The sequence below is a fragment of the Alistipes finegoldii DSM 17242 genome, from assembly GCF_000265365.1.
GTDB lineage: Bacteria > Bacteroidota > Bacteroidia > Bacteroidales > Rikenellaceae > Alistipes > Alistipes finegoldii.
On the sequence record NC_018011.1, the window covers coordinates 1,439,342 to 1,554,684 of the forward strand.

General features: G+C 57.8%; 105 protein-coding genes and 1 pseudogene (2 of these 106 running past the window's edge). 45 read left to right on the top strand and 61 right to left on the bottom strand.

Annotated features, from left to right (window positions below):
- The 3 genes in view from ALFI_RS06385 to ALFI_RS06395 are tightly spaced (each overlapping or abutting the next) and all read left to right on the top strand, a layout consistent with a single transcriptional unit that may run on beyond the window.
- Window positions 1-468, top strand: the 3' portion of a protein-coding gene (locus ALFI_RS06385) for a glycosyltransferase family 2 protein (protein WP_009596914.1). 426 nt of this gene lie to the left of the window's left edge; the window shows 468 of its 894 coding nt (coding positions 427-894); its start codon lies off the left edge, out of view; its stop codon occupies window positions 466-468.
- On the top strand, window positions 465-1,667 hold the full coding sequence (locus tag ALFI_RS06390) for a glycosyltransferase family 2 protein (RefSeq protein WP_009596888.1): 1,203 nt from the start codon (window positions 465-467) through the stop codon (window positions 1,665-1,667). The genes ALFI_RS06385 and ALFI_RS06390 overlap by 4 nt, the downstream gene beginning before the upstream one ends.
- Complete coding sequence (locus tag ALFI_RS06395; RefSeq protein ID WP_009596817.1) at window positions 1,664-2,782, top strand: glycosyltransferase family 4 protein; 1,119 nt, start codon at window positions 1,664-1,666, stop codon at window positions 2,780-2,782. The genes ALFI_RS06390 and ALFI_RS06395 overlap by 4 nt, the downstream gene beginning before the upstream one ends.
- 116 nt (window positions 2,783-2,898) lie before the next feature.
- Here the strand turns inward: ALFI_RS06395 and ALFI_RS06400 are convergent, their stop codons facing one another.
- The gene (locus tag ALFI_RS06400) at window positions 2,899-4,155 is read right to left on the bottom strand and encodes an LruC domain-containing protein (RefSeq protein WP_014775212.1); all 1,257 of its coding nucleotides are present in this window, start codon (window positions 4,153-4,155) and stop codon (window positions 2,899-2,901) included.
- Between the two features lie 189 nt (window positions 4,156-4,344).
- On the opposite strand from ALFI_RS06400, the gene ALFI_RS06405 reads away from it, so the two are divergent.
- From ALFI_RS06405 to ALFI_RS06430, 6 genes are read left to right on the top strand one after another with little or no spacing between them, the layout of a single operon-like run.
- Window positions 4,345-4,953: an acyltransferase gene (locus ALFI_RS06405; RefSeq protein ID WP_014775213.1), complete on the top strand. Its 609-nt coding sequence runs from the start codon at window positions 4,345-4,347 to the stop codon at window positions 4,951-4,953.
- Window positions 4,954-4,960: 7 nt separating this feature from the next.
- Entirely contained in the window at window positions 4,961-6,052 is a 1,092-nt protein-coding gene (locus ALFI_RS06410) for a glycosyltransferase family protein (protein WP_014775214.1), read from the top strand.
- Entirely contained in the window at window positions 6,033-7,514 is a 1,482-nt protein-coding gene (locus ALFI_RS06415; RefSeq protein WP_014775215.1) for a lipopolysaccharide biosynthesis protein, read from the top strand. Before ALFI_RS06410 ends, ALFI_RS06415 begins: the two co-directional genes overlap by 20 nt.
- 4 nt (window positions 7,515-7,518) lie before the next feature.
- On the top strand, window positions 7,519-8,646 hold the full coding sequence (locus tag ALFI_RS06420; RefSeq protein WP_014775216.1) for a glycosyltransferase family protein: 1,128 nt from the start codon (window positions 7,519-7,521) through the stop codon (window positions 8,644-8,646).
- Window positions 8,643-9,815, top strand: a complete 1,173-nt coding sequence (locus ALFI_RS06425; RefSeq protein ID WP_014775217.1) for a glycosyltransferase family 2 protein — start codon at window positions 8,643-8,645, stop codon at window positions 9,813-9,815. The genes ALFI_RS06420 and ALFI_RS06425 overlap by 4 nt, the downstream gene beginning before the upstream one ends.
- A 58-nt stretch (window positions 9,816-9,873) precedes the next feature.
- Window positions 9,874-11,052: a hybrid sensor histidine kinase/response regulator gene (locus ALFI_RS06430; RefSeq protein ID WP_014775218.1), complete on the top strand. Its 1,179-nt coding sequence runs from the start codon at window positions 9,874-9,876 to the stop codon at window positions 11,050-11,052.
- Window positions 11,053-11,277: 225 nt separating this feature from the next.
- Here the strand turns inward: ALFI_RS06430 and ALFI_RS06435 are convergent, their stop codons facing one another.
- Window positions 11,278-12,324 carry an endonuclease/exonuclease/phosphatase family protein gene (locus tag ALFI_RS06435; RefSeq protein ID WP_014775219.1) on the bottom strand — a complete coding sequence of 349 codons (1,047 nt, stop codon included), beginning with the start codon at window positions 12,322-12,324 and terminating at the stop codon, window positions 11,278-11,280.
- Between the two features lie 96 nt (window positions 12,325-12,420).
- Here ALFI_RS06435 and ALFI_RS06440 point away from each other — a divergent pair, with 96 nt between their 5' ends.
- Window positions 12,421-13,380: a UDP-glucuronic acid decarboxylase family protein gene (locus ALFI_RS06440; protein WP_009596861.1), complete on the top strand. Its 960-nt coding sequence runs from the start codon at window positions 12,421-12,423 to the stop codon at window positions 13,378-13,380.
- A 217-nt stretch (window positions 13,381-13,597) separates the two neighbouring features.
- Here the strand turns inward: ALFI_RS06440 and ALFI_RS06445 are convergent, their stop codons facing one another.
- Both ALFI_RS06445 and ALFI_RS06450 read right to left on the bottom strand, forming a co-directional pair.
- Window positions 13,598-14,506, bottom strand: coding sequence for an alpha/beta hydrolase (locus tag ALFI_RS06445; protein WP_014775220.1), 909 nt, complete (start codon window positions 14,504-14,506; stop codon window positions 13,598-13,600).
- A gap of 36 nt (window positions 14,507-14,542) precedes the next feature.
- Window positions 14,543-15,940: a Gfo/Idh/MocA family protein gene (locus ALFI_RS06450; protein WP_014775221.1), complete on the bottom strand. Its 1,398-nt coding sequence runs from the start codon at window positions 15,938-15,940 to the stop codon at window positions 14,543-14,545.
- Window positions 15,941-16,035: 95 nt separating this feature from the next.
- On the opposite strand from ALFI_RS06450, the gene lnt reads away from it, so the two are divergent.
- The 12 genes and pseudogenes from lnt to ALFI_RS06505 all read left to right on the top strand — a co-directional run bounded on the left by lnt (window position 16,036) and on the right by ALFI_RS06505 (window position 33,831).
- Window positions 16,036-17,622 carry an apolipoprotein N-acyltransferase gene (gene lnt / locus ALFI_RS06455; protein WP_014775222.1) on the top strand — a complete coding sequence of 529 codons (1,587 nt, stop codon included), beginning with the start codon at window positions 16,036-16,038 and terminating at the stop codon, window positions 17,620-17,622.
- A gap of 15 nt (window positions 17,623-17,637) precedes the next feature.
- Complete coding sequence (locus ALFI_RS06460; protein ID WP_009596799.1) at window positions 17,638-18,927, top strand: bifunctional folylpolyglutamate synthase/dihydrofolate synthase; 1,290 nt, start codon at window positions 17,638-17,640, stop codon at window positions 18,925-18,927.
- Window positions 18,928-19,175: 248 nt separating this feature from the next.
- Window positions 19,176-19,781, top strand: a complete 606-nt coding sequence (locus ALFI_RS06465) for a sigma-70 family RNA polymerase sigma factor (protein ID WP_014775223.1) — start codon at window positions 19,176-19,178, stop codon at window positions 19,779-19,781.
- Between the two features lie 92 nt (window positions 19,782-19,873).
- On the top strand, window positions 19,874-20,818 hold the full coding sequence (locus tag ALFI_RS06470; protein ID WP_014775224.1) for a FecR family protein: 945 nt from the start codon (window positions 19,874-19,876) through the stop codon (window positions 20,816-20,818).
- Between the two features lie 168 nt (window positions 20,819-20,986).
- Window positions 20,987-22,162, top strand: coding sequence for a SusC/RagA family TonB-linked outer membrane protein (locus tag ALFI_RS17395; RefSeq protein ID WP_244265019.1), 1,176 nt, complete (start codon window positions 20,987-20,989; stop codon window positions 22,160-22,162).
- 55 nt (window positions 22,163-22,217) lie between these two features.
- The gene (locus ALFI_RS06475) at window positions 22,218-24,284 is read left to right on the top strand and encodes a SusC/RagA family TonB-linked outer membrane protein (protein ID WP_244265020.1); all 2,067 of its coding nucleotides are present in this window, start codon (window positions 22,218-22,220) and stop codon (window positions 24,282-24,284) included.
- A gap of 30 nt (window positions 24,285-24,314) precedes the next feature.
- A complete protein-coding gene (locus ALFI_RS06480; RefSeq protein ID WP_014775225.1) occupies window positions 24,315-25,901 on the top strand; it encodes a SusD/RagB family nutrient-binding outer membrane lipoprotein in 1,587 nt (528 codons plus the stop codon).
- A 53-nt stretch (window positions 25,902-25,954) separates the two neighbouring features.
- Window positions 25,955-27,085, top strand: a complete 1,131-nt coding sequence (locus ALFI_RS06485) for a glycoside hydrolase family 18 (protein WP_014775226.1) — start codon at window positions 25,955-25,957, stop codon at window positions 27,083-27,085.
- A gap of 18 nt (window positions 27,086-27,103) precedes the next feature.
- Complete coding sequence (locus ALFI_RS06490) at window positions 27,104-28,417, top strand: BT_3987 domain-containing protein (RefSeq protein ID WP_014775227.1); 1,314 nt, start codon at window positions 27,104-27,106, stop codon at window positions 28,415-28,417.
- Window positions 28,418-28,501: 84 nt separating this feature from the next.
- Window positions 28,502-30,808: a glycoside hydrolase family 20 protein gene (locus ALFI_RS06495; RefSeq protein ID WP_014775228.1), complete on the top strand. Its 2,307-nt coding sequence runs from the start codon at window positions 28,502-28,504 to the stop codon at window positions 30,806-30,808.
- Between the two features lie 4 nt (window positions 30,809-30,812).
- Window positions 30,813-32,399, top strand: a pseudogene (locus ALFI_RS06500) (sulfatase family protein).
- A 28-nt stretch (window positions 32,400-32,427) separates the two neighbouring features.
- A complete protein-coding gene (locus ALFI_RS06505) occupies window positions 32,428-33,831 on the top strand; it encodes a sulfatase family protein (RefSeq protein ID WP_014775229.1) in 1,404 nt (467 codons plus the stop codon).
- 276 nt (window positions 33,832-34,107) lie between these two features.
- Here the strand turns inward: ALFI_RS06505 and ALFI_RS06510 are convergent, their stop codons facing one another.
- Window positions 34,108-34,413 (bottom strand): DUF3467 domain-containing protein, encoded by a 306-nt coding sequence (locus ALFI_RS06510; RefSeq protein WP_014775230.1) that lies wholly within the window; start codon window positions 34,411-34,413, stop codon window positions 34,108-34,110.
- A gap of 193 nt (window positions 34,414-34,606) precedes the next feature.
- Here ALFI_RS06510 and ALFI_RS06515 point away from each other — a divergent pair, with 193 nt between their 5' ends.
- The 10 genes from ALFI_RS06515 to yidD all read left to right on the top strand — a co-directional run bounded on the left by ALFI_RS06515 (window position 34,607) and on the right by yidD (window position 42,954).
- On the top strand, window positions 34,607-35,284 hold the full coding sequence (locus ALFI_RS06515; RefSeq protein ID WP_014775231.1) for a LysE family translocator: 678 nt from the start codon (window positions 34,607-34,609) through the stop codon (window positions 35,282-35,284).
- Window positions 35,271-35,969: a (d)CMP kinase gene (cmk, locus tag ALFI_RS06520; RefSeq protein ID WP_014775232.1), complete on the top strand. Its 699-nt coding sequence runs from the start codon at window positions 35,271-35,273 to the stop codon at window positions 35,967-35,969. The genes ALFI_RS06515 and cmk overlap by 14 nt, the downstream gene beginning before the upstream one ends.
- Before the next feature lie 21 nt (window positions 35,970-35,990).
- Window positions 35,991-36,869 (top strand): 4-hydroxy-3-methylbut-2-enyl diphosphate reductase, encoded by an 879-nt coding sequence (locus ALFI_RS06525; protein ID WP_014775233.1) that lies wholly within the window; start codon window positions 35,991-35,993, stop codon window positions 36,867-36,869.
- A 131-nt stretch (window positions 36,870-37,000) separates the two neighbouring features.
- Window positions 37,001-37,471, top strand: coding sequence for a hypothetical protein (locus tag ALFI_RS06530; protein ID WP_014775234.1), 471 nt, complete (start codon window positions 37,001-37,003; stop codon window positions 37,469-37,471).
- On the top strand, window positions 37,464-39,128 hold the full coding sequence (locus ALFI_RS06535) for a S41 family peptidase (protein ID WP_014775235.1): 1,665 nt from the start codon (window positions 37,464-37,466) through the stop codon (window positions 39,126-39,128). The genes ALFI_RS06530 and ALFI_RS06535 overlap by 8 nt, the downstream gene beginning before the upstream one ends.
- 9 nt (window positions 39,129-39,137) lie before the next feature.
- Complete coding sequence (locus ALFI_RS06540; RefSeq protein WP_014775236.1) at window positions 39,138-40,316, top strand: sensor histidine kinase; 1,179 nt, start codon at window positions 39,138-39,140, stop codon at window positions 40,314-40,316.
- Window positions 40,313-41,464, top strand: a complete 1,152-nt coding sequence (locus ALFI_RS06545; protein WP_014775237.1) for a DUF4271 domain-containing protein — start codon at window positions 40,313-40,315, stop codon at window positions 41,462-41,464. Before ALFI_RS06540 ends, ALFI_RS06545 begins: the two co-directional genes overlap by 4 nt.
- A gap of 36 nt (window positions 41,465-41,500) precedes the next feature.
- On the top strand, window positions 41,501-42,361 hold the full coding sequence (locus ALFI_RS06550; protein ID WP_014775238.1) for a uroporphyrinogen-III synthase: 861 nt from the start codon (window positions 41,501-41,503) through the stop codon (window positions 42,359-42,361).
- 7 nt (window positions 42,362-42,368) lie between these two features.
- Window positions 42,369-42,737: a ribonuclease P protein component gene (locus tag ALFI_RS06555; RefSeq protein ID WP_009596868.1), complete on the top strand. Its 369-nt coding sequence runs from the start codon at window positions 42,369-42,371 to the stop codon at window positions 42,735-42,737.
- Complete coding sequence (gene yidD, locus ALFI_RS06560; protein ID WP_014775239.1) at window positions 42,694-42,954, top strand: membrane protein insertion efficiency factor YidD; 261 nt, start codon at window positions 42,694-42,696, stop codon at window positions 42,952-42,954. Before ALFI_RS06555 ends, yidD begins: the two co-directional genes overlap by 44 nt.
- Before the next feature lie 221 nt (window positions 42,955-43,175).
- On the opposite strand, the gene ALFI_RS06565 is transcribed toward yidD, so the two are convergent.
- The 7 genes from ALFI_RS06565 to ALFI_RS06595 all read right to left on the bottom strand — a co-directional run bounded on the left by ALFI_RS06565 (window position 43,176) and on the right by ALFI_RS06595 (window position 50,500).
- Window positions 43,176-44,066 carry a cation diffusion facilitator family transporter gene (locus tag ALFI_RS06565; RefSeq protein ID WP_014775240.1) on the bottom strand — a complete coding sequence of 297 codons (891 nt, stop codon included), beginning with the start codon at window positions 44,064-44,066 and terminating at the stop codon, window positions 43,176-43,178.
- Between the two features lie 6 nt (window positions 44,067-44,072).
- Window positions 44,073-44,678: a response regulator transcription factor gene (locus ALFI_RS06570; protein ID WP_014775241.1), complete on the bottom strand. Its 606-nt coding sequence runs from the start codon at window positions 44,676-44,678 to the stop codon at window positions 44,073-44,075.
- The gene (locus ALFI_RS06575) at window positions 44,675-45,424 is read right to left on the bottom strand and encodes a hemerythrin domain-containing protein (RefSeq protein ID WP_014775242.1); all 750 of its coding nucleotides are present in this window, start codon (window positions 45,422-45,424) and stop codon (window positions 44,675-44,677) included. The genes ALFI_RS06570 and ALFI_RS06575 overlap by 4 nt, the downstream gene beginning before the upstream one ends.
- A gap of 132 nt (window positions 45,425-45,556) precedes the next feature.
- Window positions 45,557-47,338, bottom strand: a complete 1,782-nt coding sequence (locus ALFI_RS06580) for an LTA synthase family protein (RefSeq protein ID WP_014775243.1) — start codon at window positions 47,336-47,338, stop codon at window positions 45,557-45,559.
- 415 nt (window positions 47,339-47,753) lie between these two features.
- The gene (gene upp / locus ALFI_RS06585; protein WP_014775244.1) at window positions 47,754-48,410 is read right to left on the bottom strand and encodes a uracil phosphoribosyltransferase; all 657 of its coding nucleotides are present in this window, start codon (window positions 48,408-48,410) and stop codon (window positions 47,754-47,756) included.
- Window positions 48,411-48,430: 20 nt separating this feature from the next.
- Complete coding sequence (hflX, locus tag ALFI_RS06590; RefSeq protein ID WP_014775245.1) at window positions 48,431-49,648, bottom strand: GTPase HflX; 1,218 nt, start codon at window positions 49,646-49,648, stop codon at window positions 48,431-48,433.
- A gap of 168 nt (window positions 49,649-49,816) precedes the next feature.
- Window positions 49,817-50,500 carry an energy transducer TonB gene (locus ALFI_RS06595; protein WP_014775246.1) on the bottom strand — a complete coding sequence of 228 codons (684 nt, stop codon included), beginning with the start codon at window positions 50,498-50,500 and terminating at the stop codon, window positions 49,817-49,819.
- 160 nt (window positions 50,501-50,660) lie between these two features.
- On the opposite strand from ALFI_RS06595, the gene rlmN reads away from it, so the two are divergent.
- Both rlmN and ALFI_RS06605 read left to right on the top strand, forming a co-directional pair.
- Window positions 50,661-51,692 (top strand): dual-specificity RNA methyltransferase RlmN, encoded by a 1,032-nt coding sequence (gene rlmN / locus ALFI_RS06600; RefSeq protein ID WP_042493386.1) that lies wholly within the window; start codon window positions 50,661-50,663, stop codon window positions 51,690-51,692.
- A gap of 38 nt (window positions 51,693-51,730) precedes the next feature.
- The gene (locus ALFI_RS06605; protein ID WP_009596873.1) at window positions 51,731-52,147 is read left to right on the top strand and encodes a thioredoxin fold domain-containing protein; all 417 of its coding nucleotides are present in this window, start codon (window positions 51,731-51,733) and stop codon (window positions 52,145-52,147) included.
- Here the strand turns inward: ALFI_RS06605 and ALFI_RS06610 are convergent.
- Window positions 52,122-52,991: a class I SAM-dependent methyltransferase gene (locus ALFI_RS06610; RefSeq protein ID WP_009596785.1), complete on the bottom strand. Its 870-nt coding sequence runs from the start codon at window positions 52,989-52,991 to the stop codon at window positions 52,122-52,124. The genes ALFI_RS06605 and ALFI_RS06610 overlap by 26 nt on opposite strands.
- 892 nt (window positions 52,992-53,883) lie before the next feature.
- Here ALFI_RS06610 and ALFI_RS17690 point away from each other — a divergent pair.
- The 3 genes from ALFI_RS17690 to ALFI_RS06620 all read left to right on the top strand — a co-directional run bounded on the left by ALFI_RS17690 (window position 53,884) and on the right by ALFI_RS06620 (window position 54,712).
- Entirely contained in the window at window positions 53,884-54,114 is a 231-nt protein-coding gene (locus tag ALFI_RS17690) for a helix-turn-helix domain-containing protein (RefSeq protein ID WP_039939755.1), read from the top strand.
- Window positions 54,115-54,144: 30 nt separating this feature from the next.
- The gene (locus ALFI_RS06615; protein WP_009596902.1) at window positions 54,145-54,390 is read left to right on the top strand and encodes a helix-turn-helix domain-containing protein; all 246 of its coding nucleotides are present in this window, start codon (window positions 54,145-54,147) and stop codon (window positions 54,388-54,390) included.
- 82 nt (window positions 54,391-54,472) lie between these two features.
- On the top strand, window positions 54,473-54,712 hold the full coding sequence (locus tag ALFI_RS06620; protein WP_009596879.1) for a helix-turn-helix domain-containing protein: 240 nt from the start codon (window positions 54,473-54,475) through the stop codon (window positions 54,710-54,712).
- Between the two features lie 25 nt (window positions 54,713-54,737).
- On the opposite strand, the gene rsmG is transcribed toward ALFI_RS06620, so the two are convergent.
- The 3 genes from rsmG to ALFI_RS06635 are packed head-to-tail and all read right to left on the bottom strand — an operon-like array spanning window position 54,738 to window position 57,097.
- Window positions 54,738-55,361, bottom strand: coding sequence for a 16S rRNA (guanine(527)-N(7))-methyltransferase RsmG (rsmG, locus tag ALFI_RS06625; RefSeq protein WP_009596906.1), 624 nt, complete (start codon window positions 55,359-55,361; stop codon window positions 54,738-54,740).
- A 27-nt stretch (window positions 55,362-55,388) separates the two neighbouring features.
- Window positions 55,389-55,952: an RNA polymerase sigma factor gene (locus ALFI_RS06630; protein WP_009596822.1), complete on the bottom strand. Its 564-nt coding sequence runs from the start codon at window positions 55,950-55,952 to the stop codon at window positions 55,389-55,391.
- Window positions 55,943-57,097, bottom strand: a complete 1,155-nt coding sequence (locus tag ALFI_RS06635) for a glycosyltransferase family 2 protein (RefSeq protein ID WP_014775251.1) — start codon at window positions 57,095-57,097, stop codon at window positions 55,943-55,945. Before ALFI_RS06635 ends, ALFI_RS06630 begins: the two co-directional genes overlap by 10 nt.
- 91 nt (window positions 57,098-57,188) lie before the next feature.
- Between ALFI_RS06635 and tgt the strand changes: the two genes are divergently transcribed.
- From tgt to ALFI_RS06665, 6 genes are all read left to right on the top strand, one after another.
- The gene (gene tgt, locus ALFI_RS06640) at window positions 57,189-58,319 is read left to right on the top strand and encodes a tRNA guanosine(34) transglycosylase Tgt (RefSeq protein WP_042493987.1); all 1,131 of its coding nucleotides are present in this window, start codon (window positions 57,189-57,191) and stop codon (window positions 58,317-58,319) included.
- Window positions 58,320-58,325: 6 nt separating this feature from the next.
- Complete coding sequence (locus ALFI_RS06645; RefSeq protein WP_014775253.1) at window positions 58,326-59,429, top strand: LptF/LptG family permease; 1,104 nt, start codon at window positions 58,326-58,328, stop codon at window positions 59,427-59,429.
- Window position 59,430: 1 nt separating this feature from the next.
- Entirely contained in the window at window positions 59,431-60,513 is a 1,083-nt protein-coding gene (gene mqnE, locus ALFI_RS06650; protein ID WP_014775254.1) for an aminofutalosine synthase MqnE, read from the top strand.
- A 57-nt stretch (window positions 60,514-60,570) separates the two neighbouring features.
- Window positions 60,571-61,536, top strand: a complete 966-nt coding sequence (locus tag ALFI_RS06655) for a PASTA domain-containing protein (RefSeq protein ID WP_014775255.1) — start codon at window positions 60,571-60,573, stop codon at window positions 61,534-61,536.
- Window positions 61,536-62,624, top strand: a complete 1,089-nt coding sequence (locus tag ALFI_RS06660; RefSeq protein WP_014775256.1) for an RluA family pseudouridine synthase — start codon at window positions 61,536-61,538, stop codon at window positions 62,622-62,624. Before ALFI_RS06655 ends, ALFI_RS06660 begins: the two co-directional genes overlap by 1 nt.
- Before the next feature lie 265 nt (window positions 62,625-62,889).
- Window positions 62,890-64,746: a YgiQ family radical SAM protein gene (locus ALFI_RS06665; protein WP_014775257.1), complete on the top strand. Its 1,857-nt coding sequence runs from the start codon at window positions 62,890-62,892 to the stop codon at window positions 64,744-64,746.
- Window positions 64,747-64,876: 130 nt separating this feature from the next.
- Here ALFI_RS06665 and ALFI_RS16905 read toward each other — a convergent pair whose 3' ends face one another.
- The 28 genes from ALFI_RS16905 to prmA form a co-directional block, all read right to left on the bottom strand.
- The gene (locus ALFI_RS16905) at window positions 64,877-65,035 is read right to left on the bottom strand and encodes a hypothetical protein (RefSeq protein WP_014775258.1); all 159 of its coding nucleotides are present in this window, start codon (window positions 65,033-65,035) and stop codon (window positions 64,877-64,879) included.
- A gap of 38 nt (window positions 65,036-65,073) precedes the next feature.
- Window positions 65,074-66,150, bottom strand: a complete 1,077-nt coding sequence (locus ALFI_RS06670) for a nucleotidyltransferase domain-containing protein (protein WP_014775259.1) — start codon at window positions 66,148-66,150, stop codon at window positions 65,074-65,076.
- Window positions 66,151-66,183: 33 nt separating this feature from the next.
- Window positions 66,184-67,257: a DUF1972 domain-containing protein gene (locus ALFI_RS06675; RefSeq protein ID WP_014775260.1), complete on the bottom strand. Its 1,074-nt coding sequence runs from the start codon at window positions 67,255-67,257 to the stop codon at window positions 66,184-66,186.
- A gap of 1 nt (window position 67,258) precedes the next feature.
- The gene (locus ALFI_RS06680) at window positions 67,259-68,359 is read right to left on the bottom strand and encodes a glycosyltransferase (protein ID WP_014775261.1); all 1,101 of its coding nucleotides are present in this window, start codon (window positions 68,357-68,359) and stop codon (window positions 67,259-67,261) included.
- Window positions 68,360-68,368: 9 nt separating this feature from the next.
- Window positions 68,369-69,367, bottom strand: coding sequence for an acyltransferase family protein (locus ALFI_RS06685; protein ID WP_306508930.1), 999 nt, complete (start codon window positions 69,365-69,367; stop codon window positions 68,369-68,371).
- A gap of 92 nt (window positions 69,368-69,459) precedes the next feature.
- Complete coding sequence (locus ALFI_RS06690) at window positions 69,460-69,972, bottom strand: acyltransferase (protein WP_009596904.1); 513 nt, start codon at window positions 69,970-69,972, stop codon at window positions 69,460-69,462.
- A gap of 7 nt (window positions 69,973-69,979) precedes the next feature.
- The gene (locus ALFI_RS06695; protein WP_009596832.1) at window positions 69,980-70,873 is read right to left on the bottom strand and encodes a glycosyltransferase family 2 protein; all 894 of its coding nucleotides are present in this window, start codon (window positions 70,871-70,873) and stop codon (window positions 69,980-69,982) included.
- Window positions 70,874-72,091, bottom strand: coding sequence for a hypothetical protein (locus ALFI_RS06700; RefSeq protein ID WP_009596863.1), 1,218 nt, complete (start codon window positions 72,089-72,091; stop codon window positions 70,874-70,876).
- 241 nt (window positions 72,092-72,332) lie between these two features.
- Entirely contained in the window at window positions 72,333-73,208 is an 876-nt protein-coding gene (locus tag ALFI_RS06705) for a nitroreductase family protein (protein ID WP_014775263.1), read from the bottom strand.
- The gene (locus ALFI_RS06710; RefSeq protein ID WP_014775264.1) at window positions 73,205-74,413 is read right to left on the bottom strand and encodes a polysaccharide pyruvyl transferase family protein; all 1,209 of its coding nucleotides are present in this window, start codon (window positions 74,411-74,413) and stop codon (window positions 73,205-73,207) included. Before ALFI_RS06710 ends, ALFI_RS06705 begins: the two co-directional genes overlap by 4 nt.
- On the bottom strand, window positions 74,410-75,369 hold the full coding sequence (locus ALFI_RS06715) for a glycosyltransferase (protein ID WP_014775265.1): 960 nt from the start codon (window positions 75,367-75,369) through the stop codon (window positions 74,410-74,412). The genes ALFI_RS06710 and ALFI_RS06715 overlap by 4 nt, the downstream gene beginning before the upstream one ends.
- Complete coding sequence (locus tag ALFI_RS06720; protein ID WP_014775266.1) at window positions 75,366-76,892, bottom strand: lipopolysaccharide biosynthesis protein; 1,527 nt, start codon at window positions 76,890-76,892, stop codon at window positions 75,366-75,368. Before ALFI_RS06720 ends, ALFI_RS06715 begins: the two co-directional genes overlap by 4 nt.
- A 144-nt stretch (window positions 76,893-77,036) precedes the next feature.
- Window positions 77,037-78,143, bottom strand: a complete 1,107-nt coding sequence (gene rfbB / locus ALFI_RS06725; RefSeq protein WP_014775267.1) for a dTDP-glucose 4,6-dehydratase — start codon at window positions 78,141-78,143, stop codon at window positions 77,037-77,039.
- An 18-nt stretch (window positions 78,144-78,161) separates the two neighbouring features.
- Window positions 78,162-78,893 carry a glycosyltransferase family 32 protein gene (locus ALFI_RS06730; RefSeq protein WP_014775268.1) on the bottom strand — a complete coding sequence of 244 codons (732 nt, stop codon included), beginning with the start codon at window positions 78,891-78,893 and terminating at the stop codon, window positions 78,162-78,164.
- A gap of 32 nt (window positions 78,894-78,925) precedes the next feature.
- Complete coding sequence (gene rfbD, locus ALFI_RS06735; protein ID WP_009596786.1) at window positions 78,926-79,786, bottom strand: dTDP-4-dehydrorhamnose reductase; 861 nt, start codon at window positions 79,784-79,786, stop codon at window positions 78,926-78,928.
- A gap of 4 nt (window positions 79,787-79,790) precedes the next feature.
- On the bottom strand, window positions 79,791-80,510 hold the full coding sequence (locus ALFI_RS06740; protein ID WP_014775269.1) for an acyltransferase: 720 nt from the start codon (window positions 80,508-80,510) through the stop codon (window positions 79,791-79,793).
- A complete protein-coding gene (rfbC, locus tag ALFI_RS06745) occupies window positions 80,507-81,082 on the bottom strand; it encodes a dTDP-4-dehydrorhamnose 3,5-epimerase (RefSeq protein WP_009596823.1) in 576 nt (191 codons plus the stop codon). Before rfbC ends, ALFI_RS06740 begins: the two co-directional genes overlap by 4 nt.
- Window positions 81,079-82,185: an acyltransferase family protein gene (locus tag ALFI_RS06750; RefSeq protein WP_014775270.1), complete on the bottom strand. Its 1,107-nt coding sequence runs from the start codon at window positions 82,183-82,185 to the stop codon at window positions 81,079-81,081. The genes rfbC and ALFI_RS06750 overlap by 4 nt, the downstream gene beginning before the upstream one ends.
- A 3-nt stretch (window positions 82,186-82,188) precedes the next feature.
- Window positions 82,189-83,073: a glucose-1-phosphate thymidylyltransferase RfbA gene (gene rfbA, locus ALFI_RS06755; RefSeq protein ID WP_014775271.1), complete on the bottom strand. Its 885-nt coding sequence runs from the start codon at window positions 83,071-83,073 to the stop codon at window positions 82,189-82,191.
- Between the two features lie 88 nt (window positions 83,074-83,161).
- Window positions 83,162-84,334, bottom strand: coding sequence for a glycosyltransferase family 4 protein (locus ALFI_RS06760; protein ID WP_014775272.1), 1,173 nt, complete (start codon window positions 84,332-84,334; stop codon window positions 83,162-83,164).
- An 84-nt stretch (window positions 84,335-84,418) separates the two neighbouring features.
- A complete protein-coding gene (locus ALFI_RS06765) occupies window positions 84,419-85,339 on the bottom strand; it encodes a hypothetical protein (RefSeq protein WP_014775273.1) in 921 nt (306 codons plus the stop codon).
- A gap of 49 nt (window positions 85,340-85,388) precedes the next feature.
- Window positions 85,389-85,937 (bottom strand): UpxY family transcription antiterminator, encoded by a 549-nt coding sequence (locus ALFI_RS06770; protein ID WP_042493392.1) that lies wholly within the window; start codon window positions 85,935-85,937, stop codon window positions 85,389-85,391.
- A 462-nt stretch (window positions 85,938-86,399) separates the two neighbouring features.
- On the bottom strand, window positions 86,400-87,611 hold the full coding sequence (locus ALFI_RS06775; protein WP_009596859.1) for a tyrosine-type recombinase/integrase: 1,212 nt from the start codon (window positions 87,609-87,611) through the stop codon (window positions 86,400-86,402).
- 233 nt (window positions 87,612-87,844) lie between these two features.
- Complete coding sequence (locus tag ALFI_RS06780) at window positions 87,845-89,131, bottom strand: YeiH family protein (RefSeq protein WP_014775275.1); 1,287 nt, start codon at window positions 89,129-89,131, stop codon at window positions 87,845-87,847.
- A gap of 21 nt (window positions 89,132-89,152) precedes the next feature.
- Window positions 89,153-90,199, bottom strand: a complete 1,047-nt coding sequence (locus ALFI_RS06785) for a porin (RefSeq protein WP_014775276.1) — start codon at window positions 90,197-90,199, stop codon at window positions 89,153-89,155.
- Between the two features lie 734 nt (window positions 90,200-90,933).
- Window positions 90,934-91,344 (bottom strand): hypothetical protein, encoded by a 411-nt coding sequence (locus tag ALFI_RS06790; protein ID WP_237958576.1) that lies wholly within the window; start codon window positions 91,342-91,344, stop codon window positions 90,934-90,936.
- 31 nt (window positions 91,345-91,375) lie between these two features.
- On the bottom strand, window positions 91,376-92,104 hold the full coding sequence (gene recO / locus ALFI_RS06795; RefSeq protein WP_009596800.1) for a DNA repair protein RecO: 729 nt from the start codon (window positions 92,102-92,104) through the stop codon (window positions 91,376-91,378).
- A 1-nt stretch (window position 92,105) separates the two neighbouring features.
- Entirely contained in the window at window positions 92,106-92,933 is an 828-nt protein-coding gene (prmA, locus tag ALFI_RS06800; RefSeq protein WP_009596826.1) for a 50S ribosomal protein L11 methyltransferase, read from the bottom strand.
- Window positions 92,934-93,002: 69 nt separating this feature from the next.
- Between prmA and xerD the strand changes: the two genes are divergently transcribed.
- A complete protein-coding gene (gene xerD, locus ALFI_RS06805) occupies window positions 93,003-93,899 on the top strand; it encodes a site-specific tyrosine recombinase XerD (protein ID WP_009596903.1) in 897 nt (298 codons plus the stop codon).
- Between the two features lie 169 nt (window positions 93,900-94,068).
- Here xerD and ALFI_RS06810 read toward each other — a convergent pair whose 3' ends face one another.
- The 6 genes from ALFI_RS06810 to ALFI_RS06835 all read right to left on the bottom strand — a co-directional run bounded on the left by ALFI_RS06810 (window position 94,069) and on the right by ALFI_RS06835 (window position 103,924).
- On the bottom strand, window positions 94,069-95,415 hold the full coding sequence (locus ALFI_RS06810; RefSeq protein ID WP_014775278.1) for an Ig-like domain-containing protein: 1,347 nt from the start codon (window positions 95,413-95,415) through the stop codon (window positions 94,069-94,071).
- Between the two features lie 17 nt (window positions 95,416-95,432).
- The gene (locus ALFI_RS06815; RefSeq protein ID WP_014775279.1) at window positions 95,433-96,743 is read right to left on the bottom strand and encodes a BACON domain-containing protein; all 1,311 of its coding nucleotides are present in this window, start codon (window positions 96,741-96,743) and stop codon (window positions 95,433-95,435) included.
- A 28-nt stretch (window positions 96,744-96,771) separates the two neighbouring features.
- On the bottom strand, window positions 96,772-98,559 hold the full coding sequence (locus ALFI_RS06820) for a RagB/SusD family nutrient uptake outer membrane protein (protein WP_014775280.1): 1,788 nt from the start codon (window positions 98,557-98,559) through the stop codon (window positions 96,772-96,774).
- A gap of 19 nt (window positions 98,560-98,578) precedes the next feature.
- Entirely contained in the window at window positions 98,579-102,136 is a 3,558-nt protein-coding gene (locus ALFI_RS06825; RefSeq protein WP_014775281.1) for a SusC/RagA family TonB-linked outer membrane protein, read from the bottom strand.
- Window positions 102,137-102,261: 125 nt separating this feature from the next.
- Window positions 102,262-103,260 (bottom strand): FecR family protein, encoded by a 999-nt coding sequence (locus ALFI_RS06830; RefSeq protein ID WP_014775282.1) that lies wholly within the window; start codon window positions 103,258-103,260, stop codon window positions 102,262-102,264.
- 70 nt (window positions 103,261-103,330) lie between these two features.
- A complete protein-coding gene (locus ALFI_RS06835) occupies window positions 103,331-103,924 on the bottom strand; it encodes an RNA polymerase sigma-70 factor (RefSeq protein ID WP_042493394.1) in 594 nt (197 codons plus the stop codon).
- 235 nt (window positions 103,925-104,159) lie between these two features.
- On the opposite strand from ALFI_RS06835, the gene ALFI_RS06840 reads away from it, so the two are divergent.
- Window positions 104,160-105,980 carry a glycoside hydrolase family 2 protein gene (locus ALFI_RS06840; RefSeq protein ID WP_014775284.1) on the top strand — a complete coding sequence of 607 codons (1,821 nt, stop codon included), beginning with the start codon at window positions 104,160-104,162 and terminating at the stop codon, window positions 105,978-105,980.
- Window positions 105,981-106,039: 59 nt separating this feature from the next.
- Here the strand turns inward: ALFI_RS06840 and ALFI_RS06845 are convergent, their stop codons facing one another.
- The 11 genes in view from ALFI_RS06845 to ALFI_RS06895 are tightly spaced (at most 18 nt apart) and all read right to left on the bottom strand, a layout consistent with a single transcriptional unit that may run on beyond the window.
- Window positions 106,040-107,188, bottom strand: a complete 1,149-nt coding sequence (locus tag ALFI_RS06845; RefSeq protein ID WP_014775285.1) for an amidohydrolase family protein — start codon at window positions 107,186-107,188, stop codon at window positions 106,040-106,042.
- Window positions 107,148-107,975, bottom strand: coding sequence for a hypothetical protein (locus ALFI_RS06850; RefSeq protein ID WP_014775286.1), 828 nt, complete (start codon window positions 107,973-107,975; stop codon window positions 107,148-107,150). Before ALFI_RS06850 ends, ALFI_RS06845 begins: the two co-directional genes overlap by 41 nt.
- On the bottom strand, window positions 107,972-109,183 hold the full coding sequence (locus ALFI_RS06855) for an ABC transporter permease (RefSeq protein WP_014775287.1): 1,212 nt from the start codon (window positions 109,181-109,183) through the stop codon (window positions 107,972-107,974). The genes ALFI_RS06850 and ALFI_RS06855 overlap by 4 nt, the downstream gene beginning before the upstream one ends.
- 18 nt (window positions 109,184-109,201) lie before the next feature.
- Window positions 109,202-109,543 (bottom strand): 30S ribosome-binding factor RbfA, encoded by a 342-nt coding sequence (gene rbfA / locus ALFI_RS06860; protein WP_009599109.1) that lies wholly within the window; start codon window positions 109,541-109,543, stop codon window positions 109,202-109,204.
- 12 nt (window positions 109,544-109,555) lie between these two features.
- A complete protein-coding gene (locus ALFI_RS06865) occupies window positions 109,556-110,362 on the bottom strand; it encodes an outer membrane beta-barrel protein (RefSeq protein WP_014775288.1) in 807 nt (268 codons plus the stop codon).
- A 4-nt stretch (window positions 110,363-110,366) separates the two neighbouring features.
- Entirely contained in the window at window positions 110,367-112,442 is a 2,076-nt protein-coding gene (locus tag ALFI_RS06870; RefSeq protein ID WP_014775289.1) for an Ig-like domain-containing domain, read from the bottom strand.
- A gap of 2 nt (window positions 112,443-112,444) precedes the next feature.
- Window positions 112,445-113,410, bottom strand: coding sequence for a hypothetical protein (locus ALFI_RS06875; RefSeq protein WP_014775290.1), 966 nt, complete (start codon window positions 113,408-113,410; stop codon window positions 112,445-112,447).
- 9 nt (window positions 113,411-113,419) lie between these two features.
- Entirely contained in the window at window positions 113,420-113,911 is a 492-nt protein-coding gene (gene folK, locus ALFI_RS06880) for a 2-amino-4-hydroxy-6-hydroxymethyldihydropteridine diphosphokinase (RefSeq protein ID WP_009599135.1), read from the bottom strand.
- 3 nt (window positions 113,912-113,914) lie between these two features.
- Window positions 113,915-115,060, bottom strand: coding sequence for a DNA polymerase III subunit (locus ALFI_RS06885; RefSeq protein WP_014775291.1), 1,146 nt, complete (start codon window positions 115,058-115,060; stop codon window positions 113,915-113,917).
- Window positions 115,061-115,066: 6 nt separating this feature from the next.
- The gene (locus tag ALFI_RS06890) at window positions 115,067-115,252 is read right to left on the bottom strand and encodes a hypothetical protein (protein WP_014775292.1); all 186 of its coding nucleotides are present in this window, start codon (window positions 115,250-115,252) and stop codon (window positions 115,067-115,069) included.
- Between the two features lie 16 nt (window positions 115,253-115,268).
- A protein-coding gene (locus ALFI_RS06895) for a lipopolysaccharide biosynthesis protein (RefSeq protein ID WP_014775293.1) crosses the window boundary here: on the bottom strand, window positions 115,269-115,343 show its 3' portion. 1,395 nt of this gene lie beyond the right edge of the window; only the last 75 of its 1,470 coding nucleotides appear in the window; the start codon falls outside the window, past its right edge; its stop codon occupies window positions 115,269-115,271.

Sequence of the window (115,343 nt, forward strand, 5' to 3'; positions counted from 1 at the left end):
AACGCCCTGATCGGCTTCGGGGAACCCGACGACGGGCGGTACGACACCCCGCACGACACGCCCTATGCGCACGGCGCGGCGATGATGGTCCGGCGCGAAACGCTCGAAAAAGCCGGACCGATGCCGGAGATCTACTTCCTCTATTACGAGGAGCTGGACTGGTCGGTACGCATCCGCGAACAGGGCCGGCGCATCGTCTACGATCCCCGCTGCACGGTATTCCACAAGGAGAGCGCGACCACGGGCCAACAAAGCCCCCTGCGGAGCTACTGCCTGACCCGCAACCGGCTGCTCTTCGCATGGCGCAACCTCCGGGGCGGCGCGCGGCTGCTTTCGGTCGCCTACCAGCTCTGCATAGCGGCGCCCAAAAACGCCGTCTCGGCGCTCGCGCACCGGCGCGGCGACCTCGCGAAAGCCGTATGCCGGGGCGTACGCGACTTCTTCACCCTGAAAAACAAGCAGGCATGACGACTCTTCTGAACATAGCCGACTGGATTTTCATCTTCGTACTGGGACTTCCGGTGCTCTATCTTTTCGTCTTCGCGCTCTTCTCGACGCGCAAAAGCATGGACGACTATCCGCAGGCCAAACGCCGGCGGAAGTTCGTGACGCTGATTCCCGCCTACAAAAGCGATGCGGTGATCGTCCGCACGGCGCAGGCGGCCCTGCGGCAGGAGTATCCCGCACAGCTGCACGAGGTGGTCGTGATCGCCGACCGGCTGAAACCCCAAACGCTGGCCGAACTGCGCACGCTGCCGATCCGCGTGCTGGAGGTCTCCTTCGAAAACAGCTCCAAGGCCAAGGCGCTGAATTTCGCGGTCGAAGAGCTGGGACCCGAAGCCGCCGAAGCCGTCACGATCCTCGACGCCGACAATCTGGCCGGCGAAGATTTCATCGCCCGGCTCAACGACGTCTTCGACAGCGGCGTGCAAGCCGTACAGGCCCACCGCACGGCCAAGAACCGCGACACCGACACCGCCGTGCTGGATGCGGCGAGCGAAGAGATCAACAACGCCATATTCCGCCGCGGACACGTGGCGCTGGGACTCTCCTCGGCGCTCATCGGTTCGGGCATGGCCTTCGAATACAAGTGGTTCCGCGACAACATCGCCCGCTGCACCACGTCGGGCGAAGACAAGGAACTCGAAGCGCTGCTGCTCAGGCAGGGCATCTACATCGACTACATCGACGGCCTGCGCGTGCTGGACGAGAAGGTGCAGGGCGAAGGCGCCTACTACAACCAGCGGCGCAGATGGATCGCCGCGCAGTTCTACGCGCTGGGGTCGGCCGTCCGGCAGCTGCCGGGCGCAATCGCCGCGGGCAACCTCGACTACTGCGACAAACTCCTGCAATGGTGCCTGCCGCCGCGCATCCTGCTGATGGGGCTGGTGCCGCTTTGGACGGCCGCGATGACCGTATTCGATCCCCTCGGCTCGATAAAATGGTGGATCGTACTGCTCCTGCTGCTCTTCGCGCTGGCGCTGGCGCTCCCCGACGAGCAGACCGACCGGCAGCTGGGCCGCGCCTTGCGCCGCATGCCCGTACTGTTCCTGCTGACCGCAGCCAACCTTTTCCGCCTGCGGGGCACCAAAGACAAATTCATCCACACCGAACACACCGGGGCCGGCGGCAACGCTCCCGGTGCCAACACCCCGACCGAACCATGAAAATAGCAATCGAGGCACAGCGCATCTTCCGCCCCAACAAACACGGCATGGACTTCGTGGCGCTCGAAACCATCCGCTGCCTGCAGAAGATCGACACGAAAAACGAATACTTCATCTTCACGGGCGAAGGCGGGGACCGCTGTCTGGAGGAGACGCCCAACATGCATATCGAGACGCTCCGCTGCCCGACCTATCCGCTCTGGGAGCAGTGGGCGCTGCCGCGCGCCGTGGCGCGGGTCAAACCCGACCTGCTGCACTGCACGAGCAACACGGCGCCCGTATGGGGCCGCACTCCGCTGGTGCTGACGCTGCACGACATCATCTTCCTCGAAAAGCAGGCTTCGCGCAACAAGTCGTCCTACCAGTCGCTGGGACGCATCTACCGCCGGCTGGTCGTGCCGCGCATCCTGCCCAAGTGCCGGAAGATCATCACCGTCTCGCAATTCGAATGCGACCGCATCCGCACGGCCCTCGGTCTCGATCCCGAACGGATCACGGCCATCTACAACGGCTACAACGAACGGTTCCGGCCGCTGGACGATGTGGCGCGGACCGTCGGCAAATACCTCTCCGATCCCGGCTACATCTTCTTTCTGGGCAACACCGACCCCAAGAAGAACACGTCCGGCACGTTGCGCGCCTACGCCGAGTACGTGCGCCGCTCGGAGAAACCCCTGCCGCTGCTGGTCGCCGACCTGAGGGAGCAGGCCGCGGAGGAGATTCTGCGCGAGATCGGCGCGCCTGAACTGCGCGGGATGCTCCGTCTGCCGGGGTATATCCCCAACGGCGACCTCCCGGCCGTCTACAACGGCGCATCGGCGTTCCTCTACACCTCGCTGCGCGAGAGTTTCGGAATTCCGCAGCTCGAAGCGATGGCCTGCGGCACGCCCGTGGTGACGTCGAACACCTCGGCGATCCCCGAAGTGGCCGGTCCGGGAGCAATTCTCGTCGATCCGACTTCGCCGACGGCGATCGCCGACGCCCTGCTGCGCCTCGAAACCGATCCGGCGTTCCGCGCCGAACAGGTCGCCTACGGACTCGAACGGGTCAAACTCTTCTCTTGGGAAGAGACGGCCCGGCAGCTGCTGGCGCTTTACGAATCGCTCGGCAGATAGAGCGCAAACCCGCCCGCCGCCCCGAATCGGCGGAGCGGCGGGCGGAACAGGCCGAAGCGGCCGATAAAAAAAGGAAGGGCGTTGCCCTTCCTTTTCCGTTTCCGGTATTTGCGGTCTTATTTTCTCTTCACGAGGTGCTTCTCCACGCCGTGCAGATACCACTCCTGCGCCACCGCGCCGCCCGACTGCGCCCATTCGAGCATTTGGGGATAAGCCTTCAGGAAATCGGTCTTCTCGTAGGCATGCTGAATGTCGAAGGGAATATTGATCGCCCAGACCAGCCCGTCGTTCGAATAGTAGAAGCGGCCGGCTCTGTCGGTATAGGCGCTCTGTCCGGCCAGCGCATTGTAGTCGGCCGTCGCGGCGGGCGTAGGCTCGAAACCGCCCCGGTGGATCTCTATGCGGCGGCCGTCCGATTCCCGGTCGCGGGTCAGGAAGAAATCGAACGTATCGAAAGCCACATTCTCGATGGCGATCGAATTGCGGAAATAGACCATGAACGAAGCCTCGGCAAGCCGGTCTTCGGGCATCTCATAGCCTTCCTCCGTATTCACATAGGCGGCACCCGCAGGGCGGTTGGCGTTTTCACGGATGTTCAGGAACTTCAGCACCGCCGGCTCCTTGACGTAATTCGGAGAGTTGAGCGCGACCAACTCCGCTTCGGGAGCGTTTTTGCTGTTGTAGGGTTCGATCTGGTCGATCTCGCCGCCCTTGACGCCCTTCATCGCAAGACACAAATCGTAGGGAATGGAACCGCCGACCGCCTTCACACGGACGCCGATCAGCATCGCATTGACCTTGTTCTTGTTCTGCATGTAGAGCTGGATCTTGTAGTTGACGACGAAATCGTTGAAATCGAAGTCGCCGTAAGCGGGCCAGAGGTCCTCGAACATCAGCGTGCCCCATCCATTCCTGCGGGCGGGGATGTAGATCAATCCCTCATCGACGCTGGCTTCGTCGTCATTACCGATTCCGGCGCGGGTGCCGCTCGCCGCTTTCGGATCGAGGGAGCAGAAAGCGCCGTCGGAAGTCACTGGCACGGCCACCTGCGGCGAAACGCCGCTTTCGGTCCGGCAGCTCACATAGAGCGTCCGCGTCGCGGCCGGCACGTCGAGCTTCACCGGATCGGCGTCGCCGCCGACCATAAACGAAGCGAAAGGCTCGGCCTCTTGCCCGGCAGCCACATATACGCGGGTGGGTTGCGGAGCGGTGAAATTACAGGCGACCGAAGCCGTCGTTTTCCAACCGAACGAGGAAGGGACGCTCATCTCCGCGAATTTGCCGGCATCGCCTGCCGGTCCGGGAGTCGGCGCATCTTCGGCACACCCTGCAAAGCTCAGTGCAGCGGCGGCGAAAAGGAGAATTTTTTTCATAATTCAAAAAGTCGGATCATCCGATAAAAGTGTCGCAGAAACAAAAGTAGCGCATATATTCAATTCCGCCAAATTTTCAAACAAAAAAGCCCGTAATTTTATTGAAATATGCCAAAAACTGCGCCATAACACTCCTGATTTCGCACAACACGGTTACGTATATCGCAGAAGTTTGCTATCTTTGTGGTTATGATTGACAAAATCAAAAACAATCCCCGGCTGAAAAAGTTCGTCATCGGGTTGATTTCGCCTCACAAACACCCGCGTCCGCGGCTCTGGGTGCGCTGGCTGGTAAACCCTTTTGTTCACAAAAAGGGCCGGGGTGCGCTGATCCGCCGCCATGCGCGGCTCGACGTTTTTCCATGGCGGCGGTTCGAGGTGGGGCGCGACGCCCTGATCGAAGATTATGCGGTCGTCAACAACGGCGCCGGAGACGTCCTGATCGGCGACGCGGCCCGCATCGGCATCGGATCGGTGGTCATCGGTCCCGTGCGCATGGGCGACCGCGCCGGACTGGGACAGCACGTCTTCATATCGGGCTTCAACCACGGCTATGCCGACGGCACGCGCGACTCGAACGAGCAGAAGCTCGTCCGCAAGGAGGTGGTGATCGGCCGCGAATCGCACATCGGAGCCAATTCGGTGGTCGTGGCGGGCGTTGAGATCGGCGAACGCTGCCAGATCGGCGCCGGGAGCGTCGTGACGAAGAATATCCCTCCGTACAGCGTCGCCGTGGGCAATCCGGCGCGCGTCATCAAACGCTACGACCCCGAAAACAAGACATGGGTGAAAATCTAACCGGCGCATGAAGATTCTGATCGCATATACGGCTTCCGGCACTTCGGACAACCCTTTCGTGCGGCTGCTCGCCGACGGCATCCGCGCCTGCGGATACGAGGTCGTATGCTCGGTCGAAGAGTTCCGCAGCAACGCCGCGGACTACGACATCGTACACCTCCAATGGCCCGAAGAGCTGTTCCGCTGGAAGGCACCGGCTCCGGCCGACGTCGATACTCTCGAACAGCAGCTCCAGACGCTGAAAAACAACGGAATACCGCTGATATACACCCGTCACAACACCCTGCCGCACCACGGCAATCCGCTCGTGGCCGAGGCTTACGGACTAGTGGAAAGATATGCCGACGCCATCGTACATCTGGGCGACTGCAGCCTCCGGGAATTCACGGCGGCGCATCCGGATTCGGAGCAGCTGCAGGTCATGATCCCGCACCACATCTACGAAGGGCTGTACGACATGGACATTACGCGCGACGCAGGCCGCCGCGCGCTCGGCATCCCGGCCGACCGGCTGGTGGTGCTGGCCTTCGGGGCGTTCCGCCACGCGGAGGAGCGCAGGCTGGTATGGGGCGCGTTCCGCCGACTGCACTACCCGGCCAAATTCCTGCTCGCGCCGCGCCTGTGGCCCTACACCCGGCGCGGATCGCGGTTCAAAGGGCTGAAACGGCTCGCCGGACGCCTGCTTTACGCCGCGGCGCATAGCGCCGAAGGCTTCTTCGACAGCCGCATCACCTCGCCCGAACCGCTGATTCCCGACGAACAGCTGCCCTGCTACCTCGCCGCCGCCGACGTGGTTTTCATCCAGCGGACGGACATCCTCAATTCGGGCAACGTCCCGCTGGCGCTGAGCTTCGGACGCGTGGTGACGGGTCCCGCCAGCGGCAACATCGGCGGCCTGCTCGCCGAGACGGGCAACCCGGCATTCGATCCCGCCGACCCGCGGTCGGTGGATATCGCGCTGGAACGGGCCGCGCGCCTCTCGGCGACGGACCAAGGCGCCCGCAACCGCGCCTATGCGCAGGAACACTTCGGCATCGGACGCATCGCCGCAATGTACGGCGGGCTTTACGAACGACTTTATGACGGAAAACGACAATAAACAACCCCATACGGTAGGGCGTCAGCTGGCTTCGGGCGTCTTCTACACCTCGATCGCGAAATACGCCGGCATCGTGGTGACGCTCGTGGTGTCGGGCGTGCTGGCGCGCCTGTTCACCCCCGAAGAGTTCGGCGTGGTGAATATCGCCACCGTGGTCATCGCCTTCTTCGCCATCTTCAGCGATCTGGGCATCGGCCCGGCGGTCATCCAGCACAAGAATCTCGACAAACGCGATCTGGGCGGCATCTTCTCGCTCACGTTGTGGTCCGGAGCCGTCATGGCGCTGCTCTTCTTCGCCGCATCGGGGCTGATCGCCTCGTTTTACGACGATTCGGCCGAACTGCGCAACATCCTGCGCATACTCTCCGCAAACCTCTTTTTCGCCGCGGCGAATATCGTCCCCAACGGACTCATACTCAAAGAGAAGCGATTCAGATTCGCTGCCGTGCGATCGCTCTCGGTGCAGGTCGTCGGCGGCGCGGCGGCCATCGCCGCCGCCTATGCCGGGGCGGGGATTTACGCGCTGACGATCAATCCGGTCTTTTCGAGCCTGATGCTCTTCGTGATAAACTACCGCCAGAATCCGCTTTCGGTGCACCTCAAACCCGGAAAGGCGGCCGTCGGCAAGGTGTTCTCGTTCTCGGCCTACCAGTTTTCGTTCCAGCTGCTCAACTACTTCAGCCGCAACCTCGACAAGCTGCTGATGGGCCGTTACATGAGCCTTTCGCAGCTGGGGTACTACGACAAATCGTACCGCCTGATGATGCTGCCGCTGCAAAATATCGCCTACGTCGTATCGCCCGTCATGCACCCGATCTTCTCGGAGATGCAGAACGACCTGCGCAAACTGGCCGACTCGTACCGCAAAGTCGTCCGCCTGCTGGCGCTGATCGGCCTGCCCCTCTCGGTGGTGCTGTGGTTCACGGCGCAGGAGCTGGTCCTCATCATCTTCGGCGACCAGTGGCAGCCTTCGGTCCCGGTATTCCGGATTCTGGCGCTCTCGGTGGGCATCCAGATCGTCATGTCCACCTCAGGCTCGATTTTCCAAGCGGCCAACGCCACACGGATGCTCTTCTTCTGCGGCCTCTTCTCGGCGGCGCTCAACACGGCGGCCATATGCACCGGCATCTTCGCCTTCGGCACGACCCAAGCCGTGGCGTGGTGCATCTGCATCTCGTTCGCAATCAACTTCATCCAATGCTACCACGCGCTGTTCTGCCTGACGCTGCGCACGGGGTGGGGCGCCTTCTGGCGCAGTTTCCTCTCGCCCCTGCTGCTCTCGGCGCTCGTCTGCCTGCCGCTGGCGGCCGTCGAATGGCTGCTGCCGCCGATGCCTATGCTCGTGTCGCTTGCGGCGAAAGGCGCCGCGGCGCTGGCCGTATGGCTGCTCTACATCCAGTTCAGCGGCCAATACGACCTGAAAGGAACCGCCCTCCGTCTCCTCTCCCGCAAAAACCGATAACTCAATGAAAGGATTATTCGTCGTTTTCCACGGCTTCTCGGCCCATAGCGGCATCAGCAAGAAGATCTTCTCCCAATGCGACGCCCTGCGCCGGAACGGCGCCGACGTCGAGCTGTGCCACCTCGAAATCGCGGCCGACGGCACGCAGCGCCGCATGGTCGGCGGACGTGCGATCCGCACGTTCGGGCAGGGACTGCGGGCCAAGATCGCCAAACGGGTGTCGCTGGGCGACATCACGCGCCACATCCGCGACGAGGGCGTGGAGTTCCTCTACATCCGCTACGACCACAACGCCAGCCCGGTGCTGATCCATTGGCTGCGCAAAGTCAAAAAACTCGGCGTGCGCATCGCGCTCGAAATACCGACCTACCCCTACGACGCCGAATTCGCACAGTCGCCCTTCGTGCGCAAACTCAAGCTGCGCATCGACCGCATCTTCCGCCGCCGGATGGCCCGCTGGGTAGACCGCATCGTGACCTTCTCCGACGACCCCGAAATCTTCGGGCGTCCGACAATCCGCATCTCCAACGGCATCGACTTCCGGAGCATCCCGCTCAAGACGCAGCGGCACGGCAGCCCCCACGAAATCAGGCTGCTGGCCGTGGCGAACATCCACTTCTGGCACGGTCTGGACCGCGTGATCGAGGGCCTGAAAGCCTATTACGCCGGTCCCCACCAGTGCATCATCCGCCTGCGCATCGCGGGCGACGGCATCGAGTCGCTCATCGACGGCTACCGCCGCACGATCGAGGAGTACGGGCTGAGCGAATACGCCGAAGTGATCGGACCCCGTTCGGGTGCGGCACTCGACGCCGAATTCGAGTGGTGCGACATGGGCATAGCCAGTCTGGGCCGTCACCGCAACGGCATTACCCGCATCAAGACCCTCAAAAACCGTGAATACGCCGCACGCGGCATCCCGTTCGTTTACTCCGAGAACGACAGCGACTTCGACGGCATGCCCTACGTGATGAAGGCCCCGGCCGACGATACGCCGCTCGACATCACGGCCCTCGTCCGCTTCTGCGACGGCGTGAACCTCACTCCGGCGCAGATCCGCGCGTCGGTCGAAGGCACCCTCTCGTGGGACAGACAGATGAAACAGGTATTAACCGAACTTTTCGAAGCATGACGACCATAGCCATACTCTTCTGGGCGGGGGTTTTCCTCGTCTTCTACACCTACCTCGGCTACGGCATCCTGCTGTGGACGCTGGTGAAAATCCGCGAAGCCCTGCGCCCTGCGCGCCGGTACGAAGTTCCGGCCGAGGCGCCCGAAGTGACGCTGCTGATCGCCGCCTACAACGAACAGGAGATCGTGGCCGAAAAGATGGCCAACTGCCGCGCGCTGGAGTATCCCGCCAGCAAACTCCGCATAACGTGGATCACCGACGGCTCGACCGACCGGACGGTCGAACTGCTGGCGGCCTACCCCGACGCGACCGTTCTGCACGACGCACGGCGCGGCGGCAAGACCGCGGCGCTGAACCGCGCGCTGGAACACATCCGCACGCCGCTCGTGGTCTTCACCGACGCCAACACGATGCTCAATCTCGAAGCCGTGACGGAGATCGTCCGCTGTTTCGAGGACCCGCAGGTCGGGTGCGTGGCGGGCGAGAAGCGCGTGGCCGACGCAGGCGGAGCGGGAGCCGCCGCCACCGAAGGCGTCTACTGGAAATACGAATCGAAACTCAAGGAGCTGGACTACCGGCTCTATTCTGCGGTCGGAGCCGCGGGCGAACTGTTCGCCGTGCGACGCGGACTGTGGCAGACACTGCCCGAAGACACGCTGCTCGACGATTTCGTCTGCTCGATGCTGATCGCGTCGCAGGGTTACAAAATCGCCTACTGCAAGGAGGCGTACGCGCTGGAGACGCCCTCGGCCGACATGGGCGAGGAGGGCAAGCGCAAGAAACGCATCGCGGCCGGCGGCCTGCAGTCGGTCTGGCGGCTGCGCAAACTGCTCAATCCGTTCCGCTACGGCGTGCTCTGGTTCCAGTACGTCTCGCACCGGGTGCTGCGCTGGACGCTGACGCCCGTGGTGCTGGTCGCCCTGCTGCCGCTCAACGTCGCCCTGCTGTGGTCGGGGCATCCGACGCTTTACGCCGTGACGCTGGGCCTGCAGTGCGCCTTCTACCTCGCGGCGCTCGCGGGCCGGGCGCTCGAACGCAGCGGACGCCGCAGCCGCCTGCTGTTCATCCCCTACTACTTTCTCTTCATGAACCTCAACGTGTTCCGCGGCACGACCTACCTCGCAACCCATCGGGGACGGGGCGCTTGGGAAAAAGCCAAAAGGGCCTGAAGTTTTTGATAACGAGCGAAAAATAATACTATATTTGCATTGTAAAAAGTCGTTCCCCATGAAAAACATCGCCATAAAACCGGAGGATTACACGATCCTCGCCGTCGATGACATCGCGACCAACATCATGCTGCTGAAAGCCGTGCTGAGCCGCGCCAAGTACAAGATCGTCACGGCATCGGGCGGTTACGAAGCGATAGAGAAAGCGTCGAAAGAGACTCCGGACCTGATCCTGCTCGACATCATGATGCCCGATCTGGACGGTTACGAAGTGATCAAGCACCTCAAGGCCGACCCCGTCACGCAGGACATTCCGGTGATCTTCCTCACGGCGCTCCACAACCCCGAAGACATCGTCAAAGGCTTCAAGCTGGGCGCCAGCGACTACGTCTCCAAGCCGTTCAACCACGAAGAGCTGATCACCCGCGTAACCCACCATATCTATCTGGCCGCGGCGCAGCGGACCATCATGCAGCAGCGCGACGAACTGCAGGCCACGGTCGATGCGCGCGACAAAATGTATTCGGTCATCGCCCACGACCTGCGCTCGCCCATCGGGACGCTCAAGATGGTCTTCAACATGCTCCTGATGAACCTCACCCCGGAGCAGATCGGCGAGGAAAACCTCGAAATGGTGACCATGGGCAACAACATCACCGAAAGCACCTTCATGCTGCTGGACAACCTGCTGAAATGGACCAAGAGCCAGACGGGACGCATGAATTCGGTCTTTCAGGAGGTGGACATCTCCGAAGTGGTGGTCTTCGCCAGCAAAATGTCGGACCTCGTGGCGCAGGTCAAGAGCATCTCCGTCGAATACGACATTCCCGGTCCGATTTCGGTGAACTGCGACGTGGACATGGTCAAGACGATCATGCGCAACCTGATGTCCAACGCCATCAAATACAGCAACGAGGGCGGACGCATCGTCATCTCGGTGCACGAGACGCCGACACACGCACGCATCAGCGTCCGCGACTTCGGCACGGGCATCAGGGAGGAGGACATCCCCAAGCTGCTCAACCCCGAAATCCACTACACGACCTACGGCACCAAGAACGAAGAGGGATCGGGTCTGGGTCTCCAACTGGTGCAGGACCTCACGCGGCGCAACGGCGGCGAGCTGACCATCGAATCGGCGGAGGGAGAGGGTTCGACCTTCACCTTCACGATCGCCAAGGAGCAGCCCCGGTCCGAAACCGTGGAGGACACCAGCGGCGGCATCGCCCGGCCGTAACGCGCCGAGGCGCACTCCGCGCACGAAACCGATATGCAACAGCAGACGCGAAGCCCGGCCCGAACCGCGCTCCGCGTCTGTTTTTTGCACCCCGGCCGAAAAGCGGCGGCGCAAACGTACCGCCACCCCGGCCATCGCCAGCAATAAGACCAGCCGCACAAACGCCCGCCACTCCGCGCCGATACAGACCGATGCAGAGACGGGGAAAGCCGCGAAAGCCGAAATCTATTTGAACCGGAGTTCTGCGATCACGACCTTATGGTCGCTGACCACTTCGGAGGGCATGTAATAGCGAACGCACTCGAAGGTGTCGTCATAGAAGACATAGTCGATACGCAGCAATCCGCCCAGATAGCGGAAAGTGCCGCCGTACCCGTTTCCGCACCGGCGGAAACCGTCGGTCAGAGCACCCTTCATCTCGCGGTAGGTATACGACGAGGGCGTATCGTTGAAGTCGCCCGCCAGAATTACCGGATAGGGCGACGCATCCGTCTCGGCGCGGATTTCACGCACCTGCGCGGCACGAATCCGGCTGTTGCGGTCCACGGCGCCGAGCATCGAATCGACCGGGGCTTCCCGGTTGTAGTCCTTCTGGAAGCGGCGGCGCAGCTGGGCGATGCCCGAAGTCTGGAGGTGCACCGAAAAAATGCGCAGCGTGTCTCCCTCCACGAGCAGGTCGGCGCGCAGGTAGTCGTTGCTGGTATCGGGAAACCGGACGTATTTGCAGTCGAGGATCGGATAGCGGCTGGCGACGGCTCCGTTGCCCTCGGAAACGAAATAGGGCATCCGGCGCGAAAAGAGTGCGCCGATGCTGTCGGCCGGGAACTCGCCGTCGTCGAGAAACTCCTGCAAACATAACACATCGACCTGCTCGTGGCGCATCATCTCAGCCACGGCGGCCGCGGTGATGGACTTAGGGCCCAGCTGGCGGAATCCGTTGACGTTGAGCGTGGCGATACGGATGTCGTGCGACCCGGCGGGCGCGTTGAAGTCGGGCAGCTGGATCATGGACGAGACGTAGCCCATATTCAGAAGCAAAGCCGCCAGCGGCATCAGCGCGACGATCCACCTGCGGCGGATCAGCCACCAGACCAATGCGGCCAGATTGGCCAGCAGGACGACCGGCAGCAGCAAGGCGATCGTAGCCCAGAACCCGCCCTGTTCCGGCGAAACGAACGACGCGCGCCAGCTCAGCACAGCGGCGGCAAGCAGCAGTCCGGTAAAGACGACAGCCAGAAAATAGAGCAGACAAAAGACGGCTTTTCGACCCATTTTGTGTTATCTTGTAACGATTTGTGCGTGCAAATATAACTTATTCAAAATAAAAATCGTACATTTACACGCCTTAATCAAAACTATTTCGTGCCAATGAAGCGAATACTCATCTCCGGTGGTGCCGGATTCATCGGTTCCCACCTGTGTGAACGCCTGCTTAAAGAGGGCAACGACGTCATCTGCATCGACAACTACTTCACGGGACACAAGAGCAACATCCGCCATTTGCTGAAACACCCCAACTTCGAAGTCATCCGCCACGACATCGTCTACCCCTATATGGCCGAAGTCGAGGAGATTTACAACCTCGCCTGCCCGGCATCGCCGATCTACTACCAGCACGACCCGATCAAGACGACGCAGACCTCGGTCATAGGCGCCATGAACATGCTCGCCATCGCCAACCGCAACCACGCAAAAATCCTGCAGGCTTCGACCTCCGAAGTATACGGCGACCCGCTGATCCATCCCCAGCCGGAGGATTACTGGGGACACGTAAACCCGCTGGGACTGCGCTCGTGCTACGACGAAGGCAAACGCTGCGCCGAGTCGCTCTTCATGAGCTACTACCGCGAACACGGCGTTCCGGTGAAAATCGTCCGCATATTCAACACCTACGGCCCGAAAATGGACATCAACGACGGCCGCGTGGTTTCGAATTTCATCGTGCAGGCGCTGCGCGGCGAGCAGATCACCATCTACGGCAACGGCGAGCAGACCCGCAGTTTCCAATATATCGACGACCTGATCGAGGGAATGCTGCGCATGATGACCGCAACGCCCGACGACTTCACGGGGCCGGTCAATATCGGCAACCCGAACGAATTCACGATCTCCGAGCTGGCGCACATCGTCCTCGAACTCACCGGCTCCAAATCGAAAATCATCCGCATGCCCCTGCCGTCGGACGACCCGCAGCAGCGCAAACCCGACATCACCCTCGCCCACAAGATGCTCGGCGACTGGGAACCGACGATCCAGCTGCGCGACGGACTGCTGAAGACGATCGCCTACTTCGAAGAGGTCTTGTCGCGGGGAGGAGTCCGGCGCTGACGACCGTCCGCCGTTTCCGCCCCACCGCCTCAGCCGTTCCGCCGGCAGCGCCTCTCCCGCCGGCATTCCGATCCAGCCGATCCCTCGATCCAGCCGATCTCACTCCCGCCGATCCAGCCGCGCCAGCTGATTCCAGCTGGTTCCGCCGATCCTCCAGTCCCGCCGACTCTCCGTTCAGGCCGTTTCCGCCGGTCCTTCCTCCTCTCCCGGCGAACCGCTATTCCCTCAGATAATCGCGGAGCACCGCTCCTGCCAGCCGCACCAGCGTCCGCGTCGGATGCAGTCCGGCAAATCCGTTGAGCATGCCCCAATCGTGTATCACGCCGTTGAAGCGCACGGTCGTAACCTCGACGCCCGCCTCGTCCAGCCAACGTCCCATCTTCTCGCCCTCGTCGCGCAGGATATCGTTCTCGGCGACGGCGATCAGCGTAGGCGGCAGCCCCCGCAGGCGTTCGGCCGAAGCCCGCACGGGCGACATCAGGTCGCTGCCGCGCTGCGCCGGGTCCGAGACATACTGTTCGAACATCCACTTCATCAAAGGTGCGGTCAGAAACCGCTGACGCCCGTACTCCACATAGGAATCCCAGTCATATCCGGCGTCGGTCACCGGCCACATCAGCACCAGCGTGCGGATCTGCGGTCCGCCGTGATCCTTGGCCAGAAGAGCCGCCGCCAGCGACATGTTGCCGCCAACGCTGTTGCCGGCCAGAGCCAGCCGGCTGCCGTCCACACCTATCTCACGGCCGTTTTCGGCCACCCATTTCACGGCAATGTAAATCTCCTCGACGGCCTGCGGAAACCGCGCTTCGGGCGAAGGCGTATAGTTGACGAAAACCGCCGCGCAACCCGACTCCGCGACCAGATCGCGCACCAGCCTGCGGTGGGTCGGATAATCGCCCAGCACCCAGCCGCCGCCGTGGACGAAGACGAAAACCGGCAGCCGTTCCCGGCCGGTTCCCGCCGGCCGCACAAGATTCAGGTGCAGGGTGCGCCCCTCGCTCTCGATGGTCCGTTCGGACTCTTCGACGCCCGACAGATCGACCGGAACGGCCGCCTGCAGATCGGCCAGCACGCGGCGCGCGTCGGGCACGGGCAGCGACTCGACGGCGGGTCCGCCGCCGTTCAACACGTCCAGATAGGTCTTGGTTCCCTGCGACAGCCGTTACTGCGCCATGGCGTGGCGGTAGCCGTCGATTTTGGCCCAGTCGCCGCGGGTGAAATCCGGAACGGCGACGGGCGCGTTGTTATGTTCGAGCGAAGCCGCCGTCAGCGCGCCGATGCAGGACCATTCGGCCGCGTCGTAAACGTCCTGATCGAGCGGAAGACCGTGCTGCAGGCAGTAAACCAGCCGGTAATCCATGATGAAGTCCATGCCACCGTGGCCGCCCACCTGACGGGCCTTGTCCTCGATGTCGCGGACGATCGGGTGCTTGTAACGCTCCATAAGCGTCTTCCGGGCCTCGGCGGGAATGAACGAGTGTCCGCTCAGGTTCTCGTGGTCGGGGACCTCGCCCGCCAGCTGTTCGGGACGGAACGCATAGCCCTGAACCGGATATTTGTTGGCGAACCCTTCGGTGCCGGTAAGCTGATACATGCGGCTGTAGGGACGGGGCGTATAGACGTTGTGTTCCAAAAGGATCGTGCGGCCCTTCTCGGTCTTGATGAGCGTCAGCGTCTGATCGCCGTTGGCGAAGGTTTCGGCGCCCATCTTCTCCTTGGCGGTTTTGAGTCCGTTGATCGACTCGGTGTCCATCGACACCAGACGGGTCATCCTGTCGCCGCGGTGGATGTCCAGCAGCTGGCAGGCCGGACCGAGTCCGTGCGTAGCGTAAACGTCGCCGCGGTGCGACTGGTTGAAGTCGAGACGCCAGTTGCCCTGATAATGCTCCCAGAACGGATCGAGGTCGTGGATGTACGAACCTTCGGTGTGGATGATCTCGCCGAACAGCCCGTGCTGGGCCATGTTGAGCGTCGTCAGCTCGAAAAAGTCGTAAACGCAGTTTTCGAGCATCATGCAGTGACGCTGGGTCTTTTCGGCGGTATCGACCAGCTGCCAGCACTCTTCGAGCGACATGGCGGCGGGAACCTCCACGGCCACGTGCTTGCCGTGCTCCATGGCGTAAACCGCCATCGGCACATGCAGCTGCCACGGGGTGCAGATATAGACGAGGTCGATGTCGTCGCGCCGGCAAAGCTCTTTCCAGCCCTCCTCACCGCTGTAGGCCGCGGCTGCGGGGAGATTCCGGCCGGCGAGGATCTCCTGCGACTTTTCGACCCGGTCGGGATAGAGGTCGCAGAGCGCCTTGATCTCGACGCCGTCGAGGTAGGTGAAACGCTCCACGGCGCCCGGACCGCGCATGCCCAGCCCGATGAATCCGACCCGCACGACGGGCATCGGATCGGTCGTCAGCCGCAGCACCGAATGCTGGCCCTCGGCACGGGCCGGGGCATCGAAAACAATCACACCGTCCACGACGCTGTAACCCTTCGGCGAAGACTCGCAGGCCGCAAGGAAGAGCGCAGCGGCGACCGCACAAAACAAAAAGGCAAATTTCTTCATTTATTCCGTAGTTTTTAGATGTTCGTGCAAAAATATGGAATATTTTGAAATATGCGGTCATTTGACTACTTTTGCCCACGTAAAAATCACACACCATGTTTCGTAAACTGACGGCGGCAATCCTATCGGTCATTCTGCTCTCTCCGGGATGGCTCGGCGCAACGGGTCTCACGCTGCCGTTCGCACTCGTTCCGCTGCTATGGATCAGCTCGTCGTACGACGCTTCGCGCCGTTCGTGGCGGCGCATGTTCGGCTGGGCCGCGCTGACCTTCGCGCTGTGGAACGTCGCGACGGTGTGGTGGCTATGGAACGCAACTCCCGTGGGTCCCGTCGCGGCGACGCTGGCTTCGACATTCTTCAACATGATCGCCTTCATGTTGTTTCACACGGTTTCGAAAAAAGGCCCCAAGGCCTTGGGCTACACGCTGCTCGTCGCAGGCTGGATCGCCACGGAATACTGGTACACGGTCGGCGAGTTTTCGTGGCCGTGGCTGATTCTGGGCAACGGATTCTCGCACGAGACATGGCTCGTGCAGTGGTACGAATATACGGGCGTCTTCGGCGGTTCGCTGTGGGTGCTGCTCTGCAATATCCTCTTCTTCGAGGCGATCCGCGCACGGCGCAATGCGGCCCGCTGGGCCGCGGCGGCCGGCATGCTGCTCGTCCCGGCCGCCGTATCGCTGGGCATCTGGTGGAGCTGGCAGCAACCCGCCGAAGGGACGGCCGAGGTGAGCGTCGTCCAGCCCAACGTGGACTGTTACGACAAATTCAACGGCCGCGCGGAGTGGCAGGAGCGCAACATCGTCGACCTGCTGACGGAAGTCCCCGCCGGAGCGCAGTTCATCCTGCTCCCCGAAACGGCCGTGCCGAGACATTACTGGGAACCGGGACTCACCGAGACCCGGTTCGACAACGAGCCGGGACCGTTCTGGCAGGAGCTGGCCGACACGCTCCGCAGCAGCCATCCGCAGGCGCTGCTCGTCACCGGCGCCTTCACCAACCGCTATTACGCGGCGGGACTGCAGCCCCGCACGGCCGTGGGCAACCCTTACGGCGACGGCTACTACGACGACTTCAACACGGCCGTGGGACTCGACTCCGCAGGCCGCACGCAGCTGCACCACAAAGGCAAGCTGGTGATCGGCGTGGAAAACACCCCGACGGTCATCTTCGACCTCATGCAGTTTCTGGTCATCGACTTGGGCGGCGTCGTAGGGCAGATCGGCATGGGCCAGCACGGTACGGCCTTCGCGCACGCCGGCATGCGCATGGGCCCGGCCATCTGCTACGAAGGACTTTACGGCGACTTCTACGGCGACTTCGTGCGCCGGGGAGCGCAGTTCATGGCCATCATCTCGAACGACGGCTGGTGGGGCGACACGCCGGGTTACAAGCACCTGTTCACCATCTCGCGGCTGCGGGCCATCGAACACCGCCGCGCCATCGCCCGCTCGGCCAATACGGGCATGTCGGGCTTCATATCGGCCCGCGGCGACATCGGGGAGACCCTCGGCTGGGAAAAGCGGGGCGTGATCTCCGCCGCCGTGCCCCTCAACTCCGAACTCACCTTCTACACCCGATACGGCGACTATCTGGGCCGCATTGCCGAGTACCTGACACTGCTCTGCGTGCTTTACTACATCGCCTACCGGGTCAAAAGGGAAAATTACCTCGTAAAATAAAACCCGAAACCCGATATGAATTACACCCAGACCCTCGAATTCCTCTTCTCGTCGCTGCCGGTCTTCGAAGCCAAAGGCGCGACGGCCTACAAGCCGGGATTGGAGCGTATCACCGCGTTCTGCCGCCACATAGGCAATCCCCAGCGTAACTTTTTCACGATCCACGTGGCGGGAACCAACGGCAAAGGTTCCGTGTCGCATATCATCGCATCGGTGCTCCAGCAGGCGGGCTACCGCACGGGGCTTTTCACCTCGCCCCACCTGCAGGATTTCCGCGAACGCATCCGGGTGGACGGAGAGATGATTCCCAAACAGAAAGTGGTGAACTTCGTGGACAAGCACCACGGCAAGATGGTCGAGCTGGAGCTGTCGTTCTTCGAGATGACCGCCGCGCTGGCTTTCGACTACTTCGCGCAGAGCGACGTCGAGGTGGCCGTGATCGAAACGGGACTCGGAGGACGTCTCGACGCCACGAACATCATCGTGCCGCTGGTGAGCGTCATCACCAACGTGGGGCTGGACCACACGGCGCTGCTGGGCGACACGCTGCCGAAAATCGCCGCCGAGAAGGCCGGCATCATCAAAAAGAGCATTCCGGTAGTCATCGGCGAGAGCGATCCCCGCTACAACGAGGTCATCGAGCAGACCGCCGCCGCCAACAAGTCGAAGGTCATCTACGCCGAGCAGGAGTTCTCGTGCGAGCCCTGCCCCTGCGGAACCGACCGCCAACACTTCTGCATGCACCGCACCCGCGACAACCGCAACTTCGAGGTCGATCTCGATCTGGGGGGCAACTACCAGCGCCGCAACATGGTCACGGCAGCCGCAACGGTCGATTTCCTGCACGAGGAGACGCCGCTGACCATCTCCCGCCGCGCCTTCCTCGAAGGTGCGCGCGACACGGCAGCCAACACCTCGCTCATGGGCCGCTGGCAGAAGCTGGGCGAACAGCCGCTTACGGTCTGCGACACAGGCCACAACCCCCACGGCATCGCCTACGTCGCCCGGCAGCTCAAAGCCACGCCCCACAAACAACTCTACTGCGTGATCGGCTTCGTCCGCGACAAGGACCTCGCCCATATCCTCCCCCTGCTGCCGCACGACGCCCACTATATCTTCACGCAGGCGAAGACCGAACGGGCCTTCTCTGCCGCCGAGCTTACCGCCAAAGCCGCGATCTACGGGCTGCACGGCGAGACCGTCACCGAAGTTCCCGCCGCAGTCGCCCGCGCCAAGGAGCTGGCCGGCGCCGACGACATGATCTTCATCGGCGGCAGCACCTATGTGGTCGCCGAAGCCTTGTAAAACCGTCTGACAGATCGCGACGCATCCGCAGACAACTTATATTATAATCCGGACCGGGAAAAGATACGCCCTATCTTTCCGGTCCGTTTTTTTCGATTTCCGCGCGGCGGGACAAAAATCTTTCCGGCCGGAAAAACAGATTTCGCGGCCCCGCAACAACGATTTGAGGCAGAGCGTTTTCGATTTGGGGGATTTTGATTTTGCAAATAATACTAAAAGTCTTAATTTTGGCATATTAATTACCCCCGATGCACCAGAAACCGACCAAAACCTGCATTACCTCCGCGGAGTTCGGGAGATTGTATTCCGACTACAATCCCCGGTTTACCGAGGTCGCCTACCGTTACGTGCGCGACCGGGGAATTGCGGAGGATCTGGTGTCGGACAGTTTCATGGCGTTCTGGGAGGAGCGGGACCGGCTGCCGGAAGATGTGAACGCCCCGGCTTACGTGCTGACCATCGTCAAAAATAAGTGCCTGAACCACCTGAAGGTCCGGTTGCTGCACCTGCAGATCGAGAAAAAGCTGCATTCGACCCCAGCAGCGGCTGATCCAGTCCGACATTCAGTCATTGGCGGCCTGCGTTCCCGACACGCTGTTCGTGGAGGAGATGCAGACGATGCTCGACCGCGCCGTCAGCCGGATGCCGGATGCCGGATGCCGGAACTTACGCGGCGCATTTTCGAAGGCAGCCGCTACGAGAACAAAAGCTACAAAGAGCTTGCTCAGGAGCTGAACATCGCCTTCACCCACGTCAATTTCGAGATGCGGCGGGCGCTGAAAATACTTAGGGAAGAATTCAAGGACTATATTTTCGCGCTGATCATACTGCTGGCTGTCAGCAACTTGATTTAATAAAATAAATTATTAAACAAATAAATGCACCGTTTCACTACTAACACGGTGCATTTGTTTGTTATTACTACTAACAGAGAGAAAAAGAGAAGATGGACGATTTATTACTGTACAAGTTTTTGCAGAACGAAGCGTCGGAAGACGAAATCAGGACGGTATTGGACTGGCTCGACGCCGACCCGGCCAACCGGAAATATTTCGACGGGCTGGACAATATGCTCAATGCCGCCCGCGTAAACCGCCCCGCAGGCCGGAAACCCCTGCGTCGTCCGCTCCCGTCGCTGCGCAGTATCGGCGCATGGAGCATGCGCATCGCGGCAGTCCTGTGCTTATGTCTCGGAGTGAGTTATTTCGCAGCTACGAAGATGTTCGACCGCAAGGCTTCCAACAATTCACTGAGCGTGTTCGTACCCAACGGCGAGCGCATCAGCATGACGCTCACCGACGGCACGACCGTATGGCTCAATTCGGGCACGACGCTGGAATATCCGGCGGTTTTTGCACGCGGAGAGCGCCGGGTGAAGGTCACGGGCGAAGCGATGTTCGACGTCAAGAGCGACCCGCAGCATCCGTTCGTCGTCGAGACGTTCGCCTGCGACGTAAGGGTGCTGGGCACCAAATTCAACGTAGAGGCGAACGAAGAGAAGGGGATTTTCAGCGCCGACCTGCTCCGCGGCAAGGTTCAGGTCTGCAACCGGACGGACCGCAGCGACCGGATTACGATGGAGCCGAACCAGACGGTCCATCTGGAAAACGGAAAGTTGCAGCTTCACGCGCAGGAGAACGCCGACAAACTGCTCTGGACGGACGGCATCCTCTGCATAACGGGAATGACGTTCGAGGAGGTCATGGCCAAGTTCGAACGCTGCTACGACATCAACGTGGAAATTCTGCGCGACGACCTGCCCCAGATCGAGTTCCAGCGATGCAAGCTCCGCATCAGCGAAGGGATAGACCACGCCCTCGCGGTGCTGCAGCACGCGGCCGATTTCAGGTACGAACGAGATATTACGACCAATACGCTCTATATCAGATAACGAATGAAGTACGAACCCAACAGCCCGATGCCTATGAGAAAGTAACCGAGAACCCTTTTCTTCCGTATCAAGTCCTGATAAAAAAAGAAAACCTATGAATGTTGGCGCATCCATAGGTACATTCTTCAGGCGTAAAACCTACTTAAACCCTAGAATTTATACAAAAGTATGAACAAAAAATTGATTCTGCAAATCAGGAGTTTATATTCGCTGCTATTTGCTGTATCTCTATCTTTGTCATCCGTCGCGGCTTTTGCCCAGCCGGCACCGCCCCGGATCACGATCACGATGGCGGACGTTCCGATGGAACGGGTGATTGACGCCATCGAAAAACAATCCAGTTATCTCTTCGCCATCGACACGAACGTGAACATTTCCCAGAAGGTCAGCGTCTCCTGCACGGATGCCTCCGTCGAGACCGCACTGACGCAGATGGTCAAAGGAACCGACGTGGCTTACCGCATCGACGCCTCGAACGTCGTGCTCTCGGCGGTCCGCAAAGAGGTGAGCGCACAACCCCGATTCGTTTCCGGCAAGGTTCTCGACGCACAGGGAAACCCCGTTGTCGGAGCGGCCGTCATCGTCAAAGGGACGACCGTCGGCATGAGCACCGGAGCCGACGGAGACTACTCGCTGCAGATATCCCCCTCGGCCGGGAACGCCGTGCTGGTCGTCAATTATCTGGGCTTCCGCCCCGTAGAGGTCACCGTGGGGAATCGCACGCAGATCGATTTCACGCTGCACGAAGAGTCGCAGGCCGTAGACGCCGTGGTCGTAACGGCCCTCGGCATCAAGCGCTCGGAAAAGGCGCTCAGCTACAACGCCCAGCAGGTGAGTTCGGAGGATATCAGCATCGTGAAGGACGTCAATCTGATGAATTCGCTGAACGGTAAAATCGCAGGCGCGGTCATCAATTCGTCGGCGTCGGGCATCGGCGGCGCCACCCGCGTAGTGCTTCGCGGTCTGAAATCCATCAGCAGCAGCAACAACGCCCTCTACGTGGTGGACGGCATTCCCCTCTTCAACAATAACAACGGCGAGATAAAGAGCGAGTTCGAGTCGCAGCCCCGCGGCGAGGGTCTCACGGACCTCAACCCGGACGACATCGAATCCATGACCGTGCTCACCGGCCCCTCGGCGGCGGCGCTTTACGGATCGAGCGCGGCGAACGGCGTGATCGTGATCACCACCAAGAAGGGAAAGACCGGCCGGCCCCAGATTTCGTTCTCCAACCAGACGACCTTCTCCTCGCCGCTCAAAATGCCTGAGTTCCAAACCAAATACGGCAACCAGCCGAGAACCTACTCCAGCTGGGGGGGTACTGGCGACCCCTTCGTCCTATAACCCGCAAGATTTCTTCAACACGGCGGCCAACACGCAGACCAACGCCAGCATCTCCGTGGGTAACGAGAAGAATCAGACCTACGCTTCGCTGATGCACGTCTATGCCAACGGTATCCTGCCCAACAACTCATACGACAAATACTCCGTCACGGTCCGCAACACGACCTCGTTCCTGCAGGATCGGATGACGCTGGACGCAGGCTTCAGCTACGTGGAGACCGAAGACCAGAACATGCTCTCGGCAGGACGCTATTTCAACCCGCTGACCTCGCTCTACACCTACCCGCGCGGCGAAAGCGTCGAGGATCTGATGATGTTCGAGATCTATGATTCGAACAAAAAACGCTACGTGCAGAACTGGGCGTGGGGCCGCGGCGCGCTCGACATGCAGAACCCCTTGTGGATGATGCACCGCAACGTCCAGAACAACAAGCGGCGGCGCTCCATGATGAACGCGAGCCTCACCTACAAGGTGACCGACTGGCTCACCCTCGCCGGCCGCGCCAAAGCCGACCTGAGCGTCGGCGAATCGTCGCGCAAGCTCTACGCATCGACCGACCCGCTGTTCGCCGGCGGCGACAACGGATTCTTCGAATTCACCAAAGAGGAGGACACCCACCGCTACGGTGACTTCATCGCCACCGTAAACAAGCACTGGGAGCAGTTCTCGCTCTTCGCCAATGTCGGCGCCAGCATCTCCGACCAGCTCTCCAGCATCGCCGGAGCGCGCGGTCCGCTCGAACTGCCCAACTTCTTCTCGCTGACCAACACCAACCCCTACGGCGCATCGGGCCAACGGCTTCAGGAACGCAAACGCGAACAGGAGCAGGCCGTATTCGCAAGCGTGGAGGCCGGATGGAGGGGCATGCTCTACCTCACGGCCACGGTCCGCAACGAATGGCATTCCAATCTGGCCTACACGAACAACCTGTCGTACTGCTTCCCCTCGGTCGGCCTTTCGGGCCTGATTCACGAAATGGTGAAGCTCCCCTCGTTCATCGACTATCTCAAGGTGCGGGCTTCGTGGGCCGAAGTGGGCAGCCCCATTCCTTGGGGCATCTCCTACCTGACCTACAAATGGAAGCAGGGTTCGTGGTCCACGAGCGCCACCAGACCAATCCAGAATCTCCGCCCGGAGAACACGACCTCGTGGGAGGTGGGTCTGAACGCCCGGCTGTTCGCCAATTCGCTCTCGCTGGACTTCACCTACTACAAGTCCAACACCAAACACCAGACCTTCCTCGTGCCCCTGTCTGGTTCGGCCGGCTACGAAAACATGTACGCGCAGACGGGCAACGTCGAAAACAAGGGTTTCGAGCTTTCGATCGGATACGACAAGACATGGAGGGACTTCTCGTGGAGCTCCAGCCTCACGCTCAGCCACAACAAGAACAAGGTCGTCGAGCTGATGAACAACTACTACGACCCGCAGACGGACAAATACTACACGCTCAAGGAGTATGAAGTGGCCAGCATGGGCGGCGCCAACTTCATCATGACCGAAGGCGGCACCATGGGCGACCTGTACGCCTACGGAGACCTGCGGCTCGACGAGAACGGCTACATCTACATCAACCCCAACGACCCGAAGCTGATGGTCACAGACGAGCGCATCAAGCTCGGCTCGGTGCTGCCCGACTACAACGCCGGTTTCCGCAACGATTTCTCCTACAAGGGCATCAACCTCTCGCTGCTCTTCTCCGCACGCTTCGGCGGCATCGTGGTATCGCCCACCCAAGGATTCCTCGACGGACTCGGAGTCTCGAAGGCGAGCGCCGATGCGCGCGACGCCGGCGGCGTGCCCATCAACAACGGCAGGATCGACGCGCAGCACTACTACGAGACCGTCGGTCTGGGGCAGCTGCTCTCCCACTACACCTACAGCGCCACGAACGTCCGCCTTCAGGAAATGAGCATCGGATATACCTTCCCGAAGAAATGGATGGGCGACCGGGTCAAGCTGACCGCATCGCTCGTAGGGCGCAACCTCTGGATGATCTACTGCAAGGCCCCGTTCGACCCCGAACTCACGGCCTCCACCGGTTCCTACCTCCAAGGTATCGACTACTTCATGCAGCCAAGCCTGCGAAGCCTCGGTTTCAATGTCCAACTTAAGTTCTAACCAAGCCTTAAGACCGTTATGAGAAAATACATGAACATCATAAACAGACTGTTGTTCGGCGCCGTCGCCTTGGCGGCATTGTCCTGCACGGGCAATTTCGAAACCTACAACCGGAACCCCGACCAGCCGAGCACGATAGACCGCGACGTCTGGGACTACATCAAAAGCATGCAGTACAACGTGATTCCCACCGTCAAGAACCAATATCAGATCGTGGAAAACGTGTCGGGAGGCGCCTACGGCCGCTACTTCGCCTACGCCAAATCGACCGATGCGGGATGGAACACCGGCATGTTCGCCTTTTACCGAATCGCCAACGACTGGGCCAATCCTCCCTACGAGGTACCCATGACCAACATTTACAGCAACTGGCGGGCCATCAAGGCCGAACTCGAAGAGCCGGAAGACGACTACCGCATGGCGCTCGCCCAGATCATCCGCGTGGCAGCCATGCAGCGCGTCACCGACATTCAGGGGCCCATTCCCTACCGCACGATGGAGAACAACGACGACCTGACCGCTCCCTACCAGTCGCAGGAGGCCGTCTACGGCTTCATGCTCGAAGACCTCGACCATGCGGTGAACGTGCTGGAGACCTGCATCACCCTCGCCGGAACGGACGTGGTCGCAGAAGCCGCGTCGGCGGATTACGTCTACAACGGCAACCTCGCCAAATGGATCCGGTTCGCCAATTCGCTCAAGCTCCGTCTGGCCATGCGCATCTCGAACGTGTCGCCCGATGCCGAACGATATGCCGAAGAGGCCGTCGCGCACCCCTACGGCGTGATCGAATCGAACGCGGACAACGCCTCGCTCGACGTCTCCCAGACCAACGACCAGAATCCGCTCCGCTGGCTGGTCGAGGATTACAGCGACGTGCATGCGGCGGCCGAGATCGTCACCTACATGAAGAGCTTCGACGACCCGCGCCTCTCCAAATATTTCAACCCTGCGGTCCGGGACAGCGAGTACCACGGCTCGCGCGTAGGCGCCTACTCCTCCAGCCAGTGGAAGGACTACTATTCGCTTCCGAAAACCAACGCCCTCGACCGGCTCATGTGGATGAACGCCGCCGAAGTGGCCTTCCTGAAGGCCGAAATGGCCGTCAACGGATGGGACGTGACGGGCGACGCCAAGACGCTCTACGAAGAGGGCATCCGCCTTTCGTTCGAGCAGTATCAGGCCGAAAACTACACGTCCTACATCGCCGGCACGGCCGCGCCGACCGCCTATTCCGATCCGCGCAGGGCCAACAACTATACGCCGGGCACGGCCTACAGCGTCACCGTCGCATGGGACGGCGCCCTTTCGGCGGAAAAGCAGCGCGAGAAGATCATCACCCAGAAATGGATCGCCCTCTATCCGCTCGGAACGGAGGCGTGGGCCGAGCAGCGCCGCACGGGATACCCGCGGTTCTACCCCACGCCCACCAGCACCAACGCCTCGAACGAGCCTAACCTGCCGACCGAAGGCGCTTCGCGAATCCCCTTCGCCCCGAACGAACAGACGCGCAACGCCGACAACTACGACGCGGCGGTGGCCCTGCTGGGCGCCGGCGGCGACAAGTTCGGAACCCGGCTGTGGTGGGACGTCAAAACAGACAAACCCGCTTGGTAGAAGGTTTCTGCCGACCGGCAATTTTTCAATGTAACCCGAAAAAAACGACAAGTATGAAAAAGATATTATTGATGTGTCTGTCCCTGCTGCTGTTCGCGTCAGCTCTGGTCTCCTGCGAGGATTGGACGGAGCCCGAAAGCAAGGTGTTCCTCAAGGGCGACGGGCACGACGACGCCTATTACGCCGCCCTGCGCAAATGGAAGGCGGAGACCGATTACGACATGGCATGGGGATGGTTCGGCGGTTGGGGCGCCAACGCCACCAACCTCAAGAACTCGCTCCGGGGCCTTCCCGACAGCCTCTATCTGGCGGCCATCTGGGGCCGGTGGCGTCCCAGCGTCCTGACCGACGCCATGAAGGCCGACATGGAGTATGTCCAGCGGGTAAAAGGCACCAAAGTGGTGTGCACCACCATTACCGGCTGGGTGGGAGTCGACGTGATCGGAGGCGATTACCAGAACAACCCCCAGAAAGAGGAGTATTTCGGCTGGAAGCCCGAATGGGACACTCCGTCGGGCTGGCGGGCCGCCGACGGCACCGACGAACGGGCCGCTCAGGAAGCCTCCATCCGCAAATACGCCCGCATGCTCGCCGACAGCGTTTATACGGGCGGCTACAGCGGCATCGACTTGGACTACGAGCCGAACGTCGGCGGAGCCGGCTGCAAACGCGAGCTATCCAACCGCGACAACTTCTACATCTTCGTGGACGAGCTGGGCAAATACCTCGGACCGAAATCGGGCACGGACAAACTGCTGGTCATCGACGGAGAGATCAACGCCGTCGAAGGCCGCTGCATGCCCTATTTCGACTACTTCATCTGGCAGGCGTACAGCACCTCCTCCGATTCGGGACTCAACACCTACATCAGCACGGTGATCCGGAACGGTTCGGGATACATGGAGCCGGAAGAGCTGATCCGCAAGCTCTACACCACGGTCAACTTCGAACAATATGCCGCCGAGGGCGGCGGCTCCTACACGGGCGGCATCAACCGGCTTCTGGGGCAGGCTCTCTGGAAACCCACATGGGAGGGCAAGACCTACCGCAAGGGCGGATTCGGCTCCTACCACATCGAATACGAATATTATCTGTCCGGCAAATCGGGCTTCTATCCGTGGACCCGGCAGGCCATCAACGCCGTACATCGGTCCGAGAACGAAGAAGAGGTTCCGAACGAATAACCGAATAAAACCACTGCAATGAAAATCAAGGCATTTTATTTATCGGCCGTCGCAGCGATCGTGACGGGACTCGTGTCCTGCGACAACGCCGAACTCAAATACGACGACGTAACGGGCCCCGGCAGACTCTTCCTGAACGAAGCGGTCGGAACAGCCAAATCGGTCTCGTTCGTCATTCCCGACGACGGCAGCGTCTACACGGTCACGCCCCGCATCTCGAAACCGCTGGGCAGGGATCTGAAACTCACCGTATACGTGGACGAGAAGGCCCTCGACGAGTACAACAAACAGAACAACACCTCCTACACACTGCTTCCGAACACCAACTACGAATTCGAAAGCAGCGCGGTGATCCCCGCAGGCAAGGTCGTCTCCAACCCGGTGACAATCACCCTGCATCCGCTCACCACGGAGCAGAACAAGACGGGATTCGTCCATGCGCTGCCCATCGCCGTAAAGGCCGAAGGGGATGCCATGCAGGTGCTCGAAGGCGCCGACGCATTCGTCTTGGCCGCAACGCCGGTTCCCTATTCGAACGTAGTCGAGATCACGGGCAACAGCTATCTGCAAACACGCTTCGCCGAAGATTACAAACTCTCGTCGTGGACCTTCGAAACGCTGTTCAACCCCAGTCAGATCTACACCGGCAACACGACGACATGGCTCGCGTCGGCCATCGGATACTACGAGCAGGGCGGCACGAAGATCATTCAGGACGGCTTCATGCTCCGTCTGGGCGACAGCGGCGGCGGCACGAAGAACAGCCTGATCAACGGCATGGTCAGCCGCTCCGGCAAACAGATCTCCTCCATCCCGCTCCAGTCGAACATCTGGCACCATATCGCCATCGTGTGCGACGAAGGTGACATCACGCTCTACGTGAACGGCAACGTCGGCTACACGGCCAAATCGGGCTATGCCGCGACGCAGTTCTACGCCCTGAACGGCATCCGCTTCGGTAACGAATCCGCTTCCGGCAACCTCGGAAGCCTGCGTTACCGTTACTGTCAGGTCCGGTTCTGGTCCGTAGCGCGCAGCGTCGAGGAGCTGAACAACAACCGCTATGCGGTTCCGGCCGACACGCCGGGTCTGCTGGGCTACTGGAAACTCAACGAGTACACCGAAGGCAAGGCGATGGTTCCGGGCTCCACGGTAAAATGCATCGAAGAGGACACTCCGATGACGGAAACGGAGACCTACCTCTTCAAAGACGCCACGGGCAAACAGCCCGACGCCCTCATCCACCGGGCGTCCGCAAACACCCCCTACATCTTCACCCCGGACAAACGCATCGAGGTGGGATATACATGGGACGGCGTTCTCGCCCAATAACCGTCCGAACGAAACGAGCCTCCCCGTAAAACCGAATTTACGGGGAGGCGGTTTCTAATGACCACTTTCCTGAAAAACCGTGACATGAAATTTTCATTCCACCTGCTGCTGGCCTGCATCGCGCTCACGGCCTGCGGCGAGAGCGGCAAAACGACCGCCGATTACCGGATCGTGCCGTGCCCCGGCGAAATCGCGCCCGGCGACGGCGGCGATTTCGAACTGGACGCCCGCACCCGGATCGTATGCACCGGCGACAACGACGGCATGCGCGCCAATGCGGAGTTTCTCGCCGGATATGTCGAATCGGTCGTCGGCTCGGCCCCCGAAATCACCGGTCCGGACGGCCTTTGCGACGACGGCAGGGCAGTCATCCTGCGGGCCGACGCGCCGGGCAAAGGCGGCGAAGCGTACGAAATAGAGGTTTCCGAGAACCGCATCACCGTCAGCGGAGAGTCCGACGCCGGCGTGTTCTACGGCATCCAGACGCTCCGCAAGGCGATGGGCGCCGCAAAAGCAGCCAAAGTGCTTTTCCCGGCGGTCCGCATCGCCGACGAACCGTATCTGGGCTACCGGGGCGTGATGCTCGACGTGGGGCGCACGTTCTATCCCGTCGAAGAGGTGAAGCGGATCATCGATCTGGCGGCGCTGCACAACCTCAACGTCTTCCACTGGCACCTGACCGACGATCAGGGGTGGCGGATCGAGATCGACGCCTATCCCCGCCTGACGGAAACCGGGGCTTTCCGCCGCGACACGACGCTCGCAGGCGAGCCGGGCACCTTCGGCGGCTACTACACCAAACGGCAGATCCGCGACATCGTCGAGTATGCCGCACGCCGGTATATCGAGGTCGTTCCGGAGATCGACATGCCGGGCCACATGACGGCGGCGCTCGCCTCCTACCCCGAACTCGGATGCACGGGCGGCCCGTACGTCATCACCTCGCAGCCGGGCGTGCGCCGCGACATCCTCTGCGCGGGCAATCCCGCGGTCTTCGATTTCGTGGAAAAGGTCCTCGAAGAGGTGATCGGACTCTTCCCCTCGAAGTACATCCACATCGGGGGCGACGAATCGCCGCGCACGCGGTGGCGGGAGTGTCCCGAATGCCAGTCGCTGATCCGCAGGGCGGGGCTGAAAGCCGACACCCGCCACAGCGCCGAAGACAAGCTTCAGGGCTACTTCAACACCCGGATCGAGGAGTTCCTCGCACGCCACGGGCGGCGGCTGATCGGCTGGGACGAAATCGTGGACGGCGGCATGTCGCCCGACGCTACGGTCATGTCGTGGCGCGGAACGGCAGGCGGCATCCGGGCCGCCGACGAGGGTTTCGACGTCATCATGTCGCCCAACTCGTCGCTTTACTTCGACTATTACCAGTCGGCGAACATCGACACCGAACCGCCGACCATCGGCGGTTATATTCCGCTGAAAAAGGTCTACGACACCGAACCCGTTCCCGAAGAGCTGACGCCGGAGCAGGCCCGTCACATTATCGGCGTGCAGGCCAACGTGTGGACGACCTACATGCGGACCGATACGATTCTGGAACACATGCTGCTGCCCCGGCTGGCGGCGCTCGCGGAAAGGGCGTGGTCGGACAGGGAGAAGGATTTCACGGACTTCATGGAGCGGCTCGACCGGCTCGTCGGGTTCTACGACCGCGACGGCTACAGCCACTTCCCCTATTTCTACGACATAACCGGCGCCTTCACCGCGGATTACGGCCGCAAGGCGGTGGGGATGACCCTTTCGTCGCTGCCCGGAGCGGACATCCGCTACACGCTGGACGGCAGCGAGCCGACGGAAGAGTCGCCCCTCTGCACCGACACGGTGTGGATCGGATCGCCGACGGCGGTCCGGGCGGTCGCCGTCCTGCCCGACGGACGGCGCAGCGAACCCTTCCGCGAGGAGGTGACTTTCAACAAGGCCACCATGAAGCCGATCCGGCTGCTGACCGCTCCGCATCCCAAATACGCGGCCGCCGCGCTCAACGACGGCCTGCGGGGCAAGCGGGTCTTCACCTACGGCAACTGGGCGGGCTGGCAGGACGACGACATGGAGGCCGTGATCGACCTCGGACGGCAGGAGGAGATCGCGCAGGTGGCGTTCAACGCCCTGCTGGACTACGGGTCGCACATCATGGACGCCGCAGGAGCGAAGGTATGGGTTTCGGACGACGGCGAAACATTCCGCGAGGTATACGGCGAGCACTATCCGGAAATTCCTTACGGTGCCGTCAAACGCATTTTGCGCCACGAAGCGAACTTCTCCCCGGCGCTCCGGGCCCGCTACGTGAAACTGCGGGTCATGCGCTCCAAACAGCTTCCCGAAGCTTATTTCGACCGGAATCTGCGTCCGTTTCTGTTTATCGACGAAATTTACGTATATTAGCAGTATGGATACACGCGGATTCAAATTATGCGCGGCCGCCGTCGGAATTCTCCCCGTGACCGCAGGATGCACGGACCGAGCGCCGCAGGAGCATCCCAATATTCTCTTCATTCTCTCGGACGACCACACCTCGCAGAGCTGGGGCATTTACGGCGGCATTCTGGCGCCGTACGCCGCCAACGACAACATCGCCCGCCTTGCCGCCGAAGGGTGCGTGCTGGACAACGCGTTCTGCACCAACTCGATCTCGGTGCCGAGCCGGGCCGCGATCCTCACCGGGCAGTACAGCCACCTGAACGGCGTCTACACGCTCGACGACGCACTGCGCCCCGAACAGGACAACATCGCCAAGCGGCTGCAGCAGGCCGGCTACCGGACGGCGCTGGTCGGCAAATGACATCTGAAAAAGGAACTGGCGGGATTCGACTATTACAGCGTTTTCCACGATCAGGGCACCTACCGCGACCCGGTATTCAAGACGGCCGAAAACTGGATGGACGACGACAAGGGCGTAGGCGGTGCGGTGGAAAAGGGATTCTCGACCGATCTGGTGACCGACAAGGCGATCCGCTGGATCAAAGAGCGGGACCGGACGAAGCCCTTTTCGGTGTTCTGCCACTTCAAGGCCACGCACGAACCGTGCGATTTCCCGGAGCGGTTCGCGCACCTTTACGACGGCGTGAGGTTCCCCGAACCGGAAAACCTGCTCGAATTCGGCCCCGCGAAGTCGGGCCGCACGTTCGCGGGCCAGCCGCTCGAAACGATGGCATGGCGCTGGAACAAGGCCTACACCGATCCGGAGAACTGGTGGACCTACTACCCCGAACTGCCTTTCTGCGGCGTCGAGGGCGATTCGGTCGCCAACCGCCGGGCCATCTATCAGAAGCTCGTCCGCGACTACCCGCGCTGCGCCGCGGCGATCGACGACAACATCGGCCGTCTGCTCCGCACGCTCGACGAAGAGGGGCTGGCGGAGAATACGGTCGTGATCTACGTCTCGGATCAGGGTTACTTCCTCGGAGAGCACGGATTCTTCGACAAGCGGATCATGTACGAGGAACCGCTGCGCATGCCCTTCGTGATCCGCTACCCGAAGGAGATTCCGGCCGGAACCCGCAACGGGGACATCGTCACCAACGTCGATTTCGCATCGCTGCTGGCCGACTATGCCGGAGCCGAACCGCCGCAGCAGGCGCAGGGCCGCAGTTTCCGGAGCAACCTCGCGGGCGACACGCCGCAGGAGTGGCCCCGCAGCATGTATTACCGTTACTGGACCCAGCACGAAATACGCCCGGCGCACATGGGCATCCGCAACGACCGTTACAAGCTGATCTTCTTCTACGGCGACCGGCTCGGCATGACCGGCTCGGACGACTGCGTCTCGACGCCCTCGTGGGAGTTCTACGACCTCCGGACCGATCCGCACGAGAACCGGAACCAGTACGGCAACCCGGCCTATACGGAAGTGATCGGAGCGATGAAACGCGAGATGCTCGAACTGCGCCGACAATACAAGGACACCGACGAAGGGTCGGCGCGCATGCGGGAGATCATGGAGACCCATTACGCCCCCGAAAGCGCAAAACACTAACCGTCAGGATTAAAAAACAAAACCGAACATGAAATACCTACCCATTCTGCCGGCGGCCGCGGCCGCCGCAGGGATCGTCTCGTGCGGCACGGAGCCGAAACAACCCGATTACGTCAATTTCATCCTCATCAACCTCGACGACGCCGGAAACGGAGACTTCTCCTTCTCCGGAGCCTTGGGCTACAAAACCCCGAACATCGACCGGCTGGCCCTCGAAGGGATGCGGTACACCAACTTCTACGCCGCGCAGCCCATCAGCGGCGCATCCCGCGCAGGACTGCTCACGGGGTGCTACCCCAACCGCATCGGCTTCGCCCATGCGCCCAATCCGGGCTGCCCCTACGGCATCAGCGACGAGGAGGAGACCATCGCCGAAGTGCTCAAGAAACGCGACTACGCCACGGCGATCTTCGGCAAATGGCACCTCGGCGACGCCAAGAAGTTCCTGCCTCTGCAGCACGGGTTCGACGAGTGGTACGGACTGCCCTACTCGAACGACATGTGGCCCTACCACCCCAAGTGGAAATTCCCCGACCTGCCGACCTACGAAGGCAACGAGATACTGGGCTACAACCTCGACCAGACCACGCTCACCACGGACTATACCGAACGAAGCGTGAAGTTCATCCGCGAGAACAGGGAGCGCCCCTTCTTCCTCTATCTGGCCCACTCGATGCCGCACGTGCCGCTGGCCGTCTCGGACAAATTCAAGGGCAAAAGCGAACAGGGGCTTTACGGCGACGTGATGATGGAGCTGGACTGGAGCGTCGGCGAGGTGCTCCGGACGCTCGAAGAGCTGGGGCTGGAGCGCAATACGCTGGTGATCTTCACCTCGGACAACGGTCCGTGGATCGCCTACGGCAACCATGCCGGATCGACCGGAGGCCTGCGCGAAGCCAAGGCCACGACCTTCAACGGAGGACTCCGCGTGCCGCTTATCGCCCGCTGGAAAGGGACGATACCCGCGGGTACGGTCTGCGAACGGCTGGCCTCGAACATCGACCTGCTGCCGACCTTCGCCCAGATCGCCCAAGCGCCGCTGCCCGCACACAAGATCGACGGCGTGAGCATGCTGCCGCTGCTCGAAGACCCCGACGCGGCGCCGGTCCGCGACGCGCTCTGTCTCTATTATCAGGACAACAGTCTCGAAGCCGTGACCGACGGCACCTATAAATTGATTTTCCCGCACGACTACCTCGCCTACGGGACGCCCGGCGACGACGGCATGCCCGGCGAGATGATCCCACGCCGTGTCGAGGAAAAGGAGCTGTACGACATGCGGCGCGATCCGGGCGAACGCTGCAACGTGCTGTCGCAGCACCCCGAAATCGCTGAAAAACTGGAAGCGGTCGCCGAACGGTACCGTGCGGAGCTGGGCGACGACCTGACGGGCTGCGAAGGCACCGGACGGCGCAAGCCGGGATACAGATAATCCCGGCAACGACGGCCGGCAGAAACCGTCCCGGAGAGAGGCCGGGCAACGCGAATCCCGCGAAACAGCCCGGTCCGCCAAACAGCCGACTTGCCGGATACGCCCGGACGGTTTTTACCGGACCGGAGCGCTTTCCGCACCATCATCCGTCCCGAACCGCCCCGGACCGAACGGCTATCCGAACCGCACGGACAACCGGATTGCACGCCGGCCGGACCGAGACACGCCTTCGGACAAAAACAAAGGGCGCTGCATGTCAGCGCCCTCATTTATCTTTTAAGCCTCGCCCATCTTCGGTCCCGTCTCGGAAGCCGGCGAAGGGGTCGGAATCTCGATCTTGCCCACGTTGCTCTCGTAGCGGACGATGTTTTCCTGCAGCGAACGCAACAGCCGTTTGGCATGTTCAGGCGTAAGGATGATGCGGCTTTTGACACGCGCCTTCTGCACGCCGGGCAGCACCGCGGCGAAGTCGATGATGAACTCCGAGGTGGAGTGGGAGATGATCGCCAGATTCGAATAGTTGCCCTGAGCGATCGTATCGTCGAGTTCGAGGTCGATCCCGAATTGTTTCATTTCTGCCATAGGCCCGATTGTTGTTTATGCAAAAATACTGACTAACAAGTACCGATATACAACTATGCGGCCAAAGTTTTCGATATTTTATCAACATATCGGCCATTTCAGACAATCCGGCGCGCCCTTTTTTTGCCTCCCTTTGGCGGATGTCCGAGGTTTTTAGTATCTTTGCTCACTGAAAACTCCGCAACAAGCGAAAATGGGATTTGAATTTCTGGACGTTATGTTCCGCGGCATCTGCGTGGGTGTCGCCGCATCGATCACCGTCGGCCCCGTAGCCGTGCTCTGCATCCAGCGCACGCTGTCGAAAAGCCGCCGTTCGGGGATCGTATCGGGTTTGGGCGTCGCCTGCGCCGACACTTTCATGGCCATGGCGGCGCTGTTCTTCTATTCGATGCTCCAGACCCAGATCGAGCAGTACAACACGCTGCTGCGCGTGATCGGCGGCATCTTCGTGGTGATCGTCGGCGTCTACATCTTCGCCCAGAACCCCGTCCCCCAGATCCGCCGCAACCGCGCGGGCAAAACCTCGCTGTGGCAGGATTTCGCCTCGATCTTCGGGCTTACGATCGCCAACTTCATCATGGTCATCCCCTATATCCTCGCCTTCTTCGCCGTCTTCAAGATTTCGGGCGGCGACATCTCGCACGAGGGAGTGGGAGGATTCATCCGCGCGGCGTTCACCATCGCGGGATTCTTCGGCGGCGCCGCGGCATGGTGGACGATGCTGGCTTTCGTCATCAACCTCTTCCGCCGCCGTTTCCGCCCCCGCCACATGCTGACGATCAACCACGTCGCGGGCCTTATCATCGGCATACTGGGTATTTACACGATACTTTCAACATTCCTTGATATATTCCCCAATGTCGGATACTAAACACAAGATCATAATCGCCGTAGACGGATTCTCGTCGTGCGGAAAGAGCACGTTCGCCAAAGCCATCGCCCGGCGTCTGGGCTACATTTTCATCGACACGGGCGCCATGTACCGCGCCGTGACGCTCTATGCGCTCGAACACGGAGCGATCCGTTCGGGCATCGTCGACGAAGACGCGGTCGTCGGGCTGCTCGACCAAATTACGATCACGTTCCGGTTCAATCCCGAACGCGGCGCCAGCGACATCTACGTGAACGGCGATCTGGCGGAGGGCAAAATCCGGACGATCGAGGTCAGCAACTGCGTGAGCCAAGTGAGCGCCATTCCGGCCGTGCGCCGCAAGCTGGTGGCCATGCAGCAGGAGATGGGACGCCGCCGCGGCGTGGTGATGGACGGCCGCGACATCGGCACGGTGGTATTCCCCGACGCCGAACTGAAGATTTTCATGACGGCCGACCCCAAGGTGCGGGCCTGCCGCCGTTACGACGAACTGCGCGCCAAGGGCGACGACGTATCGCTGGAGGAGATCGAGCGCAATGTCCGCGAGCGCGACAAGGCCGACATGAGCCGTGCCATATCGCCCCTGCGGCAGGCCGACGACGCTGTCGTGCTGGACAACAGCTGCATGACGGTCGAGCAGCAGATGGCGTGGTTTATGACGGAATTGGAACGTATAAACAAATAAACGAGTCGGGCGAACGGCACGATGAAGGATTTGCGAATAGAAATCGACGATAAATCGGGCTTCTGCTTCGGCGTGGTCCGGGCCATTTCGGAGGCCGAGAAGGCCCTCGCAGGGGGAGAAACGGTCTATTCGCTGGGCGACATCGTCCACAACCGGATCGAAGTGCAGCGGCTCGAAAAGCTGGGACTGAGCACCGTGACCCATGCCGACATGCCCCGCCTGACGGGCCGCCGGCTCTTCATCAGGGCGCACGGGGAGCCGCCGACGACCTACGCACGGGCCGCGGAACTGGGCATCGAAGTGATCGACGCCACCTGCCCGGTAGTCGCCCGTCTGCAGGCCCGCGTCGTCAAGGCCCACGAACGGATGCGCCCGGCCGGAGGGCAGGTCGTGATCCTCGGAAAACGGGGCCACGCCGAAGTGGTCGGACTCACGGGGCAGGTCCCCGACCAAACGATCGTGGTCGAAGGGGAGGCGGACCTCAGTCAGATCGACTTCACGCGCCCGGTGTACTTCCTCTCGCAGACAACCCAAAGCATCGCCCTGTTCGAAACGCTGGGGGCCGAAATGCGCCGCCGGGCGGCCAATCCCGCCGACGTGCATATCGACGACACGATCTGCCGGCAGGTCTCCAGCCGCGAACAGCACCTGCAGGAGTTCGCACGGCGGTTCGACGCGGTGGTTTTCGTCTGCGGACGCAAATCGTCGAACGGCAGGGTGCTCTTCGAAGTGTGCCGCACGGCCAACCCCCGGACCTGCAACATCGAGGAAGCCGCGGAGATCGACCCCGCATGGTTCGAAGGCGCGGAATCGGTCGGCATATGCGGCGCCACCTCCACGCCCAAATGGCTCATGCAGGAGGTCGCCGACCGCATCGGGAAGATCGGAAAGGGAAAATAGATGACAGAACAGCCGCCTGCGGCAAGGCCCCTCAAGAGGGGAGGACGGCAAAATTACAAACGACGCCAACGGCGGCGACCACGACCGGCCAAAGGCGCTGCAACGATACGAATCCAACAAAAACTGCTGTTATGAAATACTTCATCCGCTCGTTAAAATATTTCGTCGCCTTGTGCGTTCTATGTGCAGCGATCATGGCGCTGAACCGGCTGTCGGGCTTCGCGACGCTGACGCTCGAAGAGACCTTCTACGTGATGTTCCATACCACGCGCGGCATGATGCTGCCCGCGGTAATCGTCCTGCTCGCAGCCTTCTACCCCAAATTCGGCTTCGTACAGCGTAAGGTCGAGGGCGACGTCGGGGAGAACCGTGAACAGATCGTAAACGCCTTCAAATCGGCAGGCTTTTCGCTTCGCACCGACGAGGACGGCGTAATGACGTTCCGCGCCGACGGCCTGCTGCGCAAGCTGACGCTGCTGGGAGAAGACGAGATAAAAGTTTCACAGTACGGACAGTGGATCCTGCTCGACGGCATACGCCGCGGCGTGGCCAGAGCCGGATACAAGCTGGATTCGTACATACAAATGACAAAACATGATTAGAAAAGGATACCGTTATCTGCTCACGGCCGCCGCTGCCGCTTCGGCGGCAGCCCTGCTGACCTTCGCCGCCCGCAACGACTTCGGGCTGGGGCGCAACATGGAGATTACGGTCAATATGATGCGCGAACTGTCGCTGAGCTATGTAGACCCGGTGGACCCCGACAAACTCATGGAAGGGGCCGCCGAAGGCATGGTCCGCGACCTCGATCCGTACACCGAATTCATCCCTGAGGAGCAAATGTCCGACTTCGAGCTGCTCACCACGGGCAAATACGGCGGCGTGGGATCGCTCATCCGCCAAAAGGGCGACTGGGTGAAGATCGCCCAGCCCTACAAGGGTTCGCCCGCCGACCGGGCCGGGCTGAAGATCGGCGACAAGATCCTCGCCATCGACGGCAAGGACGCCAAAGGCTTTACGACCGAGCAGGTCAGCTCCCGGCTCAAGGGGGAGCCGGGCAGCAAGGTCAAGGTGACCGTCGAGCACCTCGACGGCAGCACCGAGACCGTCACCCTGCAGCGCGAGCGCATCTCCATTCCGGGCGTGCCTTACACCGGCTGGGTGGCCGACGGCATCGGTTACATCCGTCACAGCGACTTTACCGAAGGGTGTTACGAAGACATGCGCGCAGCCGTCGAGAAGCTGCGCACCGGGGGAGAACTGAAGGGTCTGATCCTCGATTACCGCAGCAACGGCGGCGGCATCATGCAGGAGGCGATCAAGATTCTGGGCATGTTCGTTCCCAAAGGCACCGAGGTGGTAAGCACCAAAGGCCGTACGGAGGATTCGCGGCAGGTTTACCGCACCTCGTCGGAGCCGATCCTCCCCGACCTGCCGCTGGCGGTGCTCATCAACGGCAATTCGGCATCGGCGTCGGAGATCGTGACCGGCGCCTTGCAGGACCTCGACCGTGCGGTGGTCATCGGCCAGCGCAGCTACGGCAAGGGGCTTGTGCAATCGCCGCGGCCGCTGGGCTACAACGCCATGCTGAAGCTCACCACGGCCAAATACTACATCCCTTCGGGCCGCTGCATTCAGGCCATCGACTACTCCCACTCGCAGGAGGGTTCGGTAAAGGCCATACCCGACTCGCTCATCACCGAGTACCGGACCCGCGCCGGGCGCAAGGTCTACGACGGCGGGGGCATCATGCCCGACATCCGCACCGAACCCGAATACATCAGCCGCTTCGCGATGACGCTCTATGCGCTGGGATTCGTCGAGGATTTCGGCGACGACTACATGCGGCGTCATCCGGATCAACGGATCGACATCCGCAACTTCTCGATCACGGACCGGGATTACGCCGATTTCGCCGAATTCATGAAAGACAAGAAGGTGCCCTACGAATCGGACACCCGCCGCGCCCTCAAAGCGCTGAAAAAGGCCGCCGAGGACGACCGTTTCGCAGACCTCAAGGAGAAGTTCGACCGCGTCGAAGCCGAACTGAAGGACGACACGCAGACCAATCTGGAAACCTACCGCAAGGAGATCGTCGAGACGATCAACAACGACATCGTCATGCGCCACGGGTACTCCGAAGGGGTCATCGAACACTCGCTCAAAGACGATCCGGAGGTACTGCGCGCCACGGAGATACTCGGCGACGGCGCGGCATACACCCGCATCGTCACCGAGCAGGACACGCCGCGCAAATAACCGACAGCCATGAAGATCCGCCGCGACATATTCTCGTTCCGCAACCGCGTGGTGGTCATCATCGTGGGCATAGCCCTCGGCATGGTCTCGCTGCTCTACACCAACAACATGGCCAAGCGGCTCAAGGAGAAGGAGCAGCACGACGTGGCGTTGTGGGCGCACGCCATGGAGCGGGTCAACCGCGACGTGATGGGCGGTTCGATGGAGGACCCGCTCATTCAGGACATCGTCTCCAACGGCAACAACATCCCGTTCATCATCACCAACGAGAACCTCGAAGTGTTCCGGTCGCACCTGATTCCGGACAAGATCATCGACCACCCCGACCGTCTGCGCAGGATGATCGACAAACTGACGGAGGAGAATCCGCCGCGCACGGTGCGGTTCTGGTGGTCGAACGACCATTACCACATCATCTTTTACGGCCGCTCGGCGCTGCTCAAATCGCTCTACTACTTCCCGTACGTGCAGATTCTGGTCATCACGGCCTTCATCATGCTGGGATTCATCGCTTTCCGCTCATCGAAACACGACGAGCAGAACCGCGTATGGATCGGTCTGGCCAAAGAGACGGCCCACCAGCTGGGCACGCCGACCTCGTCGCTTCTGGGATGGATCGAATACCTGCGTTCGCAGGACGTGGATCAGGGAGCCGTCGAGGAGATGAACAAGGACCTCACGCACCTGATGAAGATCGTGGACCGCTTCTCGAAAATCGGCTCCGAGACGCCCCTCACGCCGGCCAATATCAACGAGATCGTGGGCGAATCGGTCATGTATTTCCGCAAACGCATCCCGCGCAACGTTACGCTCGACTACAACGGACTGGCCATCGCTCCGGTGCAGGCCAACATCAACGCCGCACTGTTCGAATGGGTCGTCGAAAACCTGATGAAAAACTCACTCGATGCCCTGCAGGGCCACGGCTCGATCGACGTACATATCTCGTCGGACGAGAAAAACGTGATGATCGACGTCAAAGACACGGGCAAAGGCATTCCCAAGAGCAACTGGAAACGCATCTTCGAACCGGGATTCACCACCAAGACCCGCGGCTGGGGTCTGGGACTTTCGCTCTCGCGCCGCATCGTCGAGGACTACCATCAGGGTAAAATCGCCGTCATCGAATCGGAAATCGGCAAAGGCACCACGATCCGCATCACGCTCAAACGCATCTTCGAAGGATGACCGCTCTGCTGACACATACCGCGCCGGTCCCGCTCCCCGCCATGCAGGAACCCGGCCCCGCGTCCGTACGCGAAGCCGCCGCTCCCGCTGCGCAGCAGGCTCCGGCCGACACATCGGCATCGGCACATGGCCGCGGCACGGACCGTTCTGCGGCCTATCCGTCCGCAGAAACCGCGGCGAATACCCCCGATACGGCCCAAGAGACGACACACGGCCTGTCCGGCACGGGCGATTCAGCCCGGAACATCACACCCCGAACCGCACTGCCGGCCGCCCCCGCCCCGGCGCAAGGCGCGGACTCGCTGGCGGCGGATACGCTGTATTCCGGGCCGCAGGCGGCTGACTCGCTGCCGTTCTTTTCGCTGGAAGGCCCGCTGCGGGGCACGGCCGACACGCTTTGGCGCGACGCGCCGGCTGAAGCGGTATTCGGTCCGGCATCGACCCTCGTTCCGGCCCGCGTCCTGCCGGCGGCCCCGGCTCCGTCCCTCACCGAAAACCCCGTCTTTCAGGGCTTCGTCCTGCTGCTCGCCGCAACCTACGCCATCCTGCTCTACCGCAATCTGGGCGACATACGGCTGCTGCTGACGCGCGTATCGCACGACACCGCCACGGGCAAACGCCTTATGGAGGATCCGGGCGGCAGCGGTTTTTCGCACTTCCTGAACGTCGCGACCGCCATCGGCATCCTCTTCGTGGGCGTCATGACCGTCAAATACGGCGATTCGCTGATTCCGGACAGCCTGATCGAAACGATTCCGCAGGGCGCCGTACTGGCCCTCAGCCTGCTGGCGACGTTTGCCTGTCTGTGCGTGGGGCTTTTCCAGCGGGGAGTCGTCCGGCTGGCCGGAGCCGTAACGCTCTCGCAGCCCTTCGTCTCGCAGCTGATACTGCTCAAACGCACCTATTTCACGCTGGGCGTCATCGTCACGATTCCCGCTCTGCTGCTCTTCGCATTGTGCCCGCGGGGCACGGGAGACGTGTGGTTCTGCATCATTGTCATCGAGTTGCTCGCAACGGTCTTCTTATATCTCAGAGAGACACTGAATCTGTTTCTTTCCAAAAAAATTTCGATTTTGCATTGGATTTTGTACCTTTGCATCGTGGAAATATTCCCAATCAGCCTCCTAGGGCTGCTTGCGGCAAGATGATTCAGTGATTGAAGAACAACATAAATTAGGTTAGAATTGAAAGTAAAAAAAGTATTGGTTTCGCAGCCGAGGCCTGCAATTATCGAGAAGTCCCCGTTCTACGAATTATCCGAGAAATACAAAGTAGAGATCGCCTATAAACCGTTTATCCGCGTAGTAGGCGTTTCGCTGAAAGAGTTCCGCGCACAACGGGTCGAAATACTGACGCACACGGCCGTAATTTTCACTTCGCGCACGACGGTAGACAGTTTCTTCCACATCTGCGAAGAGGCCCGCATCACGGTGCCCGAAACCATGAAATACATTTGCCAGACGGAAGCCGTTGCGCTCTATCTGCAAAAATACATCGTCTACCGCAAACGCAAGATTTCGTTTGCCGACGGCTCGTTCACCTCGTTCATCGAGCTGATCATCAAGCACAAGGACGAGAAGTTCCTGCTGGCGCTGAGCGAACCTCACAAACCTGAGCTTCCCGAAACGCTCGCCAAGCTCAAAATGTCGTTCGATCCGGCTATTCTGGCCCGTACGGTCGCTGCGGACATGGACGACATCGCGCTGACCGATTACGGCCTGCTGGCGCTCTACTCCCCGTCGGACGTCAAGACGCTGGTCGAGAAATTCAGCACGGAGAACCTGCCCGCCGTGGCTGTCTTCGGCGAAGGCACGCTGCGCGCCGCACTCGACGCCGGAATCACCGTACTGGCCAACGCCCCCACGCCCGAAGCCCCGTCGATGGTCAAGGCGATCGACATCTACCTGAACAAGGTGCAGAAAGGCGAGGAGATAGCCCCCGTCGAGTTGATTACCGACACGCAGAAAGAGGAGTTCATCCGCAGCCAACAGCACAAGCTGGCCAAGAAGAGCCGCGCACGCCGTCCTGCCGACCCCCGCAAATAATACGCTTATGCCCGACTGCTCGCTCCCCCGTACGGAACGGCTCCGCTCGCTCGGCGCCGTACGTCGGATGTTCGAGAGCGGCGAGAGCGGTTTTATCTTCCCGTTCCGGTACGTATGGTTCGCCGAAGCCGACGAAATACCTTCGGCCGAGGTGCTGTTCTCCGTACCCAAGAAGTTCCATAAAAGGGCCAATAAACGCAACCTGCTGCGCCGCCGCACCAAGGAGGCCTACCGGCTGCAAAAGCTGTTGCTGCACAACGGCCGGCCGGTCAATCTCGATCTGGCGCTGATCTACTCTTCGAAGGAGGAGTTGTCCTATAAAACGATCTCAAATGCAGTCCGGCGAATTCTGGAAACGGTCGCGGAGCATCTTTAAGCGTATCTGCGCCCTGCCGCTGATCGCACTGGTGAAGTTCTACCAGCTCTGCATCTCGCCTTTCACACCCCCGTCGTGCCGGTTTACGCCGACCTGCTCGCAGTACGCGCTGGAAGCCCTGCGCAAACACGGTCTGCTGAAAGGCTCGTGGCTCACCCTGCGACGGCTGTCGCGCTGTCACCCGTGGGGCGGCAGCGGATACGATCCGGTGCCCTGAAATGGTCCGGCGCCCAAAAATGATCCGGCAACCAGAAGCGGACCGTTACTCTGAAATGGGCCTGCAACCTGAAATAGGCCTGCACCCTGAAGCATAACCTTTCGGCAGATGACGTTCCGGCACGTCGAAGCACACATGAAAAATCCGACCCTTTTCGGGCCGGATTTTATTTTGAGAATGCGAAGCCGGGGATTTGAAAGGCAGAGCCGTCTGCGAATCCGTCAGTCGCTGAAATCGCAGCAGTTCTCGGCGACCGATTCGAATTCGAGCGTCGCATGGTGCACGCCGGCCCCGTCGAGCCGGGTTTTAAGCTCCCGTTTCACCGCTTCCAGCCGGGGCAGGTCCGTGAGCACGACATGCGCCGTAAGGGCGTTTTCGGTCGTGCTGATGGCCCAGACATGGATATGATGCACGGCTTCGACGCCCGGCACGGCGGTCATCGTCCGTTCCAGCTCGTCCACCCGGATTCCGTCGGGCACGCCGTCGAGCGAAAGCCGCAGGCTGGCGCGCGTAAGCGACCAGACCGAAGCCACGATCACCGCGGCAACGACCAGCCCCACAATCGGGTCCACGATCGTCCAGCCCGTCCACGAGATCACGAGTCCCGACACCAGCACTCCGACCGACACCAACGCATCGGCGGCCATATGGAGATATGCACCCTTGACGTTCAGGTCTTTGTCCTTGTCCTTCATGAAGAGCCACGCCGTGAATCCGTTTATCGCCACGCCGACGCCCGCCGTCCATGCGATCGCGCCGCCCTCGATGGGCGCCGGGTGCATCATCCGGCCGATACTCTCGGCGACGATCACCCCCACGGCGATCAGCAGGATCACCGAATTGAGCAGCGAGATAAGCACCGTACTCTTCTTGTAGCCATAGGTATAGCGCGGCGTGGCATGCGCCTGCGCGAGACGGAAAGCGAGCATCGCCAGCAGCAGGCTCGCCACATCCGAAAGGTTGTGCCCGGCGTCGGACAGCAGTCCCATCGACCCGTAATAGAGTCCGACGGCGAATTCGACGACGACGAACGCCACGTTGAGCGTGATGCCGAGGATAAAAGCCTTGTTGAGCGACGAGACCGTATGGTCGTGATGGTGGTCGTGTCCCATGATCGTTTATATTTCGGTGATCGTATCCCGGATTTCCGAGAGATCGACCAGTTTGTTGACAATGGCGTAGATCGTCAGGCCCGCCGGGGAGTGGATCTGCAGTTTGGCCACGATATTGCGGCGGTGCGTGATGACCGTATGGGTCGAAATGCAGAGCGTATCGGCGATCTGCTTGTTGCTCATGCCCTTGACGATGCAGACGACGATTTCGCGCTCGCGGACGCTCAGCGGCTCCTGACGCTCCTCGCGGGGCGACTCATCGGCCGGCTGTACGATTTTGCGGCGCACGCAGTCCTCTGAATCGTAGATCGAAAGGACCTCGTCGTAGGCGCCGAGCGTCACGGCGTCGGTCATCGCCAGCTGCAGGGCGACGCACCGCATGCCCTCGCATCCGGTCTGCGCCCGCAGCTGCTGCGGCGTACAGAGTCCCAGCGACGCGGGATTGACGATCAACACGTCGGGCCGGTGGCGCGAAAGCTGCGCGACAAGCTGCGAGATATCCCCGATTTCGAGAATATCGACGTTCGCCGCAGGCATCCGGTGCAGCAGGGCGATAATGCCGCAGCGCAGTATAGCCGAAGATTCGGCGACGGCGAGTTTCAGCGCCTTCATCGGACGCCTCCTTTCGCACCGGACGACCGTTTCCGCGCCCCCTCCCCGGACCGGACGTCGTCCGGAGTCTCCCCGGCCTCCTCCAGCCGTTTGATGGCCGGAATGAACAGACGGTCTTCGATGTCGTTGTGCGAAGCCAGATCGCGTTCGCAGGTGAAGATGTCAAAAAGCACGCCGTTCAGCTCGTTGGTGCTTCCCGAAGGATAATAACGGATGATGATGCGCTTCAGTTCGGCGAGCTTGGCCTCGACCTGATCGTGATGACGGCGGAAAACGTCGATCGAATACCCTTCGGGACGCTCTCCGGCAAGCAGGGCTTCGACATAGGGGAAAACCTTGCGCTCCTCGTAATCCATATGCTTGTGCACCTCGGCGACATACTCGTCGAAGAAGCGCAGGATGGCGAAGGCCACGTCGTTGCGGCTGCAGTCGATGGCCTCGATCAGCTTGCGGCGAATGCCCGGCAGCCGGAAATCGAGGAAATAGTCGTGGGAATTGCGCAGATAGCCCACCAGCGCTCCGACCGAAACAGCGCCGGGATCGGGAGCTTCTCCGTCGATATGCGTATTGACCACGGTCAGGAACGTCCCGGTATCGACCCCGCTGTCGCGGCAGACTTCGCCGATCGTCTTGTCGCCGAAGCCCAGCGCGATGCCGAAACGGCTCATGACAAGCAGTACGGGGTAGCGGTCGCAGACCAGATCGCACATGCGGTCGTCGGCATCGTATCGTCCAATTCTATACATAAGATTCTCAATATCTGCAAAATTAACGATTCATGTCAGGTCCCGCAATACCTAATTTCAGGTATTTTACCGGCCGTCAGCGGTTTCCGATGTCGGTATAGGTGGTTTGCAGCATCGTACGGCCCACGTCCATCAGGGCGGGAGATGTCTCTGAAACCGCTTTCCCGCTCGTGGCGTCCCAGACGGCTTCTCCCGAAGCATCGACCACGCCGAAGCCGTCGTTGAAGGTGTAGTACGCGAACTTGCGGGGGGGGTCGGGGCGAAAATATCCTTGCTGTAGTCGAAATCGTCGTGCGCGACCTCCAGCTGACCGAGGATCGTGGCGCAGATGTCGATCTGCGAAGCGTACTCCTCGACCACGCGCGGCCCGGCGACGGCGCCGCCCGTCCAGATCATCGGGATGCGGTGGCGCAGCGGCTCGTTGTAGGACAGACTGCGCGGCCACGGGTAGCCGTGGTCAGCGACCAGCACGACGAGCAGGTCGTCCCATGCGGGCGAAGCCCTGAGTTTGTCGATCATGCGGCCGACGCAGTCGTCGGCGAAGGCGAAGGCGTTCAGCTCCCTGTCGTCGAACCTGCTGAACGGCACGTCGAACGGCCGGTGGCTGCTCAGGGTCAGCAGTCCCGCCAGAAACGGCTCTCCCGTCCCGCTCTGCGCGATCACGCGGTCGGCGAACCAGTCGCACATCACCGCATCGTCATACCCCCAGTCGGAGGGCGGCGTATCGAACCGAAGGTCCCTCTGCCAGACGAGCTGCTGCCAGCCCGTGGCATACATGTAGGAGGCCTGATTGGTGAAATTGAGATCGCCGCCGTAGACGAAACTCGTGGCGTAGCCCTCGCGGGCCAGCGACCGGGCCAACGACGGCAGGCTGCGGCTCTTGGCCGGAAGCTTCATGATCGACATGCGCGTCTGGGCCGGAAATCCGCTCAGCACCGCCACTTCGCCGCGGTCGGTGCGGAACGAATTGGCGAAAAAGTTCTCGAACCAGACGCCTTCGTCCCGCAACCGCCGCATATTGGGCATGACGGGCCGGCCGTCGACGTCGGCATCCATGACCGTGCGGGCGAAACTCTCCAGAATAACCACCACGACATTGGGACGGGTCTTCGTGAGCACGCGTTCCGAAGGTCCGGACGCAGGGCCGTTGCCGCGCAGGGCGTCGAATTTCGCCGCGCGCGTCTCTTCGTCAAAGAAGGGGTATTCCGAAGCATAGTCGGTATGGTCGCCGAGCGTCGTCAGAAACGAAAAGACGGGATTCGTCGCCGCATGGTTCAGGAACATGTTCGAGCTGAAATAGACTTTCGAGACATTGGCGACCGATGCCCCCGTACCGCCGCGGATCGCCAGAAAATCGCAGCCCGCAAGCAGCAGCAGGCCGAAGCTCCACGGCAGTGCGGCGCGCCGGCGCAGGGGTTCGCCGTCGAAAAGCCCCACCACGCGGCGGTAGGTCCAGATCATCAGCGCGGCATAGGCGGCGGCCAGAAGCGTCTGCCGCACGCCGAGCCAGAAATCGACGCTCGCCATGGCCTCCTTCGGATCGGCAAGGTAGATCAGGACCGTCGAATCGAGCCGGAATCCCCAATGCCGGTACAGTTCGACGTCCACGGCGAAGATCGCGGCCGTCAGGACGGCGATCAGCACGAAGTAAACGTTCAGCACGCGCCGCCATATCCGTTCGGGAAGCCGCACCCAGAGCGACGCGAGCGTCAGCAGCAGCGGCAGGGCGGCAACATATCCCGCGACGGTGCTGTCGAGCGTCAGGCCGTGCCACACCACGCCGAGCCACTCCCCCGCGGAAGCCTGCGCCGCATCCGCGGCATAGTAGGCCAGAAAAACGGGTTTCTGCACCGCCATCAGCAGAACGGTCGCGCAGAACACCCCGAAAACAAAAGCCAGTTTCTTCTTTACCATACGAGCAAAATAATGCACATATACGCCGGGAGCGATACCGCTCCGCAGCCGGGCAGGACGCCGCGGCGCATACTGCAACCGCAATCCCCCTTCCTAAGGAGATTCCGCCGCCGGGAAATCCGGTCCGGAACCGTTCGATCCGGGAAATCGTCCTGCGGAAAAGTCCTCCGCTCGAAAAATCCGGTCCGGAAATCCGTCCTGCCGGGAGCAACCATCCGCCGGAATCGTCCAAACCGGGAACCGTTCATCCGGAAAATAATCCGCCCGAAAAGTCCGGTTCGGGAAGTCGTTCGGCCGCAGGAATCACCCCTTCCGGATTATCCGGCCGAAAAGTCGTTCAGAGCGGACAGGCATTCAGTCTGCGAATCACCCGTCCAAAAACACCCGGCCCGGAAAACCGCATGCCGGGCACTCCCTAAATCTTCTCGCCGTAGGCCAGATCGCCGGCATCGCCGATGCCCGGAACGATGTAGGAACGCGAAGTCAGCTCCTCATCGACGGCCGCGGCCCAGATCGTCGTGGCCTGACGCGGCATGTTCTTACTCACGTAGTCGATGCCCTGCTCGCTGGCGATGACGGCCGCGACATGCGTATATTTGGGCGTGCCGCCCTTTTCACACAACGCATTGTAGGCCAGCACGAGCGAGGAGCCGGTCGCCAGCATCGGATCAACCAGCAGCAGGACCTTGTCTTCGAGGTCGCCGCACGAGATATACTCCACCTTAACGGTGAACTTACCGTCTTTCGTACTTTTACGGTAGGCCGAAACAAACGCGTTCTCCGCATCGTCGAAGTAATTCAGAAAACCCTGATGGTAGGGAAGACCGGCCCGCAGAATCGTCGCCACGACGATCCGGTCATCGATCGTCTCGACGGTCGCTTCGCCCAGCGGAGTCTCGACCACGCGGGGCGTATAGGACAGCTCTTTCGAAATCTCGTACGCCGTGATTTCGCCGATACGCTCCAGATTGCGGCGGAAACGCATCGAGTCGGTCTGAATCGACTTGTCGCGGATCTGCGCGATGAATTTGTTGAGAACGGTGTTCTGACTGTTCAGAATATGCAAGGTCATATGGGTATGAGGTTTGGTGGTCAATAGAGGAAATTGTTGAACGGGTAGCGTCCGGCATGGATCTCGCGCACCATGCCGTAGAGATCCGTGCGGAACTTCTCGATATTGGTCTTCATCCGGGCCGAAAGGAAGATGCAGGGCGTATTGGCACGCGCGATCCAGCTCTTCTTCAGATCGTCGAGCGAAAGATTCTCACGCGTGGCGGGCGTGAGGTCGTCCTCGTCTTTCTTGACATAAGTGTAGGCATCGACCTTGTTGAAGACCAGATAGACGGGCTTGTCGCCGGCGCCGATGTCCTGAAGCGTCTGCTTCACCACGTCGATCTGCTCTTCGAACTGCGGATGCGAAATATCGACCACATGCACCAGCAGATCGGCTTCGCGCACCTCGTCGAGCGTCGATTTGAACGACTCGATCAGCTCGGTCGGCAGTTTGCGGATGAACCCGACCGTATCCGAAAGCAGGAACGGCAGGTTGTCGAAGACCACCTTGCGGACCGTGGTGTCGAGCGTGGCGAAAAGTTTGTTCTCGGCAAAAACCTCGCTTTTCGAAATCAGGTTCATCAGCGTCGATTTGCCGACGTTGGTATAGCCCACCAGCGCCACGCGGACCATCGAACCGCGGTTGGAGCGCTGGACCGCCATCTGACGGTCGATTTTCCGCAGGTCCTCCTTGAGTTTGGCGATCCGGTTGCGGATGATACGGCGGTCGGTCTCGATTTCGCGTTCGCCCGCGCCGCCGCGGGTTCCCGTGCCGCCCCGCTGCCGTTCGAGGTGGGTCCACATACCCGAAAGCCGGGGCAGCATGTACTCGTAATTGGCCAGCTGCACCTGCGTCTTGGCATAGGCGGTCTGCGCCCGCGACATGAAAATATCGAGAATCAGGCGCGTACGGTCGAGGATACGGCACGGCATCGCCTTTTCGATATTGCGCGTCTGCGACGGTGAGAGTTCGTCGTCGAAAATCACCACGTCGATCTCCTGCTCCTTGCAGTAGCCGGCGATCTCCTCCAGTTTGCCGGGACCCACGTAAATACGGGACGAAGGCTGCGGAAGCCGCTGCGTGAAGCGCTTCACGCTCTCGATATCGGCCGTCTCGGCCAGAAACTCCAGTTCGTCAAGGAATTCGGCAGCCTGACGGGGGTCCTGATCGTCACGCACGACGGCGACCAGTACGGCACGTTCCCGGCCGTCGGAAGCCGTCCCGGCATTCGGAGTCTTATTTCTGTTTTCTTCCAATTCGTTTTTCAAATTTTAACGTTACACATGCGCCGCGCTCCGGAATCCGGCGCCGCACACCCCGGAGGGGAGCAAACACTATGCTACAAATAAGGGTATCCGCCGGAAGCAGGATACCCTATTTATTGTCACGGAGCACTCCGGTCACGCCGAAGCCCTTTCATCCGGTTAGTTCTGCACGCGGAAATCAACGGGCAGGGTATACTTCACACGTACAACCTGATTACGCTGTTTTCCGGGACTCCACTTCGGCGACTTGTTCAGCACGCGGATCGCCTCTTCCGAAAGCGAACGGTCGGGGGTCTGGAGCACCTGAATATTGGTCAGACGGCCGTCCTTCTCGATCACGAACGAAAGCACCACGCGGCCCTGAATACCGTTCTCAAGGGCGATCTGCGGGAACTTGACGTTCTGCTGAACCCAGTTGCGGAAGGTGTTGAGGTCGCCGCCCTGAAACGAGGGCATGGTCTCGGCGATCAGGAACGGCTGGTCGTCCTCGATGGTCTCCTCGACGACGTCCACCTGCTGAATCACCTCGGTATTCTCGTCGAACTCGGCGAAGTCCACTTCGGTCGTGATCTTCGTGTCGTTGGTCACCACCTGCAGCAGGTCGGCGATAACCTTCACCTCGACCTTCTTGGGAGGTTCGGGCGGCTTCTGGTCCTGACGGGTAATCTCGGTAATCTCCTCTTCGACCGGACCGTAGTTCAGGTCGACTTTCTCGATACGGTGTTCCTTCGGCGTGTAGGCAAAAGCGGCGATAACCAGCGCGAGAGCCACTACAAGGCCGATTTCAAGCAAAAGACCCCGCTTGTTCTGAAGGTCTGCTTTGGGTGATTTCTTAATTTCCATTTATTTGAATTTTAATTGTTCGGCAAAGTCAAAAATCACGCACAGGCATGCTATGCACCACAAATATATGGATAAAAATTCAAAAATGCGCCATCCCGCACAAAAATCTTTATTTTTTACCTACTTTTGTGCCGGAAAACAGCTCGCAGGAGACGGAAAAATGGCCCTTTCGGAAACGTTATACGGGAAGACCCCGGAGCAGCTCGCCGCCGTGTGCGCCGAGTTGGGAATGCCGCGCTTCGCCGCGAAACAGCTGGCCCGCTGGCTCTACGCGAAACACGTCGAGGACCCGATGCGGATGAGCGACATCGCCGCGGCCCACCGCGCGAAGCTGGCCGAACGCTTCCGCCCCGCATTCACCCCGCCCGCGCGGATCACCGAGTCGGCCGACGGAACGAAAAAGTACCTCTACCGCACGCAGCAGGGCGCATGGATCGAATCGGCGTACATTCCCGACGGCGAGCGGGCCACGTTGTGCGTCTCGTCGCAGGCCGGATGCCGCATGGGATGCAAATTCTGCGCGACGGGACGGCAAGGACTGCAGCACTCGCTGACGGCGCCCGAAATCCTCAACCAGATCGTCTCGCTGCCCGAACGCGACAGTCTGACGAACGTGGTCTTCATGGGCATGGGCGAGCCGCTCGACAACACGGACAACGTACTGCGGGCGCTCGAAATCATGACTTCGGAGTGGGGCTTCGGCTGGTCGCCGACGCGCATCACCCTCTCCACGGCGGGCGTAGCGCCCGAACTGCAGCGGTTTCTCGACGCGACGAAAGTGCATCTGGCCGTAAGTCTGCACAACCCGTTTCACGAGGAGCGGGCCGCAATCATGCCGGTCGAACGGGCATGGCCGATCGCCGAAGTCGCGGCCATCCTGCGCCGGTACGACTTCACGCACCAGCGGCGCGTGTCGTTCGAATATATCGTGATGAGCGGCCTGAACGACTCGCCGCGGCATATCCGCGAACTGTGCCGCCTGCTGGACGGCATCAAGTGCCGCATAAACCTGATCCGGTTCCACAAAATCCCCGGATCTCCCTACTTCTCGCCCGACGACGAGGCGATGATCCGCTTCCGCGACACGCTGACGGCGAAGGGGATACAGACCACGATCCGCGCTTCGAGAGGCGAGGACATTCAGGCCGCCTGCGGACTGCTGAGCACCGCGGCGGCGGAGAACGGGCAATAGAGCACGGTTCTTGCACGTTAGCCGTAAAACAAGATGCCATGAAAAAACTGATCTTCGTCCTGTTGCTAGCACTCGGAGCGGGTGCGGCGCAGGGACAGGTAAAATTCGAAACCAAATCGACGGACGCCGTGCGCGAAATGGCGATCAAGAGCGGCAAGCTGGTCTTCATCGACCTCTACGCCTCGTGGTGCCCGCCCTGCCGGATGATGGAACGCGAAGTCTTCTCGCGCAAGGATGTCGGCGACTTCATGCAGCAGCGTTTCGTCGCGGCCAAATACGACACCGACAAACCCACTGGCAAGGAGCTGATGAAGCGTTACGGCAGCGGAGCCATTCCGCTCTATCTGGTCTTCGACACGCAGGGCGAGCTGCTGGGACGCATACAAGGCGCATCGGCTCCGAAGGAGTTCATGGAGAGCGTCCAGAAGATCATCGACGGCTCGAAGCGCAGGTAACCGCCGCCGGACCGGAACACGACGTCGAACCGGGATTCGACATAGGACCGGGACACAGCGTCCGGCGCGGATTCGGCTTTCTCGCAATGAAAAAGACGTACCCGTAGAACTCATTGTACTTGCGGTACAGCTCTTCCTCATAACGCTGGAACGCCATCAGCCCTTCGGCGGTGCTGTCCCCCGGATATTTCGCCGCGAACAGCTCCCGCGCCTTGGCCAGCGGCGCGAAATAGTGTTCCATCCAGCAGGTCTCCGGCAGGACGAAGGCCGCGACCGGAAGATACCCCGCCCGATGGATCTGGGCCACCTTGTTGGGTATCGTATCTATCTCAGGATAGGCGTCTACCCAGAAATCATGGATTTCCGTCGGACGTTCGTCGGTAAACCACACGCTTTCGGAGACCGCGAGATAGCCGCCCGGCTTCAGGTATTCGCGCCACTCGTTCAGGCCCCGCTCGAAGCCGATGTTGTAAATCGCCCCCTCGGACCAGATCAGATCCAGCTCCCCGGCGCGGAAAGGCAGGGCGTCCATCGAACCGACGACGCCCTTCACCCGGTCGGCGAGGTGCAGTCTCCGGGCGTCGGCGTTGAAACGGTCGATGAATCCCGGAAAGAAATCGAGACCCGTAATACGTCCCGGCGCATGCCGGGCCAGCGTCATCGTCTGACCGCCCGTCCCGCAGCCGAGGTCGGCGATCAGGGATTCGTCGGTCAGGTTGTCGATGAAACTCAGCGCCTTGAGGGTCACTTCGGGATTTCCCGGCCCCTGCCGTTCGGTATTCAGGAAAAAATCGCAGATCAGATTGACGTCGAATCCGTGAATGGCGTTATTTTCGTTACTCATTGTCTTGAAGTATTGCGGCGTACACGCAAAGGCATGGCAATGCCTTTATCGTCGTACGCAGATTAAAAAAACTGAACCAATTACATGAAAATTACCCCCGGAGAGAGTCCGGGAGCGAACGAAAGGACGATCCGTACGGCGGGTACGAATCGTTTACAACACCGAATCCGATTTATGGAGGGTCTTAATCATGGCACAAAGATAGTCAATATTCCGAATAACCGCCCTCTTTGCCGAATAAAAAGCCGGATGCAGGACCGAAACAATTCCGTGACGCAACTTTCACAGATTTATGAAGAATTCATTTCGGCAGCCCGCACCCGGCTGTAACAAAAAAAGGACGAAGCGATGCGGGATTTCATCGTGCCGCTCACCAGATCGCAGGGCCGCGCCGCCCGTCCTTATGGAATCAACCCCGGCAAACGGCACGGCAACGCCCGGCGACCGCAGGCCGCCGGATAATACATTCGCCTCAAAATAGATTGTTCGTGACATTATGACAGGGTTGATAGTTTGAAATCACGCCCCTCATAGACATAAAAAAGGGGCGCATTTGCAGCTCTTTCAGTAGGTCATAGGAAACCATGATCAGAAGCTGTCCTGCGCCCTTGTCGCCCTGCTTGCCTTCTGCAAGCAGGACATAACAAGGACTGACAACTATTATACCCTGATCTCGTAAATTTCCTATGTTTACTGAAAGGCATAAAGAGTTGTTTACCCTTTATAGTATGTCCATCGGCTATGCCGAATTATTCAAATGCAAAATTAGCATAATTTTTGTCAAAAAATTAAATAAAATCTAAGGACAAAGATAGAAAAACATTTTAATTCCTACGAATTCATAGGAGCAAAAATAATACATACCGTCTGTTATTTGCATAAAATAACTTAAGTGAAGCATACAAACGATACATTATTGCGTTCAGTCGCAAGTCGATTGAAACAAATCCGGATCGAGCGCGGGCTAACCCAAGAGGTAGTAACCGATCGAACCAAAGTGAATGTAGGTTTGTATGAAGTTGGTACTACGAATATTACAATCGTCCTGCTGACAGTACTCTGTAATTTCTATAACGTTACTTTAGAAGAATTTTTCAAGGGTATTGAATATGAAAAGGCGTGAAGATTCATTTTTTTGTGAAAATGAGTTAAAATGGCCAAAAGAAAGCAACGCCGCGACGAAGAATTATTCAAAATGGTTATTCAACGTATAAAAAATTTACGTGAAACTCACCATTATACGCAAGAATACGTAAATGAATACACCGGCTTGGATATTCCGCATCTTGAAACAGGCCGGGATTTTCCGTCGCTGACGACAATAGCTATCCTTTGCAAGTTCTACAATATAACTATCGTCGAATTCTTTTCACCAATAGATTATCCGGCAAAGGAATAAATCAATCATACGAAATTCACAGCCAGCGCACCATATCCTACTTCTGTCAAATGTGAATCATTTTTTCTAAAATACAGATGATTTGAAACCCACAAACCCCATATTGGTAGATTTGATTGCCCGGCGACTAACGGAAATCCGGGAACAGCACAATCATACGAAAGAGTATGTTCTGCACAATACGGGTTTGGGTATTTCCGGCTATGAAAACAAAGTAAGATTCCCCTCTTTGGAGTCTATCGCCAAATTCTGCAAATTTTACAATATCTCGCTTGAGAAATTTTTCGCGGGGATAACCTATCCGGAGGAGCCGCAGGAATAGCGGCATCCACAAATTGCCGGAATCGTTATTTCTTGGGCGTATAGACCACTTTCTTGGTCTCGAAGAACTCCTCTTCGAAGAAGCGCGCAATGTCGTAGACATCCCACCGTTTGCCGGTCAGCGCCAGCTCTTCGGCCAGATCGCCCCCCTTGAGGTAGAGAATGCCGTTGGGCAGGGTACCGCGCTGTCCGCGTTCGAGACGGTTCCAGACCCAGTTCACGAATTCGGACATGGCCGTAACGGCGCGCGAAACGACGTAATCGTAGCGTTCCGGAAGCGTTTCGGCACGCGCGCAGCGGGGTTCCAGATTCCGCAGACCCAGTCCCGCGGTCACGCCTTCGACGACGGCGATCTTCTTGCGGATGGAATCGACGGCCGTGAAACGCGCTTCGGGGAAGAGGATCGCCAGCGGAACCGACGGAAAGCCGCCGCCGCAGCCGACGTCGAGAATGCGCGCCCCGGCGTCGAACGCGCAGACCTTGGCAATAGCCAGCGAGTGGAGCACGTGACGCAGGTACAGCTGGTCGAAATCCTTGCGCGAGACGACGTTGATCTTCGCGTTCCAGTCGGCGTAAAGGTCGTACAGCGCCGCAAACCGCTGCCGCTGGCAGTCGGTGAGTTCGGGGAAATATTTGAGAATCAGTTCCAAATCTTGACTTTTAATCCTTAAATCGTGTCATCGTTCGTCGCCCTGCGCGATCAGTTTGCACATCTGCTCGCGGGCGCGGTGGATCTGCGTCTTGACGGTGCCCAGCGGCAGGGTGAGCTTGGCGGCGATCTCCTCGTAGGAGTATTCGTCGAAGAAGCGCATGACGATCAGCGTCCGGTAACGCGGCGTCAGCCGTTCGAGGTAATGCTCGATCTGGGTCCGCTGCTGGAGGCTGATGACGCTCTCCTCAGGGGTCGGGGCCGTCGAGGGGGGCGACGAGAAACGCTCGTCGATCGACAGGTCGTCCTGACGGCGGCGCACGAAGTCGATGAACGTATTGCGGGCGATGGTGTAGACCCACTGTCCGAAGGTATAGTCGGTGCTGTAGCGGTGCAGGTTGATATAAACCTTGATGAAGGTCTCCTGCAGCAGGTCGTCGGCGTCGTTCACCCCGCCCAGCCGCTGCACGAACAACCGGTGGATAGCGTCGCGGTAGCGGTTGAAAAGGTATTCGAAGGCCGTATCGTCGCCTTCGAGCACCAGTTCCACCAGCCGCCGGTCCTCGGCGACGATATAGTCGGCTATCTCCATACGCGGTCGTCTTTGCGCATCAGCATCACGCTCAGCGCCAAGGCCCAGAGCGGACTCAGCAGGTCGTAGACGAAATAGCGGCCCATCATGCCCGATTCGCCCAGACGGCGCGCGATGCGCCGCACCTCGATCGCCACGATCAGAAAGCGGATCACCAGCAGGGCCAGCGCCGCGATCTTGAACTCGAACGGCATCACCGCAGCCGCGCAGACGACCGTCAGGAAGAAGAGCGAGCGCGATCCCAGCTCCCACTGGATGTAGTTGCGGACCGTCTGCGGATAGAAACGGAACGCCGAGCCGTAATAGCGCAGCTGGCTCATCCACCAGCCCATGCCGCCCCACGTCTTTTCGCGCAGCGAAGCCCGTGGCGAGAGGATGACGCTCACGTTGTCGCGCGTCATGACCTTCTGCATGAAGAGGTCGTCCTCGCCGATGTTCATATTGAGGTGGCTGAAGCCGTTGGCCCCGAAGTAGATGCGCTTGGTGAACCCGAAGTTGTGGAGCGTGCCCCGGTAGGCGCGGCGCCGCACGGCACGGGCGAGCCAGTCGGCCGAGTGCATCATGCGCCAAGCGCGCATCATGTAGTTCGAAAAGCCCTTTTTGCGCTCCACGCCGCAGTAGCCCACGACGATCTCGCCCCGCGTGAAGCCCTTGGCCATGAGCGACAGCCAGCGGTCGGTCTGCGGGCAGGCGTCGGTCGAAGTGAAGACCATATGCTCGTGGTGCGCCGACTTGATGCCGACGTTGAGCGCCATCTTGCGCGAAATCGGGAAGCGCGGGTCGAGGTGGATCTTGGTCGTCACGATCTGCGGGAACGACTGTTTGAGCCGCACGAGGTCCTCGTAGAAATCGGAGTCGTGGCCCACGTAGACGATCACCACCTCGAAGTCGGGGTAGCTCTGGGCCAGCATCAGCGGCAGACGCTCCTCGACGAACGAATAATCCTCCGAGAAGAGCGGCACGACCACCGACACCGGAGGTTCGGCGTCGAGCACCGCGCTGCGGCGGTTGTTCTTGTAGCCGGGAATCCGGCCGTAAACGAAAATATAGTAGTACAGCTGCACGCCGAACATGGCCAGCACGGCCCCCGCGAGGGCGATGCCTTCCCAGCCGTAACATGTCAGAAGCGTATCGAAAAATTGCATACAGGCGAAATATGCGCAAAGGTACAAAACAATTTAGAATTCAGAATTCCCAAATCAGATTATTTTATGTATTTTTGCCGAATATATGAGCATGAAGTTTACATTACAGCATAAGGATCCGGCGACCAAAGCCCGCGCAGGCGAGCTGACGACCGACCACGGCGTCATCCGCACCCCGATTTTCATGCCCGTGGGCACGGCGGCGACGGTCAAGGGCATTTTCCACCGCGACGTGCGCGACGAAGCCCGTGCGCAGATCATTCTGGCCAACACCTACCACCTCTACATGCGGCCCGGCATGGAGGTCATCGAAAAGGCCGGCGGCGTGCACCGTTTCTCGACGTGGGAAGGCCCGATGCTGACCGACAGCGGCGGATTTCAGGTCTTCTCGCTCGCGGCGTGCCGCAAGCTCAAGGAGGAGGGGTGCCACTTCCGTTCGCACATCGACGGATCGAAACACCTCTTCACCCCCGAAAGCGTGATGGACACCGAGCGCACGATCGGCGCCGACATCATGATGGCCTTCGACGAGTGCCCGCCCGGCGACGCACCGCGCGAATACGCCGCCAAGTCGCTGGCGCTCACCGAGCGGTGGCTGGAACGCTGTTTCAACCGCTACCATCAGACCGAACCCAAATACGGGCATTATCAGGCGCTGTTCCCGATCGTGCAGGGGTGCACCTATCCCGACCTGAGGGCGCACGCGGCCGAGAACGTGAAGCAGTACGACGCCGACGGATACGCCATCGGCGGCCTCGCGGTCGGAGAGCCGACCGACGTGATGTACGAAATGATCGAAGTGGTGAACGCCATACTGCCGGAGGAGCGGCCGCGTTATCTGATGGGCGTCGGCACGCCGGTCAACATCCTCGAAGCGATCGAGCGCGGCGTGGACATGTTCGACTGCGTGATGCCCACGCGCAACGGCCGCAACGGGCAGCTGTTCACGGCCGAAGGGGTCATCAACATCCGCAACAAGAAGTGGGAGGACGACTTTTCGCCGATCGACCCCGAAGGCACGGCGTTCGTCGATACGCTCTACACGAAGGCCTACCTGCACCATTTGGTGACGTGCGGCGAAATGCTGGCGGCGCAGATCGCCTCGCTGCACAACATCGCCTTTTACCTGCGGCTGGTGGGGATGGCGCGCGAACATATCGCCGCCGGGGATTTCAAGCCGTGGAAGGATGCGATGGTCGCAAAACTGACACGAAGACTATAAAAGCGTATGAAACTGCGATTTCCGGGGTTTAAGATCTTAGACCGCTACATACTCGGCAAGTTCCTTGCGACCTACTTCTTCGCCATCGCGATGATCATCATCGTCGTGGTGCTGTTCGACTATGTGGAGAAGATCGACGACTTCACGGAGCTGCACGCCCCGCTGCGGGACGTCATCTTCGACTACTACCTGAACTTCATCCCCTTCTTCATCAACCAGTTCAGCGGTCTGTTCACCTTCATCGCCTGCATCTTCTTCACCTCGAAGATGGCCTACCAGACCGAAATCGTGGCGATGCTTTCGGGCGGCATGTCGTTCCGCCGCCTGATGTGGCCCTACTTCCTCGGCGCGCTGATCATCGGCAGCCTGTCGCTGACGCTCAACCTCTGGCTGATCCCCATTTCGCAGCGACACATCGTCAATTTCGAATCGCAGTACATCAAGCGCAAGCAGAACAACAAGTTCAACCGCCATATCTACCGGCAGATCGAGCCGGGCACGTTCGCCTACATCCGCGGCTACAATGACGCATCGCAGCAGGCGTCGTTCCTCGCGCTGGAACACTACTACAGCGGCACGATGACCCGCTCGCTCGAAGCGTCCGACGTGAAGTTCAACCCCGAAACCAAACGCTGGACCGCGCCGCGCTACACCAAACGCGAATTCGACTCGCTGGGCGTCGAAAAATTCGAGCAGTTCCGCAACCTCGACACGCTCATCAACCTCGAAGTGACCGAGCTGGGCGAGATCAACGACCTGATACAGACGATGAACATCACGGAGCTGAACGAATTCCTCGACCAGCAGCGGGCCAAAGGTTCCGACGCCATCAACATCATCGAGGTCGAGAAACACGCCCGCTTCGCCTATCCGCTCTCGACCTTCATCCTGACGCTGATCGGCGTGTCGCTCTCGTCGCGCAAGGTGCGCGGCGGAACGGGACTCCACATCGGAATCGGCACCGGCCTCTGCTTCTCGTACATCCTGTTCAACCGTTTCTTCGAGGAGTTCGCCAAGAGCGGCACGCTGCCGCCCGGACTGGCCGTCTGGCTGCCGAACATCATCTACCTATTCATCGCCGTCTACCTCTACCGGAAAGCCCCCAAATAAGATGCAGCAGATCGACGACATAGCCGCCGAAGTACGCCGCGGAGCGCGTATCGGCGACGCCGAAGCCGCACGGCTCTGGCGCGAAGCCCCCCTGTGGCTGCTGGGCGAGCTGGCGACGGAGCGCAAGCGGCGCGTGAGCGGCGACAAGGTCTACTTCAACCGCAATTTCCACATCGAGCCGACGAACCGCTGCGTCTTCAACTGCCGTTTCTGCTCCTACCGCCGGCCGGCCGGAAGCCCCGAAGCGTGGGACTACACGATGGAGGAGGTCGAGCAGATCGCCCGCGGCCGGCAGGGCAAAGGCATCACCGAGGTCCATATCGTGGGCGGCGTACACCCCGACCACGGACTGGAATACTATATCGACATGATCCGCCGCGTCAAGGCGATACTGCCCGAAGCGGCAGTCAAGGCTTTCACGGCGATCGAGCTGTCGTACATGATCCGCAAGGCGGGACTCTCGGTCGAGGAGGGCCTGCGGCGGCTCAAAGAGGCCGGAATGGAGGCCATTCCGGGCGGCGGCGCGGAGATTTTCGACCAAGAGATCCGCAGCCGCATCTGCCCCGACAAGGGATCGACGGACGAATGGCTCGAAGTGCACGAAACGGCCCACCGGCTCGGCATCCCGACCAACGCCACGATCCTCTACGGGCATGTCGAGGAACTCCGCCACCGCATCGACCACCTGCGGCGCCTCAGGGAACTGCAAGACCTCACAGGCGGGTTCAACGCTTTCATCCCGCTCAAATACCGCAATTTCGGCAACCCGATGTCGGAGATCGGCGAGGTATCGGTGATCGAAGACCTGCGGATGCTGGCCATGAGCCGCATCTATCTGGACAACGTGCCCCACATCAAGGCTTACTGGGTGATGTACGGCAAGGCGACGACCGAACTGGCGCTGGCCTTCGGCGCAGACGACATAGACGGCACGATCGACGACACGACGAAAATCTACTCGATGGCCGGGGCCGACGACCGGCGCCCCTCGATGAGCGTCGAGGAGATGCGGCGCATCGTCCGGGCGGCAGGCTGCCGCGCCGTGGAGCGCGACACGTTTTACAACGAACTTCCGGACCGGTAGGAACAGTCCGCCCCGCCCGGAGAAAACAGACGGACACAAAACACAACTCCCGCGAAAATGGAGAAACTGACATATTACTGGAAGAAACTGCGGCAGAACAAGCTGGCATACAACTTCGTGCTGATAGCGGCGATCATTCTGGCAATGGCCGTCACGGCGCATTTCGTCATGCAGGTCGGCACGCGCCACGGCGCCCGCCGCATCGTGCCCGACTTTTCGGGCGTGAAGCTCGACGACGCGCAGCGCACGGCCCGCAAATACGATCTCGAACTGCATATCAACGACTCGCTGTTCGTGCCGGCCTACGAAGGCGGCATCGTCCTCGACCAGCTGCCCGAAGGCGGCGTGGAGGTCAAACCCGGACGTACGGTCTATATCACGATCAACTCGTTCCGGCAGAAGATGGTGCCCGTGCCCTACGTGGCGGGACGTTCGCTGCGGCAGGCCAAGAACATGCTGGAGATCGCAGGACTCGAAATCGGCGAACTGATCTACCGCGCCGACATGGCGACCAACTATGTGCTGGAAGAGTACTGCGAAGGGCGTCCCGTCATCCAGAACAGCAGGATTCAGGCCGAAATGGGATCGGGCGTAACGCTCTACGTGGGCGTCGAGGGCGGTTTCGGCTCGACGGTCGTGCCGCGGCTGGTGGGATTCCCGCTCAAGGAGGCCAAAGGCCGTTTGTGGGAGCTGGGGCTTAATGTCGGCAAGATCGACTTCGACGAAGGCATCAACCTGCTGAACCAGAAAGACGCCCGCGTCTACGTGCAGGTTCCGACGGCCGAACGGAGCGCCGCGCTGGGTTCGCGCGTCGATCTCAAACTGACACTCGACGAGAAAAAACTCGCCCAGCACCGCGCCACCGCCGAGAAACAGGCCCGCGAAGCCGCCGAAGAGCGTCTGCGGCTCGAACGCGAGCGCGCCGACTCGCTGGCGCAGGCCGAATTCGAACAGGCGGCCGCCGCCGGGGAAGAACAGCCCGAAATCCTGCCCGCAACCGATAACGACGGATTTTTCGACTGATGGCCGACGAACGCTACATAACCGAGGACCCGGAACTCGACGACGGGCAGACGGCGGACGAGGACGGCGAGGGCGCCGGACTCTACGAGCATTTCGCCGTGGTGGCCGACAAGGGGCAGGCTCCGCTGCGGCTGGACAAGTTCCTGACCGTACGCATGGAGAAATGCTCGCGCAACCGCATTCAGGCGGCGGCCGACTGCGGCAGCATACTCGTGAACGGCAAGGCCGCCAAGTCGAGCTACAAGGTCAAACCGCTCGACCGCATCCAGATCGTGCTGCCCTACCCGCGGCGCGAAGTGGAGATCATCCCCGAAGATATCCCACTCGAAATTCCCTACGAGGACGACGACCTGCTGATCGTCAACAAACCGGCGGGGCTGGTCGTGCATCCCGGTCACGGCAACTACAGCGGCACGCTCGTCAACGCGCTGACCTACCATCTGCGCAACCTGCCCCTGTTTCAGGAGGGCGACATGCGCGCGGGGCTGGTCCACCGCATCGACAAGAACACCTCAGGGCTGCTCGTGGTCGCCAAAAACGAACAGTCGCACGCGCGGCTTGCCAAACAGTTCTTCGACCACACCATCGGGCGGCGTTACGTGGCGCTGGTATGGGGCAATTTCGAAGAGGACGAAGGGACCATCACGGGCAACATAGGGCGCAGCCCCCGCGACCGGCAGAAGATGTTCGTCTTCGAGGACGGCTCGGACGGCAAGCACGCCGTGACCCACTGGCGGGTGCTGAAGCGTTACGGCTACGTGACGCTGGTCGAGTGCCGGCTCGAAACAGGCCGCACGCACCAGATCCGCGTCCATATGTCGTGGCAGGGCCATCCGCTCTTCAACGACGAACGCTACGGCGGCGACCGCATCCTCAAAGGCACGACCTTCTCGAAATACAAGCAGTTCATCGAAAACTGCTTCGCCGTAATGCCCCGCCATGCGCTGCATGCGCAGTCGCTGGGCTTCGTACACCCCATGACGCACGAGGCAGTCCATTTCGAGAGCGAACTGCCCGACGATTTCCGCGCGCTGCTCGAAAAATGGGACACCTACGCCGCGGCGTCGAAGGAGAGCGATAACGGATAAGCGGCCCGGCAGCGGTCTTTCGCCATAAATCCGAGGTCCTGTCCCCGAAAACACGGTACCGCATACGCGCGGACATCGCATACGGAGAAATCCGAAGACACCCGCCGCACCGGAAAGTACAGCCGGCGAGCTTTCACCTGCTGCCGCAGAGCGGCAGAAAGCCCTTCCAGAGGGAAGGGTTTGGGAATAGGAACGGATTTGCAAATGCCGCCTGCGGCGGCCGGAAAGCCATACGAAATAGACAGTTACGAAAATAAACCACGCTTTGTTTCTACCGACCACGATAAAAGAGGTCCGCGCACGCGGATGGGAGCAGTTGGACGTCATCCTCTTTTCGGGCGACGCCTACATCGACCATCCGGCATTCGGCGCGGCGGTAATCGGCCGCCTTCTGGAAGCCGAAGGGTATCGTGTAGCGATCGTGCCGCAGCCCAACTGGCGGGACGACCTGCGCGACTTCACCAAACTCGGCGCGCCGCGGCTCTTCTTCGGCGTCTCGGCAGGATCGATGGATTCGATGGTCAACCACTACACGGCCAACCTGCGCCTTCGGAGCAACGACGCCTACACGCCCGGCGGCAAGGCGGGGTTCCGGCCCGATTACGCCGTCAAGGTCTACACGCAGATTCTAAAACGGCTGTTTCCGCACGTTCCGGTGGTCATCGGAGGCATCGAAGCCTCCCTGCGGCGGCTGACCCATTACGACTACTGGAACGACACGCTCAAACCCTCGGTGCTGGCCGAAAGCGGCGCCGACCTGCTGATCTACGGCATGGGCGAACGGGTCGTGCAGCAGGTCGCCAAAGCCATGCGGAACGGCTACAACGCCAAACTGCTGCGCAAACTGCGGCAGGTGGCCTTCATGGCCGACAACGGTTACGTGGAGCGGCTCGATCCGGCGGAGACGATCCGGCTGCACGCCTACGAGGAGTGCGTGCGGGACAAACGGGCCTTCGGCGAGAATTTCACCATCATCGAGACCCAGAGCAACCTGATGGAGCCGACGGCGACGCTCATCGAGGCCGTGGGCGACCGTTATGTGGTCGTCACGCCGCCCAACACGACACTCTCGACCGACGAGCTGGACCACTCGTTCGACCTTCCCTACGAGCGCGCACCGCATCCGCGCTACAACGGCAAAGGGGATATTCCGGCGTGGGAGATGATCAAACACTCGGTCAATATCCACCGGGGATGCTTCGGCGGCTGTTCGTTCTGTACCATATCGGCCCATCAGGGCAAGTTCATCAACTCGCGCAGCGAACGTTCCATCCTCGCAGAGGTGGAGCGCGTGACCCGGATGCCGGACTTCAAAGGTTATCTGTCGGACGTGGGCGCCCCGTCGGCCAACATGTACCGCATGGGCGGACGCGACCGGGAATTGTGCCGCAAATGCCGCCGCCCGTCGTGCCTGCATCCGAAGATGTGCCCCAATCTGGACAACGACCACCGCCCGCTGCTGGCGCTTTACGAAAAGATCCGGGCGGTGAAAGGCGTCAAAAAGGCCTTTGTCGGCAGCGGCATCCGCTACGACCTGTTTGACGAGAGTCCCTATCTCGATACGGTCGTGAAATACCACACGTCGGGACGACTGAAAGTCGCGCCCGAACACACCGAAGATGCCGTGCTGAAACTGATGCGCAAACCGCCGTTCGCGCTCTTCGAGCGGCTGACCGCCGATTTCCAGCGCATCTGCCGCCGCGAAGGACTGCCCTACCAGCTGATTCCCTACTTCATCTCGTCGCACCCCGGCTGCACCGAACGCGACATGCGTTCGCTGTCGGAGAAAGTCCTCGGCAAACTCCATTTCAACCTCGAACAGGTACAGGACCTCACCCCCACGCCGATGACACTTTCGTCGGTGATGTTCTACACCGGAGAGAATCCCTATACGCACGAAAAGGTCTACGTCGCCCGCTCGCAGGAGGAGAAACGGCGGCAGAAATCGTATTTCTTCAATGAAAAGCCGACCGGAAACCCGACGGTTCCGGAACGGCGCACAACCGCCAGACAAGAACGCGCCCCGAAGAATTATCGCCCGAACGGAGATCGGACGTCGGCCCCCCGACCGCGAAAAGGGGAAAATCCCCGTACAATACCGGGGATAAAGCGCAAAAGGTAAGTAATCCGCACGCCGCACGGCCTGCAGTCGGGCACCGACGTACTTCAAGCCTATTCATGCGGATTTTCAGCGCATTTCAGCGACGAGGAAAGCCGGAGCGTCGCTCCGGCTTTCTTCATACTATTCGGTGTTATTTTACGCCCCACTTATCGCCAACGCGTTTCAGCAGGCGGGAGATGCGGCTCACCTCTTTGTCATCGTCCCCCGTCACCGGAGTCCGGCGTATCAGCCACCACAAAAGCATATAAAACAAGACGAGAAAGACCGACCAGACAACTACATATATCATATCTCTCTATTTTCAGGACAATCCGGATAAACAGCGGCTCATTTCAATTCCGGTGAAGCATCGAACAAGAGACCGAACACCGATCGCGCCATCTCCCCGAAAAGACTGCGCCCGTAAAGCTGTCTGTATTTCCAGCGTGACGAAAGCATGTTGCAAACCAGCTTCGCCCGTCTCTTGTAAACGGGCAATCCGCTGACATGCCGTTTGTTCGCCAGCACATCGGCCAGCACTCTATCCATGCAGCGGCGGTCAAACGACACCCCCGGATTCGTCAGAGGGACGCCCCACACATCCACGGCTATGGCATTCATGGTATCCGCAAACCGGGAGAAACCCAAATCGTCGCAGATCCTGTAAAAATAATTCCAGTCTATCGCATTCTGCTCCTTCCCGACGAACAAAGCCCAGTCGAGCAGATGCCGCAGGGTGATCCCCTCGATCAGGAAGTGAAAAAAGCCATGATAGGTAATATACAGTGCATTGACCGTCGGAAACAATGTATGGAATCTGTCCTCTCCGAACGGCACGAAGTCTCCGCCTTTTACGGCGTCCTGAAAGATTCGCTCCAACCGCCTGATATCGCTCTTCCCTTTGAAAGAGGTCAGATAACGATGGTTTTCGAACATGACGCCGTTCGAGCAGATATGGTTGTGCTTATAATCCAGCCCCGAAACCTTCATCCCCCGGCATCGGGCGATCTCGTTCCCCTTCTCGAACCCTTCGGGCAGAAGGATGTCGATATCCCCGCATTCGCGCTGCAATGGGAAAGGATAATAACGGGCCAATCCGATCCCTTTGAGCAGGATCAGCCGGCAGCCCGCATCGGTACAAAGAGCCGCAAAACGGGCTGCTTCCAGCATTTGTCTCTTCGACCGCGAGACGATCTGCTCCGCCCCGTACGCCCACTGCAACCTCAATCCCCGGCCCGGCTGCAAATCCGGAGACAACCGCCGGACGCTCTCCCACGCCACGGCCAGCACCCCCTGCTGCGCCGCCTGCCCATATACCCGGCTCCATTCCGGATCGGACAACGCCTTATCGAGAGCCGGTTCCTGCATATTTATCGCCGCGGCAAGCAACCGCAGCAACACCCGGTCGGCAGGATTTAGCGTCATAGGAAATCATGGATTGCTCCCGGCAACGGGAATTCAGTAAATCGCTTCATACTGACCGACAACTTTACGCCACGTGTAACATTCATTAGCCAGCCGTTCCATACTGCCGGAAGTATCCTCCCGGCTTTCGGCAGCAAGAGCGGCCAGTTCCTCCGGAGTGCTCCAATAACAGGCTTTATGACCGGTCGTCTCCCGATTGTAACCCACATCGAACGCCAGAATCGGAGCGCCGCAGGACATGGCCTCCACAAGCGACGGGTTGGTTCCGCCGGCGCTATGTCCGTGAATATAAAACAGGCACTGTTTCCGGAGCACGAAGAGTTGTTCCCTGTCATAGACCGGATCGACAATATGGATATTGCAGAACTTGCCATATACGGCTTTCAACTCCCGGCCGTAGGCACTCAGATTCCAATTACCGATAAATACGAGCGGGATATTCGTTTTAGAGAACGCCTCCAGAATCAGATGACAATTGTTTTCCGGCTCGATCCGGCAGATAGTACAGGCGTATGCTTTCGCCCCGACTCCGAAGGAGGCGAGGATTTCGCGCTGCCGGGAAAGATCGACCGGGATCACGGCATGATCCCCGCCATAGGCGATCAGAACCGACGGCTTACGGTAAGTCTCCGTGACATAGTCGCGGATCACCTTATTGTCCGCAATTACGACATCGGCAAACTTGACAGCGATCCGCTCCGACAAACGGAGAAACTTGCGGGCCCATTTGCCCCACTTGTCCCGCCTGTGCTCCAAGCCGTCGATATTGACGACGATCCTCTTGCGGAACAGCAACCGATACAACGGCAAAAACAGACACCCGGAAACGCCCAAAATGAGCACGACGTCGTACCCCCGGCCGACAGTCCGGATCAACGACCAGATATCATACGGAATACTTTGCATACCGTTTGCATGCAACGGCACGTATTCAAGCCGGGCGTTTTTATAAGCTTTCAATCTGGTCGGATAAGCCTTGCCACTGCAAAAAACAGTATAATCCACATCTTCGGAACAACACTCTCCGATGAGGTTTTCCACAAGGGTTTCAAAACCTCCGTATTTCGCCGGAACGCCGACGGTTCCGATAACTGCGACCTTCTTCATATTACCGTTTTATCCAAATAGCGAATTGCTTTTTAAAAGCTTCTATTTCACTTCGGTTGGTATACCGAAAATAATCCTTGTCTGTAAAATAATCCGCAGAGGAATGCAGCCCGATAACCGAAGCGAGCGTTTCGGCATATGCCGGGACATCCTTGCCGGACAAGATGCCGAAGCTGGGAAATTCGGTCAGCATTCTCCTGAAATAAGGCACGTCGCTCGCAAGGATCGGTTTACGAAAATAGAACGCCATTTCGAGAATTCCGCTCTGTGATGTTTTGCGATACGGCAGCGCCACATAATCGGTATGTTCATAAAGATATACCAATTCATCGTCCTCGATATGTCTGAGGACAATCTTAAAAGCGGCCTTGTCCGACGGCTGCACCCGATGTACCGTCCCATCGAAATCCTTCCCTGCAATAATTACGTTCGCTTTGCAGCGAAGTTCCGGCTCCAAACTATTCACTGCCGATATAAGGATATCGATTCCCTTGTCATAGGTTATATTCCCGAAAAACAAGATATTCACTTTGTCTTCCGCAATTGCGGAAACAATATCCGCCCCCAGACGGCGAATGTCGTAATTCTTCGAAAAACAATATTTGAAATGAGGTACGAACAGCCGGTTACCCCGATAGCCGTATTCCTCCAGCAGATCGTTCGTCCGTTGGGAATGAACGATGACCGTCGCAAATCGTTCGGAGTATACCTTTCGGAAGCATCGTTTCAACCCGGCATTGTCATCCGCATTTTGCGCAATCGCTTCATGGATATCGATTATGCTTTTCTTTGCGAGGGAAACGATATACATGAACGGCAAGTCGATGGAGTTACCGTAAGCCAGATAAACGAAGCAGGCTTTTTTGTTTCGCAGGACAAAGCAGAACAACATCAGGTAGTTCCGCAACAGACAACATATTTTGCGCAGCCTGTTTCCCTTGTACTGGTGTAAAAAAAAGGGCCTGCCATCGTTTTCACCGGCATAATTCGACAGTACGGAAACATCCAGTCCCGGAACTGCAGACAAAACCCGGCAAAAAGCGTCGTTGTAATAATGCATTCCGCAATGCATTCCGATGTAATCGACAAGATATACCTTCATGATACATTTTTATAATCCGATGAGCATATTCAAATACTTATTGTCAATGCGTTGGATTACCTTCGAGACAAGAACTGGGATATAAATCCCGGACAGGACGCACAATACATAAAAATACGGATACGTTCCCTGCATCCCCAGTTTATTATATATCATTTTTATTCCGATCTGAATAAAAATTCCGAGTAAAAAAATCTGGTACGTATAATTGCGGAACGACACGAATACGTTATTCGACAAATTCCGGTCGAATTTACCGGCCAATCCCCAACATAACAGGCAACCGGACAATGACATAACCAGCGTTACGACATCCTCTTCAACCCCGCCTACCCAAAACATCGCAACATACAGGATCAGGCAGATTGCGATGCAGCACGGCCGTTTTATCGCCGTCTCAAAACAGTTATTGGCAGCAATCAATAGCCCTAGAAAAAAGAATATGAAAAAATGGACGGCACGGTTGAATGCAAATACTCCGCTCATATCGCCCACGGGAATAAAGAACAAACCGGCAGCGCAGCACAAACAAAGCAAGGACAACCAATTGTTTTTCAATATTCTCCTATACACTTCCAACAAGGAAAAGTAAAGCAGGACAACTGCCACGAACCACATCTCTTGCAACGGGCCCTCGAATGGCCGAACAAAGGCACTGACAAAGGATTTCAACGATAAGGTGACCGGCCTCTCGACTCCCCCGACATATACTTTGAGAAAAAATGCGAATACCGTAAAAAATAGATACGGAATGCCGAGCCTCTTGAATTTATCGGTCAATGTCTTTCTATACGACGCCCCTTTGTCGATGCGGGTAATGTAAAACAGATAGCCGGATATCATAATGAACAACGGCATATGAAAAGAATAGGCTACCTTCTTGAGAAACAACGCACATTCATGACAATCAGCATCGAAAGAAGAGGCGAAAGCCGTAACAGAGAGCGGGGAATGACCGATAACTACCCATAACATGGCCCAGCCTTGCAATAACAGCAGCCATGTAATCTTTTTCCGAGGGGGGGGGAGATCATAAAATCAGAAATTTCTATATTCAATTAAACAGGGATTGTATCCACAAACTTTTTACAACACAAAAATCACTTCGGTTTGAAAGCATTCGTATCGACAGGTATTTCCGACTCGTCTTGATATCTATTACAGATAAACCGGACCGGAACGCCAGCCCAAACCTGATAGGGAGGAATGTCCTTGTTCACCACAGAACCCGCCCCGATAACAGCACCGTCACCGATTGTCACCGGTTTTGTGAATATGGCATTGCTTCCGATATATACATTCCGCCCAATATGAATTTCACCCCGGTAATAGGCATGCTCTTTCAAATTCCGGACATCATAATAATGAGAAAGCAGAATACATCCATCCGTAATTGTCGTCCCCTTACCGATAAAAATATCTTCTGGATGAATCGTATCAATAGAAACCCGACCGATCCGAACTACACCTTTTTCAATAGAAACGCCTAAAAGCTTATATATCTTCGCACGAAAAAAGCCGGTCATGGGAAAAATCCCGCAAAATCTAAAACAGAATATTTTTATATACCGACTGAGTCTGGAATTATAATCCGCCCTTTTATAGTTTTCCATACCGACACTACCTATTAGTAAACAATAAAACTCTCAATAATCTCTTCTGCTGATCCGGGGTATCTTTTCGCATTAACAGGATCGGAAGCCATAACACGGCATTGCATAATCTATAAGACCAGAAAACGAAATAATTATAATGCTTCCGGATGTATAGCAACTTACTGCGGAAAATATTCTCAATGCGATTGAAAGACCACAACTTTGTATTCGACGGATCACTTCCGCCTTCGAGATGTATTATCTCTGGCCCGTTTATGAGAAGCCTTTCATATCCGGCTTTCGACATCCGAAATTGCCAGTCTACCTCCTCGCAATACATGAAGAATACAGGATCAAAAGTCCCCAATTCGTCACAAACCATTCGGGGAACGAACAAATCCGCTCCGGTGATATAATCAACGGGGGTAGGCTGTTGTACCGATGCCGGACAGAGATGGTTGCGTTTTTTCAGAAACCGTAAATACTTACCCAACACTTCTGCGATCTCACCCCTCGGCGTTATAAACCGACCATATGAATGTATGTTTTTTTGATTTTGGTCTTTCAAAACAGCTCCTACAGCGCCGATTTTCCGATCCGGATTCTTTTCGCAGAAATCGAAGAACAGCTTCACTGCGTTATTAAGCAAAATAGTATCCGAATTCAAGAAAAACAAATATCGCCCTTTAGCTTCCCGGATTCCGAGGTTATTCGCCCTGCCGAACCCCAGATTTCGGTCGCTGTAAATATACTTTATGCGCTTATCCTGCGCAAAAACCTCTTTGCTGCCATCCGTCGATGCATTGTCCACCAATATGATCTCGTATTCGACAGTCGAGGTTTGCGCAATAATGCTTTCAATGCAGTCCGAAGTCAATCCCAGCGTATTGTAGTTAACTATGATAACGGATACGTCCATTTACAGAAACTTGTTCTTAATAAACACATTGGGATCAGATCGCCCGAATAATGGATAAAAAACTAATGCAACTCGCAGGCAACCTTCTGCATACAAAGTATCATTATTCAAGAATACCAACAAAATCAGAAAAGACAGGAGCATATATCTCATATAACTTCGAATGTCATTATCCTGAACAAGAGAAGTCTTCTTATATAAATTGTAATATAGTCCCAAATATATCAGGACAAGGACAAGTCCCCCACGCGCTAAAGTTCCCCATATTCCTATATCTGCCAGATAGAATGCCCCGCCAAAAAACGTATGAAATCCCTCATCTCGAAAATGCACAGACAAATTACCAAAGCCAAGAATCAGATTTTGCTGAATATACGGCATAACGGACTCAACAGAATTCACTCGTGCAAGAGTAGAGGAATCGCTACTTTTTTCCCACTTAGTAGCTTCAATCAAAGAATCGACAAGTTTATCATTAAACGAAAGGAGAACAAGAGCTCCAATCAAAGGTAAAACGCCAAGCGCCAAGCGTTTTAACGAGATTCCTTTCATCCTAACGTAATAAATCGCATATATAATAGCCAACAATGCAACAGGTTGCCGTCCTTTATTTACAAACAACAAGTAAACCATTAAAACAAAGAATGGAAGATAATTCTCCTTTTGAGCAGGCTTTTTTACAAAACGGATCAAATAGAAAACATATGAAATAATCATCAAACTGGAACACACGGTAAGTTTAAGACCTTTTACCAGATCTTCCAATGCCACTGTCTCCACAATATTGGTAGTCACCAAATACTCCTGAACAGTTAAATGGTTCACTCCGAAAACAAAAAAAGCAATAATAGAAACAACTGCAATAATTAAATTGACTTTATTAATTTGCCGAAGTAATAAACTATAGTCATATTTTATATTATACAAAAAGAAACCCAACAAAATGAACCATAGATAACGCAACGAGGCAAACCCCATAAAAAATGACTGCCCGAATATCTCTTGGCTTTGAAATGCTGCATATATAGGAAAAACGAAACAATACAATCCGGCAAATATCGCAACAGTAGAAATTCGTTTAAAGACAAGATAATAGATAAATGCCCCTAATCCTAATATCAGAAACAAATAATGACATCCCTGTAGAAGAGGTATACTACCTAAGAATTCCAAAGCTCCTATAAAATCTAGAAGCAATATATAAATGAGATATTTCATACGATTCTACAATATTCACCACATGGATTTTGGATGATGTTTTTATCATCTCTTAGACAAAAGAGTCTGTCAACAAGAGTATTATTCCTGCACTTCTTACCCCAAAAGAATTTGGGAAATATCCACAAATACCTACGAAGAATAACTTTTTAGCAATTATCAACACAAGCCAATTCATCAAATGTAAATCGCTCCGATTTTGGAGAAGTAACTATTCCCGATTTATAATGTCCGCCTAATATCAAAACAACAGGCATCTCACATTGGGGAATCTTAGCAATCTTTTTAAATTCCTTCTCTCTGCGAGGGGTCCCCGGATAAACATTTTAAAACAAGACGCAATATGATTCAAATGCAACCCCATAACAAAATTCATCGCATATAAACCGCCGTCAATCAACGCCTGATACCTCTCATAATTTCCTCCAAAATAATTGCAATTAACCGTTACACAAATGAGAACCGATGCATTATCACACCATCCTTGTGTCCCTAACTGATTATCCAACAATTTTCTTATCACATTTTTATCTCTAAAAACATGAATACGAGAAGCCTGCCTGTTACAGGCAGATGGAGTATAAGAAGCTATACGGCAAGCCTCCCTGATTTCATCATCGGTTACAGGATCATCAGAATATTCCCGGACACTAACGCGACTTGCATAGAACTCTTCTATTATCTTTTTATCGAAACAAGAAGGTTCAGATACCTTTTTAGTACCACCTATTCGGGAAGAAGACATCGATTTCTTATTTTTTTCTAAAAAATCACAAATACGATTACGGCTCTCTTCATCACGAGTGGCATATGGACTCTTAAGATACTCAGCAAGAATATTAATTGCTACAATACAAACTTTATTAAGACCGTATTGTTCAATATGTTTATCAAGTAGCCTTATTAATCTAACAGCCTTCTCCCCACCAAAAATTCTTGCCGAAGGGAAAGACATTCCCTTCTCTAACGCATGCATAACAAGCATAATCTGCGCATTCGACTTATCTTGCGTAATGACCGGATTAATTAGAGAATGCTTTATATAAAAATGAAAGTCAGCAAAAAAACAATATAAAAGTTTTGCAGAATCAACAAATTGAATGATTATTTTTTTCATATCTTAAAAAACGTCATCAGATTTTCCATTAACAAATTGTACCGTTCAGCAACGACCGTCGCCATTCTATTCCTTATCATATTTTTCAATTCTGCCCGTTGAAAATAGGCTTTTTTTATATCTAGCAATATATCCCGTTCATCTTTCACTTTCATATCTCCCATAATAGGATAATCTAATGTTTCCAAAAACAGGCCATTGAATTTACGACTATATGCCATTGGATATACCGCCACTTCTGATGAAAAAGCAGCAATAGCAGAATGCATGCGAGCCCCCATAAAAAAGTCCATTCCTGCGATATAATTCTTAGCAACAATAGGATCAAAAAAGAGTGGGGCTAAAATCAAATTTTCATTACAATATTCCTCGTAAATATCATAGGCAACAGCGTAATCATTTTCAAGTCCACGCTCTCCACCCACTACATGAGGAATCAAATGCAGTTTTACATCCTTCTTTGACAGAAAATATTCAACAATTCCTCTTATCAAACATTGATAATTCGATTTCAAACCGAACTGATTGTCCATCGTATAACCACCATTCCAAAGCAACGCAGAGATATTCAAACCGACATGGATATACTCTTTATTAAATTCTTTTTTTTCATATGGCATGAAAAAAGCAACATCAATTATCTCGGTAACATCCAGATTCGGCAATAAACTTTTGACATAATCAGCACTCTGTTTATCACGCACCATCACACATTTTGCACTTCGAACGGCGCCCATTGCCTTTTTACGAAGACCCGCATCGTTAAATGGGCCAATCGTTTGTGGTAAAATACAAAGCGGGATATTAAACTTTTTTGCCAGTTTGTATTCTGAATAAATCCACTTAAACCGCTTTTCTCCATAAATATCCGCAAAACTATCCCCCTGTCCTATATCCAAAATAAAATCAGCGTCCTTATATATTTTACGGCTGGAAAAATATTGACGAGGACGGATCATGTTTTCCAAAGCATTTCTTTTATTATAAAAAGAAATATTTTGACAACTTTTATACTTAAGTTCGACACCACCACAATGAAAGGTATGATTTTCAGTCAACCTAAATCCACTATCCGGAAGATAGAATACATGTGGGATATTACTCTTATTTAATAATTTATCTATAAGGTACATAATAGACAAACTCAGTGCAACACACCCTCGATTGCCATTATTCACTGAGCTGTTAGATAATATTATATTCATACCTTAGATTTCAAAGTTTTATATCCCGACTTAAAAATATGCAATCCATCAAGGATATACGTACGCATCCCGATATATTTTACACACCCAGCCGTTTTAAACCAGTCCTTAATTTTATTATTCTTCAAATATTCATAGCGTAATTTCCCTGCATTATAGTAGCGTTTCAGATCAAAAATTATGTCTCCCTTTTCTGGATAATATTCGGAACAAAATTCCAAGAATCCTTTGAGATTCAAAAATCTTCGATATGCATAATAGATATATAAATCTCCTCCAAACTCCTGTTTACTCCACTCTTCTGCAATCCTAACTGTCGCACTTTGATGCTCTCTTCTTTTCACCAACACTTCGTCAAGAAAAAATAGTCCATTCTGCATTGTTGCAATCAAACTAATCGCAATATCATATGGTATAAATCGACAACATTCTTCATAATGTCCATAAATTAACTCCTTCTTAAAGGCTATAGTCATCCCCATATAATAATGAAACTGACAGAACTCCGGGATGGTAATTAATTTAAGAGAATTTATCTTCCTATTGGGAACCTTCGCATGTTCGTAAATTACTCCATTATTGTTAAATGATAAATATGCCGTAGAAAGCAATTTTATTTGAGGGTTGCTTTGATAAATAGCAATAATTCTTTCCACCTTATTATCATACCATATATCATCCTGATCAGCAATCAAAATAAGATCGCCACTAGCTTGTTTGAATCCATTTTGGAAATTTACTATAAACCCTTGATTTTCCTCATTTCCCAGCAACAACCAATTAGCAAGTGAATGTCTGTTGATAAAATCTTGACAAATAGCTCTTGTATTATCTGTAGAGCAGTCATCTATAATAATAACTTCATCAACAGGAACTGTTTGAACTCTTATTGATTCTAATTGATCATATATAAATTTCTCCCCATTATAAGATGAAATCACAACAGAGGTTTTCATTTTTTTATAAATTTACGTACCGCATTTACAACATACTGCCGTTCCCCAATATCCAATCCCATGATATAGATTGTCAAACCAGTACATATGATCGACAATATCAAATATGACAGTATTAAAAAAAAGTTATCGGAATCTAAATAATTTGCAATAACACAAGATAATCCCCAAGCTATAACTCCAGTGATCAACGATCTAAAAACAACAGATCTTACGAAATAACTGACATCCAGATTTACCAGATTTTTAAGTACCACCAATCTAACATACAGGGTTATTACTATGATTATAAGCGATATAAAATAGACTACGATCGGCTGAAATCCAATTCTTAAGAAGAAATATGATAAAGGGATATTCATTATCTCAAAAATCCCCGTATAAAGTTGAAACTTTTTTATATTTCCATTTGCATTTGCTGCCGTCGCCAAAGGAAGAGAAAAAGTATTGATTGTCGAAGCCAATAATGCAATCCGACAAAAATCAGCAGTATATTCAGGAACAGTTTTTAGCCAAATTACAAGTAAACTTTCAATTCTTATACATACTGGCAACATAATGATTAGCAGCAAAAAGAACGAAAACTTTGCACTTTTGAAAATCAAGGAGAAAAAATTACCTAGATCTCCTGAAGCATAGGACTGTATTATTCGAGGATTCACCGCAACTTGGAAATTACTTACAAATCCGCGAACCGTTCCGCTGACTTGCTCCGTCAACCCTCGCGCGGCATTTAAAACAGGCCCGAAAAATATATTAAGGATAATGCCAACTATTTGACCATTTAATGTCATTGAGATGCTACTAAACAAATTCCAGCCGGAAAAAGACAGCATTTGGCGATACCAATATTTCTCAGTGCAAAACTTGAACCTTGTTTCTTTAAACTTTCTATTACAATATATCTTATAAAGCAAACTGGTAATCAACACCATTAAAAACACCATCAATCCATATAATATCAATTTATCTGTTTTAAAGAAAAATAACAAACAGACCGCTATAAAATGTAGAATGGTACTAATGATTCCAATTGTTGCATACTGCTTCATATGCTCATGTGCAATAATACTAGCAGTATATGGAATTTGATTCAAAGAAAGTATAGTCGAAAATATAGTAAACTGATATACATAGTTGGCCGCTGTCATTCTGTCCTGAGGTATATTCATATGCGTATTCAAAAACCACAACCCCAATGTTTCTGCAACGATAAAGATGAGAATTGCGAATATCACATATATTACAACAGAAGCCGAAAATACTTTATTTAGATTCTCATGATTTCCCCGTCCTAATTCAAAATTAATGAATCTTTGGGTGCCAATCAACAACGTAGAGTTCAAGAAAGTAAAGATAACAATAATACTTCCTACAACATTATATACTCCAAAATCGATAATCCCCAATTGATTTAGTAAAATACGAGAAGTAAAAAACCCCACAATCATGGAGAACAACATTCTCACATACAATGTTGCGGTATTTTTAACTAAACTTTTTCGTTCAGTCGAGGTTGCCAAATTGTTTTTCAATTTTCACAAACACTATATAGCCAGTACCAGTTATTTACTGAACGATTAGACATTTTCGTATTCTCATCTCTTGCCCACTTGCACCTAATAAATCAAGCAGATGTATTCAGTTCTGCACCGAATAATTACTGTCTAATTTTTGTACATGCTTTGGTAGTATTTTTCATACTCCCCGGAGGTGATCTGGTCCATCCATTTTTGGTTCTGGAGGTACCAGCGGACCGTCTTTTCGATCCCCTCCTCGAACTGCAGGCTGGGCTGCCAGCCCAGCTCGTCTTTGAGTTTGCGCGAGTCGATGGCGTATCTCAGGTCGTGACCCGCGCGGTCGGCGACATACGTGATCAGCTTTTCCGAAGCGCCTTCGGGATTGCCCAGCAACCGGTCCACGGTTTTGACGATCACCCGTATCAGGTCGATGTTCTTCCATTCGTTGAAACCCCCGATGTTGTACGTGTCGGCGACCTTGCCCTTGTGGAAGATCACGTCGATGGCACGCGCGTGGTCCTCGACGTAGAGCCAGTCGCGGACGTTCTCCCCGCGGCCGTACACCGGAAGCGGCCTTCCGCGGCGGATGTTGTTGATGAACAGCGGAATCAGCTTCTCAGGGAACTGGTAAGGACCGTAGTTGTTCGAGCAGTTGGTAACCAGCGTCGGCATGCCGTACGTGTCGTGGTAGGCCCGCACGAAGTGGTCCGACGAAGCTTTCGACGCCGAGTAGGGGCTGTGCGGGTCGTACTTCGTCTCCTCGGTGAAGAACTCCTCCCCGAAAGGACCGCCGCCGCTCTCGCAGCCCGCAGGGTCCCCCGCGGGGCGGGTCAGCTCCAGCGCACCGTACACTTCGTCGGTCGAGATGTGGTAGAACAGCTTGCCCGCCCAATTGCCGTTCCAATGCTCCCGCGCAGCTTCGAGCAGCGACAGCGTGCCCATGACGTTCGTACGCGCGAAGGTGAACGGATCCCTGATCGAGCGGTCCACGTGGCTCTCGGCTGCGAGGTGGATCACCCCGTCGATGCCGTACTGCCGGAACAGTTCACGCATCGCCTCGAAGTCGCAGATGTCGCCCCTGACGAAAGTGTAGTTCGGCCGCTCCTCGATGTCCCGCAGGTTGGCAAGGTTGCCCGCATAGGTCAGCTTGTCGAGGTTGACGATCCGGTAATCGGGGTATTTGGTCACGAAAAGACGGACCACATGCGAGCCGATGAAGCCCGCGCCGCCCGTGATGAGGATAGTGCGTTGCATATATTCAATATTAATGAATTATTTTCTTTTCTTATATAAAATCCTTTTTATATAATCTTTCATTCGGGTTTTCAGAGTTTTTTCCCGCCAAGACCCGTCACAATAATGCATGGAATAGGACTCCTTGCTTCTCGTCGCAGGATCGCCTGCGAATATGCTTGAGCTATACACCATCATATTTCCGTCAAGGAGCTGATCCTCGTCTTTATAGCGGAATCCATACTTCGTTGCCAACATCGCCATAATGCCCGGATTTATGACATCTACATATAAGGACCCGTCCTCTTGAATAAAATGCCGGGAGCCATAATAATCCAAACATTCCTTAATAAAGGGATTAGCTTTCTTGGAGGCTATCAAAGCTGCCAACAATCCCAGTCCTGCGACAATATCCCCATCCCGTCGGACGACTCCGGCATCGTCTATTTGATGAATACCTTGTGATAAAAAATAGGTCGGATGATATTCAACAGAAGAAAAAAAGTCCCAAGATAAAAACTCATCAAAAGGTCTGAATACTTTGACATCAGTATCCATATAAATACCACCTTCCGTATAAAGGGCAAAATGTCTGATATAATCTGAGGCTAAAGACCATTTCCTCATTTGAATAGCCTCCTTTACCCACGGAACAGAATCTATATCGAAATTCGTTTCATCCCAACGCTTTATGGTATAATCCGGCAAGATCCTCTTCCAAGAGTCTATGCAATCCTGAACCGGGGGGGGTATTTCCCTCCTCCCAACCATACGAAATGGATGATTTTAGGTATCATAATGATTTATTTTTCAATTTGTTTCAGACAGTAGATCATGGACTCCCTCCAGTGGGGGATGTCCATCTGGAAGGTGGTCTTGATTTTGGTTTTGTCCAGCACCGAGTAGGCCGGGCGTGCGGCCTTGGTCGGGAATTCCGACGTGTGGCAGGGGATGATGTGGCATGAGTCGTGACCCGCGGCCGCGGCGATCTCCGTCGCGAAGTCGTACCACGAGCAGACGCCCTCGTCGGTGAAGTGGTACACGCCCTCGTTGCCCGCGTAGCGTTCCGACTCGATGATCGAGAAGATCGCAAGCGCCAAGTCCCCGGCGTAGGTCGGAGTGCCGATCTGGTCGAAGACCACCTGCAGCGTATCCCGCTCCGAGGTCAGACGCAGCATCGTCTTCAGGAAGTTGTTGCCGTATTCCGAGTAGAGCCACGCCGTGCGGAAGATCAGATACCGGCACCCGGACGCCATGACGGCGCGTTCGCCCGCAAGTTTCGTGCGCCCGTACGCCCCCAGCGGCGAGGGCGTACCATCCTCCGTATAGGGCGTATGGGCCGTGCCGTCGAAGACGTAGTCCGTCGAGACGTGGAACAGCGTCGCGCCCGTCGCCTTAGCCGCAGCTGCCAGATTGCCCGCGGCCTTGTGGTTCAGCAGCTCCGCCGTCGGTTCGTCCTCCTCGGCCCGCTCCACGTCGGTGTAGGCCGCGCAGTTCACGATAACGTCGATGCGCCGCTCCTCGACCGTTCGCAGGACGGCAGCCGCATCGGTGATGTCTAGTTCCGCGACGTCCGTAAAAAGGTAGTTGTGGGGCGAAACGCCGCCCAGACGCCGCAGGGAGCGCCCAAGTTGTCCGTTCGCTCCCGTAATCAGGATATTCATAAGTTTAATAAAAAGGAATATAATCTCCGGAAAATTCGTATCGTAGATCGTGTGTACGTTCGCCTATCTTTTTTGCGGGAACCCCACCGACGATCGTGTAGGGAGCAACATCTTTTGTCACTACGGCGCCGGCTGCGACGACGGCGCCTTCACCAATTGTAACCCCGTGCAATATCGTCGTTCTCGGACCGAGCCATGCCCGATCCTCTATGACGACGCGAAAACTGTCATCTGAATTGCATTTGAAATCCGGATCTCTATGGTCATGCTGCTCTGTCCAAATATGTACTTCTGTAGAGAGATTGACATTCGCACCTATCGATATTCCATTTCGCGCATCTAAAACCGCCCGATCCCCAATAATGCTCCCCTCTCCGATTTTCAGTTTATAAGGCTCTCTTATCTCCGCTCCAAAATAAATAACAGCTTTAGGACCGATTTCGACCAGACAAACTTTCTTATAAAGAAAATCCCGGATTATATGTGACGGAATATAAGCGATTTGGAACAAGTTATAACGGAAATATCCACTGCATAGAAGTTTGATTCGACCTGTAATGCCTCCTTTTTGTTGCCTAACGAGGGGGGGGGAGACGGATTCTGACGACTGAAATTGTCGGTTCCTTTTGAACCTGTAATAAAAAGCCATCGGAAATATCGAGGAGACTAGTATTATTTGTTTGAATAACACTAGGAACAGAAATACAAAAAATAAAGTCGTCATAAACTATAATAGTTCGTATTATAGTCGAACAGCTCCCCGGCCTCCGACAGCAGCGGATGGGCGCTGTCCTTGGGCGAGAGGATTACATCTTCGGGGGCCAGACGCCAGTCGATGCCCAGCGAAGGGTCGTTCCATGCAATGGCGCCCTCCGATTCGGGGGAGTAGGGGTTGTCGCACTTGTATTGGAACGTCGCTTCGTCGCTCAGAACGGCGAAGCCGTGCGCGAAGCCCCGCGGAATGAAGAACTGACGCTTGTTGTCTTCCGTCAGCTCCACCGCCACGTGGCGGCCGAACGTGGGGGAGCCGCGGCGGATATCCACCGCGACGTCGAGCACGCGGCCCCGGACCACGCGGACGAGTTTCGACTGGGAGTACCGCCCCTTCTGGAAATGGAGGCCCCGCAGCACGCCGTAGCGTGAGTGCGATTCGTTGTCCTGCACGAACCGCACGGGACGGACCTCTGCGTCGAAGCGGCGCTGCGAGTAGCTCTCGAAGAAGTAGCCCCGCGCGTCGCCGAAAACCTCCGGCTCTAGGATAACAACGCCCTCTATGGCGGTAGGAACGACTTTCATAGTTTAAATTTTAAGATCAGTTGACCGTATAATCGACCGGATTGAAGAACAAGTATTTGTTTAACACTTGTATATAACAGCGGCAAAGCGACACCACAAACTACGTATGGAACCCACCAGATATTTATCCGGTCCGGGATAACAGGGAATGCGGACAAATAATCAATGCCATAACCATATATCAGAATCTGGAGCAGGCTGACAACTTTGAATGCAAGAAAATGCAGAGCCATGATAGCTAAAGACGCATTTCCGGCATAGATCATAATACGCGACAGAGTCGGTAGATTATGTATGTATACAGCCAAAGTATAAGTAAACAGACAACCGACGGCCGATGCAAAATAGAAAACAGGGAGCGGCGGGAAAATTGAACTGGCGATTGCCACCGTTACATTTTTATATTGCAAGAAGAGCAGTAACATCAGTAAAACCCCGATGCTCCATATATTAACAGGCATATATCGCTGGTATTTCCGAAACATTCGCCCCATATATAAAATAGCGGTCAAATAACACTCGTTAGATAAAATCCGTCGTATAATCAGAATATCAATCTGCTGTATCTCAGCATCAAAAACAGAACAAAGGACCACTGCGAACAAAATCCCCCCCCCTAAAATTATATCGGAATATCGGTCTGACAGCCGTTTGGAAATCCAGACTCCGATCATGAACAAGAAGGAAACGATGAAAAGACTTCTCAGAAACCACAATGCCCCTAACAATTGTTCCGGAGTAACGCAAGAACAAAAATATTTAAGACAATCGAAATAGTCCTGTCGCGTATACAAATGACTGGTCAGAGGATTATAAAAATGAGCTCTGAAAAAGAGATTGTGCAACAGCATGAAAACGATTCCGTATCCGACCAGCGGAAACCACAAACTTTTAATTTTTTTCCAAACGAATAAAAGTTTATCGTCTATATATTTATCCTTGAAGAAATATCCGGCTACGAAATAGAAAACAGCCAAATGAAACAGGTATACAAAGTTATGAACCGGAGAATACGCTGTATGCCCTGCAACAACAAAAATAATCCCCAATCCTTTCATGATCGAGAATACATGGCTATTTTCTCTCTGATCAATCGTTGTCATCGTTTATGCTTCCGGTTCGTCGAGGAGTTTCAAAAGGTATTGTCCGTACTGGTTCCTGAGCATCGGCTCGGCAAGTGCGCGCAGTTTGTCCGCCGTGATCCACCCGTTGCGGTAGGCGATGCCTTCCAGACAGGCGATCTTAAGTCCCTGACGCTTCTCGATGACCTCCACGAAGATCGAGGCTTCGGCCAAGGAGTCGTGCGTGCCCGTATCCAGCCATGCGAAGCCGCGCTGGAGCGTCTGCACCTTCAGCTCGCCGCTTTGCAGGAAACACTGGTTCACGCTCGTGATCTCAAGCTCCCCGCGGGCCGAGGGCTTGATGCTCTTGGCCACATCCACGACCTTGTTCGGATAGAAGTACAGGCCCACGACTGCGTAGTTAGACTTCGGATGGGCGGGTTTCTCCTCGATCGAAAGGCAGTTGCCCTTATCGTCGAACTCCGCGACCCCGTAGCGGCCCGGATCGTCGACACGGTAGCCGAAGACCGTGGCCTTGCCATCCTCCTCGGCCGTACGGACGGCCTCGCGAAGAAGACCCGTGAAACCGGAACCGTAGAAGATGTTGTCGCCAAGAACGAGGCACGCGGAATCGCCGCCGAGGAAATCCTCGCCGATCAGAAAAGCCTGTGCAAGACCGTCCGGAGATGGCTGTGCCGCGTAGTCGATACGCACGCCGTAGTCGGAGCCGTCGCCCAGCAGACGCCGGAAACCCGGAAGGTCCTCCGGAGTCGAGATCACGAGGATTTCGCGGATGCCCGCAAGAAGAAGCGCCGAGAGCGGGTAATAGACCATCGGCTTGTCGTAGACCGGAAGCAGCTGCTTGCTGACCCCCTTCGTGATCGGATACAGGCGGCTGCCGCTGCCACCCGCCAAAATGATGCCTTTCATATTATACCGTATTGCTTTATTTCCGAATAATCCTTTAAAGAATATTATGCTGACAACCGCCCGGCCGGAAGATTCCGCCGTGCGAAATTCAGACCTTGTCCATTACCTGCTGCAACCAGAAGAAAATCCCGGTACGGCTGATGTGGGTTTTGTAGCCCAGCCGCCGCATCGCCCTCATGAATCGCGTATCGCGGCAGATATGCCACTGCATGAAATGGTAGAGACCGGAAGTGACCAGCAGGCTTACGGCAATAACCGCATACAGCTGGACGGCGATCGAAAAGCCCGAAGCTTCCAGCGCCCACCAGCACAACACGACAAACATATTCACCCCCAGAATAGCCAGTGTCGTCGCCACATGGGAGCATCCGAGGTCGATAAACATATGATGCAGGTGTGTCTTATCGGGACGAAACGGAGAGGTCCCTTTCAATATGCGCGTCGACATCACCCGCAGCGTATCGAATACGGGGACCGATAATACCGCCAGCGTAAAAGGCACCAGTCCCACGTTCGGATCCACATACGCAGCGGCCCGCGACCCGTTCTGCAGGATCTCGATTACAAAAACCGACATGACAACGCCCATGACAAGCGTTCCGCCGTCACCGATGAACATTTTCGACGTTTTGCCGAAAACGTTATGCAGAAAAAAGGGAATAAGAGCGCCGACCGAGACCACGGCCAAGATGGTCATCGACTCTTCGCCGGAAAGAAAGAAGAGCGTGCCGAAGATCAGACAAGCCATAATGCAATAGCCGGACGAGAGACCGTTGACGCCATCTACCAAATTGATGGCATTGATAATACCTACCGCCGCAACGACCGTCAAAGGCACTGCATACCAATAAGAAAACCGGCCGATGTTCCACAATCCATGAAAATCGTCTATACAGTAACCGCCAACGAAAATCAGCAATAAAACGACGACGATCTCGATCACGAATCGCAAACCCGGTGAAAGACTCAGAATGTCGTCCATCGTCCCCGTATAGAGCATCGCCATCATGGCCATAATTACGACCGGCAGACCGGAGCAATCAACGACGGAGCTCATACATCCGATCGCAATCACGACTCCGAAAAAGACGGCGACTCCGCCGAGGACAGGAACCGGCGTACGCTGCAATTTGCGGGCATCCGGATTATCGACGATATTTTTCAGCAGAGCGATCTTCACCAGACGGGGATGTATCCAGCCGACCAACAGAAGAGCTATGAAGAAGGGAATAATGATTGTGTAGCAAAGAGGCGTTGCCATACCAATTATTTATTTTCCGAGACAGCAGGTAGAATATGTGGAATATGCAGAGAGTATAAACAAGATAAAGATTCAAGACTGTCATTATGCAATATATCGCTCCGTAGGAGCAGATTGCCAGATATCGATTCGTTCGGCGACATGACAAACCACACAGCAGACGCAGCAGAAGCGATCGTCGTCTGAACAGAACGGAGTCCGGCCGTAATCGTACATGAAGCGGGCGATTCGCCATGCAAGGTGAGGGTCCGGATCATACGCATTGCCCAGAACCGCCGCATCGTACAGCCGGACCAAAGTATAGAGGTAATTTTCGTCGAAGTTGCCGGCGTCTTCGGGAACCGGCAAAGAGTTCCGGAAGTATTCGAACGACCGATTTACCGCACGGTCATTCGTTTTGTCGAGGAACGCATACGAATAGCGGTTCATCACGCCGATACGCTCCAGCGCAACATCCGGCGACACGCCGCTCCAGCTGCCGTCCCGGTTCATTTCGGCGATCCAGCCGGCAATCTGCCGTTTCAGAAGCAGCAGATATTCGTCGCCGGCGTCCGGACCGGGGTAAAGCAAGTCGATCAGACAATGACAAACACCTGTCCGGATCAACAATTCCGATTCGTCCGGTCGGAGAGAAGAGCGCTTTTCGTTGCCGCCGAGACAATCCCGGACGAGTTCGTCGGCCATTGCGAAACAGACCTCTTTCTTTTTCGAGACGTCGCCGGACACGGTCCCGCAAACGAGCGTATACATGGCATGGACCATCCGGCAGCGCAGCGCAGCATCCGACTCGCGGCGGCAGCGTTCCCGCAGCACACCGAACAGCGTATCGATCCTTTGCAGCCAGATTCTCCGGGTTCCGAACTCACCGGCCGGCGAATCGAACGTCACCAGACCGCACAATGCGGCGTACGCCCGCGCCAACCAAAGCAGGCGGACATTCGTCGCCCCCGCAAAATCGGCATTCAGCAGGGACGGCAGCGCTTCTTTCAAATATTCCGGCGTCATAACTTCCAAAAAATCAATCTCTGCAATTCAGGAAAACCGAATCCGGCCATCAAATCTTTTCGACCAGCGCCGAGGGAATGGAGGCGGTAGCCACCGCCGTGATGCCGTCGATCTTGACCACGACCCGTTTCCCGCGGGAATTCTTCACCCGCATGAGCTGGCCCTCGACCCCTTCGAATACGCCGCCCGTGATCCGCACCTTGTCCCCTTTCGACAAGGCGACCTCTTCGGGCGACATGAAAAGCACCTGTTCGTCTTCATTGCCCGCAACGGCAATAAAATTCCGCATCTGCTCTTCGGGCACGATCATAATCTGATTCTCACCGTTTTGCGGGTGCATCACATAACGAAGCATAGGTAGCTTATAGGTTTTCAATTCGTCGATGACCTCACGTGTCGAACGGATGAAAATATAGTTGTGCACGGCGACTTCGCAAGCCCGGAAAAACTGTCCCTTGGAGTTCCGGCGGCGCACAACCCGTACCGGCACAAAATTCTCGATGTTCAGTTTGTCAAGATACTCCTTCGTCGAAAGTTCCCGCTGATAGGTCACTCGCAGAACATACCATTCGGCAGCTGTATCCGGACTGTTCATCATGCTTTTCTTAGACTAAAAAAGGTCGGAAAGAGAGGTATGGTTGTAAAAAAAGCATTCCACGGGGACATCGAAAACCATTTATTGCAATGATTTTCAATCACTTACGCGCCTCCCATAAGAACACTTTCACATTTCACAGTACAGTCTCTTGGTAAGAGACCTTAATGTTGAGGGCAAAAGTATTAAAAATAAAATATATGCACAAATCTTTTGTTCTTTATTTTCGTATGCAGTGAGTTTTTCTGCGTTAAAAAAGGATTGATTATCAACGCCTTTTTTATTTTTAGTCCAAATACTGATACAATTAGGCCTTCGTATGCCGGTATTGTACGATCGGCCGTGAATCGCTGAAGATTTCCAACGCAGATCTTTTGCCGATTTATAAAAACAAGATATGAACCGCAAGCCATTCTTCTTAATATCAATTCATTACTGACCACACACATCTCTTACCAAGAGATATTACACATACAATGAAGCTATTATGCTCCGGTTCGCCTGATCGACGACGGAGCTTTCGAGCGAAGCCAGATAGATCTGGGTCGTTTTCTCCGAAGCATGTCCCATTCCCGCACTGATGATCGACAACGGAACGTTGTGATTCCGGGCCGTGGTCGCCCATGTATGCCGCGAAGTATAGGACGACAGCGGCATCTCCAGTCCGAGCAGTTCGGCCAGCCGTTTGAGCCGGCGGTTGTAGTATCCCAGAGCAGTCTGGTACTGGGAGAATCCCCGGACCGGGTCCTCCGCATTCAGCAAAGGAAAAACATAGTCCGACGTGCGGGTAACCGGCGCATAGCGTTCGATGATATCGCCCATGCAGGGTTCGATACGGATCGTAAGGCGCTGTCCCGTTTTGCGGCGGACATAGCATATCGCCCCTCCGGCGATGTCCTGCTTGCGCAGGAAGGCGATATCGACGAACGCCATACCCCGCGCGCAATAGCTGAAAATAAAAATATCCCGCGCCAGCGCCAAGGAGGGGGAGTGTTCCAGATTCAACCGCCGGAGCCGTATGACGGTCTCTTCGCCGACGGCGCGCTTGCGGGTACGGTCCACGCCGGTATATACATTCCGGAAAGGAGAACTTTGCGACACGATGCCCTCCCGGACCGCCTTGTTGAAAACGGCACGCAGCACCCGCATATAAAAAGAGACGGTATTGCGTACAATCCGTCTCCGCCGCAGCCAGTCGTCGTACCGGCTTACCAGTTGTTCGTCCAGCAGTGAGAACGGAATGTCCGCTCCGTTCAAAAATCCGGCGAAGCTGTTCAGCGTCCGCCGGTAATTCCGCGCCGTCCCCAATCTTCCGCCCGCCCGAAGGCAGGCGATCTGCTTTTCGATAAAGGCAAAAACGGTAACCCGCCCGAACGACCGGAACCGTCCGACAACATCCGGAAGGCCGTACTCCACCCGCCGGGCTTCGAAATCCCCGATAATCGCACGAAACAGGCACAAATCGCCGTCGATCTGCCGCTGGACGACAGCTATCTCGCCGTCGAGCCCAGCAAAGGGAACGACCGCCCGCTCCCGCAGGGCGTCCCATTGTTCGGGGAAAAGACGAATTCCGGTAGTTATCTGCCGGGATTGGCATTTATGGCAGAGTTGGTAATAGATTACCCCCGCCTTACCCTCTACCGTCGAATTCCGGAATTTTACTTTTACTTTTGCCATACATACAGTTTTTTAGTTGTTCATATTTTGGCCCCCGGAACCTTCTCCGGCGCCGGGCGGCTTCAGCAGTCATCTCTTTCGCAGGATCGTCCGACAAAACTAATTATCAGATCGGATAAAAAGGCTGAAAAATATGCCATACGGGCCACAAAAGACGTTTCGCCCGAATGTATGGAGACAAAAACGCCCCGGCAACAGGAAGCCGGGGCGTTGACGGTATTATGAAGACTGCGCTATGCCAGCATCGGTTTCAGGACGCCGAACAGCACGAGCGCGATGACCAGCGTAACGACGATATTGAAGGTCTGCGCCACAAGGAACGCCCATAGAGCGTTGCGGTTTTCCTTCGAAACGATCTCTTTCAGGCGGGTGTCAAGCCCCACACAGACGAAGGCCAGCGAGAAAAAGACCGTCGAGAACATCTTGGCGACGCCCGGTTCGGCGAGTTTGCCCTTCGCATCGGCCGTAAACAGGCCGTTGCTCTGCAGGATGCTGAAAACCAGCGAGGCCGCGACGAAGCCGATGATGAATTTCGGGAACTTCTCCCACACGATGCCCAGCGACGGAGCCTGAGCGCCCTTTTCGCCGCGGCGGGTCGAGAGGTAGAGGGCGATGAAGAAAGCCACGACGCCGATCAGCACGTTCTGCGCCGCCTTGATGATGACGGCATGCTGGTTGGCGACCTCGCCGACGATCGTACTCGACGCCGCCACGCCCGACGTAGTGTCGATCGTACCGCCGATCCATGCGCCGGCGACCTCCTGCACGACATGGGGATCGTCGAAAATCAGGGGCAGAATCGTATTTGCGAGCCACGGCATCAGGTAGATCATCGGCACCACGACGATCAGCACCAGCGAAACGATGTAGGAGAGTTTCCGGTCGTCGCCGCCCGCCACGCGGGCCGCCGTGATACACGCCGAAACGCCGCAGATCGAGACGCCGCTCGAAAGGACCATCGCCGTACGCTCGTCAACCTTCATGCGGCGCGACACCCAATAGGCGAAGAACCACACGACGGCGACCACCAGACAGGCCTGCGCCAGACCGAAGACGCCCGACTTCATCACGTCGCTGAAAAGGATCGTGGCACCGAGACATACGACGCCGATCTTGATGTAGAATTCGCCCTGAATCGCGGGTTTCATCCACTCCGGGACCCGCCACACGTTGCGGATCACCAGACCGAAGAGCACCGAGAAGAAAACCGACTCGAAGCCGTAATAGGAGACGGCGGGAATCTTGGCCACGATCTGCGCCAGCAGGGAGACGGCGAAAACCACCGCGAGCGACGGCAGCAGGCCCCTGAGCGGGCGGCGCAACAGAAGACACCCGACGTAAAGCACCGCCAGCACGACGGCGAAGAGGTAGGCGATATTGCTCCATGCGGCGCCGCCGAGCAGCGTCGCGGGAACCTTGGGAAGTCCGGCGGGCACGATCGCCGCAAGCGCCAGCAGGGGTATGCTCACCCAGACTACCACCCAGTCCTCGACCCGGAATTGTTCCATCCATTTTTTCATAAGGCGTTCGGTTTTTCAGTATTAGAATATGCCGGAAAGCATCAGCGCAACCACATTGCGGCCGGAGACGTCGCGGGCAGCGTAATCTTCGTAGGTATAGTTCAGCTGGCAGCGCAGGTACTTCACCGGCTGCCACGTAAGGGCCGCCGTGTAGTTGGTCTGGCGGCTCGAACTGCGGGCGGTGTTTTCGAGGAAGGTATCGTAGCGCACGGCAGGCAGCAGCGTCTTCGTCACGCGCCACCCGGCCACGGCGTACCAGCCTTCGCTGTCGAGGTCGCCCGTCGTGCCGCAGATATATTCGCCGCGCACGACGACCGGACCGCGGTCGTAGCAGGCTCCGGCCCCGTAACGGACGCGCTTGAGGTAATCCGCGCCGTATTCGCCCCAATAGTACGACCCGGCCAGCTGCAATCCGGCGGCGGGTTTCAGCGTCAGGCGTGCCACGATGTCCTTGCTCTTGTTCTTGTCCCTGACGTTCAGCCCCTCGCCGTTGAAGACGCCGATGTTGTAATTCAGGATGCTGTATCCGTCGCGGCGGAAAAATCCGCCGAAAAGCTGCGCTCCCATGTCGCGCCCCGTGGCCGAAAGTCCGCAGAGATCGTTGAAGCCCATCAGCTTGCACAACGACAACGGGTACTCGATAAACTCGTACCTGAGCGGCACGTATTCGGTATTCTCGATCGAAAAGGGCAGTTTGTATTCGCCCAGCTGGAGATTCAGCTCGTCGAACGGCCGGTAACACAAATATGCGTCCACGATCTTCGGCGACGCGAATTCGATCTGAACGCGGTAGTCGAGTTTGGGAGCGATGTTGCCCGACAGGCTCAGGCGCACGCGCTTGATAAAGAAGGAGGACGAGTTATCGCTCCATTCGTAGCCGGTCTGGAGGTATCCCGAAATCGCAGGCAGGGCGGCCAGCACCTTGTCCCATGCGGACGTTTTGGCCTTGAGCGCCGCGACCTCTGCGGAAAGCTCCCCGACCGTAGCCGTGCAGAGCGTATCGGGCTGTTGGGCATAGGAGGCGCAAAACAGCCCGAACGACAGCAAAACTGGTAAAATCAATCTCATAAACAGAATCGTTTGGGTCTGCAAAAGTCGCAAATTCGGCGCAACCGATCAATACGCGAAAATACCTAAAAAGAACAAAACCGGGTCCGAAAGGCATCCGAACGCGGCAGCGACCGGACTGAAAACGAACAAGAAGGGCCGTTTGCGACGCAAATACCTCACGCACCGGCCCGGAGGGGGGGGGCAGGCGAACACCCGAAAAAAGAGGAGCGGACGCTTGTGGGGCAGACGGTCGTGAACCTGCACGAAAATGCGCGCGAGGCGGTGGCGCCAGAGACGGCGCGGACATCGAGGTCGTTTCGCGCATCGAGACCAGTGCGGGCATCGAGACCAGTGCGGGCATCGAGACCAGCGCGGGCATCGAGACCAGCGCGGGCATCGAGACCAGCGCGGGCATCGCGGGTATCGAGGTCGGTGCGAGCATCGAAATTGTCTAGCGCATCGCCGAAGAGAACGCCGCGACCGCAACAAACGACAACGGCGGGGCAATCCCCCGCCGAAGTATGAAATATCTTTAGGCTGTTCTTCACGACACGCCGTCCTTCACCCCCAAGCCCGACGGTTCGGGCATAGGTCCGAACGTTGTGCATCCACATCATGCGCCCCTACGACGGATCGCAGCGTCCGACGACAACACCGGCAGCCGCGTTACGCCCGTATTCGGACAGATACCCCGACCAAATCACTGCAAAACCGCGCTGGATAGGCATCCGAAGCGCATCTGCATACCCCACTTATCGGGGCATCGGGAAGGAGAGCGTCCGTGCGTCGAGGAACGCATCGGGGAACGGACTCCAGTTCCACGCCTGACCGTTCGAAAGGTTGAAGTGCGACCCAAGGCGCAGCGAGTTGTTGTCGATCACGGTCACGCGCGAAGGCAGGTTCTCCTTCTGAATCACCACCACCGAAGTCATCGAGACGGCCGGCTTGACCTTCATCGGCGCAGCGGTCCGGAAGTCGGTTTTCCACGGCGACATGTGGGCCAGCGAGTCGGGAACGGACATCTCGACCCGAAGCGAATCGGGAAGCCTGAAACTGCCGGTACGGGTCGAATCGGGCCGCACGAGCCGGAACCGACCCGGCTCCTGCGCCGAAAGCGAAAACGCCGCGAACAAGGCGACGGCGATCATAAACATCCTTTTCATAACTTTCCTTCTATTTTCTGTTGCACTTTTCCTAAAAAACCTCCCGCAGAATCCGGACCGACTGCACGGCGCTGATGGCGTCGAGGTGGTACCCGAAATAGACCAGCACGGCGTTGAGAAACTCGACCCGCTGGCCGCGGTTGAGACCGATCTCCGAGAGACAGCGCACGTCGCACTCCAGAAAATCGCGCAACATGCAGGCGCACTCCCTGTTCATATAGCTAACGTGCGCGGGCCGGGTTTTCGTATAAAGCCCCTCACGGATATCGAACCAGTCGCCGGAGGCGTATTCGTTGCCGGGACAAAACCCCAGAAACCGGCTCAGGTTGGCGAGAAACCACAAATGGAAATTGGCCACGCCCTCGTCCATCGAGTCGAGCGCCCCGACGCAGTTCCACACGAAGTCGAAAAGCGCTTCGTTGGGTTCGTCGTACTCCCTGACGAGGCGGTACAAAACCTCTGCCATGAAGAGCGCCATGGTCGATTTGCGCACGTCGAAAGGCAGACTCTGCAAGACGAATCCGCCCCGCACCTCCTTGAAGCGGTGCATCTGCTGCCGCGGCGATTCCAGCCCCTCGAATTCGACGGGAAACATCGGCTGGAACAGCGCCAGCTTCGAACCGCGTCCATTGCGGCTGCGCACGCCCTGCACCATGTAACTGCGGCGGCCGCCGGCGTCGGTCAGGAGGTAGACGACCATCGATGAATCGCCGTATTTGAGCGTATGGAGAACTACCCCGCGCCCCTTGTACGTCTTCAACCTACTCCTTGCGTACGTGTACCGTCACCCAGCCCTCCTTCACCGCCGTAGCAACGGGCCTGAGTCCCAGTTTTTCGGCGCAGGCCGTGATCGCCGGAACGTCGGGTTCCAGAAATCCGCTCATCACCAGATCGCCTCCGGCGTCGAGCGCGGCGGCATAGACCGGCATGTCGGCCAAGAGGATGTTGCGGTTGATGTTGGCCAGAATGAAACCGTAATGCCGTCCGGCGATGCGGCGCACGTCGCCCAGCATCGGCGTAATGCGATCCGCGACACCGTTGGCGGCGATGTTCTCGCGGCAGTTGGCGTCTGCCCAGTCGTCGATATCGACCGCATCGACGTGCTCCGCGCCGCATTTGGCGGCGACGATCGACAGCACGCCCGTGCCGCTGCCCATGTCGAGTCCCCGGCGACCCGCGACGCCCAGATCGAGCACGGCGCGCGAAACGAGCCACGTAGTGGCGTGGTGTCCGGTCCCGAACGACATCTTGGGCATGACGACCACCTCCATGACCCCTTCGGGGGCGGGATCGTGGAACGGCGCACGGATCAGCAGGCGGCCTTCGACATCGACGGCCGGGAAATTGCTCTCCCATACGGCGTTCCAGTTCTGGGTCTCGATGGCGATATAGCGTCCCTGCACGCCGTAGCGGGCGAGCAGGGCATCGACCCCGGCTTTGCAGTCGGCCAGCCGCTCCTGCGGAATGTAGGCTTTGAGCGTCCCGTCTTCGGTTTCGAAGCTCTCGAAGGGATAGTCGGCCAGCTCGGCGGTGAGTATTTCGGCCTGCTCATCCTCCGAAAAGGCAATATTCAACGCTATATAGTTCATATTATGTAAAATTTATATATCTTAGCCCGGACAAAGTTAGCGATAATCTCGGAATATAGCAGGCAAAGGATGGCAGAAAATACGAAAAAGTGGGAAGAGACGGGACGTCGTTACCGGACCTATATCAAACTCGAAAAACGTCTCTCGCAAAACACCGTGGAATCGTACATGCGCGACCTGCGCCAGTTCGCGCACTTCATCCTCCGCCAGTACGACGTCGCTCCCCGCAAGGTCGAGGGAACGATGATCGAGCGCTACATGGCATGGCTCTACGACCGCGGACGCGAAAAGACCTCGCAGGCCCGCTGCCTGTGCGGCATCCGCAGTTTCTTCAACTTCCTGCTGGTAAACGATCAGATCGAGACTTCGCCCGCCGAGTTCGTCGATACGCCCAAATTCGGACGCCCGCTGCCCGACATCCTCACCACCGACGAGATCGACAGCATCATCGCCACGGTCGACATGCGCTCGACCAAAGGGCTGCGCGACAGCGCCATGCTCGAAGTGCTCTACTCGTGCGGCCTGCGCGTCTCCGAGCTGACCTCGCTGCGGCTTTCGGACCTCTTTTTCGGCGAAGGATACATCCGCGTCATCGGCAAAGGCAACAAACAGCGGCTGGTGCCGATCAGCAACACGGCGCGGGACAAGATACAGCGGTATCTCGAAGAGCGGCGCAGCGCACGTTCGGGCGAGGAGACGGTGTTCCTCAACAACCGCGGCGGACAGCTCACGCGCGTGATGGTCTTCACGATCCTCAAGCGGGCCGTCGAGCGCGCGGGCATCGACAAGCACATCAGCCCCCATACTTTCCGCCACTCGTTCGCCACGCACCTGCTCGAAGGGGGCGCAAGCATACGTCAGGTGCAGGAGATGCTGGGACACGAGAGCATCCTCACCACCGAAATCTACACCCACCTCGACAGCGACCACCTGCGCCGCACGCTCGAAGAGCACCTGCCGATATAAGCCGTCGGGAGTCAGGAGGAAAAGGCGGGTGCAGCCCTCCCGGACAGGATAAACCGCATACGCAGGCGCAAACTGAACCGCCGTTCGCACGGAAAAAACCACACTCGCCCATAGAAAACAGCGAAGCCGGGGATCGAACCCCGGCTTCGTCGTTTTACGGCGCAGAGCGTCATTCGCCCTGCACGCAGTCATAAACAAGAATATTGGCCCGGCGGTTGCCCGACGATCCGTCGCGGCACGCCACGCCCAGATAGAGTTTGCCGTCACGCACCTTCAGACTCTCGCCCTCGGCATAGCCCGTGGTCGTAAGTCCCGCGGCGGCAAGTCCCGCCTTGTCGGCGACGGCCGCCACTTCGGTACGCGGCACGACGATCTTGCCGCTGTAGTTGAAGACCGTGACATAGGCTTTCGATTCGAACGAATCGGCGCCCGTCTCGACGGCGTTGCCTTCGTAGAAGTAGACGTAGTTGCCCGCCACTTCGTGTCCCTGATGCGAATAGGAGTAGACGTCGTTCTCCTTGTCCGACCCGGCGGGTACCGAAAAACCGCCCAGCACGCGGCAGTCGTTCAGGTCGCGGGCCTCGATCTCGCGGGTCACGGGTTCGCTGCCCGCCGAACCGACCGTCACCGTCGCCGTCATCTTCTTGAGCGGCAGGGCCAATGCTTCATCGAGGTCGAAAATCCAGAAGTAGCGCACGCCCGACCTGCGCGAACCGATGAGCAGGCGGCGCGCCCCGAAGTCGATCGAGACCTGCTGGTCGTACTGTCCGTCCTTGTTGAGGAAAAAGGTCTCTCCCGCATAGCCGGCGTCGGAGGTCGCGCCCGGAACGAATTCGACCCGCGACACGGACCAGTTGTCGCCGTATTCGCCGCTTTTGTCCACCGAGGCGTTGCTGTTGAGCCAGATGTAGGTCTTGCCGTCGGAAGCCTCCTCGGCGACGATCTGCGTGCCGTGGCCGAAGTATTTGAGGATCATGTAGTCGGTCTGCGCGTTCAGCCCCGGACCCGCGGCGCGGCAGATGTTGAGCGTCGCGCCGTCGGAGCCGACCTGCGAATAATAGATGCTGCCGCTTTCGGTCAGGTCGAAGCCCTGCATGATGCGCCGGGGAGCGTACAGCAGTACGTTTTTGCTGTAGATAAGCTCATCGGAGAGCGGGGCCGCGAGCGCAGCCGAAGGATCGAGCGGCGGCTCCTGCAACGTGGCGACCGTACAGCGGGCCGAGTAGCTGCGGTAGCGGGCCGTAATGACGGCCGTGCCGAAGGCGCGGAGCGTCACCAGTCCGGTTTGATCGACCGTGGCGACCGTCTGGTCGGAAGAGCTCCACTTGAGCGTGACTCCGGCATCGGCGGGACGGGTCGCGGCGACCAGTTGGAACGACTGCCCGACGGTAAGTTCCAGATCCTTCTCGTTGAGTTTGAGCGACGTGATCTGCACCGTCCTGTCATCCGAAGAGCATCCGGCGCCCGCTGCGGCCGAAACGACGGCCAGCAACAGCAGAGTGAGGTATTTTTTCATACTGTTCGTTGTTTTCATCAGTTCATGTTCTCATCGACGACCGACACCGAGAAGGTGCCCTTCAGGCGCGTCGAACCGCCTCCGCCCGTAGTGATCGTATTGTTCGCCGTGATGCGCACGTTGGCCGAAACCCGGTAGCGTATCCAGAGCGTACCCGAATTGATCGTAAGATCGACGGGGAAGTCGTACGAGAAATAGCCCGTATTCTCGCCTTCGAAAAGCGGACTGTCGTAGGCGCGGACATGGTAGGTCACCTCGGTATTGTTGAAGGTTCCGCTCTTCGCGCCGCCGGCCTGCCGCCAAGTCTGCCCGTCGGCCGAGTACTCGATCAGGAAGAACCCCGCCGAAGAACCCGAACCGCCGATGCTGCCCGTACAGTTGATCTTCGTGCCGGAGACGAGGTATTTCACCGGAATCTTCTGCAGCCAGTAATCGCCGGTATAAAGCCCCTTGAGATAGGCGTGCCCGTCGTTGTAGCCCCAGCTGTTGACCGCCGAAGCCGTCTTGGCATCGGCTTCGACGACCGTGATGTAGGCGCGGCCGTCCTCCGAAACCAGACTGTGCGACGCGGTTACCCAGTCGGGCTGCCGGGCTTTCAGGGCATTGACGTCCTCGGTACTGCCCTTGACGGGACAGAACTCCCACGTCACGGGAAGCCCCTCGATCGGCATTTCGCTCATGGCGTACACCTTGGCGCGGGCCGTACCGATCTGCACGCCGTCCACCGACACGGCGAAGGCCGCATAGCCCGGCACGGTCGGCGTTCCCGCAATGTCGAGCGCCACCGTAGCGCCGCCATTGACAAGCGACACCGAGGCGCCGGCCACCGAAAGGCCCTGCGAATCGCCGCTCAGGGTGCAGCTCACGTCGATCGTCTCGTCGCCGTAGGCATTGGCGTAGGTGAAGCAGAGCCGCGATTTCGAAGGCTCCTGCTCGATGAGGTTGCCTTCGACATAGGGCGCGCCGTAAACGACGGCGCCGTCGGCCTGCGTGACCGTGATCGGATATTGCCTGCCTCCGCTTTCGAGGTAGATGGTCGCGGTGCGCTCGGCAGAACGGTTGTGCGTGGCCGAAACGGCGATCCACTCGAACGCGCCGCTGCCGACGCCTTCGGAGGGAGAGGTCGAAAGCCATCCGGCGTCTTCGGGAATCACGGTTCGCCAGCTGCCGTTGCAGCGGAGCGTGATCTGCTTGGACGAGGCCAGACAGCTGGCGAAGCGGATCGAATCCGTCTCGCGGACCAGATAGCTGTCATCGTCGTCGCTGCACGCCGTCGTCAGCGCCGCGCACCCGGCGGCCAGCAGCAAAAACTGATATATTCGTTTCATGATTTTCATTTTTCAGGTTCGCAATCGTTTATTTCTTCCAGCCCGGATTCTGGCCCAGCGCGGGATTGTCGTTGAGGGCCGTGGTCGGGATCGGCCGCACGTACTTCTTATCGTCCCACTTGCGGTTCATGCGGATGTAGCACTCGATATAGCCGCTGTCGCCGTCGGTAAGCGCATAGTCGCCGCCCAGCACCCGGTAGGTCACGCCCGGCTCCGTCACCGGGGGATTTTCGCGCACGAAGCAGACGTCGCCCGAACCGTCGCCGTCCATGTCGTAGACCTTGCCCAGCTCGCCCACATAGACGCCATACCACGGGCGTTCCAGCAGCCGCCCCATACCCCAGCGCATGTCGTCGTCCCAACGGCAGTTTTCGAGCAGCAGCTCGATGCCGCGTTCGCGGCGGATCTCCAAGATGGCCATGTCGGTCGTGGTGTTGAGAAAGTATTCGGCCATGTAGGGATCGTAGGCCGAAGGCATCGCGCCGTCCACCCCGGCGCGTTCGCGCAGGAGTTTGATCGTGGCGTTCCAGACCGTCTCGCTGAATTCGCCCAGTTCGGCCTTGGCCTCGGCGTAGTTGAGCAGCACCTCGGCATAGCGCAGGATCGGGATGCTGGTGGCGCAGGGAGCCGTATTGCTGTCCATCGAGGTGTCGTCGATGACCCACTTGATGGGCTGGTAGCCCGTCACGCAGTAGCCGAAATCGGGGGCGTAGGGCGTATTGACGTTGTTGTTCCTGCGCGTATAGCCCGGATAGCGGATGCTCTGCATCAGGCGGTAGTCGCGGTTTTCGAACTCGTCGGCAAAGAGGGTTTTCTCATACCCCGCCTTGTCGGTGAAACGGCTGCCGTCCCGGTTGAGGTAGGTATTGACGAACTGGCGCGTGAGCGAGTAACTGCCGTACTGCATATTCACGAAATAGGTATTGAGGATATGCGTGGCGTTGAGCGAAGCGTCGTAGGCGCGCGCCCAGATGACCTCGCCGGAGGCGACGCTCTCGCTGGTGAACAGACTCCGGTATTGCGTGGCGACCTTGGCCGGATCGGAAACCAGCGCATATTTGCCCTCGCCCATCAGCGTTTCGCAGGCGTCGGCGCAGGCCCGGAGGTACATCTCCGACTCGTCGGCCGTCCACGGCTTGCCGGTCGAGGGATCGTTCGCGTGGTATTTGCGGAAAGTGCCTTCGTAGAGACAGCAGCGGGCCTTGAAGGCCAGCGCCACGTTGCGGGTGATGCGCACCGAATTGACTTCGAGCTTGGCGTTGGTGATGCAGTGCGTCGAGGCGAAATCGAGGTCTTCGAGCACCTTGCGGATGACGTATTCCCGCGAATCGCGCGGCTTGTAGAGCGCCTCGCGGTCGTTGGCGTCGATCTCCCTGTCATACCACGGCACGGCCCCGAAGGTCTTGACCTTGTTCATGTAGAAATAGGCGCGCCAAAAGCGTGCGACGCCTTCGTAATGGTCGAGAATCGCCTCGCCGGCCGCAGCCCGGCGGAAGTTGCCGAGGAAGTAGTTGATGTTGCGCAGGTCCTCCCAGCTGCCCGTGGACCAGCCCGACTGGTCGTCGGCGTCGAAGTTGTCGGTGAGGTACTGCCACTCGCCGCGCCAAGCCATGTAGTCGGCGCGGGCGTCGCCCGTGGCCACGGAAATGGCGGTCGGGATCATGGTTTGCAGAAATCCGTTGGCATAGGCCTCCAGATCGCTCTCGTTGCGGAAATAGGAGGGAGCGTTGATCTTATTGGGGTCTCCGGCGGTCAGGAAATCCTCGCAGGAGACAAGCCCCGCGGCGACCGACAGAATCAGAAACAGCTTTTTCATCGTTTGCATGGTTTGAGAATTAGAACGTGAGGTTGAGACCCAGCGTCACGGTGCGCAGCATCGGATAGCTGTAACCGTCGCCCTCGGTCGTACGGAAGTCGGAGTCGCCCGCGTTGATGACTTCGGGGTCGTAGTTGTCGCAGTATTTGAACATCGGCGAGGAGGTCCAGAGGTTCTCGCCCGAAACATAGACCTTCAGCCCCTTGATCCGCATCTTGCGGCAGATATGGGCCGGGAAGGTGTAATCGACGGTCAGGTTTTTCAGGCGGATGTACGACACGTCCTGCATGTAGCGGTCGTTGGGCGTGGTCAGCACGCGGTTCACCGAGCTTTCGTTGGTCTGGTAAGCCGAATAGCGGGGCCAGTAGGCCGTGTCCCAGTTGTCCAGCTCCTCACTGTAGACGTTGCTGCCCGTATGGGCCTTGAGCATGTAGCCGAACGGACGGTTGTACTGCCCCCAGAAGTAACCCGAATCGTAGCGTGGATACCAGTTCTTCTTGGCGACGCCCTGCCAGAAGGTCGAAATGCCGATGCCGTTCCAGTTCAGATTGACGTTGATGCCGTAATGGTAGCGGGCCGAGGTGTTGCCGATGACGGTCAGGTCGCCGTGGTCGGAGAGCGTCTTGGCGCCCTGATCGATCTTGCCGTCCTCGTTCAGGTCGGCGAACTTGACCTGACCGGGGCGCGTCACCTTGTCGGAGGATTGCAGGAAGGACTGCGTGGCGTGGGAGTCGATGTCGTCCTGATCGCGGAAAAGGCCCTCGACGCGGTAACCCCAGATTTCGCCCAGCTCCATGCCTTCGTAATAGTCGTCGAGGTTGCCCGTGGGGTTGATGTATTTGGTCACCCACGTACGCGAATCCCAGACCATCGCCTTGACGCCGTAGCGGAACTCCTTGCCGGCCAGTCTGAAGCTGTCGCGCCAGCCTACGGAGAGCTCCCAGCCATTGGTCTTCAGCGAGGCGTTGTTGCCCTTGGGGGCCGCCGTGCCGTACACGGCGGGCAGGCTCACGCCGACGGTGTACATATCGGTCGTATAGCGGCGGTACCAGTCGAAGCCCATCGTCAGGCGGTTCTTGAAGAGGTCCAGATCGGCGCCGACGTCGTACGTGGTCGAGGTCTCCCACGTGAGCGAGAGCGGAATGGCGCCCGGAGCGACGGTGTAGGTTCCCAGCGCATTGCCGATGACCACGGTCGAGGACTTGAGGGTCATGTAGTCGATATACTTGTAGGGGTCGATGTTGCCGTTGCCCATCGAACCGGCGGAAAGGCGGATCTTGAAGTTGTCGAGCCAGCCCTCGGACCACCCCATGAACTTCTCTTCGGAGAGCCGCCAGCCCACCGAAGCCGAGGGGAAGAAGCCCCACTTCGAATTCTGGGGGAATTTCGACGAGCCGTCGTAGCGGCAGCTGAACTCGGCGAGGTAGCGCCCCTTGTAGCCGTAATTGGCGCGGAAGAAGGCTCCGACGTAGCTCCAGTCGTAACCGCCGACCGTGGGGTCGCTCGTCACGCCGTCCATCAGCCCGAAACTGGGCTTCGAAGGAACGGTCAGCCCCTCGCGCTTGACGGTCAGGGTGCGGTATTTCTTCTTTTCGAGATTCCAGCCGCCCAAAAGTTTGAGCGAGTGGTCGTCGCCCAGTTTGGGGGTGTATTCCGCATAGATGTTGCTCGAAACATAGTTCATGTCGTAACGGACGTTCTGGAGCGTGCTGCCCTGACTTTCATTGACCGTGATGGTCGATTCGGGTCCGGTATAGCCGGTGTACATGTTGGTCACGCGTTCGCGCGTGTTGCGCGAAAAGAGGTAAGACAGGTCGCCGGAGACCTTGAGCACGTCTTTCACGAGGTCGATCTCGACGCCGAGCTTGTCCTTGAGCGTGAATTTATCCTCCTGCTGGTAGCTCGTCCCTTCGGCGAACCCGGCGTAACCGTTCAGCACGGCGGCATAGGTCCACGTGCCGTCGGGATTGGTAATCAGGCTGACGGGCTGGCCGGAGTGTTCGACCATGCGCGGCACGAGCTGGTTGCTGTAGTAGAGCATCGGCTGGTGGTAGTCCACGACCGTGAAGTCCATGTTGTTGTTCAGACGCAGCCACGGGCGGATGCGCACGCTGCCTTTGGCCCGCACGTTATACTGCTTGTAGCGTTCGTCGCCGACGCGGTAGATGCCGTCCTGATCGTAAAAGCGGCCCGAAACGTAATAATCGGCGTTTTTGCCGCCGCCCGAAATGCTCAGGTTGTGCTCGTGCGAATAGTTCACGTCCTTGTAGAAGGCTTTGGTCCAGTCGGTATTGCCGAAATATTCGTATTTGCCGTTGTCGTTGATGCGCACGCTTTCGAGCGAGGGATCCGTACTGCGGCGGGCGAGTTCCCGGTACCACGAATCGGAATAGGGCACGATGTTGTTGATCGTCGAATTGAGCTCCTTCGAACCGTTGTAGTAGCCGTTCCATGCGTTGATATAACCCGTCGTCCACTCGTAACCGTCGGTCACGAGGTTGGGCTTGACGGTGCGCGAGTGGATTGAGAAACTGCCGCTGTAGGTGACGTTCACCTCGCCTTCGGAAGCCGACTTGGTAGTCACGAGAATCACGCCGAAAGCGCCGCGGGCGCCGTAAATGGCGGCCGACGATGCGTCCTTGAGCACCGATACGCTGGCGATGTCCTGCGGATTGACCGTTTCGAGGTCGCCCTCGACACCGTCGATCAGCACCAGCGCTCCGCCGCCCGAACCGATCGAGCCGGTACCGCGAATGTCGATGGTCGCCGCGCGCGAAGGCTTGCCGTCGCGCATCGAGATATTGAGGTTGGGGATGGCGCCCTGCAGCGAACGCGAGACGCTCGGATTGGAGCGTTCGGCGAACTGCCTGCTGTCCACCTGATCCACGGCGCCGATCAGGTCGCGGCGCTTGACCGAACCGTAGCCCACGACGACCACCTCTTCGAGGATCTGCTTGTTCTCGCGCAGCGTCACGTCGAGCGTACTCCGGGCGCCGACCTCCTCTTCGAGGGTCTGGAATCCCAAGTACATGAAGACCAGCACGGCGCTGCTTCCGGAAACGGAGAGCGAGTAGCGGCCATCGGCATCGGTGGAGGTGCCCGTAAGGGTGTTTTTCACCAGCACGCTCACGCCGGCCAGCGGTTCGCCCTGTTCGTCGGTCACACGGCCGGCGACGGTCTGCTTCCGCTGCTGCGCGGCGCTGCGCGCAGCCGGCGCATCGGACTGCGGAGGCGCGGACAGAGCAACCACCTTGTCCTTGATCTTATAGGAAATGCCGGTGCCGGCGAATACCGAAGCCAGCATCTCGTCGAGCGTCGAGCCGTTCAGCGCGACGTCCACATGGGGAAGGGTACGTTCGCCGAGCGAAGTTTCATAGGAAAAGACCACGCCCGTCTGTTGGGTGAAAGCCGTCACCACCTCGCGCAGGGGAGCGTTGTGCAGCGACAGTTTCAGATCGTGGCGCTGCGCGGCGAAAGCGGCGTCGGCATCGGCCGCCGCGAACGACGGGAGCGTCAGGCCGGCGCATAACAGAGCCGCACACCACCCTTTCAGGAGTGAAGTAATCGATTTTTTCATTATGTTTCAGATTAGAATAAAGGAAGAAGTTTGTTTTAAGGCCGGTCCGAACGGCGGGTTCGGACTAAAGGATAGCAAAAGACTCTTGTTCCATAGGCTGAGCGGATTTGGGGTTGGGTTACTATTTATCGATTCAGCTGAATTATTTCGAAACGACAGCCCGACACGAACTGCAGCAGCTCCACGACGTCTTCGACCGAAGCGTCCTTCTGGAAACTGAAATTGTAGCGTTCGCCGGGTATCTGCTGCGCCCCGATGCGCAGGCTTACGCCGTAGGTCCGTTCGATGCGCGCGACGATTTCGGGCAGCGTGGCATTGTCGAGGGTGACGACCCCGTAACGGATCAGCAGCAGGTCGCCCACGGGCACTTCGTTGACTTCGAGCAGCTCGGCCTCGGCGTCATAGACGGCCTGCTGGCCGGGATGCAGGCAGATCAGGTTGCGGCCGCCGGCGTGCTGCAGGGCCACGGAGCCTTCGGCCAGCGTGGCTTCGGCGACCGGTTCGCCGCTGAAGGAGCGGACGTTGAAGACCGTGCCGAGCACGCGGACCCGGAATGCGGGCGCGGTGACGACGAAGGGTTGTCCGGCATCGTGCGTGACGTCGAAATAGGCCTCGCCGTCGAGTTCGACATTGCGGCCGTCGATGCGGAACGTATCGTCGTAGGAGAGCGTCGTACCGGGGCTGAGCCAGACGTCGGTGCCGTCGGGCATGGCCACGTGCATGGCCACGGTATCGGCGTTGTGGAAACGATGGACGAAAGGTGCGGTGGCGACCCGGTAGGTCATGAAAGCCGCGGCGAGCGCCACGGCGACGATTGCCGCCGCTGCAAAGCGGCGCAGCGGAATACGACGGCTCCTGCGGAGCGGAGCGTCGGCGCCGAGAGCGTCGATCCGCCGGTTGAGGCTGTTGAGCGAACGCACGAAACGGGCCTGCAGCTGCGTATCGGGACGCTGCATGCGGCCGCGCTGCCAGACGGCGCGCAGCTCGGCAAAGGTACGGCGGTTGTCATCGCTGCTGCGAATCCACGCCAGCAACGCCTGCTCCTCCTCAGCAGTCGTGGTGCCGGAGAAGTAGGCAACGAGCAGTTGCTCGTCGAAACGGGCGGTCGTGTCGTCTTGTTTCACGGTTCGGAATATTGGGTTTCTACCCTAAATACACCTCGCCGGGGCAAATCACCTATGCAAAAATGAAAAATTATCTGCCAAGAATATACATTGTCAAGAGAATCAGCATCTTATAGTGACTTAATTTTTGTCGGAGCTGCTTCAGGGCATTGTAGATATGGTTTTCGACGGTCGAAAGCGTAATGCCCAGCCGTTCGCTGATCTCACGGTTCGAAAGTCCTTCGATATGGCTCATGCGGAACACCTCGCGGCACTTGGGCGACAACGACTCGACCGCCGCATCGATTTGGCCGGCGATCTCCTGCGAGTAGAGTTTGCGGATCACCTCGCTGTCGTCGGGATCGTAATGGGCGTAACAGCTCTGTTCGATCTGCTGCGCCACCCACGACCGGTAGGCCGTGGCGTTGGCGCCCTTCTTGAGGGCGTTGAGCGAAGCGTGGTAGACCGAGCGGAGCAGGTAGCCCTGCAGCGTGCCGTCGTCGCGCAGGTTGTCGCGGCGGAGCCACACGCGCACGAAGACGTCCTGTACGACATCCTCCGCCCCGTCGTCCCCGACGAACAGACCGGCATAATTGACGAGCGACGCCCAGTAGATGCCGTAAAGTTCGTTGAAAGCGCCGCGGTCGCCGGCTTTCACCCTTGCTATCAATGTCGAATCTTCCACTTCGGTTCCGGTTAGACGTTTACAAAGATAGGGCTTTTTATCGTTTGTCCAAAAATGCCGCATCCCCGGCCGGCACATCCGGCCGCAGGGGCTGAAAGTACGGAAAAATACGTTTTCGCAAGCGTCAGGGCGTGTCAAACATACTTTTTGTGCATGGATGCGGACTGTTTTCCCGGCAAGATGACTTAAATTTGTACTGTTTGAAACGATATATTAACCTGATAATAACCGAAACATGAAGAAAAACATTCTCCTGACCGCCGCGGCCCTGCTGACAACTCTGGCAGGCGCGGCCCAGTGGCAGCCCGCAGGCGACCGCATCGGCACCGAGTGGGGCGAAAAACTCGACCCGCAGAACGTACTGCCCGAATACCCGCGTCCGCAGATGACGCGCACGCAGGTGCAGGACGGCTGGCAGAACCTCAACGGGCTCTGGAATTACGCGATTCTCCCGATGGGAGAGACGCCCGAAAAATACGACGGGCAGATTCTGGTGCCGTTCGCCGTGGAGTCGAGCCTCTCAGGGGTCGGCAAGCGTCTGGGCGACCGGAACGAACTCTGGTACAACCGCACCTTCACGATCTCCCCGAAATGGAACGGCAAACGCGTGCTGCTGCACTTCGGCGCAGTGGACTGGAAAGCCGACGTTTGGGTGAACGGCGTCTGCGTGGGAACGCACACCGGCGGCTTCACGCCGTTCGAATTCGACATCACGGCGGCGCTCAAGAAGGGCGACAACGAGCTGAAGGTACGCGTATGGGACCCCACCGACGCGGGCTGCCAGCCCCGCGGCAAGCAGGTAAACCGTCCCGAAGGCATCTGGTACACCCCCGTGAGCGGCATCTGGCAGACGGTATGGCTCGAAGCCGTGCCGCAGCAGTACATCAGGAACATCCGAACCACGCCCGACCTCGACCGCAAACTGTTTCGCGTGGAGACGGCCGCCTGCGGCGCGCAGCCGGGCGACGTGATCGAAGTGCGTCTTTACGACAACGGCACGAAGGTAGCCGAGGGCCGTGCGCTCAGCGGTGCGCCCGTGGAGCTGAACGTGGCGGAGCCTAAGTTGTGGAGTCCCGCATCGCCGTTCCTCTACGATATGGAAGTGGCGCTGGTGCGCAACGGCAGGAAGGTGGACGAGGTGCAGAGCTACACGGCGATGCGCAAATTCTCGATCGGCCGCGACGAAAACGACATCGTACGTCTGGAGCTGAACAACGAACCGCTGTTCCAGTTCGGTCCGCTGGATCAGGGCTGGTGGCCCGACGGACTCTATACCGCCCCGTCGGACGAAGCGCTGGCGTTCGACGTCGTAAAGACCAAGGAGCTGGGTTACAATATGATCCGCAAGCACGTGAAGGTCGAACCGGCGCGCTGGTACTACCATTGCGACAAGCTGGGCATGATCGTATGGCAGGATATGCCCAACGGCGACCAAGGTCCCCAGTGGCAGATGCACAACTACTTCAACGGCGCGGAGAAACACCGCTCGGCAGAGTCGGAAGCCAACTTCCGCAAGGAGTGGAAAGAGATCATCGACTGCCTCTACTCGGTTCCCTCGATCGGCGTATGGGTGCCCTTCAACGAGGCGTGGGGACAGTTCAAGGCTCCCGAAATCGCCGAATGGACCAAGGCTTACGACCCTTCGCGTCTGGTCAATCCCGCCAGCGGCGGCAACCACTACCTGACGGGCGACATCCTCGACACGCACCACTATCCGCACCCGCGCATGACGCTGCTCGACACCAACCGCGCGACGGTGCTGGGCGAATACGGCGGCATCGGGCTGGTGATGAAAGAGCACCTTTGGGAACCCGACCGCAACTGGGGCTATGTCCGCCTGAACTCGCCCAAGGAGGTGACGGACGAATACGAGAAATACGCCGACATGCTCTACAAGCTGATCGGGCGCGGATTCGCAGCGGCGGTCTACACGCAGACGACCGACGTCGAGGTGGAGGTGAACGGCCTGATGACCTACGACCGCAAGGTGATGAAGGTCGAGCCGGAGCGCATCCGCAGGATCAACGAACGCATCTGCAATGCGTTGAACAAATAGGAGGGGAAACGTCCGAAACGAAAGGAGGAGGTCTTTGCGGGCCTCCTCCTTATTTTATATTACAGGATTCTCCGTATCCGGGACGCCGGGGTCAGACGCATCGTATCGTAGTCGAGTCCCGAAATGACCGTCAGTCCGCAGCGGCGGCCGGGCGCTACTTCGCCCAGCTCGTCATCCATATCCAATGCCAGCGCACCGCCTTCGGCAGCCCACGAAAGCAGTTCGGGCAGCGGCACCTCCGGGAACATGCGCATCTCTTCGAATACCGACAGCCGGTCGTTCGAGGCCAGCGAGTCGGTGCCCAGACAGATGTCGAGCCGGTTGCGGCGCAGCAGTTCGACGGGCGGTTCGAGACGCGAAATATAGCGGTTGGAGCGGGGGCAGAGACACCACCGGACGGGAGCCGTGAAATGGTTCATGACGAGGTCGATGTCGCGCTGCGTAACGCAGCAGTTATGCACCAGTATCACGCGGCGGTCGCGGGGTACGCTTGCGACGAGCCGTTCGGCCGGAGAGCCGTAATGCAGGAAGTCGCAGGTGAAGCCGACCTTCCGGTACCACTCCCAAAGCGGGCCGCGGCGGACGAAAAGCTCGGATTCGGCGGGCGACTCCATGAAATGGACCGACAACGGCGCGGCGCCCTCGGCCGCGATCGCCCGCAGGGGCGCATCCTGTACCGAATAGAGCGAATGGGGCGTCAGCGAGGTATGCGGATGGCGGAGCAGGGGCCGCACGGAGTCGGCCGACGCCAGACGCAAACCGAAAAATTCGATGAATGTATGATAGGCGACGCGGCTGCGCTCTTTGACGGAGAAGGTCGTATCGCCGTTGGAGATGTCGCCGACGGCCTGCACTCCGGCCTGCCACATGGCGGCGTCGGCCGCCGCTACGGCCCGCAGCCGTTCTTCGGGGCCGAACCGCTCCCGGACCTGTCCCATGGCTCCGGCGAAACCCGCAAAACCGCACCCTTCGGGAATCGCGCCGCGCAGGTAGGAGAGTTCGAGGTGGCAGTGGGCATTGACCAGTCCCGGCGCCAAAACACCGGAGTAGAACTCGGTGCCCGGCATACGGTCGGGTGCGGAGCAGGTCCGCACGGAGAGGACACGACCGTCCGCCGCAACTTCGACGAGCGGGTTGCGGACGAGTCCCTGCGGCGTCCAGAGCAGGTTAGAGGCTATCCGTCGGGATGGCTGCGCGGAAGAATTCATCGGCGAAAATACGGATGTCGAGCTGCTGCATGTAGAGACTGTCCACGGCAGCGGAGGTTTCGGGCGTATAGTCGATCTTCAGGTCGCTGACCGTCAGCGAAGGACGCTGGGGCTTCCCGCGGAACTCGATGAAATCGACCCATAGCCGCCGGTGGGTGGTATCGACCGTAAAGCGGCGGGTGAAATTCTCCTGCCGGTCGCGGCGCAGGGTCGTCGTATAGACGTTGGTGCGGGTGCTGTCGCGGCGTTCGAGCCACACCACGCCCCGCAGGCCCTTTTCGTTGCGGTCAAGCGAATCGACGAGGTATTTGAGACTCAGGTTGTACTCGCCGGGCCGCACGTCGACGGAGAACCGCAGGCGGGCCGTATCGCGCAGCGAGCCGACGCGGATCAGCGAGTCGGCGTAGACCGTGCGGGTGAAACTCCGGCAGGCGACGTTGTCGATCGTGTCGAGGATGGCGACTTCGCGGTTGTAATATTTGCCCTCGGCTTCGAGCATTTCGATCGCCAGCTCGACCACGTCGCCCAGACGGGCGCTCTTGCGTTTCGAGAAGTTGCCGATGGTGTAGTAGACGTCCTCGGTGGTATAGCCGTAACCGGCGAAGATCGGTTCGTAGATATTCAGCGAATCGATGTCCACCTGTTCGCTGCCGATATAGGCGTTGGCGAGGAAAGCGTCGTGAAAAATCTGCGCCAGTTTCCTGTCGGGAATGATCTTGTGGCGGGCGCAGGCTCCGGCCAGAACGAGCAGGAACATGCAGAGGAATATGCGGACAATACGTTTCATAGCTTAACGTTGGTTTTTATCATGCTGCGCACGGTAATATTCGAAATAACACAGGCGACCACGCCGAAAGCGGCAAGCACCGCCGCAAGGTCGCCCGGACGGAATTCGACGGGATAACTCTTCGTGAGGAACGTTTCGGCCGGAATCTCGATCAGCCCGAAGTGCTGCTGCAAAAGCGTCGCACCGACGCCCAGCGCCACGCCCAGCGCCGCGCCGAGAGCGCAGATAAGCAACCCTTCGCTGCGGAATATCGACCGCACGAGCGTCGTATCGGCGCCCAGCGCGCGCAGGGTCCCGATGTCACGCCGCTTCTCGACGATCAGCATCGCCAGCGACCCGACGACCGAAAACGAAGCGACGACCAGAACCAGCAGCGAGATGAAGAAGATGCCCCACTTCTCGTAGGTCATGATCCGGTAGAACGAAGCCCGCAATTCGTAGCGGGTGCGGACCCGGTAATCGCCGCCCAGCTGCTGCGCCACGGCGTCGCGGACCTGCACGGCATCGGCGCCGTCGCGCAGGCGCACCACCAGCCCCGAAACCCGGCCGGGACGGCTGAAAAGCTCCTGCGCCATGCGCAGCGAAGCGAGGACATAGGTCCGTTCGGTTTCGAGGTCGAGCGTATAGACCCCGCCGAGGGGGATCGTTCGCCGCGTATAGTTGTCGAACGGCAGCAGCGACGAAAAGCTTCCCCGCCGCACGGCGTAAACGCCGACGTCGGCGTCGGCCAGCGTCCGCACGCCGAGCATGTAGGCCATCGACTGACCGATGACGAGCCGTTCGAGGTCGCCCACCCGCACCCGGTACTCTCCGGCAGCAACGGCATCGGACAACGGGAAAACCGTTTCGTAGGCGTCATCGACGCCGCGGACCGTCGCGGTGGCCTGACGGTCACCGTGTTCCAGCAGGGCGCTCTCCTCCAGCACGAACGACATGGCGGCCACGCCCGGAATGCGTCTCAGCGCCGCGGTATCGACCGCGTCGGCCGCAAAGGTCTGCCCCTGCCGGGCCGAGACGGTCAGATCGGCGTCGAAGGCCGAACACATGGACTTGACGAGGCTCTCGAAGCCGTTGAAGACCGAGAGCAGGACGATCATCGCCGCAACGGGCATCGCTACGGCCGCAACGCTCAGCCCCGAAATCAGATTGACGACCGATCGGGATTTGGGCGAGAAGAGGTAGCGGCGGGCGAAGAACTGCGGCAGCATGGCGTGAGGCCGGAAGGGTTAGTCGTTTTTGAGCGCCTGCTCGATATGGTCGATATACTCCAGCGAATCGTCGAGGAAGAACTGGATTTCGGGCACGTTCTTGACCTGATTGCGGATGCGCTGGCCCAAAGCGTGGCGGATGAACTTGTTGTTGCGGTCGAGCTCCTGCATCAATGCGGCGCTGCGCCCGAAGGGGAAGACGCTGACGTAAATCTTGGCGTAACCGAAATCGGGCGACACGCGCACGGCCGTGACCGTGACGAGCGAACCCCGGACGATGCCCTCGCCCTCCTTCTGGAAGATTTCGGCGACGTCCTTCTGTATCTGTTTGGCGATTTTCTGCTGTCTTGTCGTTTCCATGATGGTGAAATTTTATAATCCGTATTTGAAGACTTCGCGGTTCTTTTCGCGCTTCGGACGCGGTTTCCACGTCGAGAAGCCCTCCTTGTTGAATCGGTAGCTCAACCCGACCGAAACGGTGAGGTTGTCGAGCGGCGAACGCATCGGCGTCGCCCAAAACGGGTTTTCGGAACCGTCGATACCGTTGTCGGCGTATTTGTTGCGGTTGCGCACGATGTCCGAAAGTCCGAAGTAGTAGCGGGCGCGGACATTGATCTCGAAACGCCGGATCAGCAGCGCGATACCGCCGCCGCCCGCAAGTCCGTAGCCCCAACGGTTGTCGCGCGGCAGTTTGAAGGAGTAGTCGCCCTTCCAGTCGGCCGCTCCCGAAGCTTTCGCCCCCTCGTTCTCATAGGTCGAAGAGAGGTGATAGGAGAAAGTCGCCGCCGCTTCGAGGTAGACGCGGACATGGTTGCGGAAGAGGTAGAAGTGGGGCTGCCACACGATCGGCAGCACGATCGAATTGACGTTGCGCGTGTAGTAGCGGTAATCCTTCTTCTCCTCGACCATCGAGGCGTTGGTGGCCAGCGAGAATCCCTGCTGCAGGAATTCGAGGTCGATGCCGAAGCCGCCCACGAAAAGCTGCTGTCCGTAATAGCGCCACGTAAGCCCGGCGGTGTAGGAACCCCATATAGCCTTCATCTCCTGCTTGGGGTCGAGCCGCGAGCTGGCCATGCCGTAACCTGCCGTGAAGCCGAGCGTATGCTGCGCCGACGCGCCCTGCCACGCAACGGCGGCAAAGGCGAGAAACAGCAGGGTTTTAAGTTGTCTCTTTATCATAACACTATCGGTTAAACATGCCTCCGGTAGAGTTCATGCTGTTGTTCATGCCGCCGCCGAAACCGCCGAAGCTTCCGAAACCGTTGCCGTTGTTCTGGTTGTTCTGGTCGTGGCTGTTGCGGTTGGTTTTCGGTTCCTTGGCGCGTTTCTCCGCCTCGCGGCGCAAACGCTGCGCCTCACGCTCGTCGAGCAGGCGCGAAAGCGATTCCATCGTCACCGGAGCGAAGACCCGGTTCATGTCGATCGAAAATTCGACCTCCCAGTTGGTCTTGGTCGCAAAGGTGTCTTCGCCTTCGTCGTTGGCATAGATTTCGGCCCGTTCGGGCTGGAGCCGCTCGACCACGTTGCCCGTATCCCACTTGCCGTTGCCGTTCATGTCCTCGATGATGCGGAATTTGATCTCCCCCGCAGGAACGTAATTGAACTGCCAGTCGCCGGTGGTGACGTCACGTTTCTCCTGCTTGAGCGCATTGCTGCCGTCGAGCAGCTGGAGGATGTATTTGGCCTTGTCGTCCTTGCCCTTGACATGGATTTTCACGGTGGCGAACTTTTCGGGATCGAGCACCGTGTATTTCCTGACGATCGAGTCGTTGGAGAAGCCCGCGACGTCGGTAATGGCGCCCTTGGGAATGGTCAGCGTATATTGTCCGCCGCTCGTCCACGGCGCCTCGATATGCCAGCGGCGCAGCAGGCCCGTGTCGCGCACGAAGCGCACCGGAACGTCCTCGATGCTGTTGTCGGACCGGGTGAGCGTCAGAAGCATGGCCGCCGAATCGAGCCGGGTAAGCGGATAGTCGAAATCGACGGTCAGGTTGTTCTCAGGATTGATTTCGCCCGTGAGCGGAAGCTTATAGGCGAAGGGATTCTCCTTCTTGGGTTCGACCCACTTCTCGCCGGCCGCCTCGGCCTTGCGGCGGTCGCGTTCGAGTTTCTCGCGCTCCTTCTCCTGCTCTTTGGTCTCGATCAGCCGCCAAGAGAGTTTCAGCGGTTCGGTAACCTCCTGCAGGACATTGACCGTATCGTGCTTGAAGTAGGTGATTTCACCCTTGATCGTATCGGGCAACGCCGAAGAGGGCATGTTGAACCACAAGGCGATGGTGTCGCGCCCGACGGTCTGCGGATCGACGATGACGCGGTCTTCGGGAATGCTGTCGAAGCGGATGCGTTCGATGCGCGGATGCGCAGCTCCGAAGTAGAGCATCGCCTTGTGCTGCAGGGGCCGTTCGGTCTGCGAAAGCAACTGGCGGCGGAACGCCTTGTCGGTGAACATGCGCAGATAGAGCTGCGGCTCGGCCGTGACATATTGGCGGATCGAGTCGTACCACATGGCGAAGTCGGGCATCTCGGCCGGATTGTAGCTCTTTTCGAGGAAGCCGACCTGATCGGAACCGGGTTCGTACATCTGGTTGTCGTTCTTGTCCTGAACGGCGTAAACCCGGTAGGGGATCGGCTTGAGGTTTTGGGCGATGAAGATGCCGTTGTTTTCGGCACGGGCGATTACGGCGGGCTTGTACTTGAAGATCGTCGAGTCGTATTCGGCCACGTTCTCGACCGAATCCGCCGGGAAGAACCAGATGAACGACTTCGACACCGAGTCGGCCTTGTAGCTGTCGGCCGTATAGCCCGAAAAGATCATCGAGTCGATCGTGGGTCCGGTCGAAAAGACATAGCGCATCGAATAGAGGGGGTTGCCCTCGTTGTTGTCGCGCACGGCGCTGCCGAAATTGAGCGCATAGGTCGTATTGGCTTCGAGCGTATCGCGCAGCTGGACGACGATGCCTTTGCCGCGCATCGAAACCAGCGGCTTCTTCTTCATCTGGGGTGAGGTGAAGAACTCCTTCTGCTGATCCTTGAGCTGCACGAACTCGTCGAATTCGATGTAGATCTTCTCGTGATGCACGGTGGGCCGGTTGACCGAGAAGTTGTCGGGCGTCATGTTCAGGATGACCGGCGGCAGGGTGTCGCGGGGACCGCCCGTGGGGGTCATCATGCTCGCGCAACGGCTCAGAAAGGCCGTGGCGAAGAGCAGCAGGACTGCGGCGCGCAGCAGGCGCAGGATATTTCGTTTACGGGTCTGCATCGTTATCTCTTGCTTGCTTTTTCAGGCTCCTTGGGAGCCAGTTTGTCATTGACCACGCGCCAGCCGCCCTCCTCGACATAGAGGTATTCCTGCTTCCACGGGCGGAAAACGACCGGAAGGAAGTTTACGGGCTGGCCGCCCTCGACGATCTCGACCTCCTGCTGCGAGTAGGCGTAGAGCTGGTTGACGGGATCGGTCACGACCACCATCAGCGTCGGACTGCTGACCTTCATGCCGTAGGTTCCCGACTCCTTGGAGTAATAGGCTTCGAAGTCGGGGCTGGTCCGCGTCTGCTTGGGATCGCTCTTCGAGGTAATGATCCGCTGCGCCGCATCGTTGTAAGAGTTGATCTTCCATGCGGTCGTATCGACGGCATAGGCGTAAACCCTGAGGTTGGACGGCACGGTGGGTTCGGCGCCCTCCTCGGCCTGAAGCTGCGCGGTGACTTGGCTGTCGATATAGATCGGGGGTGTATAGGAATCGTTGAACATGAGCCACTTGCCGTCTTTGTAGGAGTAACCCTGTTTCCACCGCTTGAAAATCAGCGTGACATAGATTTTAGGGGTGTTTTCCGGCACTTCCTGCTGCGTATAGCCGTAAAGTTCATTCTTCGTGTCCACGGCGACCACCATCACCGAGGATCTGTCGAACGACATCTGGAGCAGCCCTTCGACGCCCTCCTGCTCATAGGGTTCGCCCGCGGCGAGCGGCGTGGAGATCTTTTCGTTGCGGTTGCCCCGCTGCGAAATTACGCCCGCGAGCGCATCCTTGTAGGAAGCGACCTCCCACGAAGAGGTGTCGGCCGCAAAGGCATAGAGCTTCGCGTCGGCAAGAATCTGCGTCGGATCGCCCGATTTCTCCTGCTCCAGCGGCTTGAACACATAGGTCGTCTTGTACGAGACGTCTTTGAAACACCCCATAAACAACGCGGCCGCGGCAAGAAACAATATGATTCGTTTTGTCTTCATCTCCGGAATTTACTTGTTACGAAGCTCTTCGAGCATCTCCCCCACGGTCCGCCCCGTAACCGGATGGCGGCGCTGGCGCATGATCTCGCAGAGCGGCACGAGTGCGAACTCCCGTTCGCCCATGAGCGGATGCGGCACGGTAAGGCGTTCGCTGTCGATCACCTCGTCGTCGTAGAAGAGGATGTCGATATCGATCGGCCGCGAGGTATAGTTCACGCCCGTGCGGGCTTTCTCGACAGCTTCGGCGGCGCGGTTGCGGCCCAACTCCCGTTCGATGGCCTGCACGGCGTCGAGCACTTCCAAAGGCAGCAGGTCGGTCGAGACCTCCAGCGCCTGATTGGAGAAAACCCCGTCGGCGTCGAAGCCCCAAGGCTTGGTTTCGTAGCGGTGCGAACAGCGCAGCACGGCGCCGACCTTCGCGTTGACGAGCTGCTGGGCCGCCTGAAGCGTCCGTTTCACATCACCGGAATTGCCGCCGGTCAAAAGTACTACACGTGCCATAACTCAAAGTCGTTTTATCATTTTGCTCACCGAAAGCGCAAAATGGGTGAATACGATCGTCGGATTTCCGTTCTGCGAAATCTGCGCCAAAGCGCATTCGATCTCGGCAATGAGCGGTTCGATGTTCTGCGATCCGACGAATGGGGCGAATTTGGAACAGAAAGCCAGCTCCTCGCCCCAGAGATAGCTGATTTCGTTTATGCCCGCATGGAGCATGTAACTCTCGCGCAGCAGGCGCGAAGCGTCGCGCAGGAAGGCCCGCTGCTGCTCGCGCGAAAGCTGCGCGGCCTCCTCGGCCCACGTCACCAGCTCCAGATGCTTGTCGTTGTAGCTCAAACGCATCAGCCCGCAGAAAAGGTCGAAGTTCTCTTTGCGCAGGGCGTCGCTCTCGCCGGCCACGAGGTGCTGCAGCTCCACCAGATCGCCGCCGGCCAGACGGGCGATGTTCCGGGCCTTGACCGGGTCCGTAACGCCCCGCTCCTGCGCCGCGCGCTCCAGCACGTCGGGCGCGATACGCGGCACGGCGACCTCCTGCGTGCGGGAAATGATGGTCGGCAGCAGCCGTTCGGGCTGTTCGGAGATCAGCAGGAAAAGCGTCTTTTCCCACGGCTCTTCCAAAATCTTGAGAATCTTGTTGGCCGCCTCCTCGTTCATCGCTTCGGGCAGCCAGATCAGCATGGTCTTATAGTCGGCTTCGAAGCTCTTGAACGAAAGTTTGCGAATGATGTCGTCGGCTTCGCGCGCGGCGATCATGCCCTTGAGGGTCTTGCCCAGATCGAGGCGGTCGTACCAGTCCTGCGCCGAGAAATAGCCGCCGCGCTCGGCGAAAAGCCCGCGGAACAGCGGCAGGAACTCGTCGCTGCGCATCACCTCGCCCGACTTCTTACCCTGTTTGTTGACCGGGAAGACCAGATGCAGGTCGGGATGGGCCAGCGCAGCGATCTGCTTGCAGTCGGGACATTCGCCGCACGAATCCCCGCCGCGGCGGTGGCGGCAGCAGAGGTACTGCACGTAGGCGACCGCCAGCGCAAGGGCCCCCGCCCCGGCCTGCCCCGTGAAGAGCTGGGCGTGGCTGATGCGTCCGGCGTCCACGCTCTGCACCAGATGCCGTTTCAAATCCTCCTGTCCCGTTATATCCGCAAACCGCATGTCTCGCTACTTCTTTTTTCCGTTTTTCAAAACCGTCTGCCGCACGGCGACGGCCAGCAAAGCCAGCACGACGCACGTAAGGACGACCGTACGCCCCGCGCCTCGGTCCATCGAGAGGGCCAGCACCCCGCCGACGAAGAGCGCGAAACTCACCGCCAGCACGACGATCTTCTCTTTTGCACTTTGTCTCATCGCATTGCCGGCTCTTCTATTTTCTTTTCAAGGCCGCCTTCACCAGTGCCGCAACGTCGATCCGCTCCCGGCGGACGAGGTAGAGGGCATA

Excerpts from the sequence above, each read along its gene's own strand:
- ALFI_RS06390 (WP_009596888.1), top strand. The coding sequence starts at position 465 with ATGACGACTCTTCTGAACATAGCCGACTGGATTTTCATCTTCGTACTG.
- ALFI_RS06395 (WP_009596817.1), top strand. The coding sequence starts at position 1,664 with ATGAAAATAGCAATCGAGGCACAGCGCATCTTCCGCCCCAACAAACAC.
- ALFI_RS06400 (WP_014775212.1), bottom strand. The coding sequence starts at position 4,155 with ATGAAAAAAATTCTCCTTTTCGCCGCCGCTGCACTGAGCTTTGCAGGG.
- ALFI_RS06405 (WP_014775213.1), top strand. The coding sequence starts at position 4,345 with ATGATTGACAAAATCAAAAACAATCCCCGGCTGAAAAAGTTCGTCATC.
- ALFI_RS06410 (WP_014775214.1), top strand. The coding sequence starts at position 4,961 with ATGAAGATTCTGATCGCATATACGGCTTCCGGCACTTCGGACAACCCT.
- ALFI_RS06415 (WP_014775215.1), top strand. The coding sequence starts at position 6,033 with ATGACGGAAAACGACAATAAACAACCCCATACGGTAGGGCGTCAGCTG.
- ALFI_RS06420 (WP_014775216.1), top strand. The coding sequence starts at position 7,519 with ATGAAAGGATTATTCGTCGTTTTCCACGGCTTCTCGGCCCATAGCGGC.
- ALFI_RS06425 (WP_014775217.1), top strand. The coding sequence starts at position 8,643 with ATGACGACCATAGCCATACTCTTCTGGGCGGGGGTTTTCCTCGTCTTC.
- ALFI_RS06430 (WP_014775218.1), top strand. The coding sequence starts at position 9,874 with ATGAAAAACATCGCCATAAAACCGGAGGATTACACGATCCTCGCCGTC.
- ALFI_RS06435 (WP_014775219.1), bottom strand. The coding sequence starts at position 12,324 with ATGGGTCGAAAAGCCGTCTTTTGTCTGCTCTATTTTCTGGCTGTCGTC.
- ALFI_RS06440 (WP_009596861.1), top strand. The coding sequence starts at position 12,421 with ATGAAGCGAATACTCATCTCCGGTGGTGCCGGATTCATCGGTTCCCAC.
- ALFI_RS06450 (WP_014775221.1), bottom strand. The coding sequence starts at position 15,940 with ATGAAGAAATTTGCCTTTTTGTTTTGTGCGGTCGCCGCTGCGCTCTTC.
- lnt (WP_014775222.1), top strand. The coding sequence starts at position 16,036 with ATGTTTCGTAAACTGACGGCGGCAATCCTATCGGTCATTCTGCTCTCT.
- ALFI_RS06460 (WP_009596799.1), top strand. The coding sequence starts at position 17,638 with ATGAATTACACCCAGACCCTCGAATTCCTCTTCTCGTCGCTGCCGGTC.
- ALFI_RS06465 (WP_014775223.1), top strand. The coding sequence starts at position 19,176 with ATGCACCAGAAACCGACCAAAACCTGCATTACCTCCGCGGAGTTCGGG.
- ALFI_RS06470 (WP_014775224.1), top strand. The coding sequence starts at position 19,874 with ATGGACGATTTATTACTGTACAAGTTTTTGCAGAACGAAGCGTCGGAA.
- ALFI_RS17395 (WP_244265019.1), top strand. The coding sequence starts at position 20,987 with ATGAACAAAAAATTGATTCTGCAAATCAGGAGTTTATATTCGCTGCTA.
- ALFI_RS06480 (WP_014775225.1), top strand. The coding sequence starts at position 24,315 with ATGAACATCATAAACAGACTGTTGTTCGGCGCCGTCGCCTTGGCGGCA.
- ALFI_RS06485 (WP_014775226.1), top strand. The coding sequence starts at position 25,955 with ATGAAAAAGATATTATTGATGTGTCTGTCCCTGCTGCTGTTCGCGTCA.
- ALFI_RS06490 (WP_014775227.1), top strand. The coding sequence starts at position 27,104 with ATGAAAATCAAGGCATTTTATTTATCGGCCGTCGCAGCGATCGTGACG.
- ALFI_RS06495 (WP_014775228.1), top strand. The coding sequence starts at position 28,502 with ATGAAATTTTCATTCCACCTGCTGCTGGCCTGCATCGCGCTCACGGCC.
- ALFI_RS06505 (WP_014775229.1), top strand. The coding sequence starts at position 32,428 with ATGAAATACCTACCCATTCTGCCGGCGGCCGCGGCCGCCGCAGGGATC.
- ALFI_RS06510 (WP_014775230.1), bottom strand. The coding sequence starts at position 34,413 with ATGGCAGAAATGAAACAATTCGGGATCGACCTCGAACTCGACGATACG.
- ALFI_RS06515 (WP_014775231.1), top strand. The coding sequence starts at position 34,607 with ATGGGATTTGAATTTCTGGACGTTATGTTCCGCGGCATCTGCGTGGGT.
- cmk (WP_014775232.1), top strand. The coding sequence starts at position 35,271 with ATGTCGGATACTAAACACAAGATCATAATCGCCGTAGACGGATTCTCG.
- ALFI_RS06525 (WP_014775233.1), top strand. The coding sequence starts at position 35,991 with ATGAAGGATTTGCGAATAGAAATCGACGATAAATCGGGCTTCTGCTTC.
- ALFI_RS06530 (WP_014775234.1), top strand. The coding sequence starts at position 37,001 with ATGAAATACTTCATCCGCTCGTTAAAATATTTCGTCGCCTTGTGCGTT.
- ALFI_RS06535 (WP_014775235.1), top strand. The coding sequence starts at position 37,464 with ATGATTAGAAAAGGATACCGTTATCTGCTCACGGCCGCCGCTGCCGCT.
- ALFI_RS06540 (WP_014775236.1), top strand. The coding sequence starts at position 39,138 with ATGAAGATCCGCCGCGACATATTCTCGTTCCGCAACCGCGTGGTGGTC.
- ALFI_RS06545 (WP_014775237.1), top strand. The coding sequence starts at position 40,313 with ATGACCGCTCTGCTGACACATACCGCGCCGGTCCCGCTCCCCGCCATG.
- ALFI_RS06555 (WP_009596868.1), top strand. The coding sequence starts at position 42,369 with ATGCCCGACTGCTCGCTCCCCCGTACGGAACGGCTCCGCTCGCTCGGC.
- yidD (WP_014775239.1), top strand. The coding sequence starts at position 42,694 with ATGCAGTCCGGCGAATTCTGGAAACGGTCGCGGAGCATCTTTAAGCGT.
- ALFI_RS06565 (WP_014775240.1), bottom strand. The coding sequence starts at position 44,066 with ATGGGACACGACCACCATCACGACCATACGGTCTCGTCGCTCAACAAG.
- ALFI_RS06570 (WP_014775241.1), bottom strand. The coding sequence starts at position 44,678 with ATGAAGGCGCTGAAACTCGCCGTCGCCGAATCTTCGGCTATACTGCGC.
- ALFI_RS06575 (WP_014775242.1), bottom strand. The coding sequence starts at position 45,424 with ATGTATAGAATTGGACGATACGATGCCGACGACCGCATGTGCGATCTG.
- ALFI_RS06580 (WP_014775243.1), bottom strand. The coding sequence starts at position 47,338 with ATGGTAAAGAAGAAACTGGCTTTTGTTTTCGGGGTGTTCTGCGCGACC.
- upp (WP_014775244.1), bottom strand. The coding sequence starts at position 48,410 with ATGACCTTGCATATTCTGAACAGTCAGAACACCGTTCTCAACAAATTC.
- ALFI_RS06595 (WP_014775246.1), bottom strand. The coding sequence starts at position 50,500 with ATGGAAATTAAGAAATCACCCAAAGCAGACCTTCAGAACAAGCGGGGT.
- rlmN (WP_042493386.1), top strand. The coding sequence starts at position 50,661 with ATGGCCCTTTCGGAAACGTTATACGGGAAGACCCCGGAGCAGCTCGCC.
- ALFI_RS06605 (WP_009596873.1), top strand. The coding sequence starts at position 51,731 with ATGAAAAAACTGATCTTCGTCCTGTTGCTAGCACTCGGAGCGGGTGCG.
- ALFI_RS06610 (WP_009596785.1), bottom strand. The coding sequence starts at position 52,991 with ATGAGTAACGAAAATAACGCCATTCACGGATTCGACGTCAATCTGATC.
- ALFI_RS06615 (WP_009596902.1), top strand. The coding sequence starts at position 54,145 with ATGGCCAAAAGAAAGCAACGCCGCGACGAAGAATTATTCAAAATGGTT.
- ALFI_RS06630 (WP_009596822.1), bottom strand. The coding sequence starts at position 55,952 with ATGGAGATAGCCGACTATATCGTCGCCGAGGACCGGCGGCTGGTGGAA.
- ALFI_RS06635 (WP_014775251.1), bottom strand. The coding sequence starts at position 57,097 with ATGCAATTTTTCGATACGCTTCTGACATGTTACGGCTGGGAAGGCATC.
- tgt (WP_042493987.1), top strand. The coding sequence starts at position 57,189 with ATGAAGTTTACATTACAGCATAAGGATCCGGCGACCAAAGCCCGCGCA.
- ALFI_RS06645 (WP_014775253.1), top strand. The coding sequence starts at position 58,326 with ATGAAACTGCGATTTCCGGGGTTTAAGATCTTAGACCGCTACATACTC.
- mqnE (WP_014775254.1), top strand. The coding sequence starts at position 59,431 with ATGCAGCAGATCGACGACATAGCCGCCGAAGTACGCCGCGGAGCGCGT.
- ALFI_RS06655 (WP_014775255.1), top strand. The coding sequence starts at position 60,571 with ATGGAGAAACTGACATATTACTGGAAGAAACTGCGGCAGAACAAGCTG.
- ALFI_RS06660 (WP_014775256.1), top strand. The coding sequence starts at position 61,536 with ATGGCCGACGAACGCTACATAACCGAGGACCCGGAACTCGACGACGGG.
- ALFI_RS16905 (WP_014775258.1), bottom strand. The coding sequence starts at position 65,035 with ATGATATATGTAGTTGTCTGGTCGGTCTTTCTCGTCTTGTTTTATATG.
- ALFI_RS06670 (WP_014775259.1), bottom strand. The coding sequence starts at position 66,150 with ATGACGCTAAATCCTGCCGACCGGGTGTTGCTGCGGTTGCTTGCCGCG.
- ALFI_RS06675 (WP_014775260.1), bottom strand. The coding sequence starts at position 67,257 with ATGAAGAAGGTCGCAGTTATCGGAACCGTCGGCGTTCCGGCGAAATAC.
- ALFI_RS06680 (WP_014775261.1), bottom strand. The coding sequence starts at position 68,359 with ATGAAGGTATATCTTGTCGATTACATCGGAATGCATTGCGGAATGCAT.
- ALFI_RS06690 (WP_009596904.1), bottom strand. The coding sequence starts at position 69,972 with ATGGAAAACTATAAAAGGGCGGATTATAATTCCAGACTCAGTCGGTAT.
- ALFI_RS06695 (WP_009596832.1), bottom strand. The coding sequence starts at position 70,873 with ATGGACGTATCCGTTATCATAGTTAACTACAATACGCTGGGATTGACT.
- ALFI_RS06700 (WP_009596863.1), bottom strand. The coding sequence starts at position 72,091 with ATGAAATATCTCATTTATATATTGCTTCTAGATTTTATAGGAGCTTTG.
- ALFI_RS06705 (WP_014775263.1), bottom strand. The coding sequence starts at position 73,208 with ATGAAAAAAATAATCATTCAATTTGTTGATTCTGCAAAACTTTTATAT.
- ALFI_RS06710 (WP_014775264.1), bottom strand. The coding sequence starts at position 74,413 with ATGAATATAATATTATCTAACAGCTCAGTGAATAATGGCAATCGAGGG.
- ALFI_RS06715 (WP_014775265.1), bottom strand. The coding sequence starts at position 75,369 with ATGAAAACCTCTGTTGTGATTTCATCTTATAATGGGGAGAAATTTATA.
- rfbB (WP_014775267.1), bottom strand. The coding sequence starts at position 78,143 with ATGCAACGCACTATCCTCATCACGGGCGGCGCGGGCTTCATCGGCTCG.
- ALFI_RS06730 (WP_014775268.1), bottom strand. The coding sequence starts at position 78,893 with ATGGTTGGGAGGAGGGAAATACCCCCCCCGGTTCAGGATTGCATAGAC.
- rfbD (WP_009596786.1), bottom strand. The coding sequence starts at position 79,786 with ATGAATATCCTGATTACGGGAGCGAACGGACAACTTGGGCGCTCCCTG.
- ALFI_RS06740 (WP_014775269.1), bottom strand. The coding sequence starts at position 80,510 with ATGACGACTTTATTTTTTGTATTTCTGTTCCTAGTGTTATTCAAACAA.
- rfbC (WP_009596823.1), bottom strand. The coding sequence starts at position 81,082 with ATGAAAGTCGTTCCTACCGCCATAGAGGGCGTTGTTATCCTAGAGCCG.
- ALFI_RS06750 (WP_014775270.1), bottom strand. The coding sequence starts at position 82,185 with ATGACAACGATTGATCAGAGAGAAAATAGCCATGTATTCTCGATCATG.
- rfbA (WP_014775271.1), bottom strand. The coding sequence starts at position 83,073 with ATGAAAGGCATCATTTTGGCGGGTGGCAGCGGCAGCCGCCTGTATCCG.
- ALFI_RS06760 (WP_014775272.1), bottom strand. The coding sequence starts at position 84,334 with ATGGCAACGCCTCTTTGCTACACAATCATTATTCCCTTCTTCATAGCT.
- ALFI_RS06765 (WP_014775273.1), bottom strand. The coding sequence starts at position 85,339 with ATGACGCCGGAATATTTGAAAGAAGCGCTGCCGTCCCTGCTGAATGCC.
- ALFI_RS06770 (WP_042493392.1), bottom strand. The coding sequence starts at position 85,937 with ATGATGAACAGTCCGGATACAGCTGCCGAATGGTATGTTCTGCGAGTG.
- ALFI_RS06775 (WP_009596859.1), bottom strand. The coding sequence starts at position 87,611 with ATGGCAAAAGTAAAAGTAAAATTCCGGAATTCGACGGTAGAGGGTAAG.
- ALFI_RS06780 (WP_014775275.1), bottom strand. The coding sequence starts at position 89,131 with ATGAAAAAATGGATGGAACAATTCCGGGTCGAGGACTGGGTGGTAGTC.
- ALFI_RS06785 (WP_014775276.1), bottom strand. The coding sequence starts at position 90,199 with ATGAGATTGATTTTACCAGTTTTGCTGTCGTTCGGGCTGTTTTGCGCC.
- ALFI_RS06790 (WP_237958576.1), bottom strand. The coding sequence starts at position 91,344 with ATGAAAAGGATGTTTATGATCGCCGTCGCCTTGTTCGCGGCGTTTTCG.
- prmA (WP_009596826.1), bottom strand. The coding sequence starts at position 92,933 with ATGAACTATATAGCGTTGAATATTGCCTTTTCGGAGGATGAGCAGGCC.
- xerD (WP_009596903.1), top strand. The coding sequence starts at position 93,003 with ATGGCAGAAAATACGAAAAAGTGGGAAGAGACGGGACGTCGTTACCGG.
- ALFI_RS06810 (WP_014775278.1), bottom strand. The coding sequence starts at position 95,415 with ATGAAAAAATACCTCACTCTGCTGTTGCTGGCCGTCGTTTCGGCCGCA.
- ALFI_RS06815 (WP_014775279.1), bottom strand. The coding sequence starts at position 96,743 with ATGAAACGAATATATCAGTTTTTGCTGCTGGCCGCCGGGTGCGCGGCG.
- ALFI_RS06820 (WP_014775280.1), bottom strand. The coding sequence starts at position 98,559 with ATGAAAAAGCTGTTTCTGATTCTGTCGGTCGCCGCGGGGCTTGTCTCC.
- ALFI_RS06825 (WP_014775281.1), bottom strand. The coding sequence starts at position 102,136 with ATGAAAAAATCGATTACTTCACTCCTGAAAGGGTGGTGTGCGGCTCTG.
- ALFI_RS06840 (WP_014775284.1), top strand. The coding sequence starts at position 104,160 with ATGAAGAAAAACATTCTCCTGACCGCCGCGGCCCTGCTGACAACTCTG.
- ALFI_RS06845 (WP_014775285.1), bottom strand. The coding sequence starts at position 107,188 with ATGAATTCTTCCGCGCAGCCATCCCGACGGATAGCCTCTAACCTGCTC.
- ALFI_RS06850 (WP_014775286.1), bottom strand. The coding sequence starts at position 107,975 with ATGAAACGTATTGTCCGCATATTCCTCTGCATGTTCCTGCTCGTTCTG.
- ALFI_RS06855 (WP_014775287.1), bottom strand. The coding sequence starts at position 109,183 with ATGCTGCCGCAGTTCTTCGCCCGCCGCTACCTCTTCTCGCCCAAATCC.
- rbfA (WP_009599109.1), bottom strand. The coding sequence starts at position 109,543 with ATGGAAACGACAAGACAGCAGAAAATCGCCAAACAGATACAGAAGGAC.
- ALFI_RS06865 (WP_014775288.1), bottom strand. The coding sequence starts at position 110,362 with ATGATAAAGAGACAACTTAAAACCCTGCTGTTTCTCGCCTTTGCCGCC.
- ALFI_RS06870 (WP_014775289.1), bottom strand. The coding sequence starts at position 112,442 with ATGCAGACCCGTAAACGAAATATCCTGCGCCTGCTGCGCGCCGCAGTC.
- ALFI_RS06875 (WP_014775290.1), bottom strand. The coding sequence starts at position 113,410 with ATGAAGACAAAACGAATCATATTGTTTCTTGCCGCGGCCGCGTTGTTT.
- folK (WP_009599135.1), bottom strand. The coding sequence starts at position 113,911 with ATGGCACGTGTAGTACTTTTGACCGGCGGCAATTCCGGTGATGTGAAA.
- ALFI_RS06885 (WP_014775291.1), bottom strand. The coding sequence starts at position 115,060 with ATGCGGTTTGCGGATATAACGGGACAGGAGGATTTGAAACGGCATCTG.
- ALFI_RS06890 (WP_014775292.1), bottom strand. The coding sequence starts at position 115,252 with ATGAGACAAAGTGCAAAAGAGAAGATCGTCGTGCTGGCGGTGAGTTTC.